At 39.5% G+C, this 114,822-nt stretch carries 101 protein-coding genes, 16 tRNA genes and 2 pseudogenes; 49 read left to right on the plus strand and 70 right to left on the minus strand.

The window, feature by feature from the left end:
- Position 1 precedes the first annotated feature (1 nt).
- A tRNA-Glu gene (locus I6F42_RS12205) sits at positions 2 to 74 on the minus strand.
- A 37-nt stretch (positions 75 to 111) separates the two neighbouring features.
- Positions 112 to 187 (minus strand) — tRNA-Ala (locus tag I6F42_RS12210).
- A gap of 1,168 nt (positions 188 to 1,355) precedes the next feature.
- Between I6F42_RS12210 and I6F42_RS12215 the strand changes: the two genes are divergently transcribed.
- The 5 genes from I6F42_RS12215 (at position 1,356) to I6F42_RS12235 (ending at position 3,957) form a co-directional block, all read left to right on the plus strand.
- A tRNA-Val gene (locus tag I6F42_RS12215) sits at positions 1,356 to 1,431 on the plus strand.
- 49 nt (positions 1,432 to 1,480) lie between these two features.
- Positions 1,481 to 1,556 (plus strand) — tRNA-Val (locus tag I6F42_RS12220).
- A gap of 32 nt (positions 1,557 to 1,588) precedes the next feature.
- Positions 1,589 to 1,664, plus strand: a tRNA-Val gene (locus tag I6F42_RS12225).
- A 62-nt stretch (positions 1,665 to 1,726) separates the two neighbouring features.
- Positions 1,727 to 1,802, plus strand: a tRNA-Val gene (locus tag I6F42_RS12230).
- A 508-nt stretch (positions 1,803 to 2,310) separates the two neighbouring features.
- A complete protein-coding gene (locus I6F42_RS12235) occupies positions 2,311 to 3,957 on the plus strand; it encodes a tetratricopeptide repeat-containing response regulator (RefSeq protein ID WP_024591593.1) in 1,647 nt (548 codons plus the stop codon).
- Positions 3,958 to 3,961: 4 nt separating this feature from the next.
- Here I6F42_RS12235 and msrB read toward each other — a convergent pair whose 3' ends face one another.
- From msrB to I6F42_RS12285, 10 genes are all read right to left on the minus strand, one after another.
- On the minus strand, positions 3,962 to 4,402 hold the full coding sequence (gene msrB, locus I6F42_RS12240; protein WP_010555368.1) for a peptide-methionine (R)-S-oxide reductase MsrB: 441 nt from the start codon (positions 4,400 to 4,402) through the stop codon (positions 3,962 to 3,964).
- 147 nt (positions 4,403 to 4,549) lie between these two features.
- Positions 4,550 to 4,990, minus strand: coding sequence for a hypothetical protein (locus I6F42_RS12245; RefSeq protein WP_197152312.1), 441 nt, complete (start codon positions 4,988 to 4,990; stop codon positions 4,550 to 4,552).
- A gap of 2 nt (positions 4,991 to 4,992) precedes the next feature.
- Positions 4,993 to 5,511, minus strand: a complete 519-nt coding sequence (locus tag I6F42_RS12250; RefSeq protein WP_007584017.1) for a DUF2919 domain-containing protein — start codon at positions 5,509 to 5,511, stop codon at positions 4,993 to 4,995.
- Positions 5,512 to 5,521: 10 nt separating this feature from the next.
- Positions 5,522 to 7,540: an NAD-dependent DNA ligase LigA gene (ligA, locus tag I6F42_RS12255; protein WP_165734827.1), complete on the minus strand. Its 2,019-nt coding sequence runs from the start codon at positions 7,538 to 7,540 to the stop codon at positions 5,522 to 5,524.
- Between the two features lie 80 nt (positions 7,541 to 7,620).
- On the minus strand, positions 7,621 to 8,388 hold the full coding sequence (gene zipA / locus I6F42_RS12260; protein WP_197152314.1) for a cell division protein ZipA: 768 nt from the start codon (positions 8,386 to 8,388) through the stop codon (positions 7,621 to 7,623).
- A gap of 74 nt (positions 8,389 to 8,462) precedes the next feature.
- The gene (locus I6F42_RS12265; RefSeq protein ID WP_197152317.1) at positions 8,463 to 11,864 is read right to left on the minus strand and encodes a chromosome segregation SMC family protein; all 3,402 of its coding nucleotides are present in this window, start codon (positions 11,862 to 11,864) and stop codon (positions 8,463 to 8,465) included.
- Between the two features lie 68 nt (positions 11,865 to 11,932).
- Positions 11,933 to 12,664: an RNA methyltransferase gene (locus I6F42_RS12270; protein ID WP_197152319.1), complete on the minus strand. Its 732-nt coding sequence runs from the start codon at positions 12,662 to 12,664 to the stop codon at positions 11,933 to 11,935.
- Positions 12,665 to 12,740: 76 nt separating this feature from the next.
- Positions 12,741 to 14,777 (minus strand): FUSC family protein, encoded by a 2,037-nt coding sequence (locus I6F42_RS12275; RefSeq protein ID WP_197152321.1) that lies wholly within the window; start codon positions 14,775 to 14,777, stop codon positions 12,741 to 12,743.
- Positions 14,778 to 14,787: 10 nt separating this feature from the next.
- Entirely contained in the window at positions 14,788 to 15,648 is an 861-nt protein-coding gene (locus I6F42_RS12280; RefSeq protein WP_197152323.1) for an HlyD family secretion protein, read from the minus strand.
- 5 nt (positions 15,649 to 15,653) lie between these two features.
- Entirely contained in the window at positions 15,654 to 15,857 is a 204-nt protein-coding gene (locus I6F42_RS12285; RefSeq protein ID WP_008171772.1) for a DUF1656 domain-containing protein, read from the minus strand.
- A 394-nt stretch (positions 15,858 to 16,251) separates the two neighbouring features.
- On the opposite strand from I6F42_RS12285, the gene I6F42_RS12290 reads away from it, so the two are divergent.
- Genes I6F42_RS12290 through I6F42_RS12300 form a run of 3 tightly spaced genes read left to right on the plus strand, consistent with a single transcriptional unit; the run spans position 16,252 to position 18,778 of the window.
- A complete protein-coding gene (locus I6F42_RS12290; protein ID WP_024593853.1) occupies positions 16,252 to 17,361 on the plus strand; it encodes a YjgN family protein in 1,110 nt (369 codons plus the stop codon).
- Positions 17,362 to 17,370: 9 nt separating this feature from the next.
- Positions 17,371 to 18,393, plus strand: a complete 1,023-nt coding sequence (locus I6F42_RS12295; RefSeq protein WP_197152325.1) for a M48 family metallopeptidase — start codon at positions 17,371 to 17,373, stop codon at positions 18,391 to 18,393.
- Positions 18,380 to 18,778 (plus strand): DoxX-like family protein, encoded by a 399-nt coding sequence (locus tag I6F42_RS12300; RefSeq protein ID WP_197152327.1) that lies wholly within the window; start codon positions 18,380 to 18,382, stop codon positions 18,776 to 18,778. The genes I6F42_RS12295 and I6F42_RS12300 overlap by 14 nt, the downstream gene beginning before the upstream one ends.
- Before the next feature lie 55 nt (positions 18,779 to 18,833).
- Here the strand turns inward: I6F42_RS12300 and speB are convergent, their stop codons facing one another.
- From speB to I6F42_RS12330, 6 genes are all read right to left on the minus strand, one after another.
- Positions 18,834 to 19,757 (minus strand): agmatinase, encoded by a 924-nt coding sequence (gene speB, locus I6F42_RS12305; RefSeq protein ID WP_007583987.1) that lies wholly within the window; start codon positions 19,755 to 19,757, stop codon positions 18,834 to 18,836.
- 3 nt (positions 19,758 to 19,760) lie between these two features.
- The gene (gene speA, locus I6F42_RS12310) at positions 19,761 to 21,674 is read right to left on the minus strand and encodes a biosynthetic arginine decarboxylase (RefSeq protein ID WP_197152329.1); all 1,914 of its coding nucleotides are present in this window, start codon (positions 21,672 to 21,674) and stop codon (positions 19,761 to 19,763) included.
- 669 nt (positions 21,675 to 22,343) lie between these two features.
- Positions 22,344 to 22,676, minus strand: a complete 333-nt coding sequence (locus I6F42_RS12315) for a YnfA family protein (RefSeq protein ID WP_007378102.1) — start codon at positions 22,674 to 22,676, stop codon at positions 22,344 to 22,346.
- A gap of 77 nt (positions 22,677 to 22,753) precedes the next feature.
- On the minus strand, positions 22,754 to 23,623 hold the full coding sequence (locus I6F42_RS12320) for an MYG1 family protein (protein WP_007583983.1): 870 nt from the start codon (positions 23,621 to 23,623) through the stop codon (positions 22,754 to 22,756).
- Between the two features lie 233 nt (positions 23,624 to 23,856).
- Complete coding sequence (locus I6F42_RS12325) at positions 23,857 to 24,318, minus strand: GNAT family N-acetyltransferase (RefSeq protein ID WP_007583982.1); 462 nt, start codon at positions 24,316 to 24,318, stop codon at positions 23,857 to 23,859.
- 343 nt (positions 24,319 to 24,661) lie between these two features.
- Complete coding sequence (locus tag I6F42_RS12330) at positions 24,662 to 26,914, minus strand: EAL domain-containing protein (RefSeq protein ID WP_197152362.1); 2,253 nt, start codon at positions 26,912 to 26,914, stop codon at positions 24,662 to 24,664.
- A 312-nt stretch (positions 26,915 to 27,226) separates the two neighbouring features.
- On the opposite strand from I6F42_RS12330, the pseudogene cysZ (I6F42_RS12335) reads away from it, so the two are divergent.
- Together cysZ (I6F42_RS12335) and I6F42_RS12340 are read left to right on the plus strand one after the other, a co-directional pair.
- Positions 27,227 to 27,851 (plus strand): annotated as a pseudogene (gene cysZ / locus I6F42_RS12335) (sulfate transporter CysZ); the annotation flags it as partial.
- Positions 27,852 to 28,353: 502 nt separating this feature from the next.
- Complete coding sequence (locus I6F42_RS12340; protein ID WP_010555385.1) at positions 28,354 to 28,560, plus strand: hypothetical protein; 207 nt, start codon at positions 28,354 to 28,356, stop codon at positions 28,558 to 28,560.
- 60 nt (positions 28,561 to 28,620) lie between these two features.
- On the opposite strand, the gene I6F42_RS12345 is transcribed toward I6F42_RS12340, so the two are convergent.
- A complete protein-coding gene (locus I6F42_RS12345; RefSeq protein WP_010555386.1) occupies positions 28,621 to 30,180 on the minus strand; it encodes a BCCT family transporter in 1,560 nt (519 codons plus the stop codon).
- A gap of 531 nt (positions 30,181 to 30,711) precedes the next feature.
- The gene (locus I6F42_RS12350; protein ID WP_197152332.1) at positions 30,712 to 31,065 is read right to left on the minus strand and encodes a YkgJ family cysteine cluster protein; all 354 of its coding nucleotides are present in this window, start codon (positions 31,063 to 31,065) and stop codon (positions 30,712 to 30,714) included.
- A gap of 352 nt (positions 31,066 to 31,417) precedes the next feature.
- Between I6F42_RS12350 and cysZ (I6F42_RS12355) the strand changes: the two genes are divergently transcribed.
- Complete coding sequence (gene cysZ, locus I6F42_RS12355) at positions 31,418 to 32,128, plus strand: sulfate transporter CysZ (RefSeq protein ID WP_010554723.1); 711 nt, start codon at positions 31,418 to 31,420, stop codon at positions 32,126 to 32,128.
- Between the two features lie 72 nt (positions 32,129 to 32,200).
- Here the strand turns inward: cysZ (I6F42_RS12355) and I6F42_RS12360 are convergent, their stop codons facing one another.
- The 14 genes from I6F42_RS12360 to hemA all read right to left on the minus strand — a co-directional run bounded on the left by I6F42_RS12360 (position 32,201) and on the right by hemA (position 47,505).
- Positions 32,201 to 32,722 (minus strand): hypothetical protein, encoded by a 522-nt coding sequence (locus I6F42_RS12360; protein ID WP_010554722.1) that lies wholly within the window; start codon positions 32,720 to 32,722, stop codon positions 32,201 to 32,203.
- Position 32,723: 1 nt separating this feature from the next.
- Positions 32,724 to 36,032 (minus strand): hypothetical protein, encoded by a 3,309-nt coding sequence (locus I6F42_RS12365; protein ID WP_197152335.1) that lies wholly within the window; start codon positions 36,030 to 36,032, stop codon positions 32,724 to 32,726.
- A gap of 16 nt (positions 36,033 to 36,048) precedes the next feature.
- The gene (gene rlmM / locus I6F42_RS12370; protein ID WP_007583974.1) at positions 36,049 to 37,134 is read right to left on the minus strand and encodes a 23S rRNA (cytidine(2498)-2'-O)-methyltransferase RlmM; all 1,086 of its coding nucleotides are present in this window, start codon (positions 37,132 to 37,134) and stop codon (positions 36,049 to 36,051) included.
- A gap of 17 nt (positions 37,135 to 37,151) precedes the next feature.
- The gene (locus I6F42_RS12375) at positions 37,152 to 37,520 is read right to left on the minus strand and encodes a DUF423 domain-containing protein (RefSeq protein WP_007583972.1); all 369 of its coding nucleotides are present in this window, start codon (positions 37,518 to 37,520) and stop codon (positions 37,152 to 37,154) included.
- Positions 37,521 to 37,539: 19 nt separating this feature from the next.
- Complete coding sequence (locus I6F42_RS12380; protein WP_010554720.1) at positions 37,540 to 38,175, minus strand: alpha/beta family hydrolase; 636 nt, start codon at positions 38,173 to 38,175, stop codon at positions 37,540 to 37,542.
- Positions 38,176 to 38,177: 2 nt separating this feature from the next.
- Positions 38,178 to 39,080 (minus strand): transcriptional regulator GcvA, encoded by a 903-nt coding sequence (locus tag I6F42_RS12385; RefSeq protein ID WP_002958561.1) that lies wholly within the window; start codon positions 39,078 to 39,080, stop codon positions 38,178 to 38,180.
- A 121-nt stretch (positions 39,081 to 39,201) separates the two neighbouring features.
- Positions 39,202 to 40,056 carry a 3-deoxy-8-phosphooctulonate synthase gene (gene kdsA / locus I6F42_RS12390; protein WP_007583968.1) on the minus strand — a complete coding sequence of 285 codons (855 nt, stop codon included), beginning with the start codon at positions 40,054 to 40,056 and terminating at the stop codon, positions 39,202 to 39,204.
- A 9-nt stretch (positions 40,057 to 40,065) separates the two neighbouring features.
- Positions 40,066 to 41,319 carry a DUF819 domain-containing protein gene (locus I6F42_RS12395; RefSeq protein ID WP_007583967.1) on the minus strand — a complete coding sequence of 418 codons (1,254 nt, stop codon included), beginning with the start codon at positions 41,317 to 41,319 and terminating at the stop codon, positions 40,066 to 40,068.
- Positions 41,320 to 41,333: 14 nt separating this feature from the next.
- Positions 41,334 to 42,161, minus strand: coding sequence for a tetratricopeptide repeat protein (locus I6F42_RS12400; protein ID WP_007583966.1), 828 nt, complete (start codon positions 42,159 to 42,161; stop codon positions 41,334 to 41,336).
- A 149-nt stretch (positions 42,162 to 42,310) separates the two neighbouring features.
- Positions 42,311 to 42,685 (minus strand): SirB2 family protein, encoded by a 375-nt coding sequence (locus I6F42_RS12405; protein ID WP_007583965.1) that lies wholly within the window; start codon positions 42,683 to 42,685, stop codon positions 42,311 to 42,313.
- A 29-nt stretch (positions 42,686 to 42,714) separates the two neighbouring features.
- A complete protein-coding gene (locus tag I6F42_RS12410) occupies positions 42,715 to 44,259 on the minus strand; it encodes a response regulator (RefSeq protein ID WP_007583964.1) in 1,545 nt (514 codons plus the stop codon).
- Between the two features lie 54 nt (positions 44,260 to 44,313).
- On the minus strand, positions 44,314 to 45,153 hold the full coding sequence (gene prmC, locus I6F42_RS12415) for a peptide chain release factor N(5)-glutamine methyltransferase (protein WP_197152336.1): 840 nt from the start codon (positions 45,151 to 45,153) through the stop codon (positions 44,314 to 44,316).
- A gap of 2 nt (positions 45,154 to 45,155) precedes the next feature.
- Positions 45,156 to 46,241, minus strand: coding sequence for a peptide chain release factor 1 (gene prfA, locus I6F42_RS12420; RefSeq protein WP_007583962.1), 1,086 nt, complete (start codon positions 46,239 to 46,241; stop codon positions 45,156 to 45,158).
- 7 nt (positions 46,242 to 46,248) lie between these two features.
- On the minus strand, positions 46,249 to 47,505 hold the full coding sequence (gene hemA, locus I6F42_RS12425; protein WP_010554718.1) for a glutamyl-tRNA reductase: 1,257 nt from the start codon (positions 47,503 to 47,505) through the stop codon (positions 46,249 to 46,251).
- A gap of 83 nt (positions 47,506 to 47,588) precedes the next feature.
- On the opposite strand from hemA, the gene lolB reads away from it, so the two are divergent.
- The 16 genes from lolB (at position 47,589) to I6F42_RS12505 (ending at position 54,145) form a co-directional block, all read left to right on the plus strand.
- On the plus strand, positions 47,589 to 48,176 hold the full coding sequence (lolB, locus tag I6F42_RS12430) for a lipoprotein insertase outer membrane protein LolB (RefSeq protein WP_101164113.1): 588 nt from the start codon (positions 47,589 to 47,591) through the stop codon (positions 48,174 to 48,176).
- Between the two features lie 2 nt (positions 48,177 to 48,178).
- Positions 48,179 to 49,036, plus strand: coding sequence for a 4-(cytidine 5'-diphospho)-2-C-methyl-D-erythritol kinase (gene ispE, locus I6F42_RS12435; RefSeq protein WP_010554716.1), 858 nt, complete (start codon positions 48,179 to 48,181; stop codon positions 49,034 to 49,036).
- Positions 49,037 to 49,124: 88 nt separating this feature from the next.
- Positions 49,125 to 50,072, plus strand: coding sequence for a ribose-phosphate pyrophosphokinase (locus tag I6F42_RS12440; protein WP_007583957.1), 948 nt, complete (start codon positions 49,125 to 49,127; stop codon positions 50,070 to 50,072).
- A gap of 149 nt (positions 50,073 to 50,221) precedes the next feature.
- A complete protein-coding gene (locus I6F42_RS12445) occupies positions 50,222 to 50,833 on the plus strand; it encodes a 50S ribosomal protein L25/general stress protein Ctc (RefSeq protein WP_007583956.1) in 612 nt (203 codons plus the stop codon).
- Positions 50,834 to 50,852: 19 nt separating this feature from the next.
- On the plus strand, positions 50,853 to 51,437 hold the full coding sequence (gene pth / locus I6F42_RS12450) for an aminoacyl-tRNA hydrolase (protein WP_007583954.1): 585 nt from the start codon (positions 50,853 to 50,855) through the stop codon (positions 51,435 to 51,437).
- A gap of 53 nt (positions 51,438 to 51,490) precedes the next feature.
- Entirely contained in the window at positions 51,491 to 52,582 is a 1,092-nt protein-coding gene (gene ychF / locus I6F42_RS12455; protein WP_007583951.1) for a redox-regulated ATPase YchF, read from the plus strand.
- 332 nt (positions 52,583 to 52,914) lie between these two features.
- A tRNA-Met gene (locus I6F42_RS12460) sits at positions 52,915 to 52,991 on the plus strand.
- 47 nt (positions 52,992 to 53,038) lie between these two features.
- Positions 53,039 to 53,123: transfer RNA gene (locus I6F42_RS12465), tRNA-Leu, on the plus strand.
- Positions 53,124 to 53,161: 38 nt separating this feature from the next.
- Positions 53,162 to 53,236 (plus strand) — tRNA-Gln (locus tag I6F42_RS12470).
- A 5-nt stretch (positions 53,237 to 53,241) separates the two neighbouring features.
- A tRNA-Met gene (locus I6F42_RS12475) sits at positions 53,242 to 53,318 on the plus strand.
- A 90-nt stretch (positions 53,319 to 53,408) separates the two neighbouring features.
- Positions 53,409 to 53,493, plus strand: a tRNA-Leu gene (locus I6F42_RS12480).
- 38 nt (positions 53,494 to 53,531) lie between these two features.
- Positions 53,532 to 53,606 (plus strand) — tRNA-Gln (locus I6F42_RS12485).
- A 71-nt stretch (positions 53,607 to 53,677) separates the two neighbouring features.
- Positions 53,678 to 53,762, plus strand: a tRNA-Leu gene (locus I6F42_RS12490).
- Positions 53,763 to 53,800: 38 nt separating this feature from the next.
- Positions 53,801 to 53,875, plus strand: a tRNA-Gln gene (locus tag I6F42_RS12495).
- Positions 53,876 to 53,946: 71 nt separating this feature from the next.
- Positions 53,947 to 54,031 (plus strand) — tRNA-Leu (locus I6F42_RS12500).
- A 39-nt stretch (positions 54,032 to 54,070) separates the two neighbouring features.
- Positions 54,071 to 54,145 (plus strand) — tRNA-Gln (locus I6F42_RS12505).
- 41 nt (positions 54,146 to 54,186) lie between these two features.
- Here I6F42_RS12505 and I6F42_RS12510 read toward each other — a convergent pair.
- Positions 54,187 to 55,770 (minus strand): bifunctional diguanylate cyclase/phosphodiesterase, encoded by a 1,584-nt coding sequence (locus I6F42_RS12510; RefSeq protein ID WP_197152337.1) that lies wholly within the window; start codon positions 55,768 to 55,770, stop codon positions 54,187 to 54,189.
- A gap of 154 nt (positions 55,771 to 55,924) precedes the next feature.
- On the minus strand, positions 55,925 to 57,181 hold the full coding sequence (locus tag I6F42_RS12515) for an FAD-dependent monooxygenase (protein WP_101216149.1): 1,257 nt from the start codon (positions 57,179 to 57,181) through the stop codon (positions 55,925 to 55,927).
- A 169-nt stretch (positions 57,182 to 57,350) separates the two neighbouring features.
- Between I6F42_RS12515 and miaB the strand changes: the two genes are divergently transcribed.
- The 5 genes from miaB to lnt are packed head-to-tail and all read left to right on the plus strand — an operon-like array spanning position 57,351 to position 62,812.
- Positions 57,351 to 58,799: a tRNA (N6-isopentenyl adenosine(37)-C2)-methylthiotransferase MiaB gene (miaB, locus tag I6F42_RS12520; RefSeq protein ID WP_010554713.1), complete on the plus strand. Its 1,449-nt coding sequence runs from the start codon at positions 57,351 to 57,353 to the stop codon at positions 58,797 to 58,799.
- A gap of 50 nt (positions 58,800 to 58,849) precedes the next feature.
- A complete protein-coding gene (locus tag I6F42_RS12525; RefSeq protein WP_007585598.1) occupies positions 58,850 to 59,908 on the plus strand; it encodes a PhoH family protein in 1,059 nt (352 codons plus the stop codon).
- 4 nt (positions 59,909 to 59,912) lie between these two features.
- The gene (ybeY, locus tag I6F42_RS12530) at positions 59,913 to 60,371 is read left to right on the plus strand and encodes an rRNA maturation RNase YbeY (protein WP_002958542.1); all 459 of its coding nucleotides are present in this window, start codon (positions 59,913 to 59,915) and stop codon (positions 60,369 to 60,371) included.
- A gap of 22 nt (positions 60,372 to 60,393) precedes the next feature.
- The gene (gene corC, locus I6F42_RS12535; protein WP_007585597.1) at positions 60,394 to 61,278 is read left to right on the plus strand and encodes a CNNM family magnesium/cobalt transport protein CorC; all 885 of its coding nucleotides are present in this window, start codon (positions 60,394 to 60,396) and stop codon (positions 61,276 to 61,278) included.
- Positions 61,259 to 62,812, plus strand: coding sequence for an apolipoprotein N-acyltransferase (gene lnt, locus I6F42_RS12540; protein ID WP_197152338.1), 1,554 nt, complete (start codon positions 61,259 to 61,261; stop codon positions 62,810 to 62,812). Before corC ends, lnt begins: the two co-directional genes overlap by 20 nt.
- 38 nt (positions 62,813 to 62,850) lie before the next feature.
- Here the strand turns inward: lnt and I6F42_RS12545 are convergent, their stop codons facing one another.
- The 3 genes from I6F42_RS12545 to I6F42_RS12555 all read right to left on the minus strand — a co-directional run bounded on the left by I6F42_RS12545 (position 62,851) and on the right by I6F42_RS12555 (position 66,829).
- A complete protein-coding gene (locus I6F42_RS12545) occupies positions 62,851 to 64,410 on the minus strand; it encodes a P-loop ATPase, Sll1717 family (RefSeq protein WP_197152339.1) in 1,560 nt (519 codons plus the stop codon).
- Between the two features lie 169 nt (positions 64,411 to 64,579).
- Positions 64,580 to 65,590: an RDD family protein gene (locus tag I6F42_RS12550; protein WP_197152340.1), complete on the minus strand. Its 1,011-nt coding sequence runs from the start codon at positions 65,588 to 65,590 to the stop codon at positions 64,580 to 64,582.
- A gap of 153 nt (positions 65,591 to 65,743) precedes the next feature.
- On the minus strand, positions 65,744 to 66,829 hold the full coding sequence (locus I6F42_RS12555) for an alkene reductase (protein ID WP_197152341.1): 1,086 nt from the start codon (positions 66,827 to 66,829) through the stop codon (positions 65,744 to 65,746).
- A 180-nt stretch (positions 66,830 to 67,009) separates the two neighbouring features.
- Between I6F42_RS12555 and I6F42_RS12560 the strand changes: the two genes are divergently transcribed.
- Positions 67,010 to 67,777 (plus strand): hypothetical protein, encoded by a 768-nt coding sequence (locus tag I6F42_RS12560; RefSeq protein WP_197152342.1) that lies wholly within the window; start codon positions 67,010 to 67,012, stop codon positions 67,775 to 67,777.
- An 82-nt stretch (positions 67,778 to 67,859) separates the two neighbouring features.
- Positions 67,860 to 68,384 (plus strand): CIA30 family protein, encoded by a 525-nt coding sequence (locus I6F42_RS12565; protein WP_197152344.1) that lies wholly within the window; start codon positions 67,860 to 67,862, stop codon positions 68,382 to 68,384.
- Between the two features lie 21 nt (positions 68,385 to 68,405).
- On the opposite strand, the gene I6F42_RS12570 is transcribed toward I6F42_RS12565, so the two are convergent.
- From I6F42_RS12570 to I6F42_RS12590, 5 genes are all read right to left on the minus strand, one after another.
- Positions 68,406 to 68,942, minus strand: coding sequence for a hypothetical protein (locus tag I6F42_RS12570; protein WP_197152346.1), 537 nt, complete (start codon positions 68,940 to 68,942; stop codon positions 68,406 to 68,408).
- A 146-nt stretch (positions 68,943 to 69,088) separates the two neighbouring features.
- Positions 69,089 to 69,343, minus strand: a complete 255-nt coding sequence (locus tag I6F42_RS12575) for a hypothetical protein (RefSeq protein ID WP_197152348.1) — start codon at positions 69,341 to 69,343, stop codon at positions 69,089 to 69,091.
- Between the two features lie 25 nt (positions 69,344 to 69,368).
- A complete protein-coding gene (locus I6F42_RS12580; RefSeq protein WP_007585579.1) occupies positions 69,369 to 69,845 on the minus strand; it encodes an FKBP-type peptidyl-prolyl cis-trans isomerase in 477 nt (158 codons plus the stop codon).
- A gap of 2 nt (positions 69,846 to 69,847) precedes the next feature.
- A complete protein-coding gene (locus tag I6F42_RS12585; RefSeq protein ID WP_024591122.1) occupies positions 69,848 to 72,268 on the minus strand; it encodes a Lon protease family protein in 2,421 nt (806 codons plus the stop codon).
- A 77-nt stretch (positions 72,269 to 72,345) separates the two neighbouring features.
- Complete coding sequence (locus tag I6F42_RS12590) at positions 72,346 to 72,804, minus strand: zinc ribbon-containing protein (RefSeq protein ID WP_007585575.1); 459 nt, start codon at positions 72,802 to 72,804, stop codon at positions 72,346 to 72,348.
- Positions 72,805 to 73,000: 196 nt separating this feature from the next.
- Between I6F42_RS12590 and leuS the strand changes: the two genes are divergently transcribed.
- From leuS to lipA, 13 genes are all read left to right on the plus strand, one after another.
- Positions 73,001 to 75,589 (plus strand): leucine--tRNA ligase, encoded by a 2,589-nt coding sequence (gene leuS / locus I6F42_RS12595; RefSeq protein ID WP_197152351.1) that lies wholly within the window; start codon positions 73,001 to 73,003, stop codon positions 75,587 to 75,589.
- Position 75,590: 1 nt separating this feature from the next.
- The gene (gene lptE, locus I6F42_RS12600; RefSeq protein ID WP_010554703.1) at positions 75,591 to 76,082 is read left to right on the plus strand and encodes an LPS assembly lipoprotein LptE; all 492 of its coding nucleotides are present in this window, start codon (positions 75,591 to 75,593) and stop codon (positions 76,080 to 76,082) included.
- Positions 76,082 to 77,119, plus strand: a complete 1,038-nt coding sequence (gene holA, locus I6F42_RS12605; protein WP_010554702.1) for a DNA polymerase III subunit delta — start codon at positions 76,082 to 76,084, stop codon at positions 77,117 to 77,119. Before lptE ends, holA begins: the two co-directional genes overlap by 1 nt.
- A gap of 21 nt (positions 77,120 to 77,140) precedes the next feature.
- Positions 77,141 to 77,776 (plus strand): nicotinate-nucleotide adenylyltransferase, encoded by a 636-nt coding sequence (nadD, locus tag I6F42_RS12610; RefSeq protein WP_197152352.1) that lies wholly within the window; start codon positions 77,141 to 77,143, stop codon positions 77,774 to 77,776.
- A 55-nt stretch (positions 77,777 to 77,831) separates the two neighbouring features.
- Entirely contained in the window at positions 77,832 to 78,149 is a 318-nt protein-coding gene (rsfS, locus tag I6F42_RS12615; RefSeq protein ID WP_007585564.1) for a ribosome silencing factor, read from the plus strand.
- 37 nt (positions 78,150 to 78,186) lie between these two features.
- On the plus strand, positions 78,187 to 78,657 hold the full coding sequence (rlmH, locus tag I6F42_RS12620) for a 23S rRNA (pseudouridine(1915)-N(3))-methyltransferase RlmH (RefSeq protein WP_197152353.1): 471 nt from the start codon (positions 78,187 to 78,189) through the stop codon (positions 78,655 to 78,657).
- 9 nt (positions 78,658 to 78,666) lie between these two features.
- Positions 78,667 to 80,535, plus strand: coding sequence for a penicillin-binding protein 2 (gene mrdA, locus I6F42_RS12625; RefSeq protein ID WP_033012431.1), 1,869 nt, complete (start codon positions 78,667 to 78,669; stop codon positions 80,533 to 80,535).
- Positions 80,532 to 81,638 carry a rod shape-determining protein RodA gene (gene rodA, locus I6F42_RS12630; RefSeq protein WP_007585558.1) on the plus strand — a complete coding sequence of 369 codons (1,107 nt, stop codon included), beginning with the start codon at positions 80,532 to 80,534 and terminating at the stop codon, positions 81,636 to 81,638. The genes mrdA and rodA overlap by 4 nt, the downstream gene beginning before the upstream one ends.
- On the plus strand, positions 81,638 to 82,402 hold the full coding sequence (locus tag I6F42_RS12635; protein WP_010554698.1) for a septal ring lytic transglycosylase RlpA family protein: 765 nt from the start codon (positions 81,638 to 81,640) through the stop codon (positions 82,400 to 82,402). The genes rodA and I6F42_RS12635 overlap by 1 nt, the downstream gene beginning before the upstream one ends.
- Positions 82,403 to 82,501: 99 nt before the next feature.
- Positions 82,502 to 83,665, plus strand: a complete 1,164-nt coding sequence (locus I6F42_RS12640; protein ID WP_010554697.1) for a serine hydrolase — start codon at positions 82,502 to 82,504, stop codon at positions 83,663 to 83,665.
- Positions 83,666 to 83,840: 175 nt separating this feature from the next.
- Positions 83,841 to 84,119, plus strand: coding sequence for a DUF493 family protein YbeD (gene ybeD, locus I6F42_RS12645; RefSeq protein WP_002958517.1), 279 nt, complete (start codon positions 83,841 to 83,843; stop codon positions 84,117 to 84,119).
- A 19-nt stretch (positions 84,120 to 84,138) separates the two neighbouring features.
- Positions 84,139 to 84,792, plus strand: a complete 654-nt coding sequence (lipB, locus tag I6F42_RS12650) for a lipoyl(octanoyl) transferase LipB (RefSeq protein ID WP_010554695.1) — start codon at positions 84,139 to 84,141, stop codon at positions 84,790 to 84,792.
- A complete protein-coding gene (lipA, locus tag I6F42_RS12655) occupies positions 84,789 to 85,754 on the plus strand; it encodes a lipoyl synthase (protein WP_002958515.1) in 966 nt (321 codons plus the stop codon). Before lipB ends, lipA begins: the two co-directional genes overlap by 4 nt.
- A gap of 80 nt (positions 85,755 to 85,834) precedes the next feature.
- Here lipA and I6F42_RS12660 read toward each other — a convergent pair whose 3' ends face one another.
- Complete coding sequence (locus tag I6F42_RS12660) at positions 85,835 to 87,121, minus strand: VCBS domain-containing protein (RefSeq protein ID WP_197152354.1); 1,287 nt, start codon at positions 87,119 to 87,121, stop codon at positions 85,835 to 85,837.
- Between the two features lie 256 nt (positions 87,122 to 87,377).
- Here I6F42_RS12660 and I6F42_RS12665 point away from each other — a divergent pair, with 256 nt between their 5' ends.
- Complete coding sequence (locus tag I6F42_RS12665) at positions 87,378 to 87,617, plus strand: RNA-binding protein (RefSeq protein ID WP_007585551.1); 240 nt, start codon at positions 87,378 to 87,380, stop codon at positions 87,615 to 87,617.
- A 106-nt stretch (positions 87,618 to 87,723) separates the two neighbouring features.
- Here the strand turns inward: I6F42_RS12665 and I6F42_RS12670 are convergent, their stop codons facing one another.
- Positions 87,724 to 87,873, minus strand: coding sequence for a hypothetical protein (locus tag I6F42_RS12670; protein WP_007585545.1), 150 nt, complete (start codon positions 87,871 to 87,873; stop codon positions 87,724 to 87,726).
- 142 nt (positions 87,874 to 88,015) lie between these two features.
- Between I6F42_RS12670 and I6F42_RS12675 the strand changes: the two genes are divergently transcribed.
- Positions 88,016 to 89,635 (plus strand): M28 family metallopeptidase, encoded by a 1,620-nt coding sequence (locus I6F42_RS12675; RefSeq protein WP_197152355.1) that lies wholly within the window; start codon positions 88,016 to 88,018, stop codon positions 89,633 to 89,635.
- Positions 89,636 to 89,670: 35 nt separating this feature from the next.
- Here I6F42_RS12675 and I6F42_RS12680 read toward each other — a convergent pair.
- From I6F42_RS12680 to rimP, 24 genes and pseudogenes are all read right to left on the minus strand, one after another.
- Positions 89,671 to 90,608: pseudogene (locus I6F42_RS12680) on the minus strand (PDC sensor domain-containing protein).
- 233 nt (positions 90,609 to 90,841) lie between these two features.
- Positions 90,842 to 91,057, minus strand: a complete 216-nt coding sequence (locus I6F42_RS12685) for an EF-hand domain-containing protein (protein ID WP_002958509.1) — start codon at positions 91,055 to 91,057, stop codon at positions 90,842 to 90,844.
- A 95-nt stretch (positions 91,058 to 91,152) separates the two neighbouring features.
- A complete protein-coding gene (locus I6F42_RS12690; RefSeq protein WP_197112269.1) occupies positions 91,153 to 91,359 on the minus strand; it encodes a calmodulin in 207 nt (68 codons plus the stop codon).
- A gap of 169 nt (positions 91,360 to 91,528) precedes the next feature.
- Complete coding sequence (locus tag I6F42_RS12695) at positions 91,529 to 91,741, minus strand: calmodulin (RefSeq protein ID WP_007585535.1); 213 nt, start codon at positions 91,739 to 91,741, stop codon at positions 91,529 to 91,531.
- Positions 91,742 to 92,356: 615 nt separating this feature from the next.
- Positions 92,357 to 92,572 (minus strand): TIGR02450 family Trp-rich protein, encoded by a 216-nt coding sequence (locus I6F42_RS12700; RefSeq protein ID WP_007585532.1) that lies wholly within the window; start codon positions 92,570 to 92,572, stop codon positions 92,357 to 92,359.
- Between the two features lie 70 nt (positions 92,573 to 92,642).
- Entirely contained in the window at positions 92,643 to 92,996 is a 354-nt protein-coding gene (locus I6F42_RS12705; RefSeq protein ID WP_024593887.1) for a cupredoxin domain-containing protein, read from the minus strand.
- Positions 92,997 to 93,016: 20 nt separating this feature from the next.
- Complete coding sequence (locus I6F42_RS12710) at positions 93,017 to 95,263, minus strand: heavy metal translocating P-type ATPase (protein WP_197152356.1); 2,247 nt, start codon at positions 95,261 to 95,263, stop codon at positions 93,017 to 93,019.
- Positions 95,253 to 95,696: a MerR family transcriptional regulator gene (locus I6F42_RS12715; RefSeq protein ID WP_010554688.1), complete on the minus strand. Its 444-nt coding sequence runs from the start codon at positions 95,694 to 95,696 to the stop codon at positions 95,253 to 95,255. Before I6F42_RS12715 ends, I6F42_RS12710 begins: the two co-directional genes overlap by 11 nt.
- Before the next feature lie 509 nt (positions 95,697 to 96,205).
- Positions 96,206 to 96,703 carry a DUF2059 domain-containing protein gene (locus I6F42_RS12720; protein ID WP_010554687.1) on the minus strand — a complete coding sequence of 166 codons (498 nt, stop codon included), beginning with the start codon at positions 96,701 to 96,703 and terminating at the stop codon, positions 96,206 to 96,208.
- 130 nt (positions 96,704 to 96,833) lie between these two features.
- A complete protein-coding gene (locus tag I6F42_RS12725) occupies positions 96,834 to 97,166 on the minus strand; it encodes a Na+/H+ antiporter subunit G (RefSeq protein WP_007585525.1) in 333 nt (110 codons plus the stop codon).
- Positions 97,167 to 97,175: 9 nt separating this feature from the next.
- Positions 97,176 to 97,445, minus strand: a complete 270-nt coding sequence (locus I6F42_RS12730; protein ID WP_007378493.1) for a K+/H+ antiporter subunit F — start codon at positions 97,443 to 97,445, stop codon at positions 97,176 to 97,178.
- The gene (locus I6F42_RS12735) at positions 97,439 to 97,975 is read right to left on the minus strand and encodes a Na+/H+ antiporter subunit E (protein ID WP_007585523.1); all 537 of its coding nucleotides are present in this window, start codon (positions 97,973 to 97,975) and stop codon (positions 97,439 to 97,441) included. The genes I6F42_RS12730 and I6F42_RS12735 overlap by 7 nt, the downstream gene beginning before the upstream one ends.
- Entirely contained in the window at positions 97,975 to 99,492 is a 1,518-nt protein-coding gene (locus I6F42_RS12740; RefSeq protein WP_010554686.1) for a monovalent cation/H+ antiporter subunit D, read from the minus strand. The genes I6F42_RS12735 and I6F42_RS12740 overlap by 1 nt, the downstream gene beginning before the upstream one ends.
- A complete protein-coding gene (locus tag I6F42_RS12745; protein WP_010554685.1) occupies positions 99,489 to 99,842 on the minus strand; it encodes a Na+/H+ antiporter subunit C in 354 nt (117 codons plus the stop codon). The genes I6F42_RS12740 and I6F42_RS12745 overlap by 4 nt, the downstream gene beginning before the upstream one ends.
- The gene (locus tag I6F42_RS12750; protein WP_033012429.1) at positions 99,842 to 102,634 is read right to left on the minus strand and encodes a monovalent cation/H+ antiporter subunit A; all 2,793 of its coding nucleotides are present in this window, start codon (positions 102,632 to 102,634) and stop codon (positions 99,842 to 99,844) included. Before I6F42_RS12750 ends, I6F42_RS12745 begins: the two co-directional genes overlap by 1 nt.
- Positions 102,635 to 102,849: 215 nt before the next feature.
- Complete coding sequence (locus I6F42_RS12755) at positions 102,850 to 104,025, minus strand: hypothetical protein (RefSeq protein WP_197152357.1); 1,176 nt, start codon at positions 104,023 to 104,025, stop codon at positions 102,850 to 102,852.
- Positions 104,012 to 104,890 (minus strand): lipoprotein NlpI, encoded by an 879-nt coding sequence (nlpI, locus tag I6F42_RS12760; RefSeq protein ID WP_197152359.1) that lies wholly within the window; start codon positions 104,888 to 104,890, stop codon positions 104,012 to 104,014. Before nlpI ends, I6F42_RS12755 begins: the two co-directional genes overlap by 14 nt.
- A gap of 141 nt (positions 104,891 to 105,031) precedes the next feature.
- On the minus strand, positions 105,032 to 107,158 hold the full coding sequence (gene pnp / locus I6F42_RS12765; RefSeq protein WP_197152361.1) for a polyribonucleotide nucleotidyltransferase: 2,127 nt from the start codon (positions 107,156 to 107,158) through the stop codon (positions 105,032 to 105,034).
- A 620-nt stretch (positions 107,159 to 107,778) separates the two neighbouring features.
- A complete protein-coding gene (gene rpsO, locus I6F42_RS12770) occupies positions 107,779 to 108,048 on the minus strand; it encodes a 30S ribosomal protein S15 (protein WP_007585509.1) in 270 nt (89 codons plus the stop codon).
- A 153-nt stretch (positions 108,049 to 108,201) separates the two neighbouring features.
- Positions 108,202 to 109,161 (minus strand): tRNA pseudouridine(55) synthase TruB, encoded by a 960-nt coding sequence (gene truB, locus I6F42_RS12775; protein WP_007585508.1) that lies wholly within the window; start codon positions 109,159 to 109,161, stop codon positions 108,202 to 108,204.
- Positions 109,145 to 109,630, minus strand: a complete 486-nt coding sequence (gene rbfA, locus I6F42_RS12780) for a 30S ribosome-binding factor RbfA (RefSeq protein WP_007585506.1) — start codon at positions 109,628 to 109,630, stop codon at positions 109,145 to 109,147. The genes truB and rbfA overlap by 17 nt, the downstream gene beginning before the upstream one ends.
- Before the next feature lie 156 nt (positions 109,631 to 109,786).
- Positions 109,787 to 112,447 carry a translation initiation factor IF-2 gene (infB, locus tag I6F42_RS12785; protein ID WP_007585504.1) on the minus strand — a complete coding sequence of 887 codons (2,661 nt, stop codon included), beginning with the start codon at positions 112,445 to 112,447 and terminating at the stop codon, positions 109,787 to 109,789.
- A gap of 25 nt (positions 112,448 to 112,472) precedes the next feature.
- Positions 112,473 to 113,972: a transcription termination factor NusA gene (gene nusA, locus I6F42_RS12790; protein ID WP_007585502.1), complete on the minus strand. Its 1,500-nt coding sequence runs from the start codon at positions 113,970 to 113,972 to the stop codon at positions 112,473 to 112,475.
- 39 nt (positions 113,973 to 114,011) lie between these two features.
- Complete coding sequence (gene rimP / locus I6F42_RS12795; RefSeq protein ID WP_002958482.1) at positions 114,012 to 114,467, minus strand: ribosome maturation factor RimP; 456 nt, start codon at positions 114,465 to 114,467, stop codon at positions 114,012 to 114,014.
- Positions 114,468 to 114,822 lie beyond the last annotated feature (355 nt).

The raw sequence follows: 114,822 nt of genomic DNA on the forward strand, positions 1-114,822 counted from the left end.
GCGTCCCCAAGGGGATTCGAACCCCTGTTACCGCCGTGAAAGGGCGGTGTCCTAGGCCTCTAGACGATGGGGACACAGAAAACTGCTACCCTAGGACAAAACACTAATTTTTGGTGGAGCCATGCGGGATCGAACCGCAGACCTCTTCACTGCCAGCGAAGCGCTCTCCCAGCTGAGCTATGGCCCCAACTTAATCAATACCCGTCGTGATAAACACATCGTGTATCGCTTAGTGCGGGGCGCATTCTATGCACCACCCAAAATAAAGTCAACAGTTTTTTACCTAGCTTTATTTAAATGGTTTAATTTTCAACAAACTGGCTATCAAGCGTGCTAAAAAATACAATTTGAATAAGATTCTAGCCCTACTGCTTATAATAACATCACTATATCGCAGCGAATACTTAACAACACCCTACTCCCCTATTTAATGCAACAAAATTGCATCAAAGCAAAGGTATACATTTATATGCAAATTGAACTTATCTAAAAACTACCAATTAAGGCCCCGCCAATCGCCTTAATCTTTTAAAAGTTACAATTGCTTATAATAACCAAAACTTAAATGTGGATTTGAGAGTACCCGCAGCCTTTACTTGCTTATTAACCAGCGTCACTCGTACTAAAAACTCGATTATTGTTTGAAGAACATTTTTTAAAGAGCATTGTAGCTTCGTAATTCTATCTACAAAACTTTAGGGCGTGCTGATCTTTGGTGGGTGAATTTTCAGCAGTATGTTTGGTTTTTAGGCAAGGCAGAGCCTATGTAGTGTGGTTATTCCCCATGAATAGGCGATTACGCCGCATAAATACCAAACATGCGCTGCCCTTTGGGTTCAATCCACAAAGGTCAACACGCCCTAGTTATATGTGATCTATTTAGTCTTAACCCGAAGGCTATTAGTGAAGTATGAGTATTTACGATTTGGCTAGGTTGGCTTATAAAAATAAAGTAAGTACAAAAATAGAGTTTAGAATGCTGAAAATAGCATTTGTTTTGGGGAGTTTAGATTAAATTCATTTTTAAAGGACCGCTCTATTCACTAAATAACTCGCCCTAATATTAATCCATCTTGCTCATAATCATAAAAACGACTCCAGTAAAAAAAACAATAAGTATCGTGAAGCTAAATTTAAGATTAATAAAATACAATTCCCTACTCACTTTTAGGAGCTTATTAGGTGCTTAATTGAACTGCAATATCAAATTTGATGATAAAATAGACTTCAACCATATCCTATTGTTTATAAAACCTTCATTCAGCACATTTTTATCATTCAAGTGTTGACACATTTCCAACTCTATCTATAATAGCGCCCCACAACAACGCAGCAATGCAATGTTGTTTAGATGTGGGTGATTAGCTCAGTTGGGAGAGCATCGCCCTTACAAGGCGAGGGTCACTGGTTCAAGTCCAGTATCACCCACCACATATAAAGCCTATTATTATGTTAATAGTCGCGTTTTAAAATTTAATATGGGTCGTTAGCTCAGTTGGGAGAGCATCGCCCTTACAAGGCGAGGGTCACTGGTTCAAGTCCAGTACGACCCACCATTCCTAGAATGGTGCATATTAAAATGTAATTTGGGTGATTAGCTCAGTTGGGAGAGCATCGCCCTTACAAGGCGAGGGTCACTGGTTCAAGTCCAGTATCACCCACCAAATTACATCAAGCGGTTAATTTGATAATAAAGAATTAAATAACAGGCATACCTATTATATGTGGGTGATTAGCTCAGTTGGGAGAGCATCGCCCTTACAAGGCGAGGGTCACTGGTTCAAGTCCAGTATCACCCACCACATATAAATACCATCAGACAACCTCTCTAGTAATAACTCTTTCTTCTTATATTAAATACATTTAAGAACTTTATAAAAACTCAATATATAAATCGTATGTAATTAACTTAGCCGTAAGAAAAAGAGCATCGCCACCCTTTACAAATAATGGCGAGGGTCACTGGTATCAAGCCAAGTAATCACCCACCACATATAAATACCATCAGACAACTTATCTAGTAATAACTCTTTTCCCATATTAAATACGTTTAACTCCTCTTATTACCTTAAATACATTTCATATTTTTATTAAAATCTAAATTTCCATATCAAAGCACTCATCAAATATAGCGTTATCAATTTTACTTATTTAGTTTTTAATTATGTTATTCGGCTCAGTACCTTCGTAGTTAGATAAACGTATTAGGCAAAGTTAAGTACCTAATAAATACAGCTATCATTTAAATTCCCTTGTAAGGAGTTAAACTGTTGATTATAGTCTGTGTTAAATACAATTACGCTTAAGCCAATGCCAACTAAGATCTATTCAAAAGCCAAAATACTTATAGTAGAAGAGCAACCACTTGCTCAAAGCTATATGAAACAATCGTTAGAAAGGCTTGGCTTTCGGCAGTTGCGCTTTGCTGATCATGCAAATTCTGCAAAAGAGCAGTGTTTAAGTGAAGAATTTGATCTAATCGTTTGCTCATTCAACTTAAATAAACACCAAGATGGCTACCAGCTTTATGAAGAGCTACGTGTAAAGCAACTCATAAAAAGCTCGACTGGCTTTATTTTTATCTCAGCAGAAACAAGTGGCTCACTCGTTCATAGTGTTCTTGAGCTGCAACCTGATGACTTTTTAGTTAAACCTTTTACAGTACAAGAGCTTAAAATACGCATTGAACGAATCCTAAAGCGTAAACACGACTTACAAACAGTGTATTCATTAATTGATGATGGTAACGATTCAAAAGCTATTAAGTTTATTGATACCGCTCTGGATAAAAAAAATAATAATTACAGCCCTATCCTACTTCGCTTAAAAGGTGATGCCTTACTTCGCTTAAAGCGCGCTCAAGATGCGAAAGACTTTTTTAAGTCTGTTCTCGACATTCAAAAATTTGCTTGGGCAAAAGTAGGCTTAGTAGAAGCACTTATAGCGAATAACGAACATATTTTGGCGCAGCGAATGCTCAAAACAATGTTAGAGCGCCAAGAAACTCGTTTAGTAGCCCTTGATTTGTTGGGCAGATTAGAAATAAAGCTAAATCAATTTGAGCTAGCACAAAGCTTTTTAAGCCAAGCTGCAGAAATTGCACCGCGAAATATCACACGCCAAAAATCGCTAAGTAATGTATCGCTAATTAATCACGACTACGAAAAAAGCTATTTAACTCAAAAAGATATAGCCACCTTTGCAAAACACTCAATACACGACCACCCCGATGTATATTTGAATGCAGCACGTGCAGGTATCGACTTTGCGCTAACGACTGATCAAACCGATCAAATTCAACGAATTTCTAGGCAAACCAATCAGTACATTAATGATTTAAAAAAACAGTTTCCTAATAATACAAATCAAGCTCAAATTGATGTACTTAATGCACGACTCCATTACTTAAAAGACGAGCATCAAAAAGCGAAAAAGCTAATTGAACAACTTGATGATGACGATACTCATATCCGATCGGTTGATGGCGCACTTGATAAAGCAAAAGCATTTCATGAACTGGGGTTTCATCAAAAGGCGCAAACCTTATTCACACAAATAATTAGCCACTGTGAAAGACATCCCGCAGTTAGCGACACAACTTACTTACGTTATATTCAGCAGCAACAAAGTGAGCGACGCGATATTAAAATGGGTCCAAAAGAGCTTAACAACCATGCCGTTAGTCAATTTAATAAAGGCCAATTAAATACTGCGTTGGAAGCTTTTACACAAGCGTTTAGAGTCATGCCTCGTAATCAAAGTATCGCACTTAATTTATTACAGTGCCTATTTGATTCAACTAAGCAATCTGGCAGCTCATTTAATATGGATCTTGCTAGAAGGTGCTACGCCCTTCTTGATAAAACTAAATTACAAGCAGATCAGACGCAGCGTTTAGATAAGATTTTGCACATAGCAAAAGAAATGAATTTAGATATTCAAAGCGCTAGTAAATAAAATATTAGAGCTTTTTCATTGATGCGGCATTAACGCAATAACGTAAACCCGTTGGTAATGGACCATCTGGAAAAATATGGCCTAAGTGCGAATCGCACACGTTACAAACCACCTCTATGCGCTCCATACCATGACTTGTATCGCTTACATAGCCAATCGCTTCAATTGTCGCAGGTTGCGTAAATGACGGCCAACCAGTACCACTATCAAACTTCTCATCAGCATCAAACAATAGATTATCACAGCAAATACACACATACTTGCCAGGTTCGAGTAATGTACAACTACCCGAGCTACCTGGGCGCTCTGTTCCCTTTTTACGTGTTACGTAATATTCATCTTCTGATAGTTGCATCCGCCACTGCTCGTCAGTTTTGACTACTTTTTCACTTGGGGTAGGGTTGCCATTGGTGGCAAAGTTAATAACATCATTCCACTTCAACATAATAGCCTCATTGAATAGTTGATTAGCTATACTTTATAAAGTCATAAAAAGTACGGCTAATTATTACGTTATTTAATACACTAAAGATCAGCTAAGGAGTGTTGACCGTTTAAGACTAAAACTCGTTCAATCTTAAAGGTAATTTTCTTAGCTAAAGGTAATATTTTGTTTTTCTGAGTCGGTAAGTATTCGTTTAATAAAACTATCTAGCTCTGCTTTTTTTACAGGTAAACTAACACTCATTTGGCGCTCGTTATTAATGTAAATTATTAGCTCATCATCCTTTGTCGTTATACGTTCAATACTCTCAATAACTAACCAATCTGGACCGTGCTTTTTATCAAAAAATCCCATCAAACTAAAAAGTAATAAGTGTTGGGCGTCTCGCTGAATAAAATCCTCTAACCTGTTTCTTGATTTAAATAAAGGCGTTAACCTATAAACGCTTGAGCAAAAAACAAATACCCATAACCCAAATAACGCTTTAAACCACATAAACTCTAAAAGCTCAGTGCTAATCATTAAAATAATAAGCACAAAGCCTATTATCGATATAGCTATCGCTATTTTTTTATTTACGGCGTCCACAACTAATCCCTTTTAAGTCGCTTTTTTTCTTCTGATGCCTTTTCTGTCGGCTCAGGCCAATCATTAAAGAAAACAGTTAAATAGCGGCTTTTCACCAAATACCATAATACCCATAAAACAATCATCATTTGTACTGCTAAAAATGATGAAAATCGATAATGGCTATGCGCTGCTTGAACACTTAACCATGTTAAATCAACAACTGCACATAAAATAAGAGGCCAGCGCATATGTCGCCATATTCTTGCTAACCTGTTGCTTGCACTGTGTGAATCTCGTGGTCTGCGTAAACAAAATAAAATAGTCGGTATTATTGCAATACTTCCAATCGTTATTGCGATAAAAAAATCATTTTTATTTTTAAAAAATAACGACATTAAATCTAGTTCAGGCCTGCGGCTTAAAGCCGCAATAACCCAAATAAAATAACTGCGTAATAGCACAAGCACACTTAAATGAAATGCAATAGGCGTACGGTAACTTCCGTACTTATCCCAGTATTCTGGCCCATATCGGCTCATTGTCATTTTCCTAACCGTTATGCTTTATAAGCAACTCAATTAATTCATCTTCAGTTAGTATGTCTATGCCTAGGTCTTGTGCTTTTGTTAGTTTTGAACCTGCTTTTTCACCCGCCACTAACGCATCTGTTTTAGCCGATACGCTACCAGACACCTTGGCACCAAGTTGTTGTAATCGTGCTTTTGCATCATTGCGATTAAGTGTATTAAGCGTACCTGTAAGTACATATGTAAGCCCAGCGAGCGGCTGTTCTTCCTCAGAAGGTGCGCTCAACGCTGGCCAGTTTACACCTTGATCTATCAGCGCATTAACAACTGCTAAATTATGCTCTTCATCAAAAAAGCCACGAACATGAGCAGCGACTATTTCGCCTACATCACTTACTTGCGTTAAACTATCAATGCTGGCATTTATTACATTTTCAAGGGTTAGAAAGTGATTAGCTAAATTTTGTGCTGTCGCCTCCCCGGCTTCTCGAATACCTAATGAATATAAAAACTTAGCAAGCGTAGTGCCTTTAGCCTCTTCAAGTGCTGTTACTAAGTTTTTAGCTGACTTAGGTCCCATACGTTCAAGTGACTCAAAATGCCCCTGTTTTAAAATAAACAAATCAGCAGGCGTTTTTATAAGTTCTCTATCGACTAACTGATCAACAATCTTATCGCCAAGACCATCTATATCCAGCGCTTTGCGCGAAGCAAAGTGCTTAATAGCTTGCTTACGCTGTGCAGGACATACAAGTCCACCCGTACAACGGGCTACAGCTTCGCCTTCAACCTTTTCAACATGAGAATCACAGATTGGGCAAGTCGTCGGGAATTCAATATCTCTGGCATCATCAGGTCTGCGTTCAAGTACAACTTGAGTTATTTGTGGGATTACGTCTCCAGCACGGCGAATAATAACTGTATCGCCTACTTTTACGCCTAAACGTGCAACTTCATCACTGTTATGAAGCGTTGCATTTGATACGGTAACGCCACCCACAAAAACAGGCTTCAAACGTGCAACAGGTGTAATGGCGCCAGTACGACCGACTTGAAAATCAACATCAAGTAGTTGGGTTATTTCCTCTTGCGCCGGAAACTTATACGCAATAGCCCAACGAGGAGCACGTGCCACAAAGCCTAAACGCTCTTGTAAGGTCTTTTTATTTATTTTTATTACTACGCCATCAATTTCATATTTAAGCTCACCACGGCGCGTTAAAATATCGCTGTAGTACTCGAGCGCGGCTTTTGGACCTTCAACTAATTTTGTTTCTGGGCACAAAGGTAGCCCCCAATCAGTCAGCTTTTCTAATTGCTGATAGTGATCCTCAGGAATGCTGCCATCAGCAACAAGCCCGGTGCTGTACGCATAAAACATGAGTGGGCGTTTAGCGGTAATTTTAGAGTCGAGTTGACGCAAACTCCCCGCGGCTGCATTACGCGGGTTAACAAATACTTTTTCACCGCGTTTTTGCGCTTCAGTATTCAATTTATCAAAGCCAGCGCTGTCCATAAATACTTCGCCGCGAACTTCAAGCTCTTTTGGGTAATCACCACGCAGCTTAAGTGGTACATTACGAATGGTTTTAACATTTTGAGTAATGTTTTCACCGGTAAAACCATCACCTCGAGTAGCCGCTTGTACAAGCACGCCATCGCGATAAATAATTGATACAGCTAAACCATCAAGTTTTGGCTCACAACAAAAAGTAAGCTCATCAGTACTCATTAAACGCTCTTTTATGCGGCGATTAAACGCAGTGAATTCTTCTTCACTAAACGCGTTATCAAGCGAGAGCATGGGTACTTGGTGCGCTACTTGTTCAAATTTACTAAGTGCTGCACCGCCTACTTTTTGTGTAGGTGAGTCGGCGGTTAAAAATTCAGGATGCTCGGTTTCAAGTGCGCTTAGTTCGCGTAATAACCTATCGTATTCAGAATCAGGAATACTGGGGGTGTCGAGCACATAATAATTATAGTTGTGTTGCTCTAATGTAGTACGAAGATGATTAACTTGCTCACTAATGCTGCTAGACATTTAAACCTCAATAAACATAAAAAAAGCCACTTTGACGATTCACCGTCCAGTGGCTTATAAAAATATAATGTATGCGTTATTTACGCTGAAAAAGAACGAACCTGCTCAACATATTGTCTTACGCGATCTACTGTCATTTCATTTCGCTCAGCATCTAAAATTTGCGCACCAAATTCATCCGCTAACTTTTTAGCTGCGCTGTGCAACATATTAAATGCAGCTAGACCATCGCCGTCGCACGGTAACGTCATAAATAAGCTTACCCCTGCGGTACTAAACTGTTCCATATTATCAATATCAAACGTACCTGGGTTGTACATATTTACTAATCTAAATAAAACAGGGCCTTGACCAGCCGGATCTAAATGGCGATTAAAAAAGCCTTCCTCAGAATATTTAAAACCTAAAGTGTTAACTGCTGGCAATAATTTACTGCCCTGCATGCTAAGCTCTTCTGGCATTTGAATATGTACGATAACAAAGTCAGACATTTGAGCAGGTGCTTCTTCAGCGCTTTGCTCTTTTGCTTCTAGGTCATCAACTATTTCTAGGTCATCTTCAATCGGCACTTCTGGCACGCTTGTATCTATTTGCGGCTCATTTGCATCAAAGTTAAGCTCGCCAAACTGTGGCTCATCACGTTCGTCTTGCATTGGCTCTTTTGGTTCAGCCTCAGCTCGAAACGGTTTAGATGAAGCTGATGCGCTTTCTTGTAATGGCTCAACCCGCTCGTTATCAGATACTTCTGGGCGGTCTTTTTTTCTCACAGACCACAATCCATGTATTAATAAACCACCAATGACAACTACACTGATAATGATTAAAACCCATCTTAATTGTTCGGCCATCCCCTCACCTTTTATTATTTGATATGCCTAAAACCTGTATATTAATTAAAAACTAATACACTTGTTATAAAAATTTATGCATGTGCAAGTTGCACAGCTTGCTCTATATCTACAGCAACCATACGCGATACGCCAGGTTCTGCCATAGTAACACCTGTTAATCTACCAGCCATTTCCATCGCAATCTTATTATGACTAATATAAATAAACTGCACTGATTGTGACATTTCTTCAACCAAACGGCAAAAACGCACAACGTTAGCATCATCTAATGGTGCATCTACTTCGTCCAGCATACAGAAAGGAGCTGGATTGAGCCTGAATATAGAAAACACTAATGATAATGCGGTCAGCGCTTTTTCTCCACCACTTAACAAATGAATTGTTGAATTTTTCTTACCCGGTGGTCGTGCCATTATACTAACACCACTTTCGAGTAAATCGTCACTGGTTAATTCTAAATACGCACTACCACCACCAAAAACTTTAGGAAATAGCTCTGCAAAGTCTTCGTTAACTTGATCGAACGTCGCTTTAAAGCGTGTTTTGGTCTCACTATCAATTTTACGAATTGCACCTTCAAGGGTACTTAACGCTTTTGTTAAATCATCTAATTGACTATCAAGATAATCACTACGAGCTTTAGCTAAATCAAACTCTTCTATTGCCGCTAAGTTTACTGCACCTAATTTATCTAACTGATTAGTAAACCCGGTTAACTGATTTTGCGCTGCACTTAAATTCAATGAATCAGGTAATTCATCAAGTATTGCTTTTAAGCTTTGCTTTAGCTCTTCTAATGGTTCGAGCGCAACTTGCGCTTTTATTAGTAAGCTTTGCTCTTCAATTGTTAGCTTTTGATGCTGCTCTTGCAAGCCCACCAGCTCACCTTGTGAGTTTTTAAGACTTGCTTGCTTGGTGTTTAAACTTTCTTTAGCGTGAGATAATTCTTTTTGTAGCACTACCAGTGCCTGCTCGCCTTTTTGATGCTGCGATAAAAACTGCGTTATTTTATCGCTAAGCTCTTGCTCTGGTATAAGCAGCTCTTCTATTTCATTGAGTAGTTCTTGCGCACCTTCAAATGCACTAATATGCTCCTGCTCTGCATGGCTCAATTTGGTTTGGCTTAACTGCCATTCACTGCGTGCCTTTTGCTCTGAGAGCGTTGCCTTATGCGCTTGCGTTTTATATTGCTCAAGCATGCTTAATGCTTCGCTATAACTTTTATCACTTTGTGAGCGCAGGCTATTTGCAGCGTCTACCTCATCCGCTAAGTTAAGTTGCTGCTCATTTAACACTTCCAATTGCTCTGTTTGCTCATCAAGCACGTTATTTAATTGCAAAAGCGCAGTGGTTAATTGCTGTTTTTGTTGCTGTAGCTTTTCTAGTTGAAGCTTAAAGTGCGCTACTTGCTGTTTGAGCATATCGCTGCGTGTACCGGCTACTGCTATATTTTGCGCAAGCTCATGTATGGCTTCTTTTAGCTCGCTTTGCTCATTAATTAACTTTATTTGATCAGCTGTATGTTCATCACGAGTGTGTGTTACTTGTTTTAGCTCATCCTCGGCATTGCTTAACTGCTGAGCTTTATCCTGCAATTGCTTATGTTTTAAAAGTAATGAGTTTTCGGCATTTCGATCGGCACTTACATGCCAGTTACGACCATATAAAGCGCCGTTTTTATCCATAACGGCTGTATAATAGGCATCGTTTAAGAGCGTTAGATCACCGCTCTCACTATAAGCAATACGCGTTAAATGATCTGGGTACACGCCACTTGCTATGAATGCCGCTAAGCTATTTTCAGCAATGTGCTTACCACTAATTGGCCACACACTATTATCAGCTTGCTGCTCACTTACATTTAAGTGCTCTAGCGATTTAAGTGCTTGCTCTATTAAGGGCTCAAAGCCTTCTTTAACACTTAGCTGATTAAACAAACCATTAGTACTTTCACTTTCTTCATCAAGCCCTAATGTACTTTTAAGCCCCGTTATACTGGCTTTTAACTCATTTATTGTTTGAGTAAGCGTCGAATATTGCTTTTGTGAGTTATTAACACGCTCATTTTGCACTTCAAGCTGAGCACTGCACTGCGTGTGCGCTGTTTGTTTAGCGGCAAGTTCTTGGGTTAATGTTTGTGTTTGCTGTGTTTGCTGCGTTAATTGTTGTTCTACATCGCTACTTTGTAAGTCAGTAAGCTGCGCATTTAACTGATCAATTTGCTCGTTAACGTGGCTTATTTGCTGCTGAGTTTGTTTAATGTGACTGCTATGCAGTTGCGCACTATTATTAAGTTGTTGCTGTTGCTCACACAAAGTTTGCCAGTGTGTATTGTGGCGCTGCTTCAGTGCTAATAATTCCTCAAGCTCATGCGTTAACTTCCTAACTTGCTCTTCGCACATTAACGCGTTTTCACTTGCCTCTTGCAGGGCTTCATTTAGTTGCTCGCACACAATTTGCTGCTGCGTTTTAACTTCAGTGCTATGGGTTTGGCGTTGCTGTAATTTAATTAAATTTTGTTTAAGCGTTTGAGTTTGTTGCTTTACATTTATTTGCTGTTGCTCAGCGCGGGTAAGCTCGGTGTGTATTACATGTTGCTGATGCTGTGCATCGCTTAGTTTATCTTGCTGAGCTTGTACTTGCCCTTCTAAGCTTGCAAGTACATCGTCATGCCCTGAGTTAGCGGTTTTAAAAAAAGAAATTTGATCATTCAGTTTTTTAATTAGAGTACTTTTTTCAAGTTGCTGCTGATGTAACTTTTGCCATTTTAAAACCGCAATTTGCCCTTTTAGCGTTCGCTCTTGCGCTTTTAACTCTCGGTATTTTTTTGCATCAAGCGACTGCACAGCCAATTTATCTAACTGGCTTTGCAGCTCTTTACGCACATCTAACAAACGTTCAAGGTTTTCGCGGGTGCTTTTAATGCGTGTTTGTGTTTCGCGGCGGCGCTCTTTATATTTAGAAACACCAGCGGCTTCTTCTAAAAATACACGTAATTCTTGTGGTTTACTTTCTATTAAGCGCGAGATCATCCCTTGCTCAATAATCGCGTAACTACGCGGACCAAGACCTGTACCTAAAAATATATCGGTAATATCACGCTTACGGCATTTACTGCCATTTAAAAAGTACAGCGATAGCCCGTCGCGCGTTACTAAGCGTTTAATTGCAATTTGGTTTCGATCAGCAAATGTATTAGAAGGACTACCTTTATCGTTATCAAAAACAAGCTCTACAGAAGCTTGTGATATGGCTTTACGATTAGTTGAGCCATTAAAAATAACGTCGGTCATGGCATCGCCACGCAGGTTTTTAGCAGAGCTTTCACCTAGCACCCATCGTACTGCATCAATAACGTTAGATTTGCCACAGCCATTAGGGCCTACAACACACGTCATTTGATCAGGAAATGGAATTTTAGTGGGCTCTACAAACGATTTAAAGCCCGCTAATTTAATAGTGCTTAAGCGCATCTTATTGTTATTACCAATTTATTATTGTTATTTGTCATAAACAATTTAACCCATAATTTACTAATAGATTAAGCTTGTCGTTTAAAGTTATCTAAAATAATACCGGTCGCCATTGCAACATTAAGTGACTCTGCTCCACCAAAAGCGGGAATGGTGATTTTATTGGTCACTAACTTTGCACATGTCTCGCGTATACCATGCGACTCACTGCCCATTAGTAAAACGCCTGAGCCCGTAAATTGGGTTTTATGTACACTTTGTCCATCTAAAAAAGCACCGTAAACAGGTAAATTTAAAGACTGTAAGTAATCAGGTAAATCTACTTGGCTTACCGATACCCTTACAAATGAGCCCATTGTGGCGCTAATTGTTTTAGGGTTGTAAGCGTCTGCGCTGTCGGTGCTAGTTACTATATGTTTAATACCGTACCAATCGGCTACTCTAATTATAGTGCCTAAATTACCAGGGTCTGATACGCCATCAAGCGCGAGTATTAAGCCATTTTCTTGTGGTAAAGCCGCCTTTGGCATATCAACAATAGCAATGGCTGCATTATTGCTAACTAGTGTACTCGCTTTAGTGAGGGTCTCTTCATCCGCTTCAATAAAATTAGCGTGCTGATACTCACTTTGGTATGCATTTATAAATTCGTTTGTAGCAAAAATATTAACCACATTTAATGGGCTGTTTAATAACTCAAGTACGTTTTTTTCACCTTGTACAAGGTATTGATTATATTGCTTTCGGTACTTTTTTTGGCCAAGTTGGCGAATAAGTTTGAGTTGGTTTTTTGAAATCATAACAGCCCCATAAAATTGTCCATTAAGTATAACAGATTTCGTTATAACATCTGAACTCGAAAAGCAGCGAATAGGGTTAATTTATCTTACTCGCACTTCTTTCAAAGGTCAGATTAATGCGAATAAACATCCCTTTTATTGCCTCTAATTGGTTTGAATCACCAACAGATGCGGCTAATTCGTTATAAAGATTATCAGACGCTTGCTTAAAGTTTTCATCAAACTTACCTTTGGTAGCCAGCATAAATGCATCAGCCAACGTGCGTTGCCACTCATTTAAGTATTTTAGCTTTGTGTCACCAGCAAGGTTTTCGCAAATTGAGTTTAATCGCACTGAAGCATGCCCTAAGTTTAGACCGGTAAGAGCCATATCGGTAATAGCGCGTGAGTGTGAACCCTGATCGTAATTAGTTAAACGGATTAACCTATCTGCCATGCGGCGGTTGTACCAAATACTCGGAGTTTGATGGGTATTTATTTCGAGTAAATCTTTATAGGTAGCCTTAAAAACACGATGAACAAGTAACTGAACACTTGGTCCTGTAAATAACTGAAAAATCCAAAATAAAATACTCACGCCAGCAAAAATAGCGATTGCAGAACTAAGTGTATAATCAATTGAAAACGCTAGGCTCATATCTGTGCTGGGTCTAACCAAAATAGTAAATGGAATACAAAACCCTAAGCCGTATGGCAGCGTTTGTTGATCAGCGAGTAACAGCAAACCCAAAAAGTACGGACCAGCTAATACAAGCAATAATATTTCTAATTGCCCCCCACTTTGCGACAGTAAATTTAACGCATAAAAAATAGTTACAAAAGTAGCAACAATTATACCTGCCAATAAACGTTTAATTACAACCTGCAAAATAGCCAAGGGTATTCGCGCCAGCATTATCGAAAATATGACCGGTAAAATCATAATTAATAATGCAGCTGAAGAACCTGTATTAATCCAAATAAATGCGCCGATAGAAAACACCAAAGCAGTTCTAAATCCAACAATAATGCCAGCTAATGGGTCGCGATATGTAAGCATACTGGGTGCATTTAATAATGTTTTATCGCGTTGTTCTAAAGCTCTGTATGCCCGTAGTAAAATTGTTAAGTCGGCTGCCACTTCTAAGCTTACATTGAGCATGTGAGATTCAAATGGCGAATCACACACCGTATTTGCTCTATAGTCGGTTAGCTCTTTACGCAGTGTTTTAACTTGTTCGGCGCAGTAATCAAAATCGTCAGATTCTTTAATTTGCGCGAATACGTGTTTAAGTTTACTTATTAATTTGTCTAATGTGGGAGTAATAAGGTCTGAGTGGTTTCGTTGCAGGCGACCAATTATTTGAATTGAAGCCAGTAAAGAAAGTACTTTTTGCGACAATTGATTTGCAGCACGTGAGCGCCCTGGACCTTTTGGCCCTTCGTACCTTACTGCGCTGGAGTCTTCGTTTATTGATCCTAATGTTGCCATAATGCCATCTATTTGCTGATGGCGATTTTCGTGCGAGCCTTTAGAATCAAGCTCAGTTACTAAATAATCTAACGTTTGGTTTATAACCGACCGCGCTTGTACTTGCAGTAAGTGTTTAACTTTTACAGGCCAAAACAAATGGCTCACAAGGCCTGCACATATTGAGCCTATTACTATTTCACTCACGCGCGCTTGTGCAATATCAAATATGCTTTGGCTGCTCACCATTGCCGGAGTAACCATGACTAAAAGTACAATAATAGCGGCTGTTACACCTGCCATAGCAAACGCATAAACAAAGTTTGCTTGGCGTACCATTGCCGATAACGCAGAGTTTACTCCCAACCATAATGCAAGTGCACCGAGCGCTAAATAAGGGTAGAGAATTAACTGAGTTAAAAGCAATATGCCAAATAAACCACCCACTATGGTGCCTATTATTTGGCAAATTGCTTTTTCAATAACCAATCCGCTTTGCGGGCGTAATTGCAAAAATATAGCCGAGACTAGCGCCCAATAAGGTCTTTCAAGATTAAGCCACATAGCGATAGTAAGCGCCATTACCATGGCTATAACGCCCTTAATCGCAAAAATGATTGACTGTTTTTTAGGAAAAAACAAATTTTGTAATACAACGCCCACTATATTCCCCTTAACGTGTAGCGAGATGTATTGTGGCGGTCATTCCTGCGCTTAACTGTGTATCTTCGGGCAATGAATCTAACTTAATATCAACAGGAATACGTTGCGATAAACGTACCCAATTAAATGTTTGTTGCACTTGCGGTAAAAGCTGCCCGTTACTTTGTGTATTCGTATTTGCAATTGCTTTACCTACACTCACTACATGCCCCGTTAATTGCTTACCACCGCTTAGAAGCGCTATTTTAGCTTTTTGATCAGGATAAATAAGCGGTATTTTACTCTCTTCAAAGTAACCCGTTACGTAAAATGAATCTGACTGCACGATAGCAAACACAGGTGTGCCTTGAGCTACATAGTTACCTTGGCGTAAATTCAGATTAATTATTTGTCCCGATGCAGGCGCAACAATTTTAGTTCTATCAACATTTAATTGCGCAATTGTTTGCTCTGTTTTAGCTAGGTTATAATTTGCCTCAGCAATTTTAGTATTGATACGTGTTGATTCTAGTGTTTCTTCACTTATTGCTTGTTGGGTACTTAGCTCAACACGCCTTTCGTATTTATGTTTAGCAAGTTCCCATGTATATAGCGCATTTTCTGTATTGGCTTTACTTTTATCAAGCGCTGCTTGGTAACGCTTTTGATCAACATTAAAAAGAACTTCGCCTTTTTGTACGTTTTGACCATCTTTAATATTTAAAGTTGTCACCCAACCCGACACGTCTGGAGCAACTGTAACTATGTCTGCTCGAATGCGACCGTCGCGCGTCCAAGGAGTATGCATGTAGTCAGTCCATACCCAACGCCCAGCAAAAACCGCAGCTATAACAACCAAGATAGTAAAAGTAATACGCAGATATTTAATCATTCAATTTATCTTCCACTTAGTAAATAGACGGCCAGTGCCAAGTAACAAACAAATAGTGACACTTCAAACCAAGCCACTTTCCAAATACGGTCATGCCAATCTAGTCGATGCAAAGCAAAACGAGTCAGCGCTGTTAAAATAAACGCAATTGGGAAGTAAACAATCAGCGGGCTAAACTCTAATCCCCCTAACACGACTGCTTGAAACATAATAAATATCCTAATGTTATTTAAAGCGGTGATAAAAGCTGTAAAACCTAAATAAATTTACATCCCCACTACTCTTACAATCTATTATTTTGGCATATAAATCAATTAGCTTAATTGTACGTAGGTGTGCTTAATACATAATTAATGCCATTACATTTAAGCAGCATTAACTATGTATAGTAGCTAAATCGCATATTAAAAAGCTAAAGTTCCCAGTGACCAGCCAAATAAATAAAACCAGCGAGGTTTATTTATAAAAAAGTATTAGAGTATTTAACTCAATACTTAAAACGCCTATTTATAGCTGTTTACAGAAGGGTGAGATAATTATAAACATTGAATTTTGCACTAAAAATGGGTAAATTAACAAAAAAACAACATGGATATAATTTTAATGGAATCAATACACCCTACCCCCTCTGAAACAACCCCACCAATAAATGAGCCTGCTGAACCAATTTTTAGCGGAAAAGTGCAGTTTAGTGGTAAAGGCGGTGAGTTTTTTGGAATTTGGATTGTAAATATATTACTTAGCGTTATTACGCTTGGCATATACTCAGCGTGGGCTAAAGTACGTACGCATCGCTATTTTTACGGCCACACCCGCATAGATGGTCATAGTTTTGACTACCTAGCAACGCCAATACAAATTTTAAAAGGTCGGATTTTAGCGGTTATTGTATTTTTTATTTATACATTCTCTATTAGCTTTATGCCTATTTTAGGCCTATTTATTGCTCTTGGTTTTATCTTTTTAATGCCATGGATTATTAACCAAGGTTTACGTTTTAATTTGCGTATGACGCGCCATCGTAATGTTCGCTTTGCTTTTAAAGGCAGCTATGGCGAAGCCTTTGTTAACTTTATACTATTACCTATTGCAAGCATATTTACGCTTTATTTATTAATGCCTTACGTTATAAAACGTATTGATAGCTATATACATAGTAATATTAGCTATGGCGACAAACCGCTTACTGTAAATCTAAAAGGCGAAACCTATTACCTAACAGCGCTTATTTGCTTTGTAGTGAGCTCTATCACCATGGTGGTATTTATGGGGATTTTAGGATTATTTGGCCTCAACTTAGTAGATATTGAAAACCAACAAAATTTAGAAAACTCTGCAGCTATGGTTATGCTTCCTATCTTTATGATGATTGCCTATGTGCTAATGATTGCCATTGTTTCTGCTGTATGGCACGCCGCTATTAGAAATCACATTTTTGATAACAGCCATTTTGAAGGCATTGCTACATTTAAATCTGAGCTAAAACCAATTCCTTTCGCTGTTTTACTACTCACTAATATGTTGGCTATTGTGTTTTCTTTAGGGCTTGCATACCCATGGACAAAAGTACGTACATCAAAAATGCTCGCTGATGTAACTAACGTCACTATTTATCCTGGTGCATTAAGCCTAATCGATACCGCGCAAGAGCAGCAATCATCATTTGCTGAAGAAGCTGCAAACGTATTTGATATTGACCTTTCTCTAACTTAAGAGCTCACTATGCATGTAAAGGGACATTTTTTCCCCATCGCATCGAGTAACTATCAAGTGTGTGTTGCAACTATTAGCGACACACACATTGAAGTTATCAACGATGAACACGTTATAGCTCGCCACGCAATCTCAAGTCTAAAATTAAGTTCGGGGATGGCAGGACTTGCCGACGAACTAAACTTTGAAGATGGCAGTCGTTTTATTCCTCAAGATGTAAGTTACAGATGGCCATTTAAAGAAAATAACCATCACATAATGGAGCGCCTTGAAAAAAGTAAATGGGCAATTTTAGCTGCAGTCATATTTACACCGCTTTTTATGTGGTTAGTACTTTATAAAGCGGTACCGGCCATTGCTGTTTACAGTGTTGATACCTTGCCACGTAATGTTGTGGAACAAATGGGGGAGCAAAGCTTTACACTAATTAAAAAGATTGCGCTTGACCCAAGTGAGCTGCCCGCAGAGCAGCAAACTAAAGTACAAGCACATTTTACAAATATGCTTAATGCGTTATCGCTTGATCAATCGGTTTATAGATTATCGTTTTATAAATCAGACAGCTTTGGTGCTAACGCGTTTGCACTACCCCATGGCCGTATCGTGGTCACAGATGATTTAGCAAATTTACTTGCCGATAAACCCAATGCACTAAAAGCGGTATTACTACACGAAATGGGTCATGTAGTGCATCAACATAGCGTACGTATTACAGCACAATCTGCCGCAAGTACGATTGTGCTAGCGGTTGTATTTGGTGATTTAGAAGGGGTTGCAGAGGTTGCATTAGGTACGGGTGCATCGTTTGCTCAGCAAGGGTTTTCACGAGATATGGAACGCGAGGCAGATACCTTTGCACTCATTCAATTAGAGTCGCTTGGGTATTCGAGTAATGACTTTGCTGATGCAATAGAAGCCCTACAAGAAAGCCATACCAGCGAAAACGAGCACCTCGAAAAAGTAAATGACTTTTTAGAGTACTTATCTAGCCACCCAAGTGCACAAGAGCGTATTGACAATGCTAGGAAATAATCGCGGTTATATTCAACTTGCTCGCTACATAGTGAGTTTAAGTTGGATATATCATGGCTTTTTTCCAAAGCTTTATCATATTGCACCACTTGAAAAATTAATGACTGGCAGTGCTGGTTTTTCAGCAGAAGTGTCTGACTTAATTACACATTCGGCGGGTGTTGGCGAAATTATATTTGGATTGTGTTTATTTGTGTTTTATAAAAATAAACACTTAGTAATTTTAAATATTTTAGCGTTAATTGGCCTTCTACTCGCTGTAGTTGTAATGCAGCCACAATTGCTTATTGAAGCATTTAACCCTGTTACTACTAACCTGCCTCTTATTGGGCTAAGCGTTATTTGGTTAAAGGAAATTAAGCTGCTGAATAATCGATACCTCTAAGTAAAAAAAGGGTATGCAAGCGCATACCCTTTTTTGTAGTACTTAAGTTATATAATTAGTACTTATTTTTATGCGTCCACAAATGCAATAATTCGCTCGCAATGGTTGCTGCGGCAATAGCGGTAAGCTCACTTTGGTCGTACGAAGGTGATACTTCTACCACATCCATACCTACCATGTTTATGCCTTTTAGCGCACGCAGTACTTTAAGTACTTTATCTGACGTTAAACCACCGCACACAGGAGTGCCTGTACCAGGCGCAAACGCAGGGTCTAAACAATCAATATCAAACGTTAAGTAAACAGGTAGGTCACCTACTCGTTCAAGTATTTGCGCTGCAATATCATTTGCATGTAAATCGTTGGCTTGCATTGCATCAATCACAGCAAACTCATGTTTACTTTGATCAAAGTCGGTACGAATACCTATTTGTATACTGTGCTCAACATCAATCAGCCCTTCCATTGGTGCATGATAAAACATAGTGCCGTGATCAAAACGCGAGCCATTGCTATAGGTATCGGTGTGCGCATCAAAGTGCACTAACGCCATTTTGCCATGTATTTTTGCATGAGCGCGTAATAGCGGAAGCGTCACAAAGTGATCGCCCCCTAAACCTAATAGCGTTTTACCTTGGCGAAGTATTTGCTCAGCAGCCATTTCTAGTTGCGCAGTAAAATATTCAGGGTCGCCAACAGGGTAAGTAAAATCCCCTGCGTCTGCCACTTTTAAGCGCTCAAACAACGGGAACGTCCACGGGTACTTAGTGTCTTCCCATGCTAAATGAACCGATGCACGACGAATTGCATCAGGGCCTAAACGCGCGCCAGGGCGACCCGATGTCGCTAAATCAAACGGTAAGCCTAAAACGACTACGTCTGCATCAATTGCATTAATATTTTGCACCATAGGACGACGTAAAAACGTCATCCCATTTGAGTACAATGAGTGATCTGCGTGACCAAACAAAGTCGACATTGCTTATAACTCTTCTAAATAAGTGTAGCCATCAAGGCCGCTTTGCAACTCGTCTAAAACGCTTTGCTGTTCGTGTTTTTCAATTTTAGTGCTTACTAACTGCTCGTATGATTGCTGAAAACTTTCAACATCTAAATGTACATAACGCATCATATCGGCAACAGTGTCACCTTGGTTTATCTCGGTAATACTTGCAACGCCTTGCTCATCCATATTAACAATTGCGCTGTGCGTATCTCCAAACAAGTTATGCATGTCACCTAAAATTTCTTGATAAGCACCCACCAAGAAAAAGCCCATTAAATAAGGTTTATCGGCACTAAATTCTGGTACAGGTAATGTGCTTTCAATACCTTGTCCATCTACGTAATGCTCAAGTGCGCCATCTGAATCACAGGTTATATCAAGTAATACAGCACGTTTTTTTGGTGCTTCAGTTAAGCCACTTAATGGCAATACCGGAAACACTTGATCAATGCCCCATGCATCTGGAAGCGATTGAAATAACGAAAAGTTTACAAAAAACTTATCGGCTAAACGTACGTTTAACTCGTCAATAATAGGACGATGAAAACGGTTTTTGTTATCCATGTGCTTGTTAAGTTCATAACAAATACGAATATTAATTTGTTCAGCCCACGCACGCTGCGCTAAGTCTAATAAACCGAGTGCAAATTGGTTATGCGCTTCAGCTAAATCACCTTGGCTGTCGTGATAAATTTCAATTAATGCACGGTCATCCGTTAAATCAGTTAATTGTACAAACGATGCCCACATGTTTTTTAATAAAAGTGGTGCATCTGCCGCTGGCGCTACTAACTCTTCTGGCGTGTAACTTTCAGTACCAATAACATTAGAAATAAGCACAGCATGATGCGCTGTAAGCGCACGACCCGACTCAGAAATAATAGTCGGCATTGGTTGCTCATATTGCTTACATGTATCACCAATGGTGTACACAATGTTATTTGCATATTCAGCTAAGCTGTAATTCATAGAGTTATGCGACTGGCTACGTGTGCCATCGTAATCAACAGCCAAACCGCCACCTACATCAAGGCAATCAATTTCTGCGCCTAATTTACGTAGCTCACAGTAAAAACGCGCCGCTTCGCTTACACCTAAACGTACGTCACGAATGTTCGCCATTTGTGAGCCTAAGTGAAAATGTACTAGCTGAAGTAAATCAAGCTGGTTTGCGTCTTTTAAACGATTAGCTACGTGTAAAACTTGTGATGCAGATAAACCAAATTTTGATTTTTCGCCGCCACTCGCTTGCCATTTACCTTTACCTTGCGACGCTAAACGTACACGAATACCAATGCGTGGTTTTACGTTAAGCTCTTTTGCTTGGCTAAGCACCATGTCTAGCTCAGAAAGCTTTTCAAGTACGATATACACTTTATGACCTAGCTTTTCGCCAATAAGTGCTAAACGTACGTATTCTTTATCTTTGTAGCCATTACATACAATAACGGCGCTGGTTTTTTCAGCTAGTGCTAGTACTGTAAGTAGTTCAGGCTTGCTGCCTGCTTCTAAACCAAGTTGCTTTTTTTCTACTTGTGCTTGGCTTGCTACTATTTCTTCAACCACTTCACGTTGTTGGTTTACTTTTATTGGGTAAACTAATAAGTAGCCTTTAGGGTAACCATAGTTTTCAATCGCTGTATTAAATGCGCCGCATAAGCTGTGTACACGATGGTGTAAAATTTGCGGGAAACGAACTAAAGCAGGTAAGCTTAAACCTTTATCTTGTAGTTGCTTTGCGATATCTGTTAATGCAATGGTTTGCTCTGGTGCATGAGCCTTGGGTGCAACATACACATCACCTTGATCATTAATACCAAAAAAACCTTGGCTCCAATGACGAACATTGTAGCTCGTACGAGCTTGTTCTAGTGATGTTGTTTCTTTCATTTATCTTTCTCTTTTATTTAATTAATGCCGACTCGGCTAGTGCCGCGCATTAAAAGAAAAATAGACATTCAAGTCCAACAAGTATTTTTACTCGTAACGAGTGATTTTTAATGTTGATAAAACGACCAATCACGTATTGCTCTCTAGCGTATATAAAATAGGACTTTGATGATTATTAAAGATAAGAAAAGCTGTAAAAAATGGCTGTTTTTAAATGACTCATTATAAATTTTATTAGCAAAAATGAGTTAGCTCATTCACTAAAATTAATCTTGAGTTACTTTTTTATAGAATTTACTTTTGATGGATTAGAGCAAGGCATTCTCAACACCTCAATTACTTACAGTTTAGCCAACGTGTTGTGACCAAGTAATACCCATGTATTTTTAAATTAAATATAATTTGCACTTCTAAAACGCTCAGCATAACATCCACCAGCTTCAATAGTTGCTTGGCGCATATGTAGCGTTAGGTACTACCTGTCGTATTGAAGTTGTTATATTTTATTAGCAGTTTGAAAATAATCGAGGTAGGACTTTAAACAACACTAGGGTGTGTTTATCTTTGGAGGTAGAAATTGCAGCTGTGCATTTGGTTTTTAGCCAAGGCAGGGCCTATATGTGTTTCCCCCTATAAATAGGCGCTTTTTATTTATTGAGTATGAGCCAGCTATGCACTTTTTGGTGCGAACATAATTATAGCCATACCTAGCAGTGCAACTAAACCACCAATAATATCCCACATAGTAAGCTTTACGCCATCAACAACCCATAACCATAATAGCGCAACACAAATATATACGCCGCCATAAGCTGCATACACGCGCCCTGCTGCAGTAGGATGTAAAGATAGCAACCATGCAAATAGTGCCAAACTTAAAGCCGCTGGAATTAAAAGTAAAATACTTTTATCTTGCTTAAGCCAAAGGTAAGGCAAATAACAACCCACTATTTCTGCTAAGGCTGTAATAGTAAAAAGTGCGATTGTTTTTAGTTCAAACATAATGCTCCACGCTAAGATAACAAGCATAACAATCTATATAAATTGTTATGCTTAGTATTTGTTATGAATCTGCGTTGTTATTCGCTAAGCGCCATAGTGGCAAGCTTCATTGTGCTTTCAAACGACTTAGTGCCCGCTATAAATAAGCCATTGTGACAGAACACAGCGTCGTCAATACCGGTTTCATCTACAAACGCTTGATCAGATAAACCTGACCATGCTTTAGGAAGCGGTTTTCTATCTTCAAACGAGCCAGGCTCAACGGGTACTGTTTGTAATATCCATTGCCCAGAATGCGATGGGTAAACCATGTATAGCGCATCGCTTGATAAAATATGCACTGTTTTTTTCCACGGTGTGTATTTTTCAAGCACTATAACTCTGGCATCTTCTGCATTTTCAATTGCTTTAGCAACGATCGCTTTTGCATTTACACTACCGTGAGCTGAGGCGATAAAACGAATGAGCATGCGAGCTGCAAATTCAACAGCTTCATCAAAACAGGTATCAAAGTTACTCTCTTCTTCCCACGTAGGGTTAAACATTGAGATTGTTTGGCTCAAGCTTATTCCCTTTGATACACCTTCAACATGACCACAATCAATGGCATCAATGGTTGAAACTAAGCCTGAATCCACTCTATCAGCCACGGCTTGGTTATCATCACACAACGCTAAGCCGTATTTTTTCCACACTAAACCAAATGATGAAAAAGGAATGCCATTTTCTCGCTCGCCTGCACCACCGCGTTGGTGATGATCAAAGCGATTAGTTTCAGGATCGTATTCGCCACCTACATCAATTACAAAGTCGGCACTTTCTATAAGCGCTTTATCGCGAGTACGTACCAGTTTAAACGTTGGCAAAACATGTTTAAGTACCGCAATACTAAAAACGTCATCTGCATGAAAATTACCATTGTGGGTTACTACTGTTATTTCGCTCATTTGTTTATTGCTACTTTTAGAAAAGATAAAAATTCTCGCTTTGTAAGTTAGTCACTAATTATCGAGGCAGATTTTATACGAAGACAGGTGTTAAAAACAGTGAAGTATTTTTTTCATCACTATAAAAGCTGCTTTTATAGTTAATAGTTTGAGTATGACTTTTATTACAAGGTAATAATGAGGCCAGATATTTACGACATATTAAGCTTTAACATGTCGTAGCGTTAATAAGCTTATTGGCTAAGCCCTAACTCCATAAATACACTTTGTGGATTATCTACATATGAGCCAAAACTGCTACAGCGTTTAAAGCCTAAATTTTCATATAAATTGATTGATTTTATTTGTTTTGGACCTGTTTCTAAACGTATTAACGGGATTTGCTTTTCGCCAGCTTGATGTAATAAAATCTGCATAATGCGTCTTGATAGCCCTTTACCACGATGACTTGGTTTTACATATAAACGTCTTATTTCGCCATAAGGCTGAGTATCAAATTTCTCTACAATCGCACCACAGGCAATAATACCTTCATCAGTTTTTAAACCAATAGCATACACATTAGGTAAGGTTAATTCGTTTAACTCCAGAGACTGCGCTGTAGCAACAGGGTATAAAGAATTTATAAGTCGGTCTATATCGTCAAATACATTTACTACATCGGGATCATTAGGGTTCAAATCGACTAACTGCATAAAGCTTCCATTCATTGTTATAAGTTTATTAAGCTTTAAATAATATATTCAAGCGGGCATAGCTTAGCATTGTTTAACCAAAAAATCTTTAGTCCTTATTTAGCATATAGTTTGGGGAATTTTAGCAGCTAGAAAAAGTAAAATGACTTTGCATATGGGGAGTTTTTGTTAGGTTATTACCAATTAGTAAATATTGGCCTTTAGGTAATTAAGCTCTAAGAGCATTTCGTACCAATTTGCTCAATTAAATGATCTATTTTGAGATAAGAAAATCGTGTCGATAACAAGGCAGAATTTTTTAACACAGTTACCACCAGATTTAATCCCTCTAATTGATTAAGTATTATTGCGGATTGCTATTAGCACTATGCCATTTTAAATAACGTTCTTTATCCATCGGCTTTGCAACTAAGTAGCCTTGCATAGTGTCAATATTCATTTTTTTAAGTAAGTCATACTGCTCTGTTGTTTCTACGCCTTCTGCAACAACCACTAAGCTTAAGCTTTTTCCTAAACTGATAATTGTTTGCGCGATATTAAAACCAATCTCATTATCTAAAATTTTATCAATAAAGCTTTTATCTATTTTTAATTCTTTAACAGGAAACGCACTTAAGTAAGCTAAGCAAGAGTATCCAGTTCCAAAATCGTCAATCGAAAATAAAAAGCCAGCCGCAATGAGCTCTTTCATTTGCCTAATTGTATAATCTATATCACTAGAGAGCATTGACTCGGTTATTTCTAACTTAATTTGTGATGCTCGAATATCAAATTCATTGATAGTGTTGAACAGCTCACCTTTTAAATTTGATGAATTGAACTGACTTTGACTAATATTAATTGAAACACTAAACGAGTCGTCAATGATAGCGCTTGCTTTAAGCTCGTTAATTAAAATACATATATCATGCAAAACAATATTTTGTAGTTTTTGAATAAGTCCGTATTGCTCTGCAATAGGTATGAATTCGTTTGCTGTTATCAGCCCTCTTTGAGGATGGTTCCACCTAATAAGTGCTTCAGCACCAACAACATCACCCTGCGTATTAACTTGTGGCTGAAAGTAAGCACAAAACTCATTAGACGCAATTGCTCTCACTATGTCGGTTTCTAGCTCTGTTTGCTTTTCAAGTAGTGTTTGCAAGGCTGGGTCGTAAAAGCTGCTGCTATTACCCCCTTTATTTTTAGAACAATACATAGCAGTATCTGCAAATTTTAATATATTATCAGCCTGTGCGTTTACGCTATCAATTAGGCAAATACCGATGCTACAGCTTACTTGAAATGCAAGGTTGCCCACTTCAAACTTATCATGAAAAGCTCTTTGAATTTCTTTAGCAACGGCTTTACATTCTAGAATTGCCTGCTTTGTATTTTGCCCTATGTGTTTAAGCAAAATAATAAATTCATCACCACCCGCTCTGGCCAGTGTATCTGAGCCTTTTATTATTGCGCTTAACCTTTTTGATAATTCCACAAGTACTTCATCACCCGCACTGTGCCCAAGTGAATCATTAATACGCTTAAAGTTATCTAGGTCTAAAAATAATAATGCCCCTATATTTTTGTTACGCTTAACACTCTCTACACATCGGCTTAATTTGTCGCTAAGCATCCTTCTATTTGGAAGATTAGTTAATGGATCGTAAAAGGCGAGCTTATGAACTTCTTGCTCAGCCTTTTTCTTTATTGAAATATCTCTGGCCATCCACACTACATGTCTTTTTGTAGGACTACTGGGATTGTAATGATCTAGAGCGGCAGCTCGTCCCTCAAAAACTATGCCCCCTTTGGGAACATTTAATTCATATTCAAATATTTGCATCTCGTTAGTCGAGAGTGTTGTTTCGATGACATCCATTATCATCTTCGCATCTTTTTGAGGAAGTAGGTCTTTAACATTTTCGCCAATAAGATCCGTGGTCGAATCAAGCAGTAACTCATTAGAGGTACCATAAACATCGGTATATGTGCCATCCTCACTTAAAATGAGGATGAGATCAGGCATTACTTTGGTGAAGGCTTTAAATTTTTCATTACTGTGCTGTAAATTAAAGACAAGCTGTTTTGCCTTCTCAAATTCGTTACTTTTCTCAAGAGCAATACTTGAAAAGTGTACAAAAAAATCTATTAGTTCTAAATCTTGCTCTGATGGGGCTTTAGGGGTGCTGTGATAAATAGCAAAGGTGCCTAACAAATCAGCTTGAGTTGAAAAAATAGGTGTTGACCAACATGACTTAAGATCAAACTTTAGCGCTAAATCTTTAAAGTCCTCCCAAAGCGGTGAGGTTTCAATATTTTCTACAATTGTGCGCGATCTCGAAAATGCTGCAGTACCACATGAACCTACTTTTGGTCCTATGTGAACTCCATTAAGCAAACTACAGTACTCTGGGTGAATATTAGGGGCTGCGCAATGAAAAAGCTGATCGCCTTTAACTGATAAAATGGAACACCTAGCAGATTCATCATTAATAATCTGCTCTATTGATAAACAAATTTCAGTAAGCACCTCATTTAAAGGTACCCCTAATGCAATTTTAGATAAAATGCCTTGCTGGTGAGATAATAACTTTTTTAACCTATCCGTACCCATTTTCACTTGCTCGCATTATTTATACATATTGATACAACAAAAAGCCTCAAACAGATGCTTTTTTTCTACGTAGTAAAGTTCAGTATAGTCATGATTAGTAAGTTCATTCTTTTATTAATAAAAAACTAACCGGGTCTACATTGATTAATCATAATTGCATATTACTAAACACCTGTAGTTACTATATAACCAAAACCGCAACATTAAAGCTAACACTTTGTTACTTAAAGTTACTGTTCAAAATTACTCAGCTATTTATACTGTCACTAATGGTGAATATTTTTTGAGGTTACAGTGCAGATCACACAAGGTATGGAATATTTTTTTTCAGGATTTAAATTAATTAGCCAAAAAGGGTTAAAGCGTTTTGTACTTACCCCGCTTTTAATTAATATTTTGCTATTTGGTAGCTCGTTGTTTTTTATCTTACTGGTTAAGCGACTGTTTTAGCTACACAAATAATATACTATCCGGGTAATTAAGCTGGTTTGAGTGGTTAATGTGGCCAATCGCAGTTTGGTCGTATTATTTGGCTACAGCATGCTATTTACTATAATCACTAATTTTATTGCAGCCCCATTCAATGCTTTATTTAACGGGCCAAAAAATTAGCGATGACGGCTTTTCTGAATTAGTTAAAGATGTACCTGGAATGCTTGCCCGTGAGTGAACAAAGCTGTGCTACTCCCCTCTATGCACTATTGGCTTTTTTATATTACTTTGGGTTTTGCCGGTCATTGGCCAAGTATTATGGGGTTTATTTACGTGTTGGATGCGTGCGGTGCAATACAAAGACTATGCATTTGATAACCACAAAATTGACTTTAAGCAGATGAAAGACGATTTAAAAGCTAAGTAAGGTTTATCGTACGGATTTGGTTTTGCTGTTATGTTATTAACCGCTATACCATTTATAAACTTAATCGTTATGCCTCTTTGCTATGTGATTATGCTCACCGAGCCTTTAATTTTAATCCTTGCTTTAACCCTTATTGCTGGTGCTGCTGCACTGCAAAGTTTACTTGGTTTTGGCTTCGGGGTTATTGCTACACCAATTTTAGTATTGATTGATCCTGCTTTTATACCCGCCCCTATTTTGCTTCTAGGACTAGGCTTATCGCTATTAAATGCACTAAATAATAAAAAGAACATACAGATTAGTCGTATTAGCATTACTTTATGCGGGCGTTTTAGGTAGACGTTACCCTAGCTATAGCAGCGGTGTAACCAACTTAATAACCACTGATGACAAGCAAGCGTTAACCATTATTTGTTGTTCAAGGGTCGATTTAATACCAATCTGCTTATATACGGCGTCTATTTAACGTTAAGAAAATTACGTTAGAACTAGGCAAAAATTTTTGTATCTAGTTATTCTAAATAAAAAATTTTTAACAACGTTATAGTGCAATTTAATTCGTTAAATTGATCAAATATTTATGCAGGTTGGTATAACTACCTCACTTCAAAGTGATAACAGTTATATGATTAGCGCTGAAAAAATTGAAAAAAACAAAAATCACTCAGTTAATCATGAGATCGGAATTGACGAAGATATTTGGCTAAAAATAAATTATCTCGGTGTGGGGGTCTTGGTAGAAAACCCCGACCACTCTAGACTCGATGCAGGGGGCGCTAACCTATAAATAAGATTGATTACCTCACGTTGGGCAATCAATCCTTTATTTAGCTTTAATACCTATTGCTTATAAACCTTGCTCAGTAGCCATTTTTTTCGCAATTTGTGGGGCAGTCCAAAGTGATGGTAACAACACAAATGATACAGGTACTGCGGTTACTACAATAAACGACTGCAGTGCAGAAATACCACCTGAACCTATCGAAATTAATATTGCTGCCATGACCCCCATCATAATGCCCCAAAACACTCTAACGGGTGTTTGCGGATGATCGTTACCCGTCATTACCATAGATACAGAGTAGGTCATGGAGTCACCCGTGGTTGCTACAAATATTGTGGTTAAAATTAAAAACAACACCGATATAACAAAGCCCATAGGCAGCTGCTCAGTAATGGCCAACAGTGCAGCGGGTAAATTTAAGCCCGCAAAGGGTTCTGAAATAACACCCGGGTTTGCTAACTCAAAAAATATACCTGAACCACCCACTATCGTAAACCAAAAACAAGTAATAACAGGAGCAATTATTGAGATAAGCGTGATCATTTCACGAATAGTACGGCCGCGTGAAATTCGTGCAACAAACATAGCCATTAAAGGTCCATAACCTAGAAACCAGCCCCAAAAGAATACCGTCCACCAGTCTAACCAGGCGGTATCGGCACGAAACGTGGCCATAGGAATAAAGTTATTAATATAAAGCCCAAACGAATGAATATAGCTATCAAAAATAAAAGCTGTAGGCCCCATCAGCAAAATAAACAGCATTAACGCTACGGCTAAAATTACATTAAAGCGACTGAGTAATTGAATTCCTTTAGTGACGCCACTTACAGCAGATAGAGTATAAATTGCAATTAAACCAAATAAAATAGCCACTTGAGTGGTGTAAGTATCTGGAATACCAAATAGCTTTTCTAAACCAAAACTTACTTGCAACCCTAAAAAACCAATAGGGCCTACCGTGCCTGCTACTACAGCTATAACACAACACGAATCGACAATAGCACCAAATGCGCCTTTCATTACGCGCTCACCAAATACCGGATACAACAAAGTACGTGGCTTAAGCGGTAAACCTTTTTCATAATGTAAATGCATATAAACTATGCCTGTAAGGCTGCCTAAAATAGCCCAGGCTAAAAACCCCCAATGCATAAAGCTTTGCGCTAAAGCATTAAATGCAGCCTCTTTAATCCCTGACTCACCACCAAAAATTGGCGGCGGCGAAATAAAATGCGCCATGGGCTCAGCAGCAGCCCAAAACACCCCACCACCAGCAAGGAGTGTACACATAATAATGCTGATCCACTTAAAGGTGTTAATCTCTGGCTTTTTTAAACCACCTAATACCACTTTTCCGGTACGTCCAAAGGCTAAAAACAACCCAATTATAAAGGTCGAAAGCAATAATATTTGCCAAAAGGCACCAAACGTCTTAGTAGAAAAAGCAAAGGCGGTATTGATCCAACTCGACATCAAATCAATATCATAAAGTGCTAGCACAGCAAATAGCACAAGAATGCCACCACTGATTAAAAATACCGGTATATCTACCCCTGCCAAATACTTTATTGTAGATGAATGCTCATCCTCATGTTGTTTTGTTACTCCAGTAGTGCTCATTTATCGTCTCTTGATGGATTTTTAGTTACCGACATAGCGACATACCACAACACCCACCCTAAATACGAAATGAAGCGACGCGAATCAAAAGGTTAAATTATCTTTCGATCTTACTTTATTCCGAGTTTAGAAAATGCCATAACAAATATCTTAACTGCCAACTTGTAAATATTTTACCCTTTTCAGCCACCTAATCCAACGGTACTCTAATTATTAATAGTGAATTTACACAATAGTAAAGCCTTGCTTACAGCTATTTTTAATAACAAACAAATATAAAACAACAATTTTGAAGGGGTTAGGAAAACAGAAATAGCAATATAAATAAAGAGATGGAAAGTACAGCGATAGAACAAGATACATAATTAATCTCGCAATATATTTAATATGTATTGATAGTATTTTTGTAAAAATAACTAAGATAATATTTTGGGTAAATTTATTGATAGTTTTTAAATTATTAGCAACGCGTATAACACACATAAAAAAAGCGCTGAATAAGCGCTTAATTACTTTAATAAATACCAATACTTATACTAATACTTGACGCGTGTTTGCTATAAAGTGATGTACTTCGCGCTCAATTTTAGGGTCAACAGGCTCATCTGGTCGACGATCATTAGGGCAAGGCATTCTTGGCGTAGTACCAAATAAGCGACAAATTAATGGGCGCTCGTCATATACAGTGCAGCCATTGGGGCCAAGATGCACACAATTGAACTCGTTTAACGCCGCTTCATGCTCCGCATCTGTTTTTACCGGTAAGTGCGACATTTCCTCTGAAGACGTTGTTACTGGCCCGCAGCAGTCGTGGCATCCTTTTACGCATTCAAACGCTGGAATATTAGCGCGCAATCGTAAAATTACTTCCTGATTTTTGTACATCACTATTTATACCCTTTATTTTTGCAACGCACTGACGCGGCAACTTTACTAATTTCTCCACAATGCATCAAAACGATGCCTAAGCCTAGAGTGGCTAGATCAGCTATAGTACGCTTTGCACTGCCAAAAAATCAAGCTAAGTTAGCGCTTAGTTACGCTATAGTGCCAATATATACAGCTTGAAAACTAATTGTCGCTTATTAAGCTGGGAGGAGAAAATAGTAAACTGGCCGTTGTTATTATTTAACTTAAACACTTTGTTACCTAAAAATACTGTTTAAAATTATTAAGCTATTTATACTATAACTAATGGTAAATATTTTTTGAGGTTACAGTGCAGATCACACAAGGTATGGAATATTTTTTTTCGGGATTTAAATTAATTAGCCAAAAAGGGTTAAAGCGCTTTGTACTTATACCGCTTTTAATTAATGTTCTGCTATTTGGTAGTTCGTTGTTTTTCTTATTTGGATGGCTAAGTGATAGCTTTAGCTACATCAGTAACATGCTACCAGAATGGTTAAGCTGGCTTGAATGGCTAATGTGGCCAATTGCTGTATTAGTCGTATTATTTAGCTACAGTATGCTATTTACTATAATCACTAATTTTATTGCAGCCCCATTCAATGCTTTATTAAGCGAAAAAGTTGAGCTTTATTTAACGGGTCAAAAAATTAACGATGATGGTTTTTCCGAATTAGTTAAAGATGTACCTAGAATGCTTGCCCGTGAGTGGACGAAGTTGTGCTATTACCTTCCTCGCGCTATTGGTTTTTTCATACTACTTTGGGTTTTACCTGTCATTGGCCAAATACTATGGGTTTTGTTTACCTGTTGGATGTACGCGGTGCAGTATGAAGACTATGCGTTTGATAACCATAAAATTGGCTTTAAGCAGATGAAAGACGATTTAAAATCTAAGCAAGGTTTATCATACGGGTTTGGTTTTGCTGTTATGTTATTAACGGCTATACCCTTTGTAAACTTAATAGTTATGCCTGTAGCTGTATGTGGTGCAACACGTTTGTGGGTCGATAATTATCGACCAAAATACCGTAGTTAATTAAGAGGTTGCTGATTTTTCAATATTCAAAGGTCACGGCACCCGAGATAAAAAAGCACCTAAGGTGCTTTTTTAATCTATTTTTAAAGCAATAAACTCAAGCGATGCACGCCTTGGTAATGCGACACTTTGTTTATCTACTTCTTCAAATTTTTTAATCAAAATACTAAAGCGCTGATTGTTAAAATTAACGGCTGTAACTTCACCAATTTTTATACTGTAGTTTTGCTGCTGATCAAACAGCTTTAGTGTTCGCCCTTTTATACGCTCTACGAATAAGTAAGGTGTTTGGTCTGGCATCTTTAAACGGATAACATTGATTTTACTTAACTCATGTACCGCCACCCAATTTTGACTCTGCATTAACGTATTATAACTACTAATGCCTTCAGGCTGATAAACAACATCTTGGTCTATAACGCATGTCTTACAGCCCTTTACTGATTCAACTCGCCAGTCAATAGCTATATTTTTGTAATATAAATTGTCATTTTTTAGTAACCATTCACGTGCATTGTTAGTATCGCTACACGCTATTAGTAAGCTTAAAAAACTACTACAAACAATAAACTTAATACTTAACCCTAGTTTCATACTATTGCTCTTTAATTGCTTTTAACTCAGCAATAATTGCACTACTTGGCTGCGCTTCTTTTATATAACTGGGCAGCGTTTCAATATTAGTAGGTGAGCTTTGTAAATTATACACCTTACTATTATTAGTATTTGGCACGCCAAATCGATTACCTGCACTTTGCATATAAAACTGCAAATTAAGCATGCTCCACTCATTTACATCACTAAGTATTGATATTGTATTATCTTGGTTAGTATCAAAGCTGGTTAAGCTTTCGGTGTTAATTGCATTACAGTTAAAATCAACAGGTAGTGAGCCATTTCGATTTAGCCCCTGTGCTTCAAGTATTGTGCTCTCATTTAAATCTGCTGAACTACCACTTGAATAATCAATAATAAAATCATCTGTAGAGCCTAAATGACTATTAGTATTTGGTGTAATATCGCAGCTAGCATTGCCGGGATAAAAACGCTCATAATAACGATCGCCTTCGTTATTACCTATTGTTGATAAACCCGCTAATTGATATAAATAATTCATAGAGCTTAAATGATTAGGCTTAAAGTTAACCTCTTCATCGCCACCATGGTATAAGCCTAAGTTATGGCCTAGCTCATGAAAGATAGTTGATGCTTGATAATTATAAGTTACATTGGTTGCTATTTGCGTATCGAGCGTTAAGCCCCAGCCGCCCATAGTTACCATTAAATCATTACCGCTGATCTCAGCAATACCCGACCCACTAATACTGCCATCTTCATTTCCACTACTTGCCATTAATAAGTAATGAAAGATGGGTCTGCGGGTTATATCGGTATATTCCATTTTATAAGCAAACAAATTAGGGCTACTTAAATCGTACTCAAACGGAGTATAACTATTAAAAGGGACAACATTTCCGCCACCTAAATCAAAGTTTTGCGGCGCAATATCGCTATTTTGATCAAATAAGTCACCTACATCAAAATGAACGGTATAGCCTTTACTTGCAAATACACTAACAATTTTTTCAAGTGCAGTTCGATGAGGCGTTATTCCAACATCACTACTATCCATATAATCTATTTCAATAAATATATCTTTTTGTGAAGTACGCGCTCCCCATTCATATAAAGGCAGCCCACCAAATGTTGCCCCCTCTACCTCTGCGCAATCTGGAATACCGTCTTCATCATCATCTATTGAGCAAGTTATATCATTAGGCCCTGCCGGAGTATTGAATACTGAGTAGTTCCAGTCTGTATTTTGGTTAGTATCGGTTGCGCCGAGCGTACGCTTTAAGCTGGCGCCCTGCTCTGGCGGTATTTGTGCAGCATTTTCGCCTTGCCACTGCGAGGCTGTTACAGGCTCTTGGGTTGAATTTCCAAACTTAACAAAGTCGATAGTTTGTGTACCCGCACTATTAAGTAATTCTGCAAAACCATTTATGTACCAATAAGGCCTAATTTGATCATTCGCGCTACCAACAAGCACAAGCTTAGTGTTATTTAATGACGCACTTGCTAAAAAGTCATCGCCAAAGCGGCTTTGTAAAATAATATAGGCGCCATTTAAAAGCTCTTTATTAGGCAGCGTAAATACTTGCTCATCACTCAACGTACTATCAGACATATTAATACTGCGAGCTTTAAGAGAGTAGTCTTGTAAATTTACTGTCGCACCGGTGCCGTTATAAAGTTCAATCCAAGGTAAGTCATTACTAAATTGCACAGATGAAAGCTCTGTTATTTTTATATCTTGGCTAGAAGTTGTAAACGAGGTGGCAGTTTGCGCCAAAATAGTTGTGCTATCAAAATTAGCTAAATCAGCTGTAACACGAACAATATATTGAGTGTCTTCATCAAAGCTTGCGCTTAAATTTACAGTATGAAAATAAGTACTTGTGTCGCTGGTAGTACCCGACAAACTTTCAATAGTTAAGGCCAAGCAAGTAGTAAAATTATCTGCTGACACTTGTACGCTTCCAGTACAAGTACCACTGCTAGAGTTAACGGCTAAAGTACTCACGAGCATAATATCTGAAAATGTAATGCTAACAGGGCTATCTACAAATACTGGTTCATTACTATTTTGGGGCGTTACATTACTAATTGTAGCGGGCGTTGAATCAACAACGGTAACATTCAATACAAATTCAGTTGTGTCTTTTGTATCAGTCGCCTTTAACGTATAGCTTTGTGGAGTGATACTGTTTGCAGGAGGTGTGTAACTAAAACGTAAGGCTTGAGCGTCAATAACACTGATTTGCGCACCATTTAAATCATCACCAAAGTCAATCTGTACGCTATCGTTATCCGCGTCGCTAACCACTAAGCTAAATTCTGTGGCTTGGTTATATTGCACATTTATATTTACATCATCGGCAGTCGGTGGGTTATTTGGGGCTAATATTACAACTATTTTCTGGGCGTTATTTGTAGCGTTATCGTCATCGGTAACAGTTACTACAAACGTTACATTGGTATTTTGCGCAACAGTGGGCGCATTAAAGCTAATACTTGTTTCTGTTTGGGTAAGTTCAACTACAGGGCCACTTGTTTGCTGCCAGGTTATGCTATTAATACTACCATCGCTGTCTTGTGCATCTGCAACTAGGGTTACACTGTCATCTTTTTCAGCTTTTTCTGGGCCTGTAACAATGACTGTTGGCGCGCTATTTACTTGATTAATTAAAACCGTTTTACTCGCTTGAGCGCTTTTACCAGCATTGTCAGTTACGGTTACGCTAAAGCCTAGCGTTGTATTTTCAGATACATTGGGGGCAGTAAAACTAAGTACACCATCTGATTGGCTAAAATCAACATTATCTCCCGCAGACTGAATCCAACTAATAGTGCTTATGGTTCCATCTGTATCTTGAGCGTTAGCAACTAAGCTTACTTGTGTGTTAGCAAGTGCACTACTTGGGCCTGTAATATTAACTGTAGGTGCATTATTTTGAGAAGTGATAGTGCCTGAAAATACTTGTTGTACAGTAGCACCTGAATTATCAGTAACAGTAACTGAAAAACTAAAGGTCGTGTCAGTGGTTACACTCGGTGCAGTAGCTGTAAGCGTATTGCCATTAACAATAAATGTAAATTCAGGACCACTAAGTTGTTGCCATTGATAATTGGCTATTTGCCCGTCACTATCACTTGCAAGCGCAGTAATAGTAAACGATTGGTTAGAGACAATAACGTTACTACTAACAGAGAGCGTAACACTGGGCGCAGCGTTACCAGAGGGCGTAGTTGAATCACTACCTTCTCCGCCGCCGCCACAACCTGTGATTAAAAGTGATAAAAAAAGTAAACTTAGCCATTTATTAATATTGTTTTTTACCACTTTTAGCCTCTACATATTAACTATACAAATTTTGTGGCACCTTAGTAACGTTTAAATGAACGGTTATTTCCTCACGATCATGATAGAGATGTTTAGCTTGTAACTCGTAATTAATGCTATGTTTCTCAAGCTCTTTTCTTATCATCGAAAGACATTCATAAACACTATCAAAGCGTTTTTTCATAGGTAGTTTTAAGTTAAATATAAACTCTTTTGCGTATGCATTTACTGCCCAGTCAATCATTAGCGTAGTCACTTTGGTTGGTTTTTCCACCATATCGCACACTAACCAAGTAATATTTCTTTTTTCTGGGCGATATTTAAAACCATCGGCTCTAAAATGTTTAACTTGACCCGTTTGCATTAAATCGTCATTCATTGGGCCGTTATCAATCGCACTTACAAACATACCTCGGCGTACAAGCTGATAAGTCCAACCACCCGGGCATGCACCTAAATCAACACTGCGCATACCTGCTGCCACGCGTGATTCACGTTGTTGCTCAGGAATAAATACATTAAACGCTTCGTCGAGTTTTAACGTTGAACGACTCGGTGCATCGCTTGGCATACGAAGGCGTAAAATACCCATGAAAAATGGAGAATTATTAAAGCTATACGAGTAACCAACATAAGCCGTATTGTTTGTTAAAAACATGACATGCATTACTGGGCGGTTTGCTTTTGGCTCACGCAGTACTGTATTTTGTTTTTCGAGGGCTTTTTTAAGCGGCGTTGATATTTTTTTACAGAACGTTAAAAGCTCTTTGCCTTCATTTGTATCTGGCGTTTCTACGCGCAGCTCTGAGCACAATGTAAAATCTTTAGCAGCTTCAACTACTGCACTTACACGGTCCTCTACTGGCATGTTTTCAAGTAATGTACCGGCAAACCATTGGCGTGCAAACACCATATTTTTAAAATCGACTTTTTTGATTATTTCGTCGCTGTGATGCGCTTCAAAACATTCGTAAACAACATAACCTGTATTTGGCTTTGCTTTTACATACCCTGCAAAACCCTGCTCTGCAGCATGAAACGTTATTTCAGCAGCGGCATCGCTTTCAAAACCACTACGACAATAAATCACAACACTAGACATATTAACCCTTAAACTCTTTAAAACTTAAATCGTGCGACTTGCACTAAAATAACAATCCAACCAATAATAAAGCACAATCCACCAAGCGGTGTTATCGGCCCTAGCCACTTCATATCTGTTAGAGCGAGTAAATATAAACTGCCACTAAAAAGTAGTGTGCCCGTTATAAAAAAGCCACCAGCCCAACTCAGGTTTATGCCCCATTTAATTAAAATAGCCACCGCAATAAGTGCAAGGCCATGCACCATTTGATACTCAGCAGCAGTTTTAAAAACCCCTAATGAATACTCCGATAAACGGCTTTTTAAACCATGGGCAGCAAATGCACCTAACATAACCGAGAGCATACAAAAAATACTGCCGGCCATTAAAAATAATTTAATCATCTAATCCCCTAATCGAGTCTTAACACATCTCTACTTGTTGCTTAATAAATTCAACGGCACTTAACGCTGCTGTTTCTCTATTTTGCAGTTCAGTTACGCCACTTTTTTTACGTGGTTTTAATGAATGATCGCCATCAGTCAGCCATGTGAGTAAAGGCTGTTTTGGCATTTCCATAGTAAGCAGTTCTTCACGTGTACCAAATGTATCTCGCTCGCCCTGTAATACTAAAAAAGGGCAAACAATATCAGCAAAATGATCGGTGCGTAACTTTTCTGGCTTACCCGGCGGATGAAATGGATAACCAAATGCAATAACACCCGAAAGTCTTTGCTCTGTGCTGCACGCAAGCATTGATGCCATGCGTCCGCCCATCGATTTACCGCCTATAAATAACGGTAAATCTGGCTGCGCCTGACCAAGCACTTGCTCATAATAAATAAGTAGCTTTGGCGCTCGCTCAGGAGGCCTACGTTTATTAGTTTGTTTAGCAATTTGCATATATTCAAAATCAAATAAACCAACATCAACACCTTGCTCGCTTATTAATTTTGCCATATGTTGCATAAAGTCAGAATCGCTACCGGCACCTGCACCATGCGCAAATATAAACTGTGCAATTGCAGGTTGTGCGGTGCTTTTAAACCATTCAATCATTATTAATACTCATGTTCTTGCTCATGCTCTACTAAGCTCAGCATCCACTCTTTAAACGAAACTATTTTACCAAGCTCTGTTTGCGATTCGCGAAGCACTAAGTAATATGCATTTTTACTTTCTAGACTGTGATTAAACGGAATAACCAAACGCCCTGCATCTATGTCGGGTTTAGCTAATACACTATTACCAATTGCCACACCTTGCCCATGTACTGCAGCTTGTAACACCATTGATGAGTGACTAAATATAGGTCCTTGATTTACCTGAATGTTACGCACGCCTGCAGTTTTCATCCACGTTTTCCAGTTTTTACGTGTGGTGTCATGCAATAAGGTGTGATGCGCTAAATCACTAGGTTGATCAAGCGGCTTTAATCCGCTTAATAACATAGGACTACAAAGTGGTACTAAATACTCGGTATGAAGTTTGTACGCTTGTACGCCATTCCAATGACCTCTTCCGTAGTAAATAGCAATATCTACGTCATCAGTCAGTGAGTTTTCATCTTGATCTTGTGCTTTTATTCGCACGTCTATCTCTGGGTGTAACTCATTAAACAAACTCAAACGAGGCACTAACCACTGAATAGCAAAACTTGGTGTTAGACTAACTGTTAATGAGCCCTTAGCACCACGGGCTAATAGCTTTTCAGTTGCATCAATAAGCTGAGTAAAAATCTCTTTTATATCTAAAAAATAGCCTTGGCCTTCTTCAGTTAATAATAATGAGCGGTTTTTACGTAAAAACAACTTTAAACCTAAATGCTCTTCAAGTGTTTTTATTTGATGACTTACTGCCGCCTGCGTTACATAGAGCTCTTCTGCAGCCTTAGTAAAACTTAAATGACGCGCAGCCGCTTCAAAGGCTTTTAATGCGTTTAATGGAGGTACCCGTCTTGACATAATAACCAAGCTTAGAATTAGTTTTTCTTATGCGTGAGATTATATACATCATATAAGTTTGTGTATATTAAAGGCATAAAAAAAGCGACCTGAGTCGCTTTTTAATAAACATCATGCTTAATTATAAATCGCTTGCACTTGTATCAAGTGGGGCAAAGCTTTTAATTAAATCATCAACCGCTTTCATTTGCGTTAAGTACCCTTCTAACTTACTAAGCGCTAGCGCACATGGGCCATCACATTTAGCTTCGTTAGGGTTTGGATGCGCCTCAATAAATAAACCTGCAATACCTAGCGCCATACCGCTGCGTGCAAGCTCTGCAGCTTGTGCACGACGACCATCAGCAGAGTCAGCTCGTCCACCAGGGCGTTGTAGCGCATGTGTTGCATCAAAAATAACAGGCGCCATTGCTTTCATATCATCCATACCCAGCATATCAACCACTAGGTTGTTGTAACCAAAGCTAGAACCACGCTCACAAAGTGCGATGTTATTATTACCCGCTTCATTAAATTTAGTAATGATGTGGCGCATTTCATGTGGCGCTAAAAACTGTGGTTTTTTCACGTTAATAATTGCACCTGTTTTAGCCATCGCCACAACTAAATCTGTTTGACGTGCTAAAAAGGCTGGTAACTGAATTACATCAACAACTTCAGCAACAGGTGCTGCTTGATGCGGTTCGTGTACATCGGTAATAAGCGGTATGTTGAAGGTCTTTTTAATCTCTTCAAATATTTTTAAACCTTCTTCCATACCAGGACCACGGTACGAATTGATTGAAGAACGGTTAGCCTTATCAAATGACGCTTTAAATACATAAGGAATATTGAGTTTCGTCGTAACTTCTACGTAATGCTCTGCAACACGCATAGCTAAATCGCGAGATTCTAATACGTTAATACCACCAAACAATACAAACGGTTTGTTGTTTGCTAGTTCAATTTCATTAATTTTAATAATTTGGTCTTTCATTTAAATTCCTTACGGTGCAACTGCTTGCATCATTAATCCACAAATATAAGCCATATAAGTACCCACACCATAGCCCAGTACAGCTAACAGGACACCAACAGGCGCAAGCGAAGGGTGAAATGCTGATGCTACAACAGGTGCAGACGCTGCACCGCCCACATTCGCCTGCGAGCCCACAGCCATATAAAATAACGGTGCTTTAATTAGTTTAGCTACTACTAACATTATGCTTGCATGCACTAACATCCAAATGGCACCAACTAAAAATAACCCTGGGTTATTAAAAATAGCGGTTACATTCATATGCAAACCAATTGATGCGACTAAAATATATAAAAAGCTAGAGGCTACCTTTGAAGCGCCAAACGCTTCTATTTGTCTCACTTTAGTAAACGATAAGCCTATGCCAATCGTTGTTGATATAACAATTAGCCAAAAGAATTTACTGTTTAAGCTGTACTCTTTTGCCCATTCATAAGTAGTGCCAAAGTACGGACCTAAAAAGTCAGCACAAAAATGCGCTAAACCGGTTATACCAAATGCAATTGCAAGCAGCGTCATGTAATCGTTAAGAGTAGGAATACGTGCGTGTTCGGCGTGATAGGCTTCAACACGTTTTTTTAAGTCTTCAATTGCGCTTGTATCAGCCCCCGTAGCAGCATCAATTTTTTTATGGTTTGCTGCCATTAACAATAAAACAGCCATCCAAATATTCGCGACTATTACATCGACTGTAATCATCACAGAAAATATATCACCACCAACTTCAAACATCTCTTTCATTGATGCTTGGTTAGCACCACCACCAATCCAGCTACCCGCAACGGTTGTCATACCGCGCCATACTGCATCGGGCCCATGACCACCAACAATACTTGGATCAAATGCACTCACGACTAAAATAGCTAATGGCCCACCAATAACAATGCCCAATGTACCCACTAAAAACATAATGAGCGCTTTAGGGCCTAAGTTAATAATAGCTTTTAAATCAATACTAATGGTAAGCAGTATTAAACAAGCAGGCAGTAAGTAGCGCGAAGCCACATAATAAACATTGGATTTATTACCATCTACAATACCAAAGGTATTTAATAACGAAGGTAAAAAGTAACACAGTAGTAAAGCAGGTACGTATTTATAAAATCGTTTTAAAGCTGGACGCTCACTGTTTGAGGTTTTAAAAATAAACCCCAAAATAATAGCAAGCAAACCAAGCACAACGGCATCATTTGTAATTAATGCGCTTTGAGTTTCAACCATAATTATTCCTATTCTTAATGGTGCGTTTTATTATTATCTTCTAGTTCTTCTATTTGGTGTTGAATTATCTCTATTGCAGGATCGTCCGGACACTCATCGACAAAAAACTGTAAATCATCACGTGCCATTTTAGGGCAACCGAGCTGATTTAATAAGTAACCTCTGTCGCGTCTCTCATACGGGTCGTCGCCTATTAGCTCCATTAGCATCTCTACACAGGTCAAAGCATGACCAAATTTGTTTTCGCTAATGAAAGACCATTTTTGCTGAGCTAAAAATAGCTTATATACTTCGTCATCAAAAATTAACTCTAAAGGTTCTTGTTCTTGCCCATCATCTTCATCTGCGTTTTCAGGGATGATATACCAGCTTTGTTGCCCGCTGCTTGGCTCAATTATGTAGCCCTCTTCATCACTTATCGCCACATGAACACCAACATCACCCAGCGTAAGACTAAGATTTGCATCAAAGTTAGCTTGTTGTAAAAAGTGACAAAGTATAATTGCAAGCGTTGTTGGTGAGCCACTACGCATAGAAAGCGTATAGCTTAATGTATTTAATTTGTATTCTGGCACTTTTAAGCCTGAGGCACTAAATAGCCAATCGCTGTAAAACATATCTAATAATTTTTCGAAGCGATCGTGCTCATCACTCACTTTTAAACACAGCGCTGAAATTTGCTGTTCAAAGTCAGTTAAAGTTTCATAACATGGTGTTAAATCTATCTGAGGGTCCCATTTTGATTCTGCTTTAATACAGCGGTAAATCGCTGGAGGTGTAAATTCATCGTAAGCATCATCAAGATAAGATTCATCGTGTTCGTCAAACCCGAGGGTAGTCATTAATACTGCAACATTTTAGAAAACGAAGGCGTAGTTTACCTAACTTTAAAGCTATATACCAATATAGAGATGTTTTTGAATATTTTCTGAGAGGGAGTCGTATTTGAGCTTTATAAAACAACTATAAAGCTCAAATAGTCAGGTATTACTTAAAGCAAAAAAGCTGATTTAGACGTCGCTAAATAACCTATCGCTAAAATAACAGCAGTGTTAACTAAAACGTAAGCAACTTTAGCCGTCATTTTAGTTTGTCTGGCGCTTTTAGCCCCAATACCAATATATATAACCACTAAAACTATTTTTTCTAATAGCCAATATTGTTCAAACGGGTTAATTTTAGCCATAAATATAAGCGTAAGTGCAGACACTAATAGCAAAGTATCTATACTATGACTACCAATCATTACCGCTTTATTTTTTGCTAATTTACCACTGCCCATTCGCGAAAATGCGCGAACATAAAATAAAATCACACTCAACATCGCAATTGCCATGTGTGAATGCTTTACTGCTAAATAATCCATATGCCCCTGTACTTCTGTTTTATAAAAATTTAATCAGGAAAACGGTTAAGAACCGCTTCTAACTCATCAAGCTTCTCGTTAAATACTTCAACCAATTTTGGTTCAAAGTGTGTGCCTTTTTGAGCGTTAATTTCATCAACTACGTTTTGCAGTGTCCAAGGTTCTTTATAGCATCGTTTATGGCGAAGTGCATCGTATACATCAGCAAGTGCAACTATACGACCAAATACATTAATTGCGTTTCCGCTTAAACCTTGTGGGTAACCAGAGCCATCCCATTTTTCATGATGCTCTTTTGCAATAATTGCGCCTGCACTAACAATCTCATGCGGCGAGTCTTTTAAAATAGTATAGCCTTTATCAGTATGGGTTTTCATCACTTCCCATTCTTGGGCGTCTAACTTTGCTGGTTTATTTAATACCGCATCAGGAATGCCCACTTTGCCTACATCATGAAGAGGCGACGCCAACCTTACTAAATCAGCATCATGCTTAGATAAGCCATACCCTTGTGCCAATATATGACAAATATGTGCTACACGCTTAACATGATTACCCGTTTCTGTTGAGCGTTGCTCTACCGCTTCACTTAACCTGTAAACAAGCTCTTGCTGAGTCGCTTCTATTTCAGACTGAAGTTGTACATTTTCAAACGCAAGTTGCACATTTTGAGAAAAAATCTTAATTAAATGGCGTTGAGTATCCGTTAAATCCTTTGGAATACCTGATATAAATAGCATCGAATTATGATTGTACTCACTGCTACAATACGCAAATAAGTAGTTATCTTTATAAATAATGCTTTTTTCATTAAGCGCCTGATGACATGCACTTAACTGTTCAGCTTGTAATACCTCATCGAGCTCTTTACCTTCACTTTTTTCAAAGTCACCCGTACCCGAGCAAACAATTAATTTTTTATTATTTTGTGCTTCAGGATTTTGCGCAACTAAAGTAGTTGCATACATAGCTTGATCAGCAATGCCGAGTAAAGAAGTTAACTGCTGCATAACGCCTTCAATAAAGTGTTCTATTGAATGCGCAGAAAAAATATCACGGGACGCTATAATTATTTTCTCAAGCCCCTCGCGTGACTGCTCAATCGAAATAATATCCCGATACGAGCGTAGGCTCGACATAATAACAGTAAATAATTTTTGAGCCGTTAGCTCTGTTTTAGATTTGTAATCGTTAATATCATAATTAATAATTACTTGTCGTTCAGGTGCTTGACCAGGTTGACCCGTTCTTAAAATAATTCGAATATGATTATTTTTAGCTTCTTCACGAATAAACTTAGCAACTTGCAAACCGGCATCATCGGTCTCCATTACTACATCAAGTAGTACAATGGCTGCATCTGGATGCTCTTTCACAAGCTCTTTTGCTTCAGCACCTGAGTAAGCACTAATAAATTCTAAGCGTTTATTTTGAAACTCAAAATCACTCAACGCTAGTTTTGTAACAGCATGAACTTCAGGTTCATCATCAACGATTAATACTTTCCAGGTACCGAGTTCAATCTCATTGATTGCTTCTTCTGGCTCATCTGAAAATAAAAAATCACCCATCATAGTCGAAATTCCTTCATGGCATTATTTAACGCACTAGCAGGCAATTATTATTCTTTAGGGCCACTGTGCAAACGTTACACGGTCATTATCACCAAAGTCTTTCACTGTTTTAATATTCACAAATGCCATTTTTTTGAAAAAATGACGAACAGCTTCACCTTGCTCAAAACCGTGTTCTATTAAAAGATAGCCACTAGATAACAAATAGTCACGTGATTGTGTAATTATTTGTTTAATATCAGACATTCCACAATCATCAGCCACTAATGCCGACAAAGGCTCAAAGCGCACATCGCCCTGATTTAAATGTATATCACTGCTTTCAATATAAGGTGGGTTAGTGACAATTAGGTTGAATTTCTCACCATGTAACTCGCTAAACCAGTTGCTTTGCTTAACGTGTACATTATTAATCGCCAATCGCTGCTGGTTACGTGTAGCCAGTGCAACTGCATCGCTTACTCTATCTACTGCAATAATTTGCCAATTAGGCATTTCACTACCAAGCGCCAGTGCGATTGCACCAGTACCCGTGCCTAAATCAAGCACTTTAGCTGTAGCAGGTACAGCCACTTCAAGTGCTTGTTCTACTAACGTTTCAGTATCTGGTCGAGGTATTAAAGTTGTTGCGTTAACTTCAAGCGATAAGCTCCAAAATTCACGTTGCCCCGTAATATGTGCAACAGGTTCACCGTTTAAACGTCTTTGGCAAAATGTATTAAATTGCTGTTGTTGTTCGGCATTAAGCGCATGCTCTGGCCAAGTAAAAAGGTAACTGTGAGGTTTTTGAAGAATATGTAGAAGTAAAACTTGTGCGTCTAATTTAGCACTTTCGCTGCTAGTTGCTAATAAATTAGCGCCTGCAGCAATAGCTTGTTCAAGAGTTTGGCTCACGATTACTCGTCGCCCATAGCCGCTAATAAGTCAGCTTGATGTTCTTGCATTAATGGGTCAATAACGCAGCTTAAATCACCCGCTACCACTTCATTCAAACGATAAAGTGTTAAGTTAATACGGTGATCGGTAATACGACCTTGTGGGTAGTTATAAGTACGGATACGTTCAGAACGATCGCCACTACCTACTAAGTCACGACGTTCAGATGCTTCTGCCGCATGGCGCTTTTCATCTTCAGCCTGTTGCAAGCGTGCTGCAAGTACTGACATCGCTTTAGCACGGTTTTTATGCTGTGAACGTTGATCCTGACACTCAACAACAACACCGGTAGGTATATGTGTAAGTCGAATAGCAGAATCTGTTTTATTAACGTGCTGACCACCTGCGCCTGATGCACGAAATGTATCAACTTTTAAATCTGCGGTATTAATTTGTATCGCTTCGGCCTCTGGTACTTCCGCCATTACCGCAACAGTACATGCAGAGGTATGCACTCGCCCTTGTGACTCAGTTTCTGGCACACGTTGTACGCGGTGTACACCTGATTCAAACTTTAATTGACCGTAAACGCCTTCGCCACTAATGTTTGCAATAACTTCTTTGTAGCCACCGTGCTCACCTTCATTGGTGCTCACAACTTCTACTTTCCATTTTTTAGTTTCTGCATAGCGGCTGTACATACGGAATAAGTCGCCAGCAAAAATAGCCGCTTCATCACCGCCTGTTCCAGCGCGTACTTCAACAAACACGTTATTGTTATCTCGCGGATCTTTTGGCAACATTAATACTTGAATTTGATCTTCAATTACCAAAATTTGTGCTTTAGCTTCTTTATATTCTTCTTGCGCCATTTCACGCATTTCAGGGTCAGAATCTTTAAGCATTTCTTCTGCACTGGCTAAATCATCTTGCGTTTCTTTGTAAGTTAAAAACGTTTTTACAATCTCTTCAAGCTCAGAGTATTCTTTTGAAAGCCCACGAAAACGATTTTGATCACTAATGACCGACGGGTCGCTTAGCAGCGCTTGTACTTCTTCGTAACGCTCTACTAAGGTTTCTAATTTATTATAAACAGACTCTTTCATTTAACGGTTATTCCTGATCAATACCTAACATTTTTTTCAACTGGTTTAGCTGCGCCACTTCACCTTTTTTCGCTGCGTCTTGTATTGCACGGGTAGGCGCGTGCATTAAGCGATTGGTTAATTTATTGGCGAGCTCTAATATAATTTTTTCTGCATCTTTACCTGTATTTAGCTGACTAACAGCACGCTCTACAAGTTCTGACTTAATTGTTTGTACATCATTTCGATAATGGCGGATTAAATCTACCGAATCGAGTGAACGCATCCACATTGCAAATTCTTTGGTGCGTTCAGTAATAATTATTTGCGCTTGCTGTGCAGCTTGCTCACGCGCTGCCATATTCTCGCTTACAATGGTTTGTAAGTCATCAACGGAATATAAATAGGCAGCATCTAGCTCACCTACTTGGCTTTCTATGTCGCGCGGAACCGCAATATCTATAAATAGCATAGGCTTGTGACGGCGCTGCTTAAGCGCTTGCTCAACCACCCCTTTACCAATAATAGGTAAAGTACTGGCGGTAGAACTAATGACTATATCGGCTTCATGTAAACGTTCTGGTAACTGTGCAAGTGCGATAACATCTGCCGACACTTCATCAGCAAGGCTGCGAGCACGTTCAATTGTTCTATTAGCTACCGTAATTTTTTTAGGCTCATTTTGATATAAATGTTTAGCAACCAGTTCAATGGTTTCACCAGCACCAATCAATAACACATTGGTTTGATCAAGCTTGCCATAAATATGTTTTGCTAAATTAACAGCCGCAAATGCAACCGACACGGCACTTGCGCCTATATTTGTTTCAGTGCGAACTTGTTTTGCTACCGAGAAGGTTTTTTGAAACAACCTATCAAAAGTAACCCCTATTGCATCGTGGGTTTTAGCACTAAAAAACGATTGCTTTATTTGCCCTAAAATTTGCGGCTCGCCTAACACAAGAGAATCCAACCCACACGCTACGCGCATTAAGTGGTTAATGGCGTCATTACCTTCATGGCAGTATATATTGCTGCTCAGTTCATGTTCATCCAAACCATGGAAACTGGCAAGCCAAGTTAACAGTGTTTGGGAATTTTGCTGAGCGAGGCTACAATAGATCTCGGTTCGATTACAGGTAGACACAATAACCGCTTCATTAAAGTCGGCATGGCCACTTAATTGTTGCAACGCCTCTGAAATTTGCTCAGGCGAAAAAGCCACTTTTTCACGTAATTCTACGGATGCGGTTTTGTGATTTATACCTAGTGCTATTATGGTCATATTTGCCAAATATTGCTGAGCCCTACTTCAAAGGCGGTAATTTTACCAAAAATCAGCGGAATATGGAAAGTAAGGAACAACATTTGATTCGACAATATTTGATTTTATTCATGTTTTTTTTATTATTAGGTGGCTGTGCCCATCAAATTGATACAAAAACAACACTTTATGATGATTGGAAGCCACGTTTAGCTGCTCAAAAAACTTGGCAGGTCGAGGGTAAACTCGCGTTTATAAGCCCAGAAGAGCGTCAATCTGCAAACTTAAATTGGCAGCAAACAACAAATTCCAATAATTTAATACTGACTACTTTTATTGGTACTCGTATTTTGTCGCTTAAACAAACAGCAAATGGTGCTGAATTAGAGTTTGACGGCGATGAGTACTTTGATACTAATGCTGCAGAGCTTTTAAAGCGTTTAACGGGTTTTACACTCCCTGTTGATAACGCCGATAACTGGCTTAAGGGCACCATTGACGATCAAAGTTTAGTCGTTGATGAACTAGGCCGTGCAAAGCAAGTATTATGGTTTGATAATACAGGCAAGAAATGGCAAATAGATTACGGCACTTACGTACAAAACGCAGGTTACTGGTTACCAACTAAACTGACGTTAAAGCATCAACAAATAAAAATAAAAATTCAACTCTACGATTGGCAGTTTAAATAAGTATGAATAACAAAACCTCTTTTTCACTTATTGCCCCGGCAAAACTCAATTTATTTTTACATATTAATGCTCGCCGAGAAGATGGCTATCATGAACTAGAAACCTTATTTACTTTTTTAAATTTTGGTGATGAGTTGCATTTTGAGCTAACAACAGACGGTGGTATTTCTGTCGGTGGTGATACTAAAGACATACCCCTAAATGATAATCTCATCTATAAAGCGGCTTTATTATTACAAACACACTGTAAAACCTCTTTGGGTGTAAAAATAAATTTAATTAAACGCTTACCGATGGGCGGAGGTGTTGGAGGTGGTTCATCCGATGCCGCAAGTACTTTATTAGCCCTAAATAAATTATGGAAATTAGAACTAAATTTAGAAATTCTAGCCCAATTAGGACTTAAATTAGGGGCTGATGTTCCGGTGTTCATACAAGGGCAAAGCGCCATAGCGCATGGTATTGGTGAGAAATTACACCAGGTAAAACTTGAACAAAAATGGTACTGCGTTGTACACCCAAACCAACATGTAAGTACCGCAAAAATATTTACACATCCAGATTTAAAACGCGACACACCAAAAATAATAGGCGATTGGAAACACCATACTTTAACCAACGATTGTGAGCCTTTAGTTAAAAAGCTTTGCCCCGAGGTTGAAAAAACCCTCCAGTGGTTGCTAAAATACGCACCGTCGAAGATGACCGGAACAGGTTCATGTTGTTTTGTCGAATTTGCTAGTCAAGTTCAAGCACAAGATGTACTTGAAAATCTCCCCCATACTTGGCAGGGTTTTGTGGCTTCAAGCGCAAATGTCTCACCTGCTCATACGGAGTTAACCGCCATATTCGATCAATGAAGTAACGTACAAGTAATCATAAGTTAACTCGCAGTGGTATTTATCATTGCCCGTTAGTCCAAATATTCAGTGCCTGAGGAACCCTACCGTGCCTGACATGAAGCTCTTCGCTGGTAACGCAACACCTGAGTTAGCTCAAAAAGTTGCAAAACGTTTATATATTGAATTAGGCGATGCTGTTGTTGGCCGTTTTAGCGACGGTGAGATCAGTGTTCAAATAAATGAAAATGTTCGTGGCTCGGACGTTTTTATCTTGCAATCAACCTGTGCCCCTACAAACGATAACCTAATGGAACTTATCGTTATGGTTGATGCTCTACGTCGTGCATCTGCAGGTCGTATTACTGCCGTCATTCCTTATTTTGGTTATGCGCGCCAAGACCGTCGTGTACGCTCTGCCCGTGTTCCAATTACCGCTAAAGTTGTTGCCGATTTCTTATCAAGTGTGGGTGTTGACCGTGTTCTTACGGTTGATTTACACGCTGAACAAATCCAAGGCTTCTTTGATGTACCAGTAGACAACGTATTTGGCAGCCCTGTATTACTTGAAGATATGAAAGAACGCGACTTTGAAGACGTCGTTGTTGTATCTCCAGATATTGGTGGTGTTGTACGCGCACGTGCAATTGCAAAACTACTAAACGATACCGATTTAGCAATCATTGACAAACGTCGCCCTCAAGCAAACGTTTCTCAAGTAATGCATATTATTGGTGACGTTGAAGGTCGTGATTGTATTATCGTAGATGATATGATTGATACCGGTGGTACGTTATGTAAAGCAGCAGAAGCACTTAAAGAACATGGCGCTAAGCGCGTATTTGCATACGCAACGCACCCTATTCTTTCAGGTAAAGCAGCAGAAAACTTACGTGACTCGATGATTGACGAAGTAATTGTAACTGACTCAATTCCGCTATCTGACGAGCTTAAAGCCCTTGATAAAATTAAGGTACTTACGCTTGCTGACATGTTAGCAGAGACTATTCGTCGTATTAGTAACGAAGAATCTATCTCAGCGATGTTTGAACACTAAAATTAAACATTCCTGAGTATAAAAGCGCCTTTTGGCGCTTTTTTTGTAAGCGATGTTTATTTTGTCTGGGCGTGGTGGTATGATAGCGCGCCTTTTGGCTAGGGACCTTGGTCGCAAAGGCCCTACACATTTTAATAACTGGAGACATCATGTCTAACAAAACTTATACATATAACGCTGAACTTCGCGTAGAAACTGGTACTGGTGCGAGCCGCCGCCTACGTCGCGAAGACAAAGTTCCTGCAATCCTTTACGGAGCTGACAAAGAAGCTTTATCTCTTACTTTTGCTCATAAAGATATGATCAAAGCACAAGAAGACGAAGGTTTTTACACGCATATCCTTACGCTTAACGTAGATGGCGAAGCTGTTGAAGTAATCTTAAAAGATATCCAACGTCACCCATTCAAGCCTAAGCTTACTCACCTTGATTTCCAACGTGTAGATGCTACTCATAAATTTCAAACTAAAGTTCCTCTTCACTTCATCGGTGAAGATATTGTAACTAAAGCTGGCGCAACTGTTGTTCACCAGTTAACTGAAGTTGAAATTACGTGTCTTCCAAAAGCACTTCCAGAATTCATTGAAGTAGATGTTTCTAAGTTTGTTGTTGGCGATTCTGTTCATATTTCTGACCTTACTTTCCCTAAAGGCGTTAGCTCTGTAGATTTAGGTAAAGGCGAAGGCTATGATCAGTCTATCCTGACTATCAAAGCAAACAAAGCAGCTCCAGTTGAAGACGACGCTGCAGCAGCAGAATAATTTTTAAGGTCTCGCAACCTTGAATTCTATTCAAATGCTTGTGGGCCTGGCTAATCCAGGCCCCGAATACGCAAACACACGCCACAATGCAGGTGCTTGGTTCATCGAGCAAATCGCTGCACGCTACAACTGCACCCTAAAATACGATCCTAAATATCACGGCCTTACAGGCAAAGTGATCATTCAAGGCCAAGAATTCAAATTATTGATCCCCACTACTTACATGAATTTAAGTGGTAAAGCGGTCGGTAGTTTAGCTAATTTTTTCAAAATCCCTGTCGAGGACATTTTAGTTGCCCATGACGAATTGGATTTAGACCCAGGCGTTGCCAAGTTAAAAAAAGGCGGCGGGCATGGCGGTCATAATGGTTTAAAAGACATTATTGCAAAAATGGCAAATCAAAAAGACTTTATGCGCTTGCGCATTGGTGTAGGTCATCCGGGGCATCGTGAAATGGTTACTGGTTGGGTGCTTGGAAAAGCGGCCAAAGCAGACCAAGAAAAAATGGATGCTGCTGTTGATGAAGCAGTTCGTTGCATGGAAATACTTGCAAAAGATGGTGTGTTAAAAGCACAAAACAGACTACATTCGTTTAAACCCTAGTAACTTGGGTCCAAGTACACCGTTTAAACGAATTCTAAACAAGGTATCTTACTATGGGTTTTAAATGTGGCATCGTTGGCTTGCCTAACGTTGGTAAATCAACGCTTTTCAATGCACTAACTAAAGCGGGTATTGAAGCCGCTAACTTTCCTTTTTGTACCATTGAGCCTAATACAGGTGTGGTACCTGTGCCAGATCCTCGTCTAGACGAACTTGCTAAAATAGTTAATCCTCAACGAGTTCTTACCACCAGTATGGAATTTGTAGACATTGCAGGCTTAGTAAAAGGCGCATCTAAAGGTGAAGGCCTTGGTAACCAGTTTTTAGCTAACATTCGTGAAACCGATGCAATTGGCCACGTAGTTCGCTGTTTTGAAGATGAAAACATCATCCACGTAGCAGGCACTATTGACCCTGCTGACGATATTGACGTAATCAACACTGAGTTAGTACTTGCTGATATGGATAGCGCTGAAAAAGCCCTTTTCCGTAATTCAAAAAAAGCAAAAGGTGGCGATAAAGACGCTAAAGAGCAAAATGCTGTACTTGAAAAAGTAAAAGTGCATCTTGACGAAGGCTTAACTTTACGTGGTCTAGCACTAACTAAAGAAGAAAAAGCAGCAATCAGCTCTATTAACTTCTTAACAATTAAACCAACAATGTATATTGCAAACGTTGCTGAAGATGGTTTTGAAAATAACCCATACCTTGACCGCGTACGCGCTATTGCCGCAGCTGAAGATGCGATTGTTGTTCCTGTATGTGCCGCTATCGAGTCTGAGCTTTCAGAACTAGATGACGAAGACAAGCTAGAGTTTATGGCTGATCTTGGTCTAGAAGAGCCAGGTCTTAACCTTGTTATTCGTGGTGGTTATGAATTACTACAATTACAAACTTATTTCACAGCTGGCGTAAAAGAAGTACGCGCATGGACAATCCCTGTAGGTGCAACAGCACCACAAGCAGCGGGTAAAATCCATACCGACTTCGAGCGTGGCTTTATCCGTGCGCAAACTATTGCTTTTGACGACTTTGTTGCCTTTAAAGGTGAGAGTGGCGCAAAAGAAGCAGGTAAGATGCGTCAAGAAGGTAAAGAGTACATTGTTAAAGATGGCGATGTAATGAACTTCTTGTTCAACGTATAAGTACAAATTAAACCAATTTCACTTGGTAATAATTTTTAAAGGCTCGTTTTTACGAGCCTTTTTTGTATTTAAGCATTATAAAAATAATAATTAGCCTCAACTAGTCTATCTTTGTAATATCGCTTAATTAAAGAAGTACAGGGTTAATTAAGATTCCGCGCCTTAAAGGCAGCTAAAAAAACAGCATTTTTATTAAATTTTAGCCTGTTAGCTTAATTTTCCTGCAAACAAACACAGTTAAGTGTTTTTTTGCAAAAAAGGTGTTGACGAATTTGGGTCATATCAGCATAATACGCCCCGCACTCAGCGATGAAGTGCTAACAAAAAAAGATGGCTAAGTAGCTCAGCTGGTTAGAGCACATCACTCATAATGATGGGGTCACAGGTTCAAATCCCGTCTTAGCCACCATTATTTTTTTGTTGCTCAATGAAGAGTTTAAAATAACTACCTTGTGTGCGGGAGTGGCGGAATTGGTAGACGCGCTGGATTTAGGTTCCAGTATCTTAGGATGTGAGAGTTCAAGTCTCTCCTTCCGCACCATATTCTTGATAAGAATTAAAACTATCAATTGTTATTGTTGGGATATCGCCAAGCGGTAAGGCACCAGGTTTTGATCCTGGCATTCCCAGGTTCAAATCCTGGTATCCCAGCCAACAATGGCTAAGTAGCTCAGCTGGTTAGAGCACATCACTCATAATGATGGGGTCACAGGTTCAAATCCCGTCTTAGCCACCATTTCTTCTTTTAGAAATGGCTCTGCAAGAGTTAAATTGCAGCTCAATGAAGAGTTTAAAATAACTACCTGTACTTTATTGTACAAACGATGCGGGAGTGGCGGAATTGGTAGACGCGCTGGATTTAGGTTCCAGTAACTTCGGTTGTGAGAGTTCAAGTCTCTCTTTCCGCACCATTTCTTGATAAGAAATAAAATTATCATTAATTCTTTGTTGGGATATCGCCAAGCGGTAAGGCACCAGGTTTTGATCCTGGCATTCCCAGGTTCAAATCCTGGTATCCCAGCCAACTTCTTCTACCAAGGAAAGTTGGATAAAAGAATTGCTCTAGCTTAGAGTTTAAATTGGCAAATTGTTGATGCGGGAGTGGCGGAATTGGTAGACGCGCTGGATTTAGGTTCCAGTAACTTAGGTTGTGAGAGTTCAAGTCTCTCTTTCCGCACCATGTTCTTATAAGAACTAAAATTATAAAGAATTCTTTGTTGGGATATCGCCAAGCGGTAAGGCACCAGGTTTTGATCCTGGCATTCCCAGGTTCAAATCCTGGTATCCCAGCCAACTTCTTCTACCAAGGAAAGTTGGATAAAAGAATTGCTCTAGCTTAGAGTTTAAATTAGCAACTTAGTGATGCGGGAGTGGCGGAATTGGTAGACGCGCTGGATTTAGGTTCCAGTAACTTAGGTTGTGAGAGTTCAAGTCTCTCCTTCCGCACCATGTTCTTATTAAGAACTAAAACTAATTCAAATTTATAGTTGGGATATCGCCAAGCGGTAAGGCACCAGGTTTTGATCCTGGCATTCCCAGGTTCAAATCCTGGTATCCCAGCCAATTTGACTCCCCTATCTAAAACTTCTCAATACTCATTAAATTCAACTTACTTTTTCTGCACTTAAATAAACATTTATAAATTCATCTATATTTATTGGTTTGCTATATAAATACCCTTGTAAATAATCACAGTTAAGACTCAACAACGCCTGTTCTACCTCTTTAGTTTCTATTCCCTCAGCAACTACATCGCAATTTAATCGACTCGCTAAAAACAATGTAGATTCTACAATGGCGTAATCAGGTGAGTTAGTAAGCATATCTTTGACAAACGACTGATCAATTTTTATTTGATTAATCGGCAGCTCTCTTAATAACGACAGTGACGAAAAGCCAGTACCAAAGTCATCAACACTAAATTTAAACCCGCGCATACTCAACTGTTGCATCATTTTTCTAGCAGCCGGTATATTTGTCATCATTGCACCTTCTGTAATTTCAAAAATTAACGAGTCGCTTAATGTAGGGTCGGTTGCGAGTAAACTAATTATAAAATCGTAAAACTCGCTGCTTTCAATATCTTTCGTTGATAAATTGACATGTATAGTACCGGTGAAACCAAATAGCTTGAGCTTTCTAATATGATTAACGGCTTCTTGTACAACCCATTTCGATAAAGGAAAAATAAGCCCTGTACGCTCAGCTACGGTTATAAACTTTTCTGGACTAATAAAGCTACCATCATCTTGCGGCCATCGGATAAGCGCTTCTAGGCCATGTAATTGCAGATCTTTAGAGTCCATTATGGGTTGTAAATAAAGCTCAAACTCATCTTTATGTAATGCCACTTTAATTTTGGCTGATAAATCAAAAAAGTCCTCAGCTCGTTTACCTATTGCAGATGAGTAATTTACCAAAGGTTGAAATGTTTTTTTAGCTTCATGCAGTGCCAAGTCAGCTTTTTTTAATAGCTGATCGGGCAATCGGCTATCATCAGGAAAACGGCTTACGCCTATACTTAATTGTATTTTAACCATTTGCTCATTCGTACAAAACGGACTTTTGACGGCTGAGTTTATAATGTTTACACAATAATTCATGCTTTCATCTGTATCGGTATGCAATAAAAAAGCAAACTCATCGCCACCTATTCGATATAACTTAGCAATACCGCATAATTCTTTATTTAATTTATTGGCAAATGCAGCCAAAAGTTGGTCACCACACTGATGCCCAAACGCATCATTAATTTGTTTAAAGTTATTTAAGTCGATATAAAATAGTGAAAATGGGGAAGGATATTCAACTTGTTTACTTAAAGATTTAAAAAATTTATCGCGGTTAGGTAGAGTTGTTAAGTTATCGTGCTCAGTTTGATATTTTTGATACTGCGTTGCTTGCTCTATTTTAAGAATACTTTTTAAGCTCAGTTTAATAACTAAAAAAACAAACCCACCACCGCCAAGTAACAACATAGCCACCATATTCATAACGACGGGTGCAATGTCGTGGTTTGAAAAATAATAAAGTATCCACCAATACCCTATAATAAAAAAAATAATAGCGCATAGCAGTACACTCCATGCTCTTTGCGATGTTTTTTTGCAAACTTTAACGGTTGTTTTTAAGCTAGCAACAAGCAGTAGCGCACCTAAAATAATTATTACTGTAAAAAAATTTTCCACACACAGGCTCTTTAAAGTTATTAAATTGCGATTTAGTGATGTAACACCAGTTAAATTAAAACCGTGTTCAATATAGCCGAGTCACTATTTGCTGACTTAAAAACAGACATAAAAAAAGGCTCATAAATGAGCCTTTCTAATATCTACTTTAAATTTAGCCTAAATCACCACTAATTGCGTATTTTAAAACCCAGTTTTTTATCGGCCCCGTATTATTAGCCATTTTTAAAAACTGGCTGCGTGCCCATTTAAGTGGCGTAATTTGATTAGAAAACCCAAAGTAACACGCGTCCATCATGCTCATCATTAATAAATTAGCCCTGCGGCGAGCTCGCTCGTATTCTTTAAGTTTTAGTGGGCAACCTATATCTCCTGCTTCGTTTAAAACCTCAGCAAGTGCCACTACGTCCTGAAAACCTAAATTAACGCCCTGCCCTGCAAGGGGGTTAATTGTATGCGCTGCATCGCCCACTAAAACCAAGCGCCCTTGCGAATAATTATTAGCGTGTTGGCGAGTAAGCGGAAATACTGCATGGGTTTGTACTTCAAAGTCTCCAGCAAGTTCTGGGAATTTATTCAGAATGTGCGTTTTTAACTGAGTTGGGCTTAGCCCTTTAAATGCTTGCAATGTATTTGCATCGTCGTACCAAATTAAATTAGCGTACGGTGCCTGCATTGGTAAAAATGCTAACGGCCCACTTGGTGTAAACTGTTGCCATGTTTTAATTTGTTGCGGTGCATCGAGTTTAATTAATACCCCCATGCAATGCTGTTGGTACTGCCAACCCGTAATACCAATATTAGCTTTAGCACGCAGCTGCGATTGCCCACCATCGGCGGCAATTACTAAATCAGCCGTATAGGTTTGATCACCATACACAAGCGTAATTAAATCATCCGTTTGCTCTATTTTAGTTACCGGCAATGACTGCTCAATAACCTCAATCTTATAATGCCCAAATTGCTGCCACAAACTTGCTTGAATTAAACTATTTTCAATCAAGTGGCCTAAATGTGTCGTGTTTATGTCGGCGCAATCAAATAATAAATTGTCACCACCGCGCTCAAAAGCCTCTAATTGTTGATAAGGTGCTATTCGGTTTTGCCTTAAAAGAGGCATTGCCCCTAATTCATCAAGTAAATTTTCTGAAAAACGATTAATAGCAGACACCCTAATATCCACCTTATCGCTACTAAGAATGTGCGATGGGTCTATTAGGTGTTTTTCAATTATGCGCACACCAAAGCCTTGCTGAGCCAGCTTTATCGCCATAGCTGCGCCAACCATGCCCCCGCCAACCACTATCACATTATTTTTGGTCATGTTTTTCATCATTTTATTATTACTTGAGTCTGTTTTGATTGTATCAAAATTAATTTGTTTTATACCAGAGGATATCCCTAACAGCACATTAAACTCGCCCCGTATTGATTTGAGATCACAAACATGAAAACTATACTTGGATCTGGGCGGGTATCCAGCTAAAATACGCCTCCTTTAAGTGAGCATGCTTGCTCCTTAATCCTGTTTCTAGCACATTTTTGTGCCACTATCGAATTGAACACGAGGCAATATTTCAATGAGCAAAAAGCTGCATATTAAAACCTGGGGTTGTCAGATGAACGAATACGACTCTCAGAAAATGGCTGAACTTTTAGATGCCACCAACGGCTACCAGCTAACTGATGATGCAACAGATGCCGACGTAATCTTACTTAACACCTGTTCAATTCGTGAAAAAGCACAAGAAAAAGTATTTCACCAGTTAGGTCGTTGGAAGTTGTTAAAAGACGACAAGCCAGACTTAATTATTGGTGTAGGTGGTTGTGTTGCCTCACAAGAAGGTGACTCTATTCGCCAACGCGCACCATTTGTAGATGTTATTTTTGGCCCGCAAACATTGCACCGTTTACCAGAAATGATTAAACAAGTGCAAGGCAACAAAGGCTCATCGGTTGTTGATATTTCATTCCCAGAGATTGAAAAGTTTGACCGCCTGCCAGAGCCAAAAGCGGATGGCCCATCTGCGTTTGTATCAATTATGGAAGGCTGTTCTAAATACTGTACTTTTTGTGTTGTACCATATACTCGCGGCGAAGAAGTTAGCCGCCCAGTAGATGACGTACTACTTGAAATTGCACAGCTTGCTGAGCAAAACGTACGTGAAGTAAACCTACTAGGCCAAAACGTAAACGCATACCGCGGCGACACACACGATGGCGAAATATGTTATTTCTCAGATTTAATTCGTCTTATTGCCGCTATTGATGGTATTGACCGTATTCGTTACACCACATCGCACCCGGTAGAATTTACGCCAGACATCATTGACGTTTACGCTGATGTACCAGAGCTTGTAGATCACTTACACCTACCAGTACAAAGTGGTTCAGACCGTATATTAAACCTAATGAAACGTGGCCATACGGCAATTGAATACAAATCGACAATTCGTAAGTTACGCAAAATTCGTCCTAACTTAAGCATGTCATCAGATTTCATTATTGGTTTTCCAGGCGAAAGTAAAGAAGACTTTGAAGCAACCATGAAGCTTATTAGCGACATTGGTTTTGATATGAGCTTTAGCTTTATTTACAGTGCACGCCCAGGTACGCCAGCGGCAGATTTGCCAGATGACGTAACAGAGCAAGAGAAAAAAGAACGCTTATACTTACTACAAAACCGTATTACACAAATGGCGCAGCAAATTAGCCGTCAAATGTTCGATACAGAGCAACGTATACTTGTTGAAGGTCCTTCTAAAAAGAACCCGATGGAATTACGTGGCCGTACCGAAAATAACCGTGTAGTAAATTTTGTTGGCCCGCACACAGTGATCGGACAGTTTGTTGACGTACGTATTACCGAAGCACTACCTAACTCTTTACGTGGTGACTTAATTCGTACAGAATCAGAAATGAACTTACGACGTGAAATCGCTCCTTCAGCTATTTTAACTAAAGCTGCAGCTGCAGAGCCAAAACCAGACACTGTTAACGAAATTGGCGTAGCTACTTTCGTTCCTTAGTCACACTATTAGCGCCAGTTAACGCTGGCGCAGTACTATAGGAAGCAATTTTGAGTAATCAGTTAAAAACATTAGAGATTTATTTAGAACCTGCCGATAACAAACGCCTTTCTTCTTTATGTGGCCCGTTTGACGAAAACATCAAACAAATTGAACGCCACCTGGCTGTTGAAATAATTCACCGTGACAACTTTTTTAAAGTAACCGGTAAACTACACAACTGCGCCGGCGCTGTAGAAATCTTAAAAAACCTTTATGTTGATACTCAGCCAGTTCGTGGTGTTTTAGGCGAAATAGAACCTGAAGCCGTTCATTTAGCTATTACCGAATCAAAAGCCCTAGAGCAAGACGCATCAAGCAGCGCTTACGGCAAAGAAATGGTGATTAAAACGCGCCGTGGTGTTATTAAACCACGTAACGATAACCAAGGTGTTTATGTGGCTAATATTTTAAACCACGACATTACCTTTGGTATTGGCCCTGCTGGTACTGGTAAAACCTACCTTGCAGTTGCTGCCGCCGTTGACGCCCTTGAGCGCCAAGAAATACGCCGTATATTATTAACGCGTCCTGCTGTAGAAGCGGGCGAAAAGCTTGGTTTTTTACCCGGTGATTTAAGTCAAAAAATAGACCCATACCTGCGCCCTCTTTACGATGCTCTTTTTGAAATGCTAGGTTTTGAAAAAGTAGAAAAACTCATCGAAAAAAATATCATTGAAGTCGCTCCGCTTGCTTACATGCGCGGACGCACTTTAAACGATGCCTTTATTATTTTAGATGAAAGCCAAAATACCACCGCCGAGCAAATGAAAATGTTTTTAACCCGTATAGGGTTTAACTCAAAAGCGGTTATTACAGGCGATATAACACAGGTTGATTTACCTCGTGGCACACGTTCAGGCCTTCGCCATGCAATGGAAGTACTTGATGGCGTAAACGAAATTAGCTTTAACTACTTTAAAGCCCAAGACGTCGTACGCCACCCTGTTGTAGCACGCATAGTTGAAGCCTACGAGCGAAACGACGAAAGCGAGCGACTAAAGCGCATTGAAAAGCAAAATGCAAAAGACGCACTCGCTGCTCTTCAACAGCCTACTACTAAAGAGTAATACTTTGACAACCGAACTTGATTTACAAATAGCCTGTGAGTTTGACAACCTCCCAAGCGAAGAGCAATTTGCACTGTGGGCCGACAAAGCCCTTAGCCAATACCGTGACGAGTCAGAACTCAGTATCGTTATTAGCGACGAAGCGCAATCGCAACAACTTAATAACGACTATCGCGGTAAAAATAAACCGACCAACGTACTGTCGTTCGAATTTGAAGCACCACCGGGAATAGATATTCCTCTCGTGGGTGATTTAATTATTTGCCCAGCCATCGTATTAGCTGAAGCAATTGAGCAAGAGAAGTCATTTCATGACCACTTTGCCCACATGGTTATTCACGGATGCTTGCATTTGCTTGGATTTGACCATATAAAGAGTGACGATGCTTTAGAGATGGAAAGCATCGAAAAGCAATTACTTGCAGAGCTAAACATAGCAGACCCATACCGGGACGATATTTAAATTAACGGAGCAATTAGACGCAATGAGCGACGGTAACTCGCAATCTAGCCAGGGTTCTTCTGGCAAAACGTGGTTGGGCAGAATAGCCCAAATGTTGCAAGGGGAACCCCAGAATAGAGAAGAGCTGGTCGAAGTTATTGCCGATGCGCAAGAACGAGACGTAATCGATCCTGAAACAAAAGAGATGATAGAAGGTGTGCTTGGCGTGTCTGAGCTTAAAGTGCGAGACATAATGGTTCCGCGCTCACAAATGATCACTCTTGAGATCGACAGCCCGCTTGAAGAGCTAATTCCAATGATGGTTGACTCAACTCACTCACGTTTTCCTGTGGTGATTGAAGACAAAGACCATGTAGAAGGTTTTTTACTCGCTAAAGATTTATTGCCACTGATCTTAAATAAAGACGAGCATTTACCATCAATACGCGATTATTTACGCCCAGCAATGGTAGTACCTGAGAGCAAACGTGTTGATACATTGCTAAACGAATTCCGTCAGCAACGCTACCATATGGCTGTTGTTATTGACGAATACGGCGGCGTATCGGGCTTGGTAACGATTGAAGATATTCTTGAAATAATTGTTGGCGAAATCGAAGATGAGCACGACGAAGAAGAAGAACATCAAGATATTCGTCGACTTGCTAAACATGTTCACGTAGTGCAAGCACTCACACCTGTAGATGACTTTAACGAGCATTTTAAAACAGGCTACAGCACAGACGAAGCCGATACTATTGGCGGAACTGTACTGCACGCATTTGGCCATATGCCAAGCCGTGGTGAAACGATTGACATAGAAGGTTACCAATTTAAAGTAACCAACGCCGACAATCGTCGTATTTTGCAACTGCAAGTCACCGTTCCTAAGGCTGATGATAACGACAGTGAAGAAACTGCTAACTAGACTTACCTTATTAGCAAAAGATAAAAAAGCATGGCTCGCACTCGTTGCGGGCCTTGTTTTAACTTTTGGCTATGCCCCCTTTGAAATTTGGCCCATCGTATTTATTAGCCTTGGTACCATAATTTTTTGCGTTAATCCCAATAATACCGGTAAAGCACACGCAAAAACCGCTGCTAAATATGGCTTTATATTTGGCCTAGGCTGGTTTGGTGCTGGTATAAGCTGGGTACATGTTTCTATTGCCACCTTTGGCGGTATGCCGCTTATAGCGTCGCTCTCGTTAATGGCATTTTTGTGCGCATACTTAGCGTTATTTCCCGCACTTGCCTTTTGGGCAACTACACGCTTTGCCAGTGGCCCTAAAAGCTTTGGCGCATTACTAATTGCCTGCTTTGCAATTAGTGAGTATTTACGTGGCACCGTACTTACCGGTTTCCCGTGGTTAAGTTTTGGCTACACACAAACCGACGGACCTTTAAGGTTGCTTGCCCCTTATATTGGCGAGTTTGGCTTAACACTTACCTGTGTCGCTATTGGCTTTGCACTGTATAGACTTACCCTAAAAGATTTTAAAACCCCAGCGGTTACTGCTACAGCTGTTGCGCTTGTTTTTACAGGCGCAAACACCACAGGTAGTATTCATTACACAGATAAAAACATGTCAGTATTGCTCGTACAAGGGAACATACAGCAACACCTGCGCTTTGAGCCAAGTGAGTTTTGGACCACAATGAGCAAATACCAAGATATGACACGTCCACATTGGGATGCCGACTTAATAGTATGGCCAGAAGCCGCCGTGCCTGAAATAGAGATGCTTGCTGATTCCTACCTAGCCAATTTAGACAATGCAGCCTCGTTTAATAAAACCGCCCTTGTAACCGGTATTGTTGACTACCAGCGAGACACCAAAAACATATTCAATACACTTATTGTGGTCGGTAATAAAGAACGCGGCGACGAGCACGGGCATTATCATTACCTTGATAAAAACCGCTATCAAAAACACCAGCTATTACCCATTGGCGAATTTGTACCGTTTCAAGACTTTTTGCGCCCTATTGCCCCATTATTCGATTTACCTATGTCATCGTTTACCCGTGGCGACAAAGTGCAAAACAACTTACGCGCCAATGGCTATAACTTACTCCCCGCTATTTGCTACGAAATTGTTTTTGCAGATTTAGTACGCGGTAATTACAAAAGCGATTCCGACCTACTCTTTACTGTCAGTAACGATGCCTGGTTTGGCGACTCCATTGGGCCTTTGCAACATATGCAAATAGCCCGTATGCGGTCGCTCGAGCTACAACGCCCTCTAGTGCGTGTTACAAACAATGGTGTAAGCGCCGTATACGACCCTATAAGCCACGCACAACAAACCATGCCTCAGTTTGAAGCTACAACATTGAAAGCTAACATTAAGCTCATAAAAGGCGACAGCGTGTACAGCCAATACGGCAACATGTTTGTGTGGGGATTTGTTTTATTGCTGGGTGTTATTGGGTTTGGGGTTAGGTTAAAAAGGTATTAATGTACCTTTTTAACCTTATAATTAGTAAAGAATGACTATTAAGTATTCCTGAAAAATAGAGGATGTATCACAAACTTCTTATTTAAATCGGTGATATCTAGTTCGGGCTTTTCAAACGATGAATAAATAAACAAAGTACTAGATTTTTTAATGCCTATAACACCTACTGCAAACCACACTTTTATTAGTTCATTTAAATCCATCGCTCGTCGATCATGTTCTTCATCATCTTTTACAACTGGTATCTCAAGCAGATAGTTTGACACTTGATCAATAATAGCTTGAGGCATATCTAAAACTTTAAATTCATTGGTTGGAATAAAAGATAAGCTATCTAAATAACTTTCAATATGATGGTAAATACTTGCCCATTCTTTAACTAATGCTTTCTTTCGTCCAGAATAAAACTTTTCTTCAGCTTCAAGGATAATATCTTCATTTAATTCAACCTTACCATCACAAGCACCTAGACATAAATTAACGAAGCTAATCGCATCTCGAGGGCGAAGCATAGTTCTCTCTAAAATATATAAATCTGCATCTAGATCATTTACCTTGAAATTGAATACATCAGCTAAAGTAACGACCTTAGTTCCTTGATACTGATTTCTAACAAGGTGGTTTATACGTGAGTCCAAGATTCCTCTAATTTCTTCTCGATTCCAAGATATCGCGTAAATCAAAGACTGATCTTTTTCATCTTGTCTCAAACTGTTTTTATAAATTCCCATTATAATATCTGTTCTAATAGAAATTAAAATTTTCACCGATTTAATATCTAATAGCTCTTTAAACGCTTCTAATAAAGCGTTTATGAAATCATATCTGATGGCACTTGAACTCAACCATGATTTATCAAGATCATCTATGCTAATGATTATTCTTATTTGTTTTTCATTAGAAAACTCTTCCTGAATCACTTTAATGAGCTCTTTTTGTTTTCTAAGAAGCTCTTTACTAACATAGCTAGATGTTACTGACTGTATTTTTTGTAAGTTTTCCTCGAGCTGTTTACCTTCAAATTTAAAAATCCCACCATTTGCTCCACCTGACAAAGATTCTTGCATTTTGTTCGTTATTTCAGTGATCACATTATCGTTAAAGAAATTATCTTTATAAGCTTCAACATACTCATTCGCAACTTCTGGGTTATATCTTTTTTTACTAGAGCTGATTAGTCTCTTTATCGACTCGAAAAAGCTATCATACGAGGAGCGGTGAAGAAGATTAATAACTTTCACTAAAAGGACATGTAGCCATAATGATTTATAAAAAACTCTCAGATCAATTTCCTTATCAATTAGATCTGAAATAAATATATTATTTTTTATGTGTTCAAAAACTGTATTTTCAGCTTCAATCGTATCGTGAACTTTTACGTTCTCGCTATTAATAATCTGTTTTAATAAAGCTGTTTTCCCACTTCCAGTTCTTCCAACAATAATTCTTCGAGTAAAATCGGGGTTATTCTCACTACTGTCAAAATCAAGAATGCCTTTAAATACATCAGACTCATAAAAACAAGACTCTAAAAAAGAATCAGTTTCAGCCTCTAACTTACCTATTTCAGCATTTTTCCTAAATTTATATGAACTCATTTCCTTCGATACTCACTTGAAAATATTGACTAATATTAATACAAGAATCACATACATTATTTCACAATACAACTTTTTGATGTTCTAAATAAAGTTAAGTAAAATGCAAGCAAACCACCTTTACAAACCACACACCTACTTTCTTAAAACAGTTATTCCCAACTAAAAGCTAGTCCTTTACTGCATCTACAACGGTTTCCACATTTACAACTTGATTCAAGTTACCTTTAATAACCACCGTCGCTGATATTTTATCTTGAATTGCTTGCCTGTTTGGGTCCCAATATATCTGTAAAAAGCCCAATAAGCCCGTTGCAAAGCCTGCACCGTAGCCGCCGTAGCGACCAAAACAATCTAATAAACCTAATGGCTCACCGCTTAGGGCGACAACACGGATATTACAAACCTTTTTACCCGGCGTTTGGCCGCGCCAAAGCAGCGAGAACAACGTAAAGTAAACTGCAGCCCAGCCAAAACCTAAGCCCAAGTCTTGAATAACGCCTTTGCTCCACTGCAAAATACTATTTGTGCTTGTTTGTGCAGGTTTTTCTTCTATTAACTGTGCAGGCTTTATTTCGTTATTTTCACTGAGTACTAGTAGCTGTAAAAGTACGGTAGCAAGTTGTGGGCTTTTTAGGTCATCCATTTCTGCTAATTTGGGAACTTGCCCTATTAAATTATCAAGCGCGCTTTGTTGGCAAGGTTGCTCACAGCTGTCATCGGCTGTTTGCGCTAAATAAGTATTTACCCGTTGTTTTTCTGTGGCGGTAAGCTGTATTTCATCTTGTATTTTTACGCCCTGAACAGCTAAACCTTGATCAGTGTTATCGTCTTCTAGGTAATCTATGCCAATTGAAAGCACAGTAAGTGCGCTTACAAATAAAATACTTGCTGCCGTTATTTTTAAGATTCTTCGCCACACATTCGACATTTTTGGAAGGTATTGCTGTGCCGTACCTTTATAAAAAGCCATTGCAGCAACAAATGCTATTAAAGCCGCGCTGAGTTTGGCTGCTAAAAATATAAGTGCAACATCAATAATAATCGCTAGTGCACGCCGAATTGGCGTAGCTAAAGGCAAGCCCAGTAAAGCACTGTCAATTTTAAAGGCGTAGGGGGTAACAACTTCTCGGGTTTCAGAATTTGATAATTCTAATTGTTCTATCTCTTTGGCTTTCATTTATTTTCTTGTTATTAAAATAGGTAACCCGGTTAACTTACGCGTTTTTTATTTTTTGCTCAAGATAAAGCTAATAGAATCAGTGCACAAAAAAAGGGCTGCATAAAATGCAGCCCTTCATGTTTTTACTCAATGTTTATTACTTACTAGCAATTATACCGTTGGATAATCGGTATAGCCTTGCTCTGCACCACCAAACAAAGTGTCGGGGTTATGGCTGTTAAGAGGCTTGCCTTGCTTTAAGCGTGCTGGTAAGTCTGGGTTTGATACAAATGGGCGACCAAAACCAATCATGTCGGCCCAGCCTTCGCTAAGTGCTTTGTCTGCGCGCTCTTTTGTGTACTTGCCTGCGTAAATTAATACACCGCTGTAGGCTTTGCGAATAGCGTATTTAAACTCAACACTCATTAAAGGTGCGTCATCCCAATCGGCTTCGGCTATATGCATGTAACCTACACCGGCTTTATTTAATGCCTCAGAAACCGCTAAATAAGTTTCCTCAGGGTTTTCGTCTACAGTGCCATTAAGAGTTGTTAACGGGGCTAGTCTTACGCCTACTTTGCTGCTACCAATTTCGTCGATAACAGCGTTTACTACTTCAATTAAAAAGCGTATTCGGTTTTGCACGCTGCCACCATATTCATCGGTGCGGGCATTTGATTCTGAGTCTAAAAATTGGTTAATAAGGTAACCATTAGCAGCATGAAGCTCTATGCCATCAAATCCTGCATTAACTGCATTTTTAGCAGCTTGGCGAAATTCGCCTATGACATGCGTAATATCTTGTTTGCTCATTTCGCGTGGGAGTTGGGTGTCTACAAACCCCGGTGCGCCGTTTGTATCTACAAATACTTTTACGTCTTTTGCAGCAATCGCCGAGGCTGAAATAGGCTGCACGCCACCGGTGTTGTCACTATGAGTTACACGGCCAACATGCCAAAGCTGAGCAAACATAACGCCACCAGCGCTATGCACTGCGTTGGTTACTTTACTCCAACCTACAACTTGCTCATTTGAATAAATACCCGGAGTCCAAGCGTAGCCTTTGCCAAGTTCACTAATTTGTGTGCCTTCGCTTACAATTAGCCCGACACTTGCGCGCTGTGCGTAATATGTTGCCATTAAGTCGTTAGCTATATCGCCAGGCTGTGTTGAACGCGAGCGAGTCATTGGGGGCATAACAATACGGTTTTTTAATGTTTTACCTGCAAGTTCTATTGGTTCAAAAAGTAATGTCATAATGCCTCCTAAGTTTGATTGCACGCATAATAACGTAACCAAGCACATGCAAAAACAACAAAAACTGCAAAATAGTTTTGTTGTATTTGCAATAAAGCCACAAAGTAAAACACATTAACTTTAGGTGAACTAAATGTATTTTATTGACTCTTAACAGCACTATTAAGTTGAGGGTTTGATGTGAATAAAGGGAATGCGTGGCCGTGGGTTATCTCGTTATGTATACATGGCGTGTTGCTGTACTTATTACTTTCACATAAATTACTTTCGCAAAAAATAAAAGTTGAAGTACCTCCAACAAAAAAAGACACCGTAATAAACGCTTATGTAATGGTTAACTTATCAACGCAACCTAAGTTAAGCACCGTTAACACTACCACTAACGCACCGATTGCTGAGCCTGCAAAGTTAGAGGTAAAAAAAGCACCTGAATCTGTAAGCACTAATAAAATACCTACAACTCAAACACAAGTTACTAAAGCACCCAAACAACGTGACGAAAAACCAAAAACAGCAACAGTAACAAAGCCCACTATTACAAATAAACCTCAACCCCCTGCCCACACCATTAATACCAACACGCAAACGTTTAAAAAACTTAACCCGTATGCGCCTATTTATGGCGCACCTATAAATAACTTAACGCATAAAAAAATGGTCACGTTTGGCGAAGCAGATAACTCAGATAGTACTGATGATGCAATAGCTGCCACCCCCACAATTAAATCACCGGTTAAATCACAAAAATCAGAAGTTATTAGCCAAAATACAATAGGCACACGACGATTAGAAAAATTTAACGGTAAATGCTATTTAATTGATACTTCAACCGTATTTGGTAGTAATGGCATGCCTCAAGGTAGCGCGCAGACCTGCCCTGGTGAGCAAACTGATGATGAAATATTATTTAATAAAATTATGGATAAGTGGGCTCGTAAAAATAATTAGTTTTAAATTAGTGAACAAATACGTTATTAAAACGTATTTGTTATAAGTACTCCACTTACTTAATGCCAATTAGGAAACACGTATGACAACAAAGCAACTATCATCACTTTTTGTATTTAATTTATTAGTTGTAAGTGCACAAGCGAGTGCAAACCAGCGCTGGTACGTTGTTAACGACTCAGTAATGGGCGGTGTATCTAATAGCCAAGTAACACAAACTCAAGAAAGTTTGCTTTTTACAGGCAATGTTTCGCTTGATAATAACGGCGGTTTTGCATCAATACGTACAGAGCTAAATACACAAAGCCAAAATACTAAAGCTATAGCACTGCGTGTTAAAGGCGATGGACAAACCTATCAGCTTAGACTCAGAACTACCAATTACCTTGATGGCGCAGCGTACACCCACTCATTTAAAACAGTAAAAAATGAATGGGTAGATATAAACTTTGCTCCGAGTGATTTTACTTTAACGTATCGCGGTCGCGTGCTTGAGCAACAACCGATTATTGATTTTGATGATATTAAGCAACTAGGCTTTATGATTGCAGGTAAGCAAGGAGGTAAATTTAAACTTGAAGTGGGTAAAATTGAGTTTAAAAGCTAGCCCACCACCATGTTGGTGGCGCTAAATAGTATAGTCGTCGCCCCGTCTCTTCATTTCACTAATAACCAGCTCAACCATTTGTTGTTTTATTGCTGCTTGCTCTGACTTTAACTCCCCTAATTGCAGCTCTAACATATCTATCTGCTCTTGTTGCTGTGTGTTTTTATATTTTTTAGAACCTAGGTGCTCTGCATCTAGAGTTAAACTCGCATCGTTTTTATTCAGCTCACTTGCAGAAGTATTTATAGTTAAACTACGTTGTACGGGGCTTTGTTTAAGTTTGTTAATTTGTTCTTGCAGCGCAATAACTCGCCCAGTGAAGTGCTTGTATACTTTTTCTAGGTTTTTATACTGATTGCTAAACGTTGCGTTATCTTCACTATATTCTTGTGCTTTGGTATCTAGAAATTTTGATAACACATATTTTGGCTCTTCCTCACTCTCTTCCTCGCTCTTTTCTTCACTCGCTTTTTCAACAGGTAGTTTATCTGATTGCGCTAAAGTTTGAGTATTTGAGCTGTATACTTGGTATGGAATGGGAGTCGGTGAAATCTTCATTATTTTATCCCTAAAATAGCTTTGTAACTATTATAGGTATCGACCTCGTATTAAAATCCTTGAGTAAATTTTAATGTTAGCTAAAAGCAAAAAGCCCCACTTTATTAAAGTAGGGCTTATACCAATTTATTAAACTAACTCGTTGCTTACTTAGTGCTTTGGTTATCTTGTGAGAGCGCAATAAGTTCAAGCGCCGCATTTAGGCGAGTATTTAAATTATTATAAATAGTCATTCCAAACACACCAATAATACAAACTATTAAACCCATTTGTAGGTTAACGCTCATCTCTAGTAAAAAAACAGCTGCAACGAGTAAGCATAGCGCTAGTGCATAAATAATAGATTGAAAGGTAAAGTTAATATCACCTTTGGCTATTTTAAGTAATTCGTCTTTATTCATAATTTACTTCCTTGTTATTTAATCACTAAGACTCAATTGCCAGTAACTCTACTTCAAAAATAAGTACTGAGGCAGGAGGAATACTACCTACCCGTTTTTCGCCGTACGCTAATTGGTGCGGTACATATAGCGTGTATTTATCGCCGGGGCTCATAAGTTGTAAGCCCTCAGTCCAACCTTTAATAACTTGGTGCAAACCAAAGCTAATCGGTGTTTTACGCTCTACTGAACTGTCAAACACAGTGCCGTCGATTAGTGTGCCGTGGTAATGCACGTTAACCATACTTTTTGGGGTTGGTGTGTTTTCGTTTTCGCTTTTATGGATTACTTTATACTGCAAGCCAGAAGTCGTTTCTACTACACCTTCTACCTTTGCGTTAGCGGCTAAATAATCTGCACCTATTTGTGCATTTATGCCTGCTTGTTGTTTTGCTTTTTTACTATTTTGAAATATTAAAAAACAAAAAATGGCGATAACTACCGCCAAAATTATATTAATCATCATTAACCTTTTTCGTTGTCTAGCTCTTCGTCTTTTTCGTCATCATCGCCGTTTACTATGTCGGCAATCTCTTTGAGGCGAGCAAGTGCAATACCGTTTACTGAGTTTTCTGGATACTGGTCATCAATAATATCGCCAGCTTCTATATCCATTAACAAGTTAAGCGCTTGGTCTACGGTTTCGACTGCGTAAATATTAAATTTACCCGCTTCAACCGCATTAAGTATTTCGTCATCAAGCACTAAGTTAACTTGGTTTGATTTAGGAATAATAACGCCTTGCGAACCTGTTAAACCACGCATTTTACACAGTTTAAAAAAGCCTTCTATTTTTTCGTTTACGCCACCAATGGCTTGTACATCACCGTGTTGGTTTATAGAGCCTGTAAGCGCAATTGATTGGCTAATAGGTAGGCTTGTAATAGACGAAATAAGCGCACACAGCTCTGCTAAAGATGCGCTATCGCCATCTATGTAACCATAGCTTTGCTCAATGGCAATATTAGCGCTAAGCGTTAAGCTAAAGTGCTGCGCATATTTATTACCTAAATAACCGGTAAGTAGCATTACACCTTTTGAGTGAATAGCTTTACCAAGCTCGGCTTCACGTTCAACATCTATTACGCCATCGGCGCCAGCATAAACCGTTGCCGTAATACGCGCAGGGGTACCAAATGAGGTATCGCCAATGTGTAATACGGTTAAGCCATTTACTTTACCAATGGCTTGGCCGTCGGTTGCAATAAGTGTGTGACCTTCTTTTATGTCACTGAGCATATTTTCGCTAATTTGGCCGGTACGGTATTGTTTGCCTTCAATGGCTTCGTCAATATGGTGCGCGTCAATAACGGCTAATTTGTCTTGCTTTGCGTAGTAACTAGCTTCTGCAATAAGTTCAAGTACATCAGCAAAACGCGCTGATAATTTATTTTGATGCTCAGCTTGGCGGTAACTAAATTTAAGTAAACGCACCATAGCAGCCTGCGTTGCAGTGCACTTTAATGTTTGCTCGCAATACTCGGTTACTTTAGTAATAAACTGGTATTGCAATTTATCGCTACTTGGCAAGTAGTAATCAAAGTCGGCTAATACTCTAAATAGCTCTGCAAATTCTTCGTCGTATTCACCTATGGTGTAGTACAACTCGCGCGAACCTAATAAAATAATTTTAACATCAAGCGGTATAAGCTGCGGGCGAAGTGTAAAGCTAGTCCCTACTGTGCTGTCTTGATACGGTAAGTCGTTTTTAATTTGATGTGTTTTTAACGCGAGTTTTAAACCATCCCACACTTGTGGATTTGCCATGATTTTTTCAGCGTCCATAATTAAATAACCGCCATTAGCACGATGCAATGCACCAGCCTGAATTGAGCGATAACAGGTAATTAAAGAGCCTTGCGATGTTGAGTACTCAATTTTGCCAAATATATTGCCAAACGTTGGATTAGGCTCGTACACAACCGGTGCTGCGTCGTCCTCTTTAAACTCAACTAAAATGTTAGGTGCAAAAAAGTCGGTAAGCATGCCTTTGCGATCAAAGTCTTCTTTGCTTTCTTCACTTTCATCTTCGTCATCTAGCCATTCAAGTACCGCGTCTATAATTTCAACGCGTATATCTTTTAAATAGCGCAGTACACCAATATGCGTGGCATATTTATGTTCTAAGTCTTTTAAAAGTGGTTTAGTGGCTTGCTCTGCAGTCGATTTTTTAAGATTGCGTTGTTTTTCTTTTGATTCGCGTTTCCAACGTGGCAGCTCTATTAACGCTTCTATTAATGCATCTTCTAGCTTTTCAATTTTTTCAAAAAACTCTTCACGTAACGTTTCTTCAAGCTCGCCAAATTCGCTGTCGCTTAATTGTTTACCATCTACAAGTGGTGCAAACCCTACTGAATTTTTTTCTTCAACTAATGCAACGCTTTGCTCAAACGCCGCAATTTCTACTGCGGTAATAGCACTGTCGTAGGCATCGTTAAATTCACGATCGATTGATTTTTTCTTACGCTGATACGCTGGGTTATCAAATGCCGCAGGAAAGGTGTCGAGTACTTCATCTAAAAATGAATCTATGTCGTCACTAAGTTGCTTGCTTTGACCTGGTTGCATAAACAGCGCAATAGGTTCTCTGTGGTCATCGTAATTGTTTACGTATAACCATTCGTTTGGCGTTGAGCGGTCTTTTGCGTGTTGTTTAAGTTTATCTTTAACAAGCGTAAAGCGCCCGTGAGCGGCCTCGCCCATTACATAAACGTTGTAACCCGGCAGTTCCATCCCTAATGAAAAATCTAAAGCACTTTGGGCGCGTTGTTGGCCTATAAACGTAAGTTGCTCTGGGTATGGATTGTTCATACACGTGTTTACGTGATTAGTAGAAATACTCGGTGCGAGCTTTGAAACAGATAGTGGCAGCAATTTTTTCGTCATTCTAACTTCTTTTTTTACCAGCATATTCGCTGGCCTTTGGGCGTATTAAGTGGCCCGCAGCCACTTAATACTTATATTTAAGGGTGCAGTGCCTTACGACTAAAATAGATTCCATCACATTCAATACACGGTGTAATTTGTGTAGCGTGATAAACATCGTAACTATGGGTGCAATTCTTACATACTAATGTGCCCATGGCTATCCATTCGCCTGCGTGATACACACCATTGTGCTTAAAATCTTGGCTAAGAGATTGCCACTCAAGTTGAGTTTTATCTTCTATGTGCGAAAGTTCAAACCAAAGAGACTCTTTAAGCTCTTGCCATGCAAGCGAATTATAGTGTGATTCGTTCTCTACTATATGTTCAATATCATTCTTTAAATAACTTTTGTAGAGCTCATATCTTTCTTGACTTAAATCTTTAAGCGCCTGCTCAGATTCAACAAACCCAGAAACCACATCTTTTAAACCATGCTCTTTCACATCTTTTATCCAATGGGTAAAACTGCTAAGCCATGTTTTGTAATCAGTCATTTTTTACTCCTTCAAAATTGCTGTTAAATCAGTCTGTAACTTATGTCTTTAGCTAACCACACTATAAAAAGGCAGGTTAACCTGCACTGAAAGTTACAATTTAATAAAAGCATGTTTTTGACGCTGTGAATAGTGTTTTATTTGGGGTATCCTAACGGCAATTTTTTATTAGTTTGCAAGAAGTCTGGAACCATAGATGCAAGAGCAATATAACCCGCAAGATATAGAGTCAAAAGTACAAAGCTACTGGGAAGAAAACCAGGTATTTAAAGTCACTGAAGATGAGAGCAAAGAAAAGTATTACTGCCTTTCTATGTTCCCTTATCCGAGTGGTCGACTGCATATGGGTCATGTGCGTAACTACACCATTGGTGATGTTGTTTCTCGTTTCCAGCGCCTGCAAGGCAAAAACGTAATGCAACCTATGGGTTGGGATGCGTTTGGTTTACCTGCAGAAAACGCTGCTATTAAAAACAAAACAGCACCAGCTAAGTGGACATACGAAAATATTGATTACATGCGTACCCAACTTAAGCAATTAGGTTTTGGTTATGACTGGGATCGCGAAATTGCGACATGTCATCCAGAATACTACAAGTGGGAGCAGTGGTTTTTCACTAAGCTTTACGAAAAAGGCCTAGTGTATAAAAAAATGTCGACAGTTAACTGGGATCCAGTAGATCAAACTGTACTCGCTAACGAACAAGTTATTGACGGTCGTGGATGGCGTTCAGGCGCTGTGGTTGAGCAAAAAGAAATTCCACAGTGGTTTATTAAAATTACCGACTACGCACAAGAGCTACTTGACGATTTAGACAAGTTAGAAGATTGGCCAGAGCAAGTTAAAACAATGCAGCGCAACTGGATTGGCCGCTCTGAAGGGTGTGATATTGAATTTAAACGCACCGATAACGACGAAACATTTAGCGTATACACAACACGTCCAGATACCTTTATGGGTGTTACGTATGTTGCTGTTGCTGGTGGTCACCCTATTGCGCAAGAAGCCGCTAAAAATAGCGATGCTATTGCAATGTTTGTTGAAGAATGCAAAAACACCAAAGTTGCCGAAGCAGACATGGCAACAATGGAGAAAAAAGGCATAGCAACAGGCTTTTACGCAACTCACCCATTAACGGGCGAGCAAGTACCAATTTGGGTTGCTAACTTTGTATTAATGCATTACGGCTCAGGCGCTGTAATGGCAGTACCTGCACACGATCAACGCGACTTTGAGTTTGCAACAGCGTACGGCCTAGATATAAAACAAGTCATTGCGCCTGCTGAAGGTTCAGATCTTGAAGTAAACCTAAAAGAATCAGCATTTACCGATAAAGGCGTACTTGTAAATTCGGGTGAATTTAACGGCCTTGATTTTGAAGCTGGTTTTAAAGCGATTGCCGATAAATTAGAAGCACTCGGTGTTGGTGAGCGTAAAGTAAACTTCCGCCTGCGTGACTGGGGTGTGAGCCGTCAGCGCTATTGGGGTTCTCCAATTCCAATGCTTAGCGATGAAGATGGTAAAGAACTTGCCGCAACAGAAGATATGCTACCAGTTCGCTTACCAGAAGATGTGGTAATGAACGGTGTAACTTCACCACTTAAAGCAGACCCAGAGTGGGCTAAAACAACAGTAAATGGCGCACCAGCGTTTCACGAAACTGATACGTTTGACACCTTTATGGAATCGTCTTGGTACTACGCACGCTACTGTAGCCCACGCTACGACGAAGGCATGCTAGATCCAGCTGCTGCTAACTACTGGTTACCAGTAAACCAATACATTGGTGGTATTGAGCATGCAATTTTACATTTATTGTACTCACGCTTTTTCCATAAATTATTACGTGACTTTGGTTTAGTTAATTCAGACGAGCCGTTTGACCGCTTACTTTGTCAAGGTATGGTACTTGCTGAAACATTTTATCGTAAAGATGAAAAAGGCGGCGACATTTGGATTTCGCCAACTGATGTTAATACCGAAACCGACGAAAAAGGCCGCGTTACTAAAGCATGGCACAAGGAAGACGGCGAGCCGGTATTCTCATCAGGCATGAGCAAAATGTCTAAGTCTAAAAACAATGGTATAGACCCACAACATGTAATTGCCCAGTATGGTGCAGATACAGTGCGTTTATTCATGATGTTTACAGCACCGCCAGAGCAAACGCTTGAATGGTCAGACTCAGGCGTTGAAGGCGCGCATCGTTTCTTAAAACGTGTATGGAAATACGCGGTAGACGTTAAAACAGTAGGTTACCAAGCACTTGATAAATCAGCGCTAACTAACCCGCAAAAAGTACTACGTCGCGACTTACACAAAGCAATTGCTAAAGTGACTGATGATGTTGAACGTCGTCAAACCTTTAACACCGCTATTGCAGCCATTATGGAGCTTTCTAATAAGTTATTAAAAGCACCACTGAGCGACAAACAAGATGTAGCGATTGCTAACGAAGCACTTGAAGCATTAGTTATTATGCTTGCACCTATTACTCCGCATTTATCGCATGAGCTTTGGAAAGAGCTTGGTAAAAAAGGCGAGATTTTAGATGCTGCATGGCCAAAAGTTGACGAGTCTGCACTTGTTGAAGATGAAAAACTAATCATCGTACAAGTAAACGGCAAGCTTCGCGCTAAGTTAACAGTGCCAGCTGATGCAACTCAAGAGCAAGTAGAAGCCCTTGCGTTTGCAGAATCTAACGTAACTAAATTTACTGATGGCTCAACCATTCGTAAAATCATTTACGTACCAGGCAAGCTACTTAACGTGGTAGCTAACTAATATGGCTGCATTTAACGCCATTAAAAATGGACTAGCCTTAGTGCTAGTCTGTTTTTTGTTATCAAGCTGTGGCTTTCATTTAAAAAAAGCCTCTAGCCTGCCTGATAACTTAAAACAGCTAACACTTGTAGGCGATGACGAAAAATCGACTTTATTCACTGAGCTTAAAAAAGAGCTTAAAGCGAGTAACGTAGAGTTAGTATCGTCAGCTAAAGATAAAGCCCAATTGTATTTACGTAAAGAAAGCATTGAACGCCAAACACTTTCGCTGTTTCAAAACGGCCAAGTTGCTGAATATGAGCTCGCTTATGGCGTATCGTATGTAGTTAAACGCCCAGGTGAAAAAGCGATAGAAAAACGTTTTGAGCTTTACCGTAATTACCAAGACGACCCGGATCACGCATTAGCAAAAGCAAAAGAGCTTGAGCTACTTATTAGCGAAATTCGTGAGCAAGCCAGTCGTCGTATTGTTAGAGAGCTGTCGCAACTATAATGCGCTGCTACGCTAATCAACTACCGAGTGAATTAAATAAAGGGCTAAAGCCCTTTTATTTAGTATTTGGAGAAGAGCCTTTTCAAGAAGCGCAGTGCGTACAACAAATTCGCGACAGTGCTAAGCAACAAGGTTTTGATGAAGTAATTAAGTTTACTTTAATGCAAGGATTCGATTGGCAAGAAATTATAGCCCAGTACCAAAGTATGTCGCTGTTTAGCGCCCGCACTATTATTGAGCTTGATTTAAACCAACAAAAGCCAGGCGTTATTGGCAGCAACACCTTTAAAAAAGTAGTTGAGCTGGTTAATCCCGATACTATTTTAATTGTTAAAGGCGCTAAAGCCAGCCAAGAAGTACAACGTGGAGCATGGTTTAAAGCTCTTGATAAGCAAGGTGTATTTGTACCTTGCTACCCGCTTACGGGCTCTCATGTAAAACGATGGCTTGATGAGCAATGCCAACGTTTATCACTTAATATGCAAAGCGACGCCAAAGTAAGCTTAATAAATGCCACCGAAGGCAACTTGTTAGCCTGTTTTCAGGAGCTTGAAAAGCTCTCGCTGCTACACGGCAATGCATTAATTACTCAGCAATTAGTAATGCAAGGCCTATTAAACCAAGCCAAATTTGATATTTTTGATTTAAGCGATGCGCTATTAAATGGCCACGCCAAACAAGCTATAAAAGTATTAAACAAACTTGCCAGCGATAACACCGAAGTGGTGAGCATTTTGTGGGCTATAACCAAAGAGCTTAATACACTTATAAGTGTGCAACTTGGTTTATTAAATGGCGAACCTATCGCTAATTTATTTAAACAAAAAGCAATTTGGAAAAACCAACAAGGTCCAGTTCAAAACGCAATTAACCGTTTAAACATGCACACACTAGAACAAATAAACAGTGATGTTGCATTGTTTGATGCCAGTTACAAGCAAGGTAATTTAATTGCACCTTACCAAGCGCTTGCTCATATTTGTATTAAATTTTGCCAGCCGCTCAACATTCCTATGCCGTGCCACGCGGTTAATTAATAAATAGCTAATGGGTGTTAAATGATCGCAATTTTTGGTGGCACTTTCGACCCAGTCCATTTAGGCCATCTAAATATGGCGCAGCAATGCGTAAATGCGTTTAATTTAGATACGCTTTATTTTATGCCCTGTGCATTACCTGCACATAAAGCAGCTCCGGGTATTAGTGCAGAGCACCGAATTAATATGCTCAACGCAGCTATTGCTCCTTATCCTCATTTTGAACTCGATTTAAGAGAACTTAATCGAACCGGTCCATCGTATTCGTTGCTGAGCTTACAAGAACTTCGTAAAGAACACCCCACTACACCTATTTTATTTTTAATTGGTATGGACTCATTTAACAACCTAGATAAGTGGTTTGAGTGGAAGGCAATAACGCAGCTTTGCCATATTGTGGTGTACCAGCGCCCTGCTCAACATTGCACTGTAACAGGTGAGCTCAAAAGCTATATGCAACGCGCAAATGCCGGCGAAGTAGCGGCACTTAAACACTCACTTGCAGGTAAACTTTATTTTTTACCGGGCGAAATGCTCGATGCGGCCTCAAGCACCATTCGCGAACAACTGAAAAAAAGTAATAAAAAGAATGAACTATTGCCCGATGCAGTGAGTCATTACATAGAAGTGCATCAGCTCTATCAAATTGATGCTTAAAAACTCCTAGCGTGTTAAAATGCGCGCCATTAAATTTTTAAATTGAGACAAAACCTTGGATTCAAAACAACTACTCGCCTTTGCTATGGACAAAATTGACGATATGAAAGCGCGTGACATCGTTCATATTGACGTTACTGGAACATCAGATATCACAGATTACATGGTAATTTGTTCTGGTACTTCTAAACGCCACGTACAGTCAATTGCCGATCACTTAGCAAAAGAAGCGCGTCATGCAGATTCAGAGCCATTAGGTTATGAAGGTGAAGGCGACGGCGAATGGGCACTGGTTGATTTAGGTGATGTGGTTGTACACGTGATGCAAAACGAAGCACGTAGCTATTACGATCTAGAAAAACTGTGGGGCTAAACGCTCACTCATTTTAGACAATGCTTGGAAGTAATACGTGAAAATACAAATGATTGCTGTTGGTACTAAAATGCCAGCATGGGTAGAAACGGGATTTGCAGAATATCAGCGACGTTTCCCTAAAGATATGGCCCTAGAGTTAATTGAAATTCAAGCCGGAAAACGTGGTAAAAATGCAGATATAAAACGTATTTTACACATTGAAGGTGAAAAAACATTAGCGGCTATTCCAAAAGGCAATCGTATTGTAACGTTAGAGGTAACAGGGAAAGCGCTGGATACTCACCAACTTGCTAACAATATGGAAAAATGGCAACTCGATGGCCGCGATGTAAGTTTACTTATTGGCGGACCTGAAGGACTTGCTCCAGAGTGCATTGCAGCTTCTGAGCAAAAATGGTCGTTATCTAATTTAACATTGCCGCACCCTTTGGTGCGTATAATTGTTGCAGAGAGCCTTTACCGAGGTTGGAGCTTAAATAACAACCATCCTTATCATCGCGAGTAACCCCTTGCCATGCTAAAACATAGACCCACTATTCGTGACCACTCCGCAGAAGCAAACTTATTTGCTAGGCGAGCATTCGTGGGTTTTGTTTTTGTATTAGGATTAGTCGCTGTATTACTTTCTAATCTTTATACTATTCAGGTAGAAGATCACCAAGACTACCAAACCCGCTCCAACGATAACCGCATTAAAGTTATTCCTATTGCACCCAACCGTGGTTTAATTTACGACCGTAACGGTGTGCTACTTGCTGAAAACAAACCTGTTTACAACCTTGAAGTCATCCCCGAAGAGGTAGATGACCTTGACGAATCGCTTGATCAAATAAGTAAAATAATTGCGATTACAGAGCAAGATAAACAAGACTTTTTAAAAGATATAAAACACACCCGTCGTTTTAAATCACAAGTATTAAAAGCCCGCTTAGACGAAACAGAAGTGGCGAAATTTTCGGTTAATCAACATAAATTCCCTGGTTTTAGTATTGAGGCACGTCTGGCTCGCTACTACCCATTTGGCGACACGCTAACGCATGCGCTTGGATATGTTGCCAAGCTTAATAGAAAAGAGCTAAACCAATTAGAACAAGAAGATCGTGCAACCAATTACCGTGCTACATATGATATTGGCAAGCTCGGATTAGAAAAATACTATGAAGAGACATTGCACGGTAAAGTGGGCTCACAACGGGTAGAAGTTAATAACCGTGGCCGTGTAATTCGCACTCTAAGCATGACCCAGCCACAACCTGGTAGCGATTTAGTACTTACCTTAGACATTGGCTTGCAACAAATTGCACAGCATGGGCTTAAAGATATGCGTGGCGCTGTTGTAGTTATGGATGCAAAAGATGGTGGCGTGCTGGCACTTTATTCAAACCCAAGTTATGACCCAAATTTATTTGTACACGGCATTAGCAGCAAAAATTATAAAGCGTTACTTAACCAAGACCGTCCGCTAATAAACCGTACTACGCAAGGTCGTTATGCGCCTGCCTCTACGGTAAAGCCCTTAATGGCTGTATTAGCGCTTGAAGAAAATATAGTAAATGAATCAACATCAATGTGGGATCCTGGTTTTTTTCAAATTCCAAATGTTGAACACAAATGGCGAGATTGGAAACGTTGGGGCCATGGTCATGTGGATGTATACAAGGCGATTGAAGAGTCGTGCGATACCTATTTTTACGATGCGGCTTATCGATTAGGCATTACTAAAATCAGTGATTTTATGGCCCGTTTTGGCTACGGCGATTTGTCAGGTATTGATATTCATGAAGAAACTACTGCTATTCTACCTTCAAAAGAATGGAAAGAAGGACGCTTTAAAGAGTCTTGGTGGCGTGGTGATACTATTTCGGTAGGTATTGGTCAAGGTTACTGGACTGCTACACCAATTCAAATTGCAAATGCGACTAACATATTAGTTAATCGTGGTATTAATCATCCACCTCATTTGGTGCAAGTAATAAAAAAAGATAGCGACATAACGCAAATTAACAACGAAGAAAAACCCCCTGTTATTTTAAAAGATCCACGCCATTGGCAGGTATCGTTAGATGCAATGCATAATACAGTTCAAAAAATATCAGGCACAGCGCACAAAGCATTTAAAGGCACTAACTACGACTCGGCTGGTAAAACGGGTACTGCACAGGTAGTTAGTATTGCCCAAGGTGAACGCTACGATGCAGAATCGCTTAAAGAGCGCCAGCGTGACAACACAATTTACGTAGGGTTTGCACCTTACAACGATCCTAAAATTGTGGTTTCTGTTGTATTAGAAAACAACCACGGCGGTATTCAAATTGCTCGCCAACTTATGGATTACTACTTTGCAGCTAATCCAGTTAATCTTGCAAGGAACGATACACCATGACCGCTTTGCACGATAAACGCTCTATTTGGATGCGTATGCATCTAGACCTACCACTGCTTATTGCATTACTCATAATGATGGCTGGTAGCATAATGGTTGTTTACAGCGCAAGCGGCCAAGACTCTTCAATGATGATTAGGCACATGACTCGTATGGGCGGTGCGGTTGTTGCTATGGTTGTTTTGGCCCAGTTTTCGCCTGCCACATTAAAGCGTTTAGTGATCCCACTTTATTGCGTTGGTTTATTAATGCTAGTGGGTGTACTTTTATTTGGCGTAAGCTCAAAAGGCGCACAGCGATGGCTCGATTTAGGGGTGACACGGTTTCAACCTGCAGAATTAATGAAGCTGGCAGTCCCTATGATGGTAGCTTGGTATATAGGGCGTAATCACTTACCTCCTCGGCCAATGCACTTAATTATTGGCTTTATGATTGTAATGCTCCCTACATTATTAATTAAAGAACAACCCGATTTAGGTACCGCTATACTTATTGCAAGTTCAGGTATATTTGTTTTGTTTTTGTCTGGATTAAGTTGGCGTTTAATCGGCTTTTTAAGCTCTATAGTAGCGCTTGCCGCATGGCCATTTTGGCACTACGGTATGCACGATTATCAAAAGCAGCGTGTACTCACCTTTTTAGACCCTGAGAGCGATCCGCTCGGTTCGGGTTATCATATTATTCAATCTAAAATTGCTATTGGCTCAGGCGGTATAGAAGGTAAAGGCTGGCTGCTTGGTACGCAATCGCAATTAGAATTTTTGCCAGAGCGCCACACCGACTTTATATTTTCGGTTTTAAGCGAAGAATTTGGTTTATTTGGCGTATGTGTTTTACTTAGTCTCTATTTATTTATTATTGGCCGTGGTTTATACATTGCTGTTAATGCACAAGATGCATTTGGTAAATTGCTCGCAGGCGCACTCACCCTCACCTTTTTTGTGTACGTATTTGTAAACATAGGCATGGTATCGGGTTTATTACCTGTTGTAGGCGTACCTTTACCACTGATTAGTTATGGTGGTACATCGATGGTGACGTTAATGGCAGGATTTGGCATTATTATGTCAATCGCAACAGATAAAAGGATGCTTTTAAAATAATGCGACACACTAATCAGCTTATATTTACCACGTTATTAATTTTGCTTTTAAGTGCATGTAGTAGCGGCTCAAGTAGCCGTTATAGCATGCGCCATGATGCAGCACCACTTAGAGCCCCGACTACACTTGAGATGCAAGACGCGATAGTTACCGAAGTAACTAAAAGCGCCAGCGCTAGCCGCCCATATACAGTGCTTGGTAAAAGTTATTCGCCCATGCTTGATGAGACAGGCTTTAGTGAAGAAGGCATTGCCTCTTGGTATGGTCGTAAGTTTCATGGTTATCACACCTCAAATGGTGAAACGTACGATATGTTTGCCATGACCGCAGCGCATAAAACGCTGCCACTACCTAGCTTTGTTAAAGTAACCAATACAGCAAATGGTAAATCGGTAATCGTACGCGTGAACGACCGGGGCCCGTTTCATGACGATAGAATAATTGACCTTTCGTACGCAGCCGCTTATAAGCTTGGCTATTACACCCATGGTACAGCAAAGGTTAAGCTAGAAGCCGTTACGCTTGCGGGCGCAACTGCGCGTCAAACCTATATTCAGGTAGCTGCAGGTAGTACACTTGCTAATATTGAAGCGCTTGCCAGCACATTGCGAGAGCAATACAAATTACCAACAAATATCGTTCAAAAAGACGACATTTACAGACTGCATTTAGGGCCAATAAAAGACACCCCTCATGCAGACGAAGTATTAAAAAAATTAAAACAAAATCAATTTCAAAACGCGTTCTTGCTTTACACTCAGTAAGACTAATACCCAAACTACCCCAGGATGCTCGCATCTTGGGGTGGTTTGGGTATAAAATGGCGTAACGCGAATCTTTAACTTTAACCATTAATGAGTATGATGAAATCTATTAAACATAAAATCCTCAAAGGTGTATGCGGCCTAGTTTGTACAGCCGCCGTATTTTCAGCCAGCGCCCAAATTATTCCGGCACCACCTCAAGTTAATGCGAAAGGTTATTTTTTAGTCGACTTTACAACAGGTAAAGTTATTGCTGAAGGTGAAGCCGATACACAGCTAGCACCTGCAAGTTTAACTAAAATGATGACCAGTTATGTAATTGGTACTGAAATTAAAGCAGGTAATATTGCCACTACCGATATGGTAACGGTAAGCGAAAAAGCATGGGCTAAAAACTTCCCAGAATCTTCAAAGATGTTTATTGAAGTAGGTAAGCAAATTAGTGTTGATCAGCTTAACCACGGTATTATTATCCAATCAGGTAATGATGCATGTGTTGCAATGGCTGAGCATATTGCTGGAAGCGAAAGCGCATTTGCTGATTTAATGAATGCCCACGCTGCTAAATTAGGTATGAGCAACAGCCACTTTATCAACAGCCACGGCCTTGATACTGACGAGCACTTCACAACGCCTCGCGATATGGCGACACTTGGTGCTGCACTTATTCGTGATGTGCCAGATGAATATGCACTTTATAAGCAAAAATCGTTTACTTATAACGGCATTAAGCAATATAACCGTAACTCATTATTGTGGGACGAAAGCTTAGATGTTGACGGTATTAAAACTGGTCATACATCAGAAGCTGGCTACAGCCTAGTTACCTCAGCAACTAAAAACGATATGCGTTTAATTGCTGTTGTTATGGGTACTACCAGCGAACGAGCTCGTAAAGTAGAAAGTAAAAAACTACTTAACTATGGTTTTCGTTTTTATGAAACAATTACTCCGTACAAAGCAGGCGATAGCTTTGCAGAACAACGTATTTGGATGGGTAACAAAGAAAATGTATCTTTAGGTATTTTAGAAGATACACCGATTACTATCCCACGTGGTCAGCATAAAAACCTTAAAGCTAACTTTGAGCTAGATAACACACTTGAAGCACCACTTGCTAAAGGTACTAAAGTAGGTACGTTATTCTTACAACTAGAGGGCGAAGATATTGCTCAATACCCACTAGTAACACTTGAAGAAGTGGAAGAAGGCAGCTTCTTTAGCAAAATTTATGATTACTTACGTTTACAGATCATGCAGTAATTTATAGCTCCCCTATTAACTAGGGTAACTAATTTAAACGTCTCCACTGTGAGGCGTTTTTTTTTGCTTGAAAAATGTTAGAATGCGCCCCATATAAGCAAGATTGCTAATTGCCTATCTGTATTAAGCTTCGAGCTTGCATAGAGTTCACACTTTTGTATGAGGAGTCACCGTCGTGGTTCAACCTGTTAAAGATACTAAATTTGATGAGTACCTAGAGTACCCTTGCCCATTTACATTCAGAATAATGGGTTTAGCTAATGTAAACTTAACTGATCAAATTTTAGCTAAGTTACAACCAATAGCACCTGGCGATTACGCCCCTAAAGTAAAACCAAGCAGCAAAGGTAATTACGAGTCAGTAAGCCTTGTAGCAACGGTTACTAGTGGCAAACACATTGAAGAAATTTACAACGTGATCAGCAATATTGATGACGTACGCCACATGCTTTAAGCCATAGTTGGGATTTGTTGTGAACGAAAACACTTTGATCGTACGCCAACTGGGTCGTCAGCGTTATATGCCAATTTGGCAAAAAATGCAGGACTTTACCGACACCCGTGATGAAAATACGCCAGATGAAATTTGGCTTGTAGAGCACGAGAGTGTATTCACCCAAGGTCAGGCTGGTAAGGACGAACACTTACTAGCTCCTGGCGACATTGAGGTGATTAAAGTTGACCGTGGCGGACAAGTAACTTATCACGGCCCTGGCCAGCAAATGATGTATGTATTATTTAATCTACGTCGTTTAAAGATTGGTGTACGTGAATTGGTTACATGGCTTGAAGAGTGCATTATTGAATCACTCGCCGAGTATGGTATTGAAGCTTATGCTAAAGCTGATGCACCCGGTGTTTACGTTAACGACAGCAAAATTGCATCCCTTGGGTTAAGGGTTCGTCGTGGTTGCTCGTTTCATGGCTTAGCATTAAATGTTAACATGGACCTAAGTCCATTTTTACGCATTAACCCATGTGGTTATGCGGGCATGAATATGGTGCAAACTAAAGAATTAGATGGTCCTCAAAACCTAGAAAGTGCAGGTGAAGGATTGGTGAAACACATGATCAAGAAGCTTAATGCAACACAGGTTAAGCATACTGAAGGGTTTGAAAACGAATGAATAAACCAGTCAAAATGGAACCAGGTGTAAAACTACGCGACGCAGAAAAAATGGCGTTGATCCCAGTAAAAGTTTTACCTACAGAAAAAACTGAAATGTTGCGTAAGCCAGAATGGTTAAAAATTCGCTTACCTAAATCAACCGATCGCATTGACGGCATTAAAAAAGCGCTACGTAAGCATGGCTTACACTCGGTATGTGAAGAGGCTTCGTGCCCTAACCTATCTGAATGTTTTAACCACGGTACAGCTACCTTTATGATTTTAGGTGCTATTTGTACTCGTCGTTGCCCATTTTGTGATGTTGCTCATGGTCGCCCATTAAAACCTGATGCCACTGAACCTGAAAAGCTAGCACTTACTATTAAAGATATGAAGCTAAGCTACGTTGTAATCACTTCAGTTGACCGTGATGATTTACGTGATGGTGGTGCACAGCATTTTGCCGATTGTATTCGCGAGATTCGTAAACATAATCCAACTATTACTATCGAAATTTTAGTACCTGATTTTCGTGGTCGTATGGACCGCGCACTAGAGATATTAATCGAGACGCCACCAGATGTGTTTAACCACAATCTTGAAACTGCGCCACGTTTATACAAACTAGCTCGCCCAGGTGCTGACTACAAATGGTCATTAGAATTACTTCGCCGCTTTAAAGAAGCTCACCCAGAAGTAAAAACTAAATCAGGCTTAATGGTAGGTTTAGGTGAAGAAATTAGCGAAATTGAAGAAGTGCTTCGCGATTTACGTGCACACAACGTTGACATGCTAACTGTAGGCCAATATCTACAACCATCTAAGCATCACTTACCGGTTAAACGCTACGTGCCACCAGTAGAGTTTGACGGCTTAAAAGCGTATGCAGACGAAATTGGCTTTACTCACGCGGCTTCTGGCCCGTTTGTGCGTTCAAGCTACCATGCTGATCAACAAGCAGCGGGTAAAGAAGTGAAGTAATCACTTTTCTCAAAAAATTAAAAAAGCCGTTAATAATGCATAATTATTAACGGCTTTTTCATGCTAATTGATAAAATAGCTTACTGCGCTAACTTACCTCTTGTGATAGAAAAATCAGCAAACCTAACACGTTCTTCATCAACTCGAAGGCTGTCGGTTTCAACAATTGAGCGGTATATTCCCCACTTAGGACGAGCAAAATCATCATCATTAAAGCCGCGCCACATATCTATGTTTTGCTCGCTTATATTAAATATCTCTGCGTTGTCGCTTAAGCGCGTTAATGTCATATCAAGCTTACCACTTTCACTAAATGTAGCTTGTACAAATACCTCGACCCATTCATCTGTTATTAAAGACCAGTCGGTTTCAATTAAGTTTTTATCAAGACCCGTGCTGTTACCGTTTTCGTCAAAGCCTGCGCTATATCGAACCTGTAGTTGATTGCCTGTACTGTTTTTTTGTGCACCTGAGAGAGTGATAATAGGCTGTTCGTCATTACCATTGGTGTTGTCGTTACGCTCGTTACGGGCTTTTATTTGAAAAAAATGGCTAAACTTACTCGTAAGCTCAAGCTCGCTACTTACTTTAAATTTCCAGCTGTATTGAAATGTCTCCCCCTCAAACGCCAGTGTTTCTTGCGGTGATTTATCGTAGGTTTTTATTTCGTTGCGTTGCCTGTCACTTGCACCTTTGTCTTTATCTTGGTCATCATCTCGGTGGGCTAAAAATACAAAATGGCTACCAATTATCGTATCAGTATCTTCGATAATATGGACAACACTTTCATGATTGCCAGCGTATAAATCTGGAGATTCAATTGACCCTTCGCCGAATGCATTTTCGATAAGTGTGTATGCGTCAAGTCCCGAATCTACGCCATCTGATTGCAATAACACGTGCGAGATGCTCTCAAAGCCATCAGCTTGAGTTATTGGTGCACCAACAATTGTTATGATAATTTGTGCGCCAGTACCATCTAAAGAGTTTACTGTTATTGTGTCTTGCAGTGTTTCATCTTCCCTTAAAGATGTTATTGAAGCATTTAAATCATCAAGTGTGTATGACCAATCTCCACCAGCATTTAAGCTAATAAAACCATAGCTTGTAGCGCTATTTTCTTGTGCTATAAAAGCAGCCTCACCGGATTGTTGATCAGTAATGGTTAATGAGCCTGTTATTGCATCATTACTATCACTAATAACTTCGCCTCGGCTATTACCACCAATTATTGCAGGAGTTTGTAAAGTAATCGCTTCATTATTTTGCACCGTAGAATCAGAGCCAGAGCTGCCACAACCAACAACTAAACAAGATAGAAGTGCGGTTGTAATTACATTACGCAGTTTAAGATTATATTTAGGCATTGTTAGTTTTATAGTTAATAGTAAGTTAATAAAACATAAACTTACCAATTAACTATGCAAATAACCACAACTCAATTACCAATTAACATGACCAATTTGATGACAATCCATTTAAAATTATAAAAGCTATGTTTTTTCAGTGTGATACAAACAATTATTCCTATAGAACGTTTATTTATATATGTTTTAAAATAAAATTAGGTTAAAGCTGAGTTACTTGAGATAATTAATACTGACATAATTATTTAGGTTCATTATGAAACTATTAGTTCGTAACTTGTCTCGTGCTACCACTGAGCATGAGCTTCGTACTTTATTTGCAGAGCACGGTAAAGTGACTACCTGCAACTTGGTACTTGATAAAGAAACTGGCCAATCTAAAGGCTTTGCCTTTTTAGAAATGCCAAACGACATAGAAAGTAAAAGCGCCATTAAAGCACTTAACCAATCTACTGTTGATAAAAGTAAGATCCGCGTAAAGCTTGCAGACGCATAAAGCTAACTGCAACTTATACTAAAAAACCAGCTAATGCTGGTTTTTTGCTTTTAGTGCCAAGTATTGTATTTAAGCTTTATATTTAGCTAAAAAAACTAAGCGGTTATTAAGCCGCTTTTTTTATACTTATAGTGCCCAATATTATAAAAGAAGCAGACAGCACAAAAAATGTCTCCTGCTCAGCTAATATTGCAGCAGCAAAAAATGCAATGCCACTAGCTATAAATAAATACCCACTTTTTTTACATTGGCTCATTATGTGCTCCCTTAGGTTGTTCGTTATTTATACACCTTATCAAATCAATCTGCAATTGAATGAAAAGTTCTCTATAAAAATTCGACATCGCTGCGGTGCTTCCTTTATATTGAAAGCCTAATTAAATAACAATATGAAGACTATGGCATCTACTCTTTTAAAAAGCGCTAGCCTAAGCCTGCTAGTTGCACTCTTTGGCTGCTCAGAGCCTGCAAGCCAACAAACCCCATTAGAAAATACAGCCGGTGTAAGCCTTAGCAATATTAAACAGCATATTAAAACGCTAGCCTCTGATGACTTTCAAGGCCGAGGCCCGCTTACTCATGGCGAAGTGAAAACAGTAGGCTACTTAAGCGAGCAATATAAAGCGCTGGGTTTAACCGGTGCTTATAAAGGTAAATACTTACAGCCTGTAAAAATGGCAATGGTGACAGCTAATCAGGACATGCAGTTAAAGGTAGGTGATTTGAGCTTTGAATCAGGCAAAGACTTTACCGCACGTACCGAGCAACTTCAGCCATTAATTGATGTAAGAAGCTCTGACGTTGTATTTGCGGGCTACGGTATTAATGCGCCAGAATATAGCTGGAATGACTATAAAAATATTGATGTAACGGGTAAAACAGTAGTTGTGCTAGTTAACGATCCAGGCTTTACTACTCAAAACGATGCCCTTTTTACTGGCAATGCAATGACCTACTACGGTCGCTGGACTTATAAATATGAAGAAGCCGCTCGCCAAGGTGCAAAGGCTGTATTTATTGTTCATGAAACAGCACCTGCGGCATACCCTTGGGGCGTAGTTGAAAGTTCAAACACCGGCACTAAATACACGTTAATGGATAACAATTTAAACGCGTCTAAATTACCGGTTATGGGCTGGCTAACACTTGATGCGACTGAGAAAATGTTTAACGCCGCAAAGCTTAACTATCAAGATTTAAAACAAGCAGCATTAAATGATGACTTTAAAGCAACGCCACTTAACTTAAAAGCAAACCTTGCCTTTAAAAACGAAGTATCTCATGCAAAATCGCATAACGTAGTTGCACAAATTACAGGTAGCGAATCACCTGACGAATACGTTGTTATTAGCGCTCACTGGGACCACTTTGGTACTAAACAAACTGATACTGGCCCTAAGATTTATAACGGCGCAGTAGATAACGCTTCAGGCACTGCAGCCACGCTTGAAATAGCACGCATCATGAGCAAAATGAACAAGCAAAAACCATTTAAACGCTCAATTATTTTTACTAACTTTACAGCAGAAGAAACGGGGTTAATTGGTTCTGAAGAATTTGCATCGGGTGCGGTTGTACCTACAAAACAAATGGTCGGTCTATTAAATATTGATGGCATGAACGTGCTTGATGGCACTGACTATATTTTACAATACGGTAAAGATTTATCGACAATGGAAAACTATTTAGCAAAGGCTGCAAAATCACAAGGCCGTGTTGTTAAAATGGATCCTCGCCCGCAAAATGGCTTGTTTTTTAGATCTGATCATTTCTCACTTTCTAAGCAAGGCGTGCCTAGTTTATTATTTATGAGCCTGGGCGATACCGATCCTGAGTACATTGCCCATAAGTACCATAAAGAAGCAGACGACTACTCTGCTGATTGGTCGTTAGGTGGTGTTAAGCAAGATATAGATCTTATTGTTGATATAGCCACTCAACTTGCAAACAATGGCGATTGGCCAAAGTGGACGAGCGAGTCTGACTTTAAAGCCAAACGCGCGCAAGATAAACAATAAATAACTATTAATAGTTATGTAATATAAAAATCCTCCTACTTGGAGGATTTTTGTTTTAAACGAGCCCGCATTAATAGCGTTTCGGCCTTTGCTCCTAAATAAACATAAATAGCTAGTGCAATTAAAAGCCCCACTACTGCAAGCATCATCGCTATTGCAGGCATTAAATACTCCGATTGCCCCAACGCCGCTTTAAACATAGTTAACAACGCCTCAATTGATATAGCAATTAACACGGTAGATATAAACCGTGTAATAGTGCGCCGCGTAGATGAGTGCCTAAAAATATCCTTATGCATAAGGATTTCTTCTTCGAGTATTGTTTTACCTAAATCGAATACTGCTAATGCTAGGGTGATGTAAATAATGATACTAAAGGGTTCAAGTGGGTCTGATGAGGTATCTACATGGGTTAATAGCGCGTATATATCATTAAAAACGATATTCAGTAAAAATAATACTAAGCAAAATAAGCACGCAACAATAATACCGTAACCCGCTTTAAAGTAAGGCGACATATTAGCGCGCGCAGTATCACCCATTACAAACTCAATAAGCTGCGTTAAGCTCACATCAACGACCAAGTAATGTTGATTATTAATTGGTTTTTTTAGTTCTTTAATCGCCGATATACATAAATGGTTAGTCGCTATAGAAATGTAGGGATCAGTAAAGCACACCCTATCACTTGTTTTAGCGTTCAAAAAATAGGGTCGCTCGCTTAAATCTTGTTGATTACCACTTTCACCTAGTTTTTTGCTATATGCCCGTTTAAAGCAGACATTATTACCCTGCTGCAAACCTTCTGCATTTAAACAATATTGTAATTCTAAAAATGGGTACTGCTTAATCAGGTAGCGGGTATCACGCTCTTTAGTTAACCCATCCTCAATACTCATCAAAATAGATTCAAGTAAGCTGTGTATTATTCGTGGTAGCGCTCAACACTACTGATATAACTCATTCGCGCCATTTTAAATACTCATTGACCTAAGTTATAAATAGATTTGCAAGTTTAAAACCAACAATAAAATAACTTAATAATCAGCAACTTGATTATATTCAAACTCAACTTTTGCACTACTTTGGTGACTAAATAGTAATATATTAAATTAAATGCACAAAAAAGCAGCTAAGTATTAATTACTTAGCTGCTTTTTGAGTATGACTGGTAAGGCTTTACGACTAACTTAAATATAAAGCCTGTTACTGAACCTTCGAAAACTCTTCTTTAGATAACTCGCCATTTCCATCTGCATCTAATTGATCAAAAAGCTGTACTAGTTGCGAGTTAACTTGGGCTTCTGTTTTACTAATTACGCCGTCGCCATCTGTATCAAAAGAATCAAAATCTACCGCAGCAAACGCCGCTGAAGAAGAAGCTAGGGCTACAAGAGCTAGAGTTTTGTGTAATGTTTTCATAATCGTTTCCTTAGGCTTTGAGCCTGATTAGGGGTGACCTGATTAGAGGTAAGAAGTCCTTTTCAAAGATCCTTTAGGAGTAAAGTGTCTATAAATTAATATTCAAAAAAATCATTTTCTGTCGGACCACCGCTACTTTGAGCATTCAGCTCGTCAAATTGCTCTATCACTTGCGCCGATTCTTCAGTTTGGCTAATTGAAGCGTTGTCGTCTGCATCGAGTGTTTCAAAGTCTGTGTTTGCAAATACTACTGACGAAGAAACAATAGCCATAAGTACAAATGTTGATTGTAGCTTTTTCATAATTTAATCCTTCAAAAGTATGCGGTGTCCTAAATAAATTTGCTCTATAGTGCTCTCTAGCCACTTCCTGGTTATTCTTTTTAGTAGGCTCCCTTGCCTACTTAGGTTGTCTTTGGCAACTCAGAATTTAGATAACATTACAGAGCATTAACTGATTAAGGCTTTAATTTTAGGCCTTAGAAAACTCATCTTCAGATAGCTCACCATCTTGGTTTGTATCGAGTTCTTCAAATTTGCTTAAAAGCTCAGCATCTACTGATGCTTCGGCTTGGCTGATTGCGCCATTACCATCTACGTCTAGCGTATCAAAATCTGTTGCTGCAAAAGCCGCTGATGAAGAAGCTAGCGCCATTAGTACTAGTGTTGATTGAAATGTTTTCATAATAGTATTCCTTCATTGGGTTGTTGCGATTAAGGCCTTTGGCTTTCATCACGTTTTGCTTAATACACTCTAGGTATTACAACTTCGGTGCCACTTTTTATTTATTATTTAAAAACAATGAGTTAAACAATATAAAGCGAGAGAAGCTTAATTTGGGGAGGTGTTATTGTTGCTATTTAGCAACAGTCATTTAACTAAAAACAATAAATCGATATAAATCAATTAGTTAAGTTTAATTAAAAAGACACACTTTTGTTAAAAAGCCAATGAGGGGCGCGTTTGGGTTAGTCTTCAAAATAAACTGAATATGAACATGGAAGTAACATAGGATTTATTCGCGACTATTAAATAATTAATTTATTCATAATCAGTAAGTTACATTGTTTTTGAGATTTATTATAAAAATTTTGGAAGGATATTTTGAAATTAACTGTTTTGTTGCCAAATGGCGAATTACTCAGAAAGAATGTGATATATGAGCTAAGTTATAGCATTGAGTTCATAACTTAATGCGCCGTAAAATATAGGTTCGCTTGAGTTAAGCAAACCTACATCGTGTGCCAGCTATCTGCAAATGTGCCGCTATTGGAGTGAGGTAAATTATGTAGATTTAAACTACTTCCACCCTTGTAGCCACTTTTGGTTATCTTTTAAATCTCGCCAACTAATTGGATATTGATTTTTTGACATAACAGCCTCGGTAATACACTCAATTACATTACCATCTTCATCAAATTCCACCTCAACAATAATGAAGTGTTTTTCTTTATTTATAGAAGGTGTTGCGGTCCATTTACTATTCAATAATTTTTTAGGGTTTAATTTATTCATTTAATATAGCGACTCTTACTCGTAACTTTTATAAGGCAACTATACGACCCCAACACCTACTTAGTTCAGGTTACTGAGCAACTAGCTTGCCCTTATACATTTGCATTTGGCAATGAAAATCATACTCACCGGCTTCAAGCGCGGGTAGTTTAACTGTGTTGCCATCACCCATTGCCAGAGTTTTACTTATATCAAGCTGTGGAAATACCACGGTTTCGGCGCACGGCGCGCCATCTTTTCTATCAAAGGTAAGTACAACCTCTTTGTTGGCTGCCACTTTAATGTGTCCTGGCTTATAAACACCGTTATCAACGACTATCGTTACTTTGTTGTCATCACTTTGTGTTTGCTCTGGTTTGTATAGCCAAAACCAATAAATAATTGCGGCTATTAACAGTGCACCACCTATATTAATCATCAACATAATGTACTCCTTAGCTTAAATTACGATTTATTTGGTTTGAAGAAACGTAAGCGATTAGCGTTACTTACCACTGTAAGCGATGAAAGTGCCATAGCTGCACCTGCAACAACAGGGTTAAGTAGTATTCCAAAAAATGGATACAACACGCCGGCTGCAATCGGAATACCCGCCACGTTATAAATAAAGGCACCAAATAGGTTTTGTTTAATATTTGAAATAGTTGCATTACTCACTGCAATTGCATCAGCAAGGCCATGTAACGAACCACGCATTAAGGTAATGTCTGCACTTTCTATTGCAACATCGGTACCTGTGCCAATTGCAAACCCTACATCGGCTTGCGCAAGTGCGGGGGCATCGTTAATACCGTCACCTGTCATACCCACTATTTCACCGTTTGCTTGGCGCTTTGTTACTTCGTTTACTTTATCATCGGGCATTACTTCTGCAATAAAGTCATCAATACCAACTTGCTTAGCAACGGCTTGTGCAGTGGCTTTGTTATCACCTGTTAGCATAACTAGGTGGATACCTTTATCTTGCAGGCGTTTAATAGCTTCAACTGAATCCTCTTTAATAGGATCTGCTACTGCAATAATAGCGTGGAGCTTATTATTACTTGCAAAATACATGGGCGTTTTAGCATCACTGGCAAGTGTTTGAGCTTGCTCGGTTGCATCATCAACGGCTACATCATATTTATCCATTAGCGCTTTATTACCAAACAACAATGTTTGCCCGTCAACACTGCCAGTCACACCTTTACCTGTAATTGCGTTAAAGTCGGCTACTTTACTTAAAGCTAAGCCCTGCTTTTTAGCGTGTGCCGTAATTGCTTCTGCCAGTGGATGCTCTGAGCTACTTTCAAGGCTTGCAACACGTTGCATTACTGTATTTTCATCACTGTTGTTAAACGTAACTACATCGGTAACTTGCGGTGTGCCTTGAGTAATAGTGCCTGTTTTATCTAAAATCATGGTGGTGATTTTAGATGTTGTTTGCAGCGACTCACCATTTCGAATTAATATTCCTGACTCTGCAGCTTTACCAATACCCACCATAACCGACATAGGGGTTGCGAGTCCTAGCGCACAAGGACACGCAATAATAAGTACAGTGGTTATTGCAACAACGGCATAAGCAATTGATGGCTCAGGTCCAAAGTTTAACCATGCAAGACCCGCAAGTACTGCAATAATCATGACTGTTGGTACAAATATTCCTGATATAACATCAGCTAAGCGCCCTATTGATGGCTTAGAGTTTTGTGCACGTTTTACCATATTGATAATATTAGCCAGTGTGGTTTCGCTACCAATGTGCGTGGCTTTAAATAATAAAGTGCCACTTTTATTAATACTTCCGGCAACGACTTTGTCGCCCGTTTTTTTGCTTACAGCCATTGGCTCACCAGTAAGCATTGACTCATCAACCGTACTGCTGCCTTCAATAACATCGCCATCCACAGGGATTTTTTCACCCGGGCGTACGCGTACTTTATCATTTTTTACCACATCACTAATGTCGATGTCTTGCTCTTGCCCATCGCGAATTACGCGTGCAGTTTTTGGTTGCAGGCCAATTAAGCGTTTAATTGCTTGTGAGGTGCGCCCACGTGCTTTTACTTCAAAAGCGAGCCCTAAACTAATTAAACCGATGATCATCGATGATGCTTCAAAATATACGTGTCTTGCAACTTCCGGTAATAAGTTTGGTGCTATTACCACAAACATTGAATACAACCACGCAGTACCTGTACCAAGCGCTATTAATGTATCCATATTGGCAGCATGGTTTTTGAATGCCTGCCATGCACCGTTGTAAAATTGTTTACCTGATATAGCCATAACCACAAGCGTGACTATACCCACTAAAAACCATGCTATTCGTTGTGTGTCGGTGGTCACACTCATGTCAAAAATAAGCCCGTATATCATTAACGGTGCACCGACCCCTAACGCTAATATCATATTACGCATTAGCTTTTTGTAATGTGCCTCGTCCGACTTTGCTTTTTCATCAAGTGCATCTTGATCAGACTCGTTACTCATTGGCTTAGCTGAATAACCAATGTTTTCGACTGCTTTAATAAGCGTGCTTTCGCAAGCTTTACCTTCTACACGTACTGTACGCTCAGCAAAGTTCATTTCTACATTTTGCGCACCTTGCACGCTATTAAGGGCTTTTTCAATTTTAGCCACACAACTGCCGCAATTAGCACCTTCAATAATAAAGTTTTGCGCGGTGTCTTTTGTATTAGTCGTCATTACGCTGCTCCTTATTTGCAGAATCGTTTATTGGATCAACAAATGATTCTATTAAACTACACACGTCACTGGCATTTGCACCATCGGCTGATGTATCCCATTGCGCCAGAGCTGCATGCATTCTGTTTCGTAATTTTAATGTTTCTTGAAATAGTGCTTCGGTTTCTTCTAGGCGTTTAGTAATGAGTTTACGCGTTAACGGACAAGGACAATTCCCCTGCTCTGACTCGCCTATAATGTGTTGAATATCTTTGAGTGAAAAACCAAGTTGACGAGAGCTAATAATAAACTTTAAACGCTGCTGGTCTTGCTTTGTATACTCTTGATAGCCATTTTCTTCACTGCGTATTGGGTTAAGTAACCCAACACGTGTGTAATGACGAACAGTATCGGCAGTCACGCCCATTAACTTGGCGAGTTGTTTAACATACATAATTTAGCTCCGTCGTGTTTCAGTAGCTTCATAATAAACCTAGGTGCAACACATAGGTCAATGACTATTTTAAAACTAATAAAATAATACCAATTCGCTTAATTAAGTAACCTATTTAAGACAAGAAAATCGTGTTGATAACAAGGCAAAGGTTTCGTTATTTAGTTGTTATCACTAATTGCCTCTGCATCCATGCAGTCGTATATCAAAATGTTTAACGCAGTTAACGCCGAATTTAATCCCTTAAATTGATTAAGTATTGTTGCTCATTAGTATAGTGACACAAACATAATTAACTTAAGCTGATATCGGGCGTGTATTATCTGGAGGGGATGTAATTCAGGAGAGAAGCGCCTAAGTAAGGCGCGTATTAATCTAAGGGCGTGTTGATCATTGGTGGTTTAATTTACAGCAGACTGTTTGGTCTATAGGCAAGGCAGAGCCTATGTAGTGTGGTTATTCCCTATAAATAGGCGATAACGCAGCATAAATACCAAACATGCGCTGCCCTAGTTTGATTCGCTACGGCTTTGCTCTAATTCGTCGCTTAGTTGCTGCGCTAAAGTTTGTATTTTAGGCATAGCATCTTTCATTAAGCTTTGTGACATTTGCATAGACTCTTGCATCACAACAGGCATTTTTTCAAGTATTTTTTGCCCTGTATCTGTTTTATAAAACGCTAACATATCGGCAATTTCTTGCTCACTAAAATGTTTGTCGTACACGCTAATCATCATCGGCTGCATTTTGGCCCAGCTCATTTCGGTTTTTAATACCGTCGTCATGTCGCTGTAGTATTTATCAAAAATTGCCTGTTCAGAAGGCTTAACGCCCATTTGATCTGACATGCCTTTCATCATACCTTCAACCTGGCCGTACATAGAGTCAACCATTGAATCTAAATTCATTACACTAATAAGTTCATCTATTTTTTGCTGCTTAGTATTTTGTTCAGCATACAAACTACTAGAAAAAATCAGTAATGATAAAAGTAGTACCTTACCCATAATAATATCCTTTCATATAAATAATCGTTTTATAGTTACATTATTAATTAGTCTTGTAAAGGGTACAAGCAGTCACTAAAAAGGCCGAATAAAATGAATTTATTCGGCCTTTTATAAATATATTTTTATGTTAATCATCTTCTACATTATCTAAGCCTTTAGTGCCTTCTTTGGCTTTTAGCTTATGATGAATAGCTGACTTTATTAGCATGTAACCACTAATCGGTGCCGTAATTAGTAAAAATATAGTAATGAGTATTTCTTTAACACTTAGGCCATGCCCTGAATTTGCAAAATAAACCATAGCTGCAATTAGCATACTTGCCATGCCCAACGTTGTTGCTTTAGTTGGCCCATGCAAACGCATAAAAAAGTCAGGTAGTTTAACTAAGCCTATTGAGCCAATTAAAATAAACGTACCACCAAATAACAATAATATTGATACAACCCATTCGCTGATCATGTTTTCACCTTATTCAATTATATCGCCACGTAGTAAATACTTACACACTGCAACTGTACTTATGAAACCTAGCATGGCAATCAGTAGTGCAGCTTCAAAATAAAGCCCTGTATCCATACTAATGCTATATAAAATAATCAGTGCAATGACGTTAATGTACATTGTATCGAGCGCTAAAACACGATCAGGCACTGATGGACCAATGATCAATCGCCATAAATTAAGCAATAATGATAAGCCAATCATCGAAAAAACAATGAGTAATACGGTGTCTAACATTGAAATATCTCCTTTAGTGGAGCTTCGTAGCGTTGTTTTATTTGTTTGATAAGTGCTTCTTCATCTTTAAGGTCAAGCACATGTATTAATAAGTAGCGTTGTGTTGGCTCTTCACCCTCAGGTAACGATTCAGCAATTGGGTAAACCTCTGCACTCACTGTACCGGGTGTAAGCGATACACTACTGGCCAATATGGTAATTGGCATATCATGAGTTAAATCTATCGGTACTTTTATAAATGCCGGACGCAAATTTTTAGATGGCCCAAGTATAAGTAAAGCCACTTGTAAATTTGCTACGACAATATCGTACAGCACAATAAGCAACTGCTTGAGAGCCAAGCCCGGCTTTAAAATTAGTGGCTGAGGCTCGCGAAGCGAAAAACTTAATATCGGGATAAGTATTGCAAAAATAGTCGCTAATACTAAGTGCCCTACCGACACGCTATTATTTAACAATAGCCAAACCATAAACAAAAATAAGCTACGAAATGGCGTTGGTAACCAACGAAAACGGGCTTGTAATCTCATCACATGCCTCCTTTAAGTACAGCATTAATACCGCCGCTTATATCATGTAACTGAGTAGCAGCACCTAGCATGTATTCACTTATTGGTCCGCCAAAAATAACGAGCAATGGCGAACACGCAAGTAAACCTATAATTACAATTACCTGCAACGGGTGTGCATTTGCACAATCTGCGTTTTCGCTATTTTTACTTTTATGCTCCCAAAACAAGGTCGTGCCAGCACGCGAAAGCGCTACCAACAACGCGAAGCTTGTTACTAAATATACAGGCCAAAATAGTAAAGCTTGCTCACTATTTAATGTGGCTTTAAGTATCCAAATTTTACCTACAAAGCCTGATAGTGGCGGCATACCAACTACAGTTAAAGCCGCAACAATAAAGCACACACCTAATAAAAATGGTTGTTTAACAGAGCGACCCGCTACTAGCCTATCACCAACTTTACCGCGCTGGATTGAAACTAAGTCTGCTAGTAAAAACAGTGCGGCACTAACAAGTGTTGAATGCACTAAATAATATAAAAGTGCAGCAGTGGCATTTACATTTTGCAATGCAATTAGCGCAACCAACGTACCTACCGATACTAATACTAAGTTAGAGGTGAGTTTACGTAAGTCTTGCGCTGCCATAACGCCAATGGCACCCACTATAATGGTGGCAATTGCTAAGCCCCAAAGCCAAGGCTGCGCCATATGTTCAAGCGCTCCTGCTTGTTCGCCAAATATCACCGTGTAAACACGAAGCATGGCGTAAACGCCTACTTTGGTCATAATCGCAAACAATGCAGCAACCACAGGTTTAGCGCTTGAATACGTATTTGGAAGCCATAAATGCAGAGGTAATAGCGCGGCCTTTAAAGCAAATACAATTAATAGTAATAAACCACCTGCTTTTGCTAGGTATACATCATCGCCCGAAAGCTGTGATACTTTTTGCGCCATATCTGCAATATTAAGCGTACCAAGTACACCGTACAAAATACCCAAACCGATTAAAAATACGCTTGAGCCAACTAAATTTAATATTACATATTGCAGTGCCGCACGAGTGTTTTGTTTATCACCTGCATGCATTAACAGTGCATATGATGCAATCAGTAACACTTCAAAAAATACAAATAGGTTAAATAAATCGCCAGTTAAAAACGCGCCATTTACACCCAATATTAAAAAATGAACAAGTGGATGATAAAAGCTGCCCTTTTCATCATCGCCAGCACTACCATATAAAATAGCGCCCAAACCTAAAAGTGAAGTTAACGTAACCAATAAGGTAGATAACATGTCAGCGACTAAGACTATCCCAAATGGTGCAGACCAACTACCAATAGCGTAAACATTAATACCTGTATTATTAATATGTACAAGTAAAAGCACACTAATGGCAAAAGTAGCTATTGCCATTACAATTGAAACTAAGCGGCGAATTTTGACGCTTTTACCACATGGCGGCAGCAATAAAATAACTGCCGTCAACATAGGTAATAAAATAGGTAGCGAAGCTAAATGTTGGATCATTTTTGCTCCTTATTATCTGCAGAGGTGTTAGGCACATAACCATCAACATGGTCACTACCTAAATCGGCGCGCCCACGTATTGCCAAAATAACCACAAATGCGGTCATCGCAAAACCAATCACTATTGCAGTTAGTACTAATGCTTGAGGTAGAGGATCGGCGTATTCTGTGCCAGTACCAAGTACTACCGCTTTATTAATAGTAAGGCGACCTGCTGAAAACAAAAATAAGTTAACAGCGTATGAAATCATAGTAAGCCCAAGTACTACAGGGAACGTACGAGCTCTTAGCAGTAAAAACACACCGCAACTGACCAATACTCCAACGCAAGATGCGTACAATAATTCCATTAAATATTTACCTCTTTTTTCTGGGTATCTGCTGTCATATTACCTAAGCTTGCTAAAATCATTAATGTAGCGCCTACAACAGTTAAGTAAACACCTAGGTCAAATGCAATCGCGCTGGCAAGCTCTGTTTTACCGACAAACGGAATATCAAAGTAGTCAAACCAAGTTGTTAAAAATGGCTTATCGAAGAACCAACTACCCACACCTGTAAACAAAGAAATACCAATGCCTGAAGCTATAATTTTGCGATAATTAACATCAAAACGTTCGTTTATCCATGCTGTACCATGCGCCATGTATTGCAAAATAAACGCGATTGACGTTACCAGTCCTGCAATAAAGCCACCACCAGGTAAGTTATGCCCACGTAAGAAAATATATGCAGAAACTAATAACGCAAGCGGTAATAAACTTTGTGAAATACTCGCCAGTAATATTGGATGGCGCTCTCGTGCCCATGGGCGCCCTTCGCTGTCGCTTGCTGGCATAAATAATGGAATTCGAGAAAGTACTTTAAATATACCTAATGCGGCAATGCCTAATACGGTAATTTCACCAAGCGTATCAAAGCCCCTAAAGTCGACTAAAATAACGTTAACTACGTTAGTACCACCGCCACCAATTTTAGCGTTAGCAATAAAGAAGTCTGAGATTGAATCTAGCGGGCGTGTAAGTAATGCATAACAAATACTCGCGATAACTACACCTAACGTAGAGGCTATTGCTAAGTCTCGAAGTACGCGTAATGAACTTGATTCTTTTGGCGTATGCTGCGGCAAGAAAAACAATGCCAGCATAAGTAAAATAATAGTAACAACCTCAACAGTTAGCTGCGTAAGCGCTAAATCTGGAGCAGAAAAGCGTGTAAATACAACCGACACCATTAATCCTACAATTGAGAGCATTAATAGCGATACCATTCGAGAGCGATGCCAAATAACGGTGGCAAGAGCACCAATAATCAATAAGCCTGCACCAATTGCATTGTGCACATCAACAGGCGTAAGTGGCATGCTACCGGCAAGTTGTTGCATTTCAAATAATGGCCAACCCGCACACAGTAATACCACCGCTAACATAATTACAAGATAGCGCTGTAGCGATCCATTTTCGATACTGCTTACCTTTGACTGACACCAAGCAATAACGCTTAATATCACACGTTCAAACGTTTTTTTAGCGTTTAGAGGTGGTAATGATGCTTGAAACTGAAATAGATATTTACGATTAATATAAATAAATAAGCCGCCAGCAATCGCCATCGCACTCATTAGTAGAGGCAAGTTAAACCCATGCCAGATAGCCAATTCGTACACCGGCATTTCTTTTCCAAGTACAGCTAAAGACGCCGCAGATAAAATGCCATCAATTGTAAAGTGCGGGAACATACCCACTAACAAACAAATCACAACGAGTATTTCTATTGGTACACGCATATAGCGCGGTGGCTCATGCGGCGTACGAGGTAAATCAATTGGTTCACCATTAAAAAACACGTCATGAATAAAGCGTGCTGAGTACGCAACAGCTAATGCACCTGCAACAGTTGCCAGTACTGGAATTAACCACGACATAGAACCAAGCACTTGCTGATGTAGCGTTTCTGCAAAAAACATTTCTTTAGACAAGAAGCCATTTAGTAAAGGAACTCCTGCCATTGCAGCCGCCGCGACCATCGCAAGCGTTGCAGTGTATGGTAAGTATCGCCACATACCATTTAATTTACGCATATCGCGCGTGCCCGTTTCGTGATCAATAATACCAACGGCCATAAATAACGACGCTTTAAACGTTGCATGGTTAATTATATGAAAAATAGCAGCAACAGTCGCAAGCTCAGTATCAAGTCCGAGTAATAGCGTTATTAAACCCAAATGGCTTATTGTTGAATAGGCTAACAAGCCTTTTAAGTCGTGTTTAAATAGTGCTATATAAGCACCAAACAACAGCGTAGCTAAACCCGTTAACCCAACGAGCAAGAACCAAGTATCGGTGCCGGCTAAAGCAGGATGAAAACGTGCTAACAAAAATATACCGGCTTTTACCATCGTTGCAGAATGTAAATACGCGCTTACTGGCGTAGGCGCTGCCATTGCATGAGGAAGCCAAAAGTGAAATGGAAATTGTGCCGATTTAGTAAACGCACCCAGTAGCACCAATACCAATGCTACTTCGTATAAATCATGAGATTGAATTATTGCTTTACTCGCTAGAATAACATCTAGGTCGTAACTACCAACAATATCACCTAATAGCATCAATCCAGCAAGTAACGCTAAGCCGCCCGCGCCTGTTACAGCAAGCGCCATACGTGCGCCTTTTCGCGCTTCAGATTTATGCCACCAAAAACTAATTAATAAAAATGAGCTGATGCTCGTTAATTCCCAAAACAACCACAGTTGAATGACGTTGTTAGACATAACAATACCAAGCATTGCAGTCATAAATAGCATTAAGTAACTATATAGCTTAGCCATTGAGTCATTAGCGCTTAGGTAGTAACGGGTGTAGAGGATAACGAGCAAGCCTATGCCTAAAATCATAAACATAAACAATAAACTGAGGCCGTCTAACCGCAGAGACAAATCGAGTCCTATTGACGGGATCCAAGCTAAAGAATAACGAATGGTTTCGCCCGCTAAAACGGCAGGTGCATGGTATAGAGTAATCCCCAAAGCCGTCAAAGGCGCAAGAGCCGTTAAACTAGTGCTTAAATTGCGGGATAACTTACCTGTGCATGCAGAAATAACACTGCCAATTAAGGATAACAAGGGTATCCAGAGCAAAGTCATAATGTAGGGCCTTTTATTATCATAAGTTTATCAGGGCATCTCTTTTTAATACTAAGTGATGCTTTTACTGCCTGTTTTTAAACGACATTAATGACTATAGTTATACTGAAAAACACTGATTTTGTCTATAAAAAGCGGTTCTGTATGGGTGTTTTTTAAACAAGAACTAACAATTTATTAAGCCTAAAAAAACAATTAATTAATACTGATAATTGTTAATTTAATATGGCCTTATTTGCAAATGTAAGCGCGCCAGGGTGACGATGAAAGTTACCATTGGTCATATCTAAATGTTTCAACCAGAGTTGTCTATACTGCGCTGAGAGCCCTAACTGCTGATATTGCATAATAGACCAATTTTCACTAGGTTTATAAGCAATACCCCCTACCTGGCAACTCTTTGCTTTATGCCAACCTGTTGGCGGCGACTCACCATGAGAAATAAATAAATTAGGTGCAACAAAACCCGTTTTTGCACACAACCATGCTTGCTTAGTTTTAGGCAAAGCGTATTCATCTTCAAAACCGTTAAAATGCATCAGCTCATGCAAAAATATACTGTATTTTGCTTTTGAGTTTATTAGCATTGTTCTCTTCGTGACATTAGCCGTTCCATCTTTAGGCATCATCACTATAAAATCAAAATTGTTAGGAAGCTGGCTATTAAGTTTAGATGATTGCCAGTCACACTTTGCTATTTGACTAGTACTACTTTTACACTCAAGCATACCCGCAACGTAAACTGGTTTTGAAAAGCAAAAAATATTTTCACGGGGCTCTGGTTGTTTGTTATAAGCATTAATAAACTCTGTAAGTTTATATAAGCCACTGCGATGATCGCTCATAGTCAGCACGTTAAACATACATTGCTTATTAGGTTTGCTTATATTTCTTAAAGATGAAAAACCGAGATCGTGGATAAACGCGGTAGATATTTTACTCTGTGGTGTTTTTAACTGAAGTTTTAGATGATTTAGCACATCCCCTGCTGGTAATTTGTTTTTACTAGCGAGTAACTCTAAATCGCTCCAACGTGATTGCTCAAGTAACTTTGTTGCTAATATTTTACGCTCTGGGATTGTTAAGTCATTTATAGCGGAGAGCCAAAATTGTTTTGCAGTATCACTCTGACTGCTTTTAATAAGTTTAAGAGAATACATATATTGTGCTGAGGAAATTTTACTGCGAGCAAGTATAGCTAAAGAGGTCTTTGGTAACTGCTCTAGGTGATCAGAAAAATAAGCTGGTGAATTCCAATAACTTTGTAGAACATTGGCTTTTGTATTTAAAACATGCCAAAAGCCAATAGCGCCAAGGTGATTACTCGAGCCTGTAATTAACAAACAACATAGTAATACACCTATTAATTTAAAACGCTTAACTTGCGTCAACACCTTCCATCAACTCAAGTTCTAAACGCGCATATTTGTACTCAATAAACTCATGTACATTGGTTGCTAGCGCAAGCCTAAAATAGTCTGATGCTAAATACAGCTCACCAGTTGCTTGATGCATTTTAGCTAGGTAAAAATAAGCTTCACATAAACGCTGCGCATATTCTTGCTCAGTTCTAACACCATCACTAATGCCTGATAAAAATGCATGTTCACTCATATCGCCCGTATAAAGAGAAATTAACTGATACGCCCATTGCGAATCATCAAGCGCAGTCGCATTTTGTTTAAGTGCATCAAGTGCGATTACTTTATCCTCTTGTGCCTGGGCTAAATAAACCCATAAAACACGGTACGGATCGTTAGGAGAACGGGCTAAAAACTCGTTAAAGTCATTTTTAGCAAGGCCAGCTCTATCGCCGTAATAAAGGGCTATACCTCTATTTAAATAAGCATATTCATGCTCTTCATCAAGCTCAAGAGCTGAATCAAAAAACTCATAGGCTTTTTCGTACTGCTGCATAAGCGTATGTTGAATACCTAAAAAATTATATACTTCAGCTAAATCAGGCTTAAGTTTTACTGCGCGGTTAAAATCAATACGCGAAAGAGTGGTCATACCTAGACTATCGAAAAGTACACCACGGTCGTAATAAAGCTTAGCTTGTTGCTCTTCGCTTAAGTCAGCCCTATTCAATAACTCTGAGTAGCGTGCAATAGCAATTTCACTTCTGAAGTCAGAGGCTAAAGGTGCAGTAAATGGCACATTAACAATCGGGGTTGGTTCTGATTCTGTTGTAGTTTGGCAAGCGCTTAAAGACAAAATAGCAAAAGATGCCAAAGCTAAATGTTTGAGTATCATTAAAATCCTTAATACCAAGATATATCGCGATTAATATAAGACAGACCTTGTCCAATAAGGTTTCATTAAAGCATAAAAAAAGGGGCTAAACAGCCCCTTTTTTATCATCTAGCTAATATAACTAGATTAATAAGTTAACAATTACGCGTCAGTTGGCGCGTCAGCTGCAGGTGCTACTGATTCCATTGCTTCTTTAATACTTAGACGTACACGGCCTTGGCGATCTACTTCTAGTACTTTAACTTTAACTTCTTGACCTTCAGAAAGGTGATCAGCCACGTTATTAACGCGCTCAGTACTAATTTGAGAAATATGTACTAGACCATCTTTACCAGGAAGAATGTTTACAAACGCACCGAAATCAACAATACGTACAACTTTACCTTCGTAGATAGTACCTACTTCAAGTTCAGCTGTTAATTGCTCAATACGGCTAATTGCATTAGCTGCACTTTCGCCATCAGTAGCGGCAATTTTAATTGTACCGTCGTCACCGATTTCAATCGTTGTACCAGTTTCTTCAGTAAGCTGACGAATAGTTGCGCCACCTTTACCGATAACTTCAGCGATTTTCTTCTGTGGGATTTTCATTGTGTATATGCGAGGAGCAAACATTGATAGCTCTTCAGAAGGAGCAGAAATTGCTTCGTCCATCACTTCTAAGATATGTAAACGTGCAGCTTTTGCTTGTTTAAGCGCAATTTGCATGATTTCTTGAGTGATACCTTCGATTTTGATATCCATTTGAAGTGCAGTGATACCTGCAGCTGTACCAGCAACTTTAAAGTCCATGTCACCTAAGTGATCTTCATCACCTAAGATGTCAGAAAGAACAACGAATTTATCGTCTTCTTTAACTAGACCCATCGCAATACCGGCAACAGACGCTTTAATTGGTACACCGGCATTCATAAGTGCAAGTGAAGTACCACATACAGAAGCCATTGAAGATGAACCGTTTGATTCAGTGATTTCAGATACTACACGGATTGAATATGGGAATTCAGTCAATGTTGGCATTACAGCAGCAATACCGCGCTTAGCAAGGTTACCATGGCCGATTTCACGACGCTTAGGAGAACCAACAAAACCAGTTTCACCTACACAGAATGGAGGGAAGTTGTAGTTAAGCATAAAGTGGTTTTTATGAGTACCAGTTAAATCGTCGATTAACTGTGAATCACGTTCTGTACCAAGTGTAGCTGTTACTAACGCTTGAGTTTCGCCACGAGTAAAGATAGCAGAACCGTGAGTACGCGGTAATACGCCAGTCATTACATCTAGTGCACGAATCATATCTGGTTCACGACCATCGATACGTTTTTCGCCAGAAGCGATACGGCCACGAACGATTTTCTTCTCAAGTGAACCGAATATTTTACCAATTTCTTGCTTATCTAAAGACTCGCCTTCAGCAAGTTCAGCCGTTAACACTGCAACAACTTCATCTTTAGCTACGCCAAGTGCTTCTTTACGCGCTACTTTATCAGTGATTAAGTAAGCTGCGCCTACTTTATCAGCAGCAATTGCTGCAACTTTATCTTCTAGTGCAACGTTTTTAGCTGGTGCAGTCCAATCCCAAGTAGGCTTGCCTGCTTCTGCTTTAAATTCTTCGATTGCAGTGATGATCGCTTGAGATTGCTCATGACCATATACAACAGCGCCAAGCATTACGTCTTCTGCAAGTACGTTAGCTTCTGATTCAACCATAAGTACCGCTTTATCAGTACCGGCTACCACTAAATCAAGTTGGCTTTCTTCAAGCTCTTTTAATGTAGGGTTAAGTACGTATTCGCCGTTGATGTAACCAACGCGAGATGCACCAATTGGACCACTGAACGGGATACCAGAGATAGCAAGTGCTGCTGAAGTACCAATCATCGCAACCATATCAGGTTGGATTTCAGGGTTAACAGAAACAACAGTAGCAATAACTTGTACTTCGTTTACAAAACCGCTTGGGAAAAGTGGACGAATTGGACGGTCAATAAGACGTGCAATAAGTGTTTCGCCATCGTTAGGACGACCTTCACGCTTTAAGAAACCACCTGGGATACGACCAGCAGCGTACATACGCTCTTGGTAGTTAACTGTTAGTGGGAAAAAGTCTTGGCCAGGTTGTGCTTCACGCTTACCAACAACAGTTACTAAAACTGAAGTGTCGCCAATGCTTGCAAGTACAGCGCCGTCTGCTTGACGAGCGATTGCACCAGTTTCTAGAGTCACTGTATGTTGACCTAGTTTGAATTCTTTAATAATTGCTTGCACTTAAAATATTCCTTAAATGTGTTCTAATAAGTTGTCATCAAAGTACCAATTACAGTACATAATTGTATTCAGTTGGAAATCAATTAAGTACTACAATTGGCAATGATGTGAATAAGCGTAGATAAACCTTTTTACCTACGCGCATAGTATATACCAAAGCTGCTTCAAAATGCGAGTCTAGGGTGTGTTGTTCTTTGTGGATTGAAATTTGTTCAATCTAGGGTCGATTTAATCACGGCGCGAGATTTGTAACCTAGTGGGCTAAGTAAAAATCGAGCAACAAAGAGTTAATCGCCCCTAGGATGAACCCGCAGGGCAGCGCATGTTTGGCATTTATGCTGCGTTATCGCCTATTTATGGGGAATAACCACACTACATAGGCGCTGCCTTGCCTAAAGACCAAACATACAGCTGCAAAATTAATCACGAAAGGTCAACACACACTAGCTACTAGATTTAAACTGGGCTAATTAGCGGGTAAATACAACAGCTATTGGTAGGCTATGAAATGGGGGTTTTATATTATAATTCAATAGGTTTAAGAATTTTCTTAATTTGGAAACACAAATTTCAGGCACAAAAAAAGGAGCTAAAAAGCTCCTTTTTCTATAATCTAGTTCTTAGCGACGTAGGCCAAGTTCTTTGATTAACGCAGTATAACTAGTGATGTCTTTACCTTTAAGGTAATCAAGTAGTTTACGGCGAGTGCTTACTTTACGAAGCAGACCACGACGTGAGTGGAAGTCATGCTTGTGATCAGCAAAGTGACCTTGAAGCTTGTTGATGTCAAAAGTAAGTAATGCTACTTGTACTTCTGATGAACCTGTATCGCCTTCTGCACGTGCAAATTTAGCAATGATATCGATTTTTTCTTGATTGCTTAGTGACATAGTAACTCCAAAAATTAAATTTAAAAGGTGTCTTAGCCGATCACTAATTCAGCCAAAACGATTAAGCGGGCGTATTCTACCAACTGTAGGAATAACTACAAGCTAATTATCCCCAACTACAACTAATAAGCCACCGTTAGGCACATTAGTTGCTTATTCAGGCTTCACGTAATCGTCTTGCTGACTAGCAAGACCACGTTTAACCTTTAAATGACCGTTTGAGTTACGCTCACCAGTACCAATAAATATATTATCCGCAACAACTTTAATTGCACCATCAGGTAAAGCGATTGATAATTCTACAGCTTGCCCGTGACTAAAAATTCCCCCTTGTTCTTTTGTAATTTCAACAACGGGTAAATCAGTTAAAGCAGTATCAATTGGTAGCAATAGCGAGTCTAAATAAGTTGAAGGCGCAAGCTCTTCTTCTTTCGCTTTAGCAAGCAACGCTTCAATCTCATCAAGCGAGACCATTTTATCTGCCGGATACTGACCAACAGCGGTTCTGTGGAGCATAATAACGTGTGCGCCACAGCCTAGGTTTTCGCCTAAATCATCAACGATTGTACGAATGTAGGTCCCTTTAGATACATGGGCCGTCATTTGTAATACGTTGCTTTGTTCATCAAATTCGTCAAACGATAAGCTAAACACGTTTATTTTTCTGCATTTACGAGGAACTTCAATACCTTCGCGCGCGTACTTATATAACGGTCTACCTTGGTACTTAAGAGCTGAGTACATTGACGGATATTGTTCAGACTCACCAACAAAAGCAGCTATTTCTTTTGTTAGCTGTTCACGTGTAACGTTCACATCTTTAGTGCTAACAATTTCGCCATCAGAATCTGATGTTGTTGTACGCTCACCCAGTTGTGCACGAACGATATAGGTTTTATCTGTATCGAGTAAAAACTGCGTAAACTTAGTCGCTTCACCAAAACAAATTGGCAGCATACCTGTGGCAAGTGGATCTAAAGCACCTGTGTGCCCAGCTTTTTGCGCAAAATAAACACTTTTTGCTTGCTGTAATGCTTTATTTGATGAAATGCCTTCAGGTTTGTTTAACAACAAAATACCGTCAACTGCACGGCCTTTACTGCGCTTTGCCATCTGTATCAGTGCCTTCTTCGCTATCTGTATCGTCTACGTGATCAGTACCTTCTTCGCTATCTGAAACATCAGCAGCATCAACACTTTCTACGTCTTCATCTACATGCTTTGCGTTATCTTCGCGGATAATAGAATCCACTAAATTAGAAATACGCATACCTTCCATTAATGAGTTATCAACTACAAACTTTAACTCAGGCATTATACGTGCACGGATACGCTTACCAAGTAACGAGCGAATATAGCCCGTTGCTTCATTAAGTACTTTTGCGCTTTGCTTTGCTGCGTCTTCATCTTGTGTGTTAAACACAGTAATGAAAATTTTGGCATAAGATAAATCGCGCGATACTTCTACCGCTGACACTGTCACCATACCTAAGCGTGGATCTTTAATTTCGCGTTGTAAAATTACAGCAATCTCTTTTTGGATTTGCTGTGCAACACGATCAGTGCGAGAAAATTCTCTCATTATACTTGTCCTAAAATAATAACTTATTGAAATTAAATAATAAGTTAACTAAATAATGGATATGCAAATGGGGGCTAAGCCCCCATTTAAAATCTTAGCGTAGGGTGTGTAGAACGTCCGGCGTTAACCTGAGCGTTCAATACTCCCTAGTAACAATTATAGAGTACGTTGTACTTCAACTGTTTCGAATACTTCGATTTGGTCACCAACACGTACGTCATTGTAGTTCTTAACGCCGATACCACATTCCATGCCGTTACGAACATCAGCAACATCGTCTTTAAAGCGACGAAGTGACTCAAGTTCACCTTCATAGATAACAACGTTTTCACGTAGTACACGGATTGGAGCGCTACGTTTAATAACACCTTCAGTAACCATACAACCAGCGATTGCGCCAATTTTTGGAGACTTGAATACGTCACGAACTTGAGCAAGACCAATGATTTCTTGTTTAAACTCTGGCGCTAGCATACCTGACATTGCTTGTTTAACTTCGTCAATCAAGCTGTAGATTACGCTGTAGTAACGTAGGTCTAAGTTTTCAGTCTCGATAACTTTACGAGCTGAAGCATCAGCACGAACGTTAAAGCCAACTACAATTGCGTTAGACGCTGCAGCTAGTGTTGCATCAGTTTCGGTAATACCACCAACACCTGAACCAACAATCTTCACTTTCACTTCATCAGTAGAAAGTTTAGTTAGTGAATCAGAGATTGCTTCGATAGAACCTTGAACGTCTGCTTTAAGTACCACGTTAACTTCAGAAACATCGCCTTCAGTCATGTTAGTAAACATGTTTTCAAGCTTAGCTTTTTGCTGACGTGCTAGTTTAACATCGCGGAACTTACCTTGACGGTATAAAGCAACTTCACGCGCTTTACGCTCATCTTTAACTACAGTCGCTTCGTCGCCTGCAGCAGGAATACCAGAAAGACCTAAAATCTCAACTGGGATAGATGGACCAGCTGACTTAATGTCTTTACCGTTTTCATCGCGCATTGCACGAACACGGCCATACTCAAGACCACATAATACAATGTCACCTTGGTTAAGCGTACCAGATTGAACAAGTACTGATGCTACTGGACCACGGCCTTTATCAAGACGAGATTCAATAACAACACCAGCCGCCATACCTTCAGTAGGTGCAGAAAGCTCTAAAAGTTCAGATTGGTTCAATACTGCTTCAAGAAGGTCGTCAATACCTAAGCCAGTTTTAGCTGAGATATGAACGTACTGCGTATCGCCGCCCCATTCTTCTGGAATAACGTCTAGTACAGCAAGTTCGTTTTTAACACGATCTGGATCTGCGCCTTCTTTATCCATTTTGTTTACTGCGATGATTAAAGGAACGCCAGCTGCACGAGCATGCTGTACCGCTTCTTTAGTTTGTGGCATAACGCCATCATCTGCTGCAACTACTAGGATTACGATATCAGTCGCTTTAGCACCACGAGCACGCATTGAAGTAAATGCAGCATGTCCTGGTGTATCTAAGAAGGTGATCATGTGACCGTTTACATCAACATGGTATGCACCAATATGCTGTGTAATACCACCGGCTTCGCCAGAAGCAACCTTCGCAGAACGAATGTAATCAAGAGTTGATGTTTTACCATGGTCAACGTGACCCATTACAGTTACTACTGGAGCACGTGGCTCTGACTTACCATCTTCGTGGCGGTCATTAAGTACTGTTTGCTCTAATTCGTTTTCTTTAACAATGATAACCTTGTGACCCATTTCTTCTGCAACTAATTGTGCAGCTTCTTGGTCAATCACTTGGTTAATAGTAACCATGTCACCCATTTTCATCATTGTTTTAACAACTTCAGCGCCTTTAACGGCCATGCGTGATGCAAGCTCAGCTACTGTAATTGTTTCGCTAATACGCACTTCATTTTTAACATCAACAGTTGGTTTTTGGAAACCATGTTGTAATGATGCAGGTGCTTTTAACTTAGACTTGTTACGGCCTCTTGACGCTGCAAATTTATCTTTTGCTGGCGCTTTTTTCTTTTTCTTAGCACGGCGTGTACCTTGCTCATCACGAGCATCGGCAACATCTTCTGCTTCACGTGCATAAGTAGAAGTCGTAAGATGGTGATCCGCTGTTTCTTCGCGTTTCTTACGTTCTTCTTCTTCTTTCTTCCAGCGTGCCGAGTTTTCTTCAGCTAGCTTTCTTGCTTCTTCTGCTTGACGTTTCGCTTCTTCTTCAGCTTTCTTCAATGCGGCCTCTTCTGCTTCTTTTTGCAGACGCTCAGCTTCTATGCGATCTTTCTCAGACTTAGCACTTTGCTCTGGGGTCATCTGCTTTTGTTTCGCTTTACGCTCTGCATCAGCTTTGCGTTTAGCTTCTTCTTTGGCTTTACGGTCGGCTTCTTCTTTCGCTTTGCGTTCTGCCTCTTGTTTCGCTTTTAATTCTGCGGCTTCTTGGTCAGCTTTTTGCTGCTCTTCAAGACGCACTTTTTCTTCAGCAGCTAAGCGAGCTTGCTCTTGCTCTTGTTCCATTGCGCTTTTCTTCACGTAAGTACGTGTTTTGCGAACTTCAACTTGAACATCTTTTGCTTTACCAGTAGAGCCCGTAACACTTAAAGTGCTTTTGCTCTTACGTTGTAAAGTCATACGCGCTGGGCCATCTGAACCTGTACCGCCATGATGCTTGCTTAAATGATCAAGTAACGTTGCTTTTTCAGCTTCTGTTACGTTATCAGTTGCTTGCTTAGTGATACCTGCTTGTGAAAACTGCTGTAGCAATTTATCAACAGTCGTACCTATATCGCCGGCTAGTTTTTCAACATTTACTTCTGCCATAGTGTGTAATACCTCCGTTAATAAATTACTCGTCTGCAAACCAACAAATGTTTCGTGCAGCCATAATCAGTTCACCCGCTTTTTCAGATGAAAGTTCTGTGATATCAACTAATTCGTCAATACCTTGCTCTGCCAAGTCTTCAAGTGTAACAACACCCTTGCTTGCCATAACAAATGCTAAGTGACGCTCTAAACCTTCAAGCGCAAGTAAGTCTTCAGCTGGCTCTGCGCCATCTAAGCTTTCTTCCGTTTTAAGTGCTTTAGTTGTCAATGCATCTTTTGCGCGTGAGCGCAGTAAATCTACAGTCTCTTCATCAAGACCATCAATTTCTAAAAATTCAGACGCTGGTACATACGCCACTTCTTCAAGTGTCGAGAAACCTTCGTTGATAAGTAATGATGCAAACTCATCATCAATTTCTAAATTTTCAGTGAATAAGTTAAGTAACTTATCAGATTCAGCTTCATTTTTAGTACGCATGTCTTCAACAGTCATTACGTTTAGTTCCCAGCCAGTTAACTGACTTGCTAAACGAACGTTTTGACCATTACGACCAATTGCTTGCGCTAGGTTATCTGCTTCTACAGCGATATCCATTGAGTGAGTGTCTTCATCCATTACGATTGAAGCAACTTCTGCTGGCGCCATTGCATTGATAACAAATTGTGCCGGGTTGTCATCGTAAAGTACGATATCAACACGCTCACCGCCAAGTTCTGACGATACAGCCTGAACTCGTGCCCCACGCATACCAACACATGCACCAATTGGGTCTATGCGTTTGTCGTTAGATTTAACAGCAATTTTAGCGCGTGAACCTGGATCACGTGCTGCTGCACGTAATTCAATCATCTCTTCGCCAATTTCTGGCACCTCAATGCGGAATAATTCCATTAGCATTTCAGGTTTAGAGCGCGTTACAAATAATTGTGCACCGCGTGCTTCAGGCTTAACTTCATATAAAAGACCACGGATACGGTCACCCGGGCGGAAGTTTTCACGTGGTAACATGTCATCACGGTAAATTACCGCTTCTGCGTTGTTACCTAAATCAAGCACGATTGCATCGCGAGTTGCTTTTTTAACAACACCCGTTACCAGCTCGCCTTCTTGATCTTTGTATGCTTCAACAACTAAAGCGCGCTCAGCTTCACGTACTTTTTGTACGATAACTTGCTTAGCCATTTGTGTTGTAATACGGTCAAATTTGATTGAGTCGATTTGCTCTTCAACATAATCACCCATTTGCAAATCAGGTTCTTCAACCTGTGCTGCTTCTAGAGTGATTTCGCTGTATGGGTTCTCTAGAGAACCATCTTCTAATACAGCGGCAATCTGCCAACGACGGAACGTATCGTAATCACCGGTTTTACGGTCAATTGCTACGCGTACTTCAATTTCGCCATCGTGTTTTTTCTTTGTAGCTGTCGCTAAAGCGAACTCTAGAGCTTCAAAAATCTTTTCTTTTGGAACCGCTTTCTCATTGGAAACGGCTTCAGCAACCAATAATATCTCTTTTGCCATGGGTAATGCCTCGCTTGCCCTATTCCTTCGCACTCGAATTTAAAACTTCGCGATTAAATTCGCACGTTCGATGTTACTAAGCATGATCAGATGCTCTGCACCATCGCTAGATAGTGTGATCATATCGCTGCTAACTGCTACTAAGTCGCCTTTAAAATTACGACGACCATCCTGTGGAAGCTTAGTACGCACGCGTACTTCCTCTCCTTGCGCCTGCTCGTAGTGATCTTGTTTGAATAATAGACGATCAACACCAGGAGACGATACTTCCAAATCATATTCATTTGTAATTGGGTCTTCGACGTCTAAAATCGCACTAATTTGGCGACTTGCATCCGCACAGTTATCAACTGAGATCCCATCCTCATGAGCAATATATACTCTTAAGGTAGAATGGCGACCCGCTTGCACAAATTCAAGACCATGCAATTCAAAGCCTAACATTTCTACCGCAGGCGTTAACATGGTTACTAAATCTTGTTCAAGTTTTGTCACGAAAATCCTCCATACAAACAAAAAAAGGGCTTATAGCCCTAAAATACTGAGTTTAAGTTTTAATTTGATGACAATTGCCACAAATCGCAAGGTGCAGATACAACAACGCCCCGAACCAAGCGGGGCGTCACACCAATAAAGCATAAAACTGTGTGGCCTAGGGCCAAGCTTGGTTGCGAGTCAGTAAACTGACCTAATTAAACTACATAGTCTAAAACGCAAAACGCGCATTACTTAGAATGCGCGATATAAATTAGTAAGGTAATACCTACTAGTAGAATTGGTTGCGGGAGCCGGATTTGAACCGACGACCTTCGGGTTATGAGCCCGACGAGCTACCAGACTGCTCCATCCC

The sequence above is a fragment of the Pseudoalteromonas sp. SWYJZ12 genome (genome assembly GCF_015864395.1).
In the GTDB taxonomy this organism is placed as follows: Bacteria; Pseudomonadota; Gammaproteobacteria; order Enterobacterales; family Alteromonadaceae; genus Pseudoalteromonas; species Pseudoalteromonas arctica.

What these genes read in the sequence shown, in the direction of transcription:
- I6F42_RS12235 (WP_024591593.1), top strand. Translation starts at nt 2,311, where the DNA reads ATGCCAACTAAGATCTATTCAAAAGCCAAAATACTTATAGTAGAAGAG.
- msrB (WP_010555368.1), bottom strand. Translation starts at nt 4,402, where the DNA reads ATGTTGAAGTGGAATGATGTTATTAACTTTGCCACCAATGGCAACCCT.
- I6F42_RS12250 (WP_007584017.1), bottom strand. Translation starts at nt 5,511, where the DNA reads ATGAGCCGATATGGGCCAGAATACTGGGATAAGTACGGAAGTTACCGT.
- ligA (WP_165734827.1), bottom strand. Translation starts at nt 7,540, where the DNA reads ATGTCTAGCAGCATTAGTGAGCAAGTTAATCATCTTCGTACTACATTA.
- zipA (WP_197152314.1), bottom strand. Translation starts at nt 8,388, where the DNA reads ATGGCCGAACAATTAAGATGGGTTTTAATCATTATCAGTGTAGTTGTC.
- I6F42_RS12265 (WP_197152317.1), bottom strand. Translation starts at nt 11,864, where the DNA reads ATGCGCTTAAGCACTATTAAATTAGCGGGCTTTAAATCGTTTGTAGAG.
- I6F42_RS12270 (WP_197152319.1), bottom strand. Translation starts at nt 12,664, where the DNA reads ATGATTTCAAAAAACCAACTCAAACTTATTCGCCAACTTGGCCAAAAA.
- I6F42_RS12280 (WP_197152323.1), bottom strand. Translation starts at nt 15,648, where the DNA reads ATGATTAAATATCTGCGTATTACTTTTACTATCTTGGTTGTTATAGCT.
- I6F42_RS12285 (WP_008171772.1), bottom strand. Translation starts at nt 15,857, where the DNA reads ATGTTTCAAGCAGTCGTGTTAGGGGGATTAGAGTTTAGCCCGCTGATT.
- I6F42_RS12290 (WP_024593853.1), top strand. Translation starts at nt 16,252, where the DNA reads ATGGAATCAATACACCCTACCCCCTCTGAAACAACCCCACCAATAAAT.
- I6F42_RS12295 (WP_197152325.1), top strand. Translation starts at nt 17,371, where the DNA reads ATGCATGTAAAGGGACATTTTTTCCCCATCGCATCGAGTAACTATCAA.
- I6F42_RS12300 (WP_197152327.1), top strand. Translation starts at nt 18,380, where the DNA reads ATGCTAGGAAATAATCGCGGTTATATTCAACTTGCTCGCTACATAGTG.
- speB (WP_007583987.1), bottom strand. Translation starts at nt 19,757, where the DNA reads ATGTCGACTTTGTTTGGTCACGCAGATCACTCATTGTACTCAAATGGG.
- speA (WP_197152329.1), bottom strand. Translation starts at nt 21,674, where the DNA reads ATGAAAGAAACAACATCACTAGAACAAGCTCGTACGAGCTACAATGTT.
- I6F42_RS12315 (WP_007378102.1), bottom strand. Translation starts at nt 22,676, where the DNA reads ATGTTTGAACTAAAAACAATCGCACTTTTTACTATTACAGCCTTAGCA.
- I6F42_RS12320 (WP_007583983.1), bottom strand. Translation starts at nt 23,623, where the DNA reads ATGAGCGAAATAACAGTAGTAACCCACAATGGTAATTTTCATGCAGAT.
- I6F42_RS12325 (WP_007583982.1), bottom strand. Translation starts at nt 24,318, where the DNA reads ATGCAGTTAGTCGATTTGAACCCTAATGATCCCGATGTAGTAAATGTA.
- I6F42_RS12330 (WP_197152362.1), bottom strand. Translation starts at nt 26,914, where the DNA reads ATGGGTACGGATAGGTTAAAAAAGTTATTATCTCACCAGCAAGGCATT.
- I6F42_RS12340 (WP_010555385.1), top strand. Translation starts at nt 28,354, where the DNA reads ATGCAGGTTGGTATAACTACCTCACTTCAAAGTGATAACAGTTATATG.
- I6F42_RS12345 (WP_010555386.1), bottom strand. Translation starts at nt 30,180, where the DNA reads ATGAGCACTACTGGAGTAACAAAACAACATGAGGATGAGCATTCATCT.
- I6F42_RS12350 (WP_197152332.1), bottom strand. Translation starts at nt 31,065, where the DNA reads ATGTACAAAAATCAGGAAGTAATTTTACGATTGCGCGCTAATATTCCA.
- cysZ (WP_010554723.1), top strand. Translation starts at nt 31,418, where the DNA reads ATGGAATATTTTTTTTCGGGATTTAAATTAATTAGCCAAAAAGGGTTA.
- I6F42_RS12360 (WP_010554722.1), bottom strand. Translation starts at nt 32,722, where the DNA reads ATGAAACTAGGGTTAAGTATTAAGTTTATTGTTTGTAGTAGTTTTTTA.
- rlmM (WP_007583974.1), bottom strand. Translation starts at nt 37,134, where the DNA reads ATGTCTAGTGTTGTGATTTATTGTCGTAGTGGTTTTGAAAGCGATGCC.
- I6F42_RS12375 (WP_007583972.1), bottom strand. Translation starts at nt 37,520, where the DNA reads ATGATTAAATTATTTTTAATGGCCGGCAGTATTTTTTGTATGCTCTCG.
- I6F42_RS12380 (WP_010554720.1), bottom strand. Translation starts at nt 38,175, where the DNA reads ATGATTGAATGGTTTAAAAGCACCGCACAACCTGCAATTGCACAGTTT.
- I6F42_RS12385 (WP_002958561.1), bottom strand. Translation starts at nt 39,080, where the DNA reads ATGTCAAGACGGGTACCTCCATTAAACGCATTAAAAGCCTTTGAAGCG.
- kdsA (WP_007583968.1), bottom strand. Translation starts at nt 40,056, where the DNA reads ATGAAAGACCAAATTATTAAAATTAATGAAATTGAACTAGCAAACAAC.
- I6F42_RS12395 (WP_007583967.1), bottom strand. Translation starts at nt 41,319, where the DNA reads ATGGTTGAAACTCAAAGCGCATTAATTACAAATGATGCCGTTGTGCTT.
- I6F42_RS12400 (WP_007583966.1), bottom strand. Translation starts at nt 42,161, where the DNA reads ATGACTACCCTCGGGTTTGACGAACACGATGAATCTTATCTTGATGAT.
- I6F42_RS12405 (WP_007583965.1), bottom strand. Translation starts at nt 42,685, where the DNA reads ATGGATTATTTAGCAGTAAAGCATTCACACATGGCAATTGCGATGTTG.
- I6F42_RS12410 (WP_007583964.1), bottom strand. Translation starts at nt 44,259, where the DNA reads ATGATGGGTGATTTTTTATTTTCAGATGAGCCAGAAGAAGCAATCAAT.
- prfA (WP_007583962.1), bottom strand. Translation starts at nt 46,241, where the DNA reads ATGAAAGAGTCTGTTTATAATAAATTAGAAACCTTAGTAGAGCGTTAC.
- hemA (WP_010554718.1), bottom strand. Translation starts at nt 47,505, where the DNA reads ATGACCATAATAGCACTAGGTATAAATCACAAAACCGCATCCGTAGAA.
- ispE (WP_010554716.1), top strand. Translation starts at nt 48,179, where the DNA reads ATGAATAACAAAACCTCTTTTTCACTTATTGCCCCGGCAAAACTCAAT.
- I6F42_RS12445 (WP_007583956.1), top strand. Translation starts at nt 50,222, where the DNA reads ATGTCTAACAAAACTTATACATATAACGCTGAACTTCGCGTAGAAACT.
- ychF (WP_007583951.1), top strand. Translation starts at nt 51,491, where the DNA reads ATGGGTTTTAAATGTGGCATCGTTGGCTTGCCTAACGTTGGTAAATCA.
- miaB (WP_010554713.1), top strand. Translation starts at nt 57,351, where the DNA reads ATGAGCAAAAAGCTGCATATTAAAACCTGGGGTTGTCAGATGAACGAA.
- corC (WP_007585597.1), top strand. Translation starts at nt 60,394, where the DNA reads ATGAGCGACGGTAACTCGCAATCTAGCCAGGGTTCTTCTGGCAAAACG.
- I6F42_RS12545 (WP_197152339.1), bottom strand. Translation starts at nt 64,410, where the DNA reads ATGAGTTCATATAAATTTAGGAAAAATGCTGAAATAGGTAAGTTAGAG.
- I6F42_RS12550 (WP_197152340.1), bottom strand. Translation starts at nt 65,590, where the DNA reads ATGAAAGCCAAAGAGATAGAACAATTAGAATTATCAAATTCTGAAACC.
- I6F42_RS12555 (WP_197152341.1), bottom strand. Translation starts at nt 66,829, where the DNA reads ATGACATTACTTTTTGAACCAATAGAACTTGCAGGTAAAACATTAAAA.
- I6F42_RS12565 (WP_197152344.1), top strand. Translation starts at nt 67,860, where the DNA reads ATGACAACAAAGCAACTATCATCACTTTTTGTATTTAATTTATTAGTT.
- I6F42_RS12570 (WP_197152346.1), bottom strand. Translation starts at nt 68,942, where the DNA reads ATGAAGATTTCACCGACTCCCATTCCATACCAAGTATACAGCTCAAAT.
- I6F42_RS12575 (WP_197152348.1), bottom strand. Translation starts at nt 69,343, where the DNA reads ATGAATAAAGACGAATTACTTAAAATAGCCAAAGGTGATATTAACTTT.
- I6F42_RS12580 (WP_007585579.1), bottom strand. Translation starts at nt 69,845, where the DNA reads ATGATTAATATAATTTTGGCGGTAGTTATCGCCATTTTTTGTTTTTTA.
- I6F42_RS12585 (WP_024591122.1), bottom strand. Translation starts at nt 72,268, where the DNA reads ATGACGAAAAAATTGCTGCCACTATCTGTTTCAAAGCTCGCACCGAGT.
- I6F42_RS12590 (WP_007585575.1), bottom strand. Translation starts at nt 72,804, where the DNA reads ATGACTGATTACAAAACATGGCTTAGCAGTTTTACCCATTGGATAAAA.
- leuS (WP_197152351.1), top strand. Translation starts at nt 73,001, where the DNA reads ATGCAAGAGCAATATAACCCGCAAGATATAGAGTCAAAAGTACAAAGC.
- lptE (WP_010554703.1), top strand. Translation starts at nt 75,591, where the DNA reads ATGGCTGCATTTAACGCCATTAAAAATGGACTAGCCTTAGTGCTAGTC.
- holA (WP_010554702.1), top strand. Translation starts at nt 76,082, where the DNA reads ATGCGCTGCTACGCTAATCAACTACCGAGTGAATTAAATAAAGGGCTA.
- nadD (WP_197152352.1), top strand. Translation starts at nt 77,141, where the DNA reads ATGATCGCAATTTTTGGTGGCACTTTCGACCCAGTCCATTTAGGCCAT.
- mrdA (WP_033012431.1), top strand. Translation starts at nt 78,667, where the DNA reads ATGCTAAAACATAGACCCACTATTCGTGACCACTCCGCAGAAGCAAAC.
- rodA (WP_007585558.1), top strand. Translation starts at nt 80,532, where the DNA reads ATGACCGCTTTGCACGATAAACGCTCTATTTGGATGCGTATGCATCTA.
- I6F42_RS12635 (WP_010554698.1), top strand. Translation starts at nt 81,638, where the DNA reads ATGCGACACACTAATCAGCTTATATTTACCACGTTATTAATTTTGCTT.
- I6F42_RS12640 (WP_010554697.1), top strand. Translation starts at nt 82,502, where the DNA reads ATGAAATCTATTAAACATAAAATCCTCAAAGGTGTATGCGGCCTAGTT.
- lipA (WP_002958515.1), top strand. Translation starts at nt 84,789, where the DNA reads ATGAATAAACCAGTCAAAATGGAACCAGGTGTAAAACTACGCGACGCA.
- I6F42_RS12660 (WP_197152354.1), bottom strand. Translation starts at nt 87,121, where the DNA reads ATGCCTAAATATAATCTTAAACTGCGTAATGTAATTACAACCGCACTT.
- I6F42_RS12665 (WP_007585551.1), top strand. Translation starts at nt 87,378, where the DNA reads ATGAAACTATTAGTTCGTAACTTGTCTCGTGCTACCACTGAGCATGAG.
- I6F42_RS12670 (WP_007585545.1), bottom strand. Translation starts at nt 87,873, where the DNA reads ATGAGCCAATGTAAAAAAAGTGGGTATTTATTTATAGCTAGTGGCATT.
- I6F42_RS12675 (WP_197152355.1), top strand. Translation starts at nt 88,016, where the DNA reads ATGGCATCTACTCTTTTAAAAAGCGCTAGCCTAAGCCTGCTAGTTGCA.
- I6F42_RS12685 (WP_002958509.1), bottom strand. Translation starts at nt 91,057, where the DNA reads ATGAAAACATTACACAAAACTCTAGCTCTTGTAGCCCTAGCTTCTTCT.
- I6F42_RS12690 (WP_197112269.1), bottom strand. Translation starts at nt 91,359, where the DNA reads ATGAAAAAGCTACAATCAACATTTGTACTTATGGCTATTGTTTCTTCG.
- I6F42_RS12695 (WP_007585535.1), bottom strand. Translation starts at nt 91,741, where the DNA reads ATGAAAACATTTCAATCAACACTAGTACTAATGGCGCTAGCTTCTTCA.
- I6F42_RS12700 (WP_007585532.1), bottom strand. Translation starts at nt 92,572, where the DNA reads ATGAATAAATTAAACCCTAAAAAATTATTGAATAGTAAATGGACCGCA.
- I6F42_RS12705 (WP_024593887.1), bottom strand. Translation starts at nt 92,996, where the DNA reads ATGTTGATGATTAATATAGGTGGTGCACTGTTAATAGCCGCAATTATT.
- I6F42_RS12710 (WP_197152356.1), bottom strand. Translation starts at nt 95,263, where the DNA reads ATGACGACTAATACAAAAGACACCGCGCAAAACTTTATTATTGAAGGT.
- I6F42_RS12715 (WP_010554688.1), bottom strand. Translation starts at nt 95,696, where the DNA reads ATGTATGTTAAACAACTCGCCAAGTTAATGGGCGTGACTGCCGATACT.
- I6F42_RS12720 (WP_010554687.1), bottom strand. Translation starts at nt 96,703, where the DNA reads ATGGGTAAGGTACTACTTTTATCATTACTGATTTTTTCTAGTAGTTTG.
- I6F42_RS12725 (WP_007585525.1), bottom strand. Translation starts at nt 97,166, where the DNA reads ATGATCAGCGAATGGGTTGTATCAATATTATTGTTATTTGGTGGTACG.
- I6F42_RS12730 (WP_007378493.1), bottom strand. Translation starts at nt 97,445, where the DNA reads ATGTTAGACACCGTATTACTCATTGTTTTTTCGATGATTGGCTTATCA.
- I6F42_RS12735 (WP_007585523.1), bottom strand. Translation starts at nt 97,975, where the DNA reads ATGAGATTACAAGCCCGTTTTCGTTGGTTACCAACGCCATTTCGTAGC.
- I6F42_RS12740 (WP_010554686.1), bottom strand. Translation starts at nt 99,492, where the DNA reads ATGATCCAACATTTAGCTTCGCTACCTATTTTATTACCTATGTTGACG.
- I6F42_RS12745 (WP_010554685.1), bottom strand. Translation starts at nt 99,842, where the DNA reads ATGGAATTATTGTACGCATCTTGCGTTGGAGTATTGGTCAGTTGCGGT.
- I6F42_RS12750 (WP_033012429.1), bottom strand. Translation starts at nt 102,634, where the DNA reads ATGACTTTGCTCTGGATACCCTTGTTATCCTTAATTGGCAGTGTTATT.
- nlpI (WP_197152359.1), bottom strand. Translation starts at nt 104,890, where the DNA reads ATGATACTCAAACATTTAGCTTTGGCATCTTTTGCTATTTTGTCTTTA.
- rpsO (WP_007585509.1), bottom strand. Translation starts at nt 108,048, where the DNA reads ATGTCACTAAGCAATCAAGAAAAAATCGATATCATTGCTAAATTTGCA.
- truB (WP_007585508.1), bottom strand. Translation starts at nt 109,161, where the DNA reads ATGGCAAAGCGCAGTAAAGGCCGTGCAGTTGACGGTATTTTGTTGTTA.
- rbfA (WP_007585506.1), bottom strand. Translation starts at nt 109,630, where the DNA reads ATGAGAGAATTTTCTCGCACTGATCGTGTTGCACAGCAAATCCAAAAA.
- infB (WP_007585504.1), bottom strand. Translation starts at nt 112,447, where the DNA reads ATGGCAGAAGTAAATGTTGAAAAACTAGCCGGCGATATAGGTACGACT.
- nusA (WP_007585502.1), bottom strand. Translation starts at nt 113,972, where the DNA reads ATGGCAAAAGAGATATTATTGGTTGCTGAAGCCGTTTCCAATGAGAAA.